A 114,385-nucleotide genomic window follows, 5' to 3' on the forward strand; every position below is an offset into this window, starting at 1 on the left:
CCACACCAGGGCAGCGGTGGAGTGCGTCAGGAACGTATGCTCCGGTGCGCGGTGCAGCAGCATTCTGCACCGCTCGAGCAGCGTCGCATCCGCACCGCCGCTGCGTCGAACGCCGTGAACGGTACGGTCGAGGTCGCTTGAGCGCAGTCGACCTCGCGTCGCACCGAGCGCGCGACCCTCCGTGGTGGTGAAGACGACCGGGGTCTCCTCGGGGAGTTGTTCTGGTCGCCGCACCCCAGCACCCTGCCCCAGCGCTTCATCACGTCACTCTTGCTCTCCACAGCGATGCCGAGTGATGCCAAATGGCAGCTATGAAGCCGCGCAGAGCAGCCATTTGGCATCACTCGGTGGGGGTAGCCGAGGGCGCAACCCCTACGAGCCCGCGGGAACTCGCACCGTGAGGGCGCCAGGATCGACCCACGTGTGCACGGAGACGGCCTCGCCGAACTCGTCGCCGTCGAGCTGGAACTCCTGCGGGTGCTCGACGCGCAACCGGATGTCGCGAGTCTTCAGGTACGTGACATCCCGCACGTCTTTCGACAGATCGATGATCTTCCGCCCCATCGCGGACTTGCGGAGCACACCGTTCTCCCACGCAACCTTGCGCCACACCTGCGCCCAACCGAACGGTCCGCGCGGGCGCAGCGCCGCGATGTCGAGCACACCGTCGTCGGGTTCCGCCTCCGGCATGAGCAGCAGCCCACCGGGCAGCACCCCGCAGTTGCCGATGATGATCGTGTGCACGCTCATGGCGCGCTCGACCCCGCCGTCGAGGGAGTACTTGAGGCGAACGGGTTTGAGCTCGGGGAGGGAGCGCGCGATGCCGTCGATGTAGGCGAGCCATCCGACGGCCTTTTTGAGTTTCGTCGACGTGTTCTTGATCATCTTCGCGTCGAGCCCGAGCCCCGCCATGACGAGGAACGCGTGCTCCTCAGTTGCGCCGTCGGCACGCGTGATCTCGGAGATGCCCAGGTCGATGATGCGGTCTTCACCCGTGAACGCGGCCGCAACAGCCGAGTCGAGGTCGGTGAGCGGAAGCTCCAGGTTGCGGGCGAGCAGATTGCCCGTTCCGGCGGCGACGATAACGAGCGGGATGCCCGAATCACGCAAACCCTCGGCGACGGCTCGCACCGTCCCATCGCCGCCCGCAGCAAGCACCACGTCGGCTTTGCGACGGATCGCCGTGCCGACGATGCCCTGCCCCGGGTCTTCCTCGGTGGTCTCGAGCCAGATCGTCTCGCCCCATTCGGCGTCTTCTGCGGCTTTCGTCACCGCCGCGCGCAGCTTTTCGGTATCCACCTTGATGGGGTTGAAGACGACGGCCGCGACGGGCTTGCGCTCCTGGGCCTTGGGGTTCGCCACGTGCTAACGCTACCTCCTCGCTGGGTAGGCTGGTGGCGTGATCGACCCCCAGTTATTGCGCGAGAACCCCGACATCGTCAAGCGTTCGCAGATCGCGCGGGGTGCATCCGTGGATTCCGTGGACCGCGCGGTCGAAGCGGACGCTGCCCGTCGCGCCGCGATCACCGAGTTCGAGTCGCTGCGAGCGGAGCAGAACGCGTTCGGTAAGACCGTCGCATCCGCCCCCAAAGAGCAGAAGAAGGAGCTCGTCGCGCAAGCGCAGGAGCTCGCCGCACGTGTGAAGGCCGCCCAGCAGTCGGCGACGGATGCCGAGCTCGAGTTCACGCAGGCTGCGGGTGCCATCGCCAACGTCGTGCTGGAGGGGGTTCCTTCGGGTGGCGAGGACGACTGGCGGCTCATCCGTGAGCACGGGCAGCCGGCATCCTTCGATTTCGAACCCCGCGACCACGCCGAGCTCGGGGAGCTGCTCGATGTCATCGACATCGCACGCGGCGTGAAGGTTTCGGGTAGTCGTTTCTACTTTCTGAAGGGTCTCGGCGCTCGCCTCGAGTTGGCGCTCATGAACCTGGGCCTCGAGAAGGCAGTCGAGCACGGCTTCACTCCGCTCATCACTCCGACCCTCGTGCGCCCGGAGATCATGGCGGGTACGGGATTCCTTGGCGAGCACGCCGACGAGGTCTACCGTCTGGACAAGGGCGACGACCTGTACCTCACCGGCACGAGCGAGGTGGCGCTCGCCGGGTACCACTCGGACGAGATCCTTGACCTCTCGAGCGGCGCCCTGCGTTACGCCGGCTGGTCGACCTGTTACCGCCGCGAGGCGGGGTCTGCGGGTAAGGACAACCGTGGCATCCTGCGCGTGCACCAGTTCAACAAGCTGGAGATGTTCAGCTACGTGCTGCCGGAGGATGCGGAAGCGGAGCACGAGCGGCTGCTCTCGTATCAGGAGTCGATGCTGCAGGCGTGCGGCCTGTCGTACCGGGTGATCGACGTTGCGGCCGGTGACCTCGGGTCGAGCGCGGCACGCAAGTTCGACGTCGAGGCCTGGGTTCCGACCCAGGGCACGTATCGCGAGCTCACGAGCACGAGCAATTGCACGACCTACCAGGCCCGCCGTCTGGACACGCGCTACCGCACCGAGTCCGGCAAGACCGCGCCGGTGGCAACACTCAACGGAACGCTCGCGACAACCCGCTGGCTGGTCGCCATCCTCGAGACGCACCAGCAGGAGGACGGCTCCGTGGTGGTTCCGGATGCCCTGCGCCCCTACCTCGGTGGTGTCGAGGTCATCGCCCCGTGACCTCCGCGCGGTGGCTGGTCGCCCTCGACATCGATGGAACCGTTCTCCACGAGAGCGGCCACCTGAGCGACGCCGTCACCGCTGCCGTGCGTGCGGCGCGGGATGCCGGCCATGAGGTGACTCTCGCGACGGGACGCTCGGTCGCAATGACGCTCCCCATTCTGGAGCGACTCGAAATCCGGCCGGAGTACGTGGTGTGCTCGAACGGTGCGATCACACTGCGCCGTGACCCGGATGCCGTGCTGGGGTACTCGCGTTTCCACGTCGAGTCGTTCAACCCCGCCGAGGTGCTCACCACGATTCGCGACAACCTTCCGCTCGCCAACTACGCCGTCGAGGACGAGGAGGGCCACTACCGGTACACGGGGTGGTTCCCGGATGGCACGCTCGGTGCCGTCTCCGAAGCCGTCGAGTTCGACCGGCTCCTGGAGGGTCCCGCCACTCGCGTGGTTGTCATCTCCCCCGGTCACGCCATCGAGGACTTCCTCTCCGTGGTGGAGCGGATGGGTCTCCACAAGGTCAGCTACAACGTCGGCTGGACCGCATGGTTGGACATCGCACCTGACGGGGTGAACAAGGCAACGGCGCTCGAGCGAGTTCGCGAGCTGCTGGGCATCCCGCGCTCCCGTGTGCTTGCCGTGGGGGACGGCCGCAACGACATCGACATGCTCTCGTGGGCGGCCGCCGAGGGTCGTGGAGTGGCGATGGGTCAGGCTCCCGATGAGGTTGTCGCGGTGGCAAGCGAGGTCACCGGGACCGACCTCGAGGACGGCGTTGCCAGCGTTTTGGCGGCTCTCTAGCCAATTTGTCAGGGTCGCTGAGCGCCTGTCGGCTAAACTCGTGCTCTGGTCATGCCGGGGAGGGCTGTCCGAGTGGCCGATGGAGCCAGTCTTGAAAACTGGTGGGCAGCAATGTCTCGTGGGTTCGAATCCCACGCCCTCCGCTTCGTGTGAGTGCCCGCCGCGGGCATGAAGGGACGAGTAATGAGCGAACTGCGACCGAGGTCTGAGCTGCGTACAGCGACCCCAGGAATCGCCCGTCACGGACAGCTCAAGCGCAATCGCGCGTGGCCTCTCGTGCTGCAGATCCTGGGTATCTCCCTCGCCGTCGTGCTGGTCAGCACGGTGTCGGTGAGTGCCGTTGTCGTCAACTCCCTCACGTCGAAGATCGCACCGACGATCGAGCTGACGCAGCCGACCGAGGGTCCGCTGCCCCAGATCGGCGCCATCGAGGGTGGCTTCAACATCCTCATCGTCGGTAGCGACACGCGCGCTGGCCAGAACGGCATCGGCGGTGACGAGACCGAGGAGACCGGTCAGCTCAACGACGTCAACATGCTGCTGCACGTTTCGCAGGACCAGACGAACGCGGTGGCGATCTCGTTCCCGCGTGACATGGTGGTGGGCATCCCGGAGTGCACCGACAGCGACGGCGACACGAAGGGGTACTCGACGGAGCCCATCAACGTTGCCCTCTACTACGGCGGCCTCGACTGCGTCGCACAGACGGTCACCGAGCTCACCGGCCTGCCCATCCAGTTCGCCGGCATCATCACGTTCAACGGCGTGATCGCCATGGGGGACGCGATCGGCGGTGTTCCCGTGTGTGTGACGGGCCCCATCAATGACCCGTACACGGGTCTCACGATCGACGCAGCCGGAACCTACGACCTGAAGGGTGTGGATGCCCTAGCCTTCCTCCGTTCGCGTCACGGTGTGGGCGACGGAAGTGACCTCACGCGTATCGCCTCGCAGCAGGTGTACCTCTCGTCCCTCGTGCGCAAGCTGCAGGGGGAGGAGACGCTCGCGGATCCGAAGAAGGTCTACGACCTGGCATCCGCGGCGCTTACGAACATGCAGCTCTCCTCGAGCCTCGGAAGCCTCGACACGATGGTGTCGATCGCTCTTGCTCTCAAGGACATCCCGCCGTCGAACGTCACGTTTGTGCAGTACCCGGGCACCACGGGAGGCTCCGGTCTCTACGAGGGCAAGGTGCAGCCGGACACCTACGCGGGCGACCAGCTGATGCAGTACATCATCGCGGACCAGCCGTTTGCGCTGGAGGCCGAGGGTGACAACCGCGGTTCGACTGTCGACCCGAACGCGCCGGCCCCCGAGCAGCCCTCGACCCCGGACCCGACCGCGACCGAGGAGGCCGCTCCCCCCGTGGAGAAGCCGGTCGTCTCGGGTGTCACGGGTCAGACCGCCGACGCCTACACCTGCTCGATCGCGAACGAGTAGCCGCCCGCTCTTTTCCCTCCCGTGAGGTGCCCACTTCGGTGGGTGTTTCGCGGCTGAGACCCACCGAACTGGGCACCTCACGGTGAGCGGCTCGGGATGCCGTGAGATGCGGCTATGATGGCTCAGGTACTGGAGACGTCGCATAGTCCGGCCGAGTGCACCACCCTGCTAAGGTGGAGTCCCCTTATTGGGGACCGAGGGTTCAAATCCCTCCGTCTCCGCAGAACGAAAAGACCCGCCCTCGTGGCGGGTTTTTTCGTTCTGGAGGGATGGGTGGACGCGAATTCTCTCGTGGGCCCACGCCGCGCAGTCCGGACCGACCGTAGGTCGGGCCGGCGGCTCGGTGGGGAGTCAAATCCCTCCGTCTCCGCAGAATGAAAAGACCCGCCCTCGTGGCGGGTTTTTTCGTTCCACCACCTCACCGCGATCGCCGCCACGGGTTGTTCGCGAGGGACATGGCCGCGAGGAGAAGAAGAGCGGCTCCCGTGATGATCAGGGGTTCACCGAGTACAAGGCCCAACACGAAGCTCCCCACCGACAGTGTGCCCGTGAATCCAATAAGCATGTATCGGACGGACTCGCGGCCGTTGACTATCTGGGGGTTGGGCGACGCTGACGCCGAGGCATCCTCTGTCGCCTCTTGCTTGCGCTTCCTCCGCGAATCCCAGAGAAATATGGCTGAACACAACCCGAAGATGACCGCGCCGGCGAGGCTGGTCCACCACGTGAACCCCTCGGTGGGATCCGATGGCGGATCGAATGAGACGCACGGCCCACCCGGCGAAGTAGAAGGTCGCGGCCACAGCCCAGATCACACCTGACCAGAACAGAAATCGAGCAGTCACTACTCGCCGGCCTTAGGTGGGTTCTCGCCTATCGTGCCGGAGCGCCAGAAGAGGACGGGCTTCAGCAGCCACACGAATAACCCGACAAGCACGACGGCCTGAAGGATCAGTTGGGCCCACACCAGAACTGTGGTGACGGGTCCCTCCGGCGGGTCCGTCAACCTGTAGATCGACAGGCCCACCAGAGTTGCGGATGCAACGACGAAGACCACGCTCGGCCAGGTGAAGCGGCGCCACCACGTGCCGTTGTTTCCCATCCCGCCACGTTAGCGAGGGACCCTCAGCTGGCCCAGGGGTTGCGGAACGGGCTCAACTATGCCGAGTGGCATCTAGCGGTCTGACTTACCGTGACCTGACGATGTGCGTGGGTCGGGCATCCGCGGTCGCGGCGGTGTGAAGAGAACGGCACGGTCCGCGACTGCCAGCGTGGGGAAATATCCGACCAGCTGGCGATCCTTCGAGGTTGGCGCCCACGTCACCACGCGGTAGAAGGTCTCGTTGCGTGGGCCCAGCTTCAGGGCGCGCACGACGGCGGCGGGCTCGGATTTCGAGTCGCGCATGATGACCCACTCCGCCTCACCGACGGAGATGGGTGGCCACGGTGGTGTCCAGTCGCGGACAACCTCGGGACGATGTGGGGAGGGTTGAGGCGACGCCCCGTGTCGTGTGTTGCTGCCCACCGTGCCCCTCGTGTTCGAAAGCGCCCGGCCGCGCAGCATCACGGTACCGTCCACGACCGACGGGGCGGCCTATCGCACGGGCTCCTGTCGACCTGCGTCGCGACCGTGCTCGGCTTCGAACTCGATGCGCGTTCGTCGGGCGATGACCAACCGGGTCACCCCTGCCGCGAGCAGAAAAAGCGGCACGGGGAGCAACCACCATGAGGGGGTCTCTGAACTGAACGCGGAGGCAAGCCCTCCTATGAGGAGTGCGGCGCCCGCGATAGTGCCAACGGCGCCGAAGATGCGCATCCGGTCGATCGCGATGCGTTGCTGAATGAGGGAGTCGGCGGGCACAGTATCCCCTTCCTCGCGTAGACGTCCTGAGTGAACGCTATCGAGAAAACCTCACCACGGCGCGGGCTGGCGAAGCCGTCAATAGTTTGCTATCGGCGCGCTTCGTTGCTCGACGCGACGGGCCCGCGCGCGACCGTCCAGCGGCGCGACAGGATCCCGTTAGCGCATTCGAATCGTTGTGTTAGCGATCACATTCCGCATAGTGTCGAAGGGCGACCGCAACGAGGCGGAAGCAGATCACGGGGGCGTCCGCATGCGCACAAGACGAATCGCCACGGTTATCGCCGTACTCGCACTGGCCGGATCGGTGGTGGTAGCCACCCCCGCGGTGTCGGCCAACTACCCCGCGACGGCCGTCGATTTTAATGACGGAACCCTCGGCGGCTGGAGTGCCTTCGGAATCGATGGCTCGAATCTGGCGGTCGTAACCGAGGGCGGTGAGAGTTTTCTGCGGGTGAGTTCTCGCGCGAGCGACTACTCGGGAATCGCGAGCCCCACCGGCCTGCTGGTGGCGGGCAAGACCTACACGATGAGCATGCGGGTGCGGCTGGCTGCGGGTACCGCGAACACCGAGGCACGGTTCGTTGTGCAACCCGGCTACACGTGGGTCGGCAACACACCCGTGGTGGCCGGGCAGTGGACGACGGTCACCGGAACATACGAGGTGCCGACGGATGCCGCATCCGACACTCTCAGCGTCTACCTGGGCACCGGCAACCTCACCGGGCCGTACACCTACGACGTCGACGACATCCGAATCACGCGGGACACCTCGATGGCGGCGATCGCGCCCTTCCCGATTGGCGTCGCGATCGACCAGCGCGAGACGACGGGAACCGCTGCGGCCGCCGTGCTCGAGGACTACTCGCAGCTCACAGCCGAGAACCACATGAAGCCGGACTCGTTCTACGACGGCCAGCGCAACAGGCGGCTGCATCCGCAGGCCATCGCGATCATGGACTTCGCACAGGCAAACGACCTCTCGGTCTACGGCCACGTGCTCGCCTGGCACTCCCAGACCCCGTCATGGCTCTTCCAGAACAGCAGCGGTCAGGCGCTCACGACGTCGGAGACCGACCGTCAGATACTGCGCGACCGACTGCGTGCGCACATCTTCGGGGTCGCTGACCTGCTCGCAACCCGCTACGGGGAGTTCGGGGGCGGAAACCCCGTTGTCGCGTTCGACGTCGTCAACGAGGTCATTGACGACAGCGCCTCGTACCAGGACGGCATGCGCCGCAGCGAGTGGTACCGCATCCTCGGCGAGGAGTTCGTGGATCTCGCGTTCCACTACGCCGACGAGGCGTTCAACGAAACGTACGCGGCGGCCGGCGCGGATCGACCGGTCACCTTGTTCATCAACGAGTACAGCACCGAGTGGGCGGGCAAACGCGACCGCTACCAGGCACTCGTCACGCGACTCCTCGCGCGCGGCGTGCCCGTCGATGGGGTTGGGCATCAGTTCCATGTGACGGCGTCGATCAATGTCGGGCAGCTGCGCAGCGCCCTCGACGCGTTCTCCGGCCTGCCCGTGACCCAAGCGGTGACGGAGCTCGACGCGGTGACGGGCACGCCGGTCACGCCAGCCAGGCTCACCACCCAGGAGAACTTCTACCGCAGCGCTTTTGAGCTTTTCACCGAAAAAGCCGACGACCTCTACTCGGTCACCTTCTGGGGCCTTCGCGATGGCCGCAGTTGGCGGTCGGCTGATGGGGCGCCGCTTCTCCTCGACGACTCCTACAACGCGAAACCTGCCTACCGCGGTGTTATCGACGCCCTCGAGGCCGCGTACGTCGAACCCGAGCCGGAGCGCATCGTCGATCGCATTGGGGGAGCGACACGGTACGACGTGGCGGTCGGCATATCCCAAGCCGCCTACCCGACAACGGCGCCCGTTGTGTACGTGGTCAACGGTGAGGCATACCCGGATGCCCTCTCCGCTGGTCCCGCGGCGGCCCTCGAAGGCGGTCCGCTGCTGTTGGTGCGACCGAACGAGGTGCCTGCCGCGATCGCGGCCGAGATCACGCGCCTCGACCCCGCGCGGATCGTGGTGGTCGGGGGCCCGGCATCCGTGGGGGAGAGTGTCTTCACTCAGCTCGCCGGGCTCGCCGAGGAGATCGACCGGGTGGCTGGTGCCGATCGATTCGAGGTGTCGCGTGCCGTCGCGGAGTACGCCTTCGGTGACGTCGAGTACGCCTACGTGGCGACGGGTGAGAAGTTTCCCGATGCGCTCTCGGCGGGAGGGGCCGCCGGGGTGCGGGAGGCGCCCGTGATCCTCGTGCGCGGGTCGTCCCCCTCGCTCGACGCGGCGACGGCAGGAGTGCTCGGGAGCCTGAGCGCGGAGCGGGTGCGAGTGCTGGGGGGCGAGGCATCCGTGAGCGCCGGAGTCTTCGCGGATCTCGCGGCGCGAGGTGAGGCCGTTCGTCTGGGTGGGGCCGACCGGTACGAGGCCGCCAGGACGATCAACGCGGACGCCTTCGACACGGCCGAGCGTGTGCTCATCGCGACGGGCATCAATTTTCCCGATGCGCTCGCCGGGTCGGCGTGGGCTGCCGCGGCGGGTGCGCCGCTCTTCGTTGTGCCGGGGTCGTGTGTGACGCCCGGAGTGCTCGCCGACATCGACGAACTGGGAGCGTCGCACGTCACACTCCTCGGCGGCGAGGCGTCGCTGTCTCCGGCCGTGGCCGCGCTCACACCGTGCGGTTAGGGTCGGTGTGTGACGCAGATCCGCATGCTTCCCTATGACGACTGGCGACCCACGAAGGAGACACTGCACCGCTTCGCGCAGGTGGTCGGCAAGCTGAGGCTCGCGGAGAGCCCCCGCCGCAACCACTGGTGGAACGTGCCCTTCCACGTCACGGGGTCTGGCATCACGACACGACCGATGGGGCGTGGGCCCATCTTCGCGGTCGATTTCGACTTCATCGACCACCGGCTGGTTGTCGCCACTGACGAAGGCCGCCGCGCTTCTTTCAGCCTCATCGGACTGAGCGTCGCCGACTTCCACCGGGAGTTCTCGCGTGCCCTCAACGAGGTGGGCGCGGATGCCACGGCCGTCGCCCACGCGACACCCTTCGATCTCCCCGACACCGAACGCCCCTTCGCGGAGGACACCGAGCATGCGACGTACGACCCGGCGGCGGTGTCCGCGTACTGGCGCACTCTCTCCGCGGTCAACCTCATCCTCGAGGAGTTCAGCGGACGCTTCTCGGGCAAAACAAGCCCCGTGCATCATTTCTGGCACACCTTCGACATTGCCGCGACTCGGTTCTCCGATGTCGTTGTCCCGCACGATGCGAGCTCCGACTCGGTCACGCGCGAGGCGTACTCGCGTGAGGTGGTGAGCTTCGGTTTCTGGTTCGGCGACGAAAGCTACCCGGCGCCGGCGTTCTACTCCTACACATCGCCAGAGCCCGCCGGTATTGCCGAGCGCGCGTTGCCGACGGGAGCGGAGTGGCTCGACAGAGGCGCGAGCCATCTCGCCGTGTATCCGCTCGAGGCCGCCATCGCGACGGGTGACGTCCGCCGGGCTGTGCTCGCCTTCTTCCAGAGCGCCTACCTGGCGGGTGCCGAGCTGGCAGGTTGGGACATTGCGCGGTACGCGTGCGACGACGGGGTGACCGACCCGCTTCTCTCTCGCTGACGGGTCACTCAGCGAGGTTGGTCAGGCGAGGGCGCTGAGAACTCTGAGGGTCTGCGTGTAGGTAGCGTGCGGGTAGAGCGTGACGGCAGAAAGCTCCTTCAGGCGCTCAGGGAGCGGTTCGATGGCGTCGGCGACAACGAACTGGAGCAGGCTGGCGATCTGGAGAGCGAAGTCCCGCAGGTGGCCTTCGGCGACTCCCGCGTCGGCTTCGAGGTGTCGAATGCTATCGCCGTTAAAGGTGCCCAGAGTGTTCGCACCGCCAACGGCGAAGGCGAGCTCGACATTGTCGAAGACGGAAGGGTCGTGAGCGAGGACTTGCTCTCGCTGTTTGAACGGTAGCGAACTGTTGAGGTCGTAAAAGGGGGCGAGCACGCTGCGTCCCCGTACATGGCTCAGAGAGTAGTTCTTGGAGTGCCCATCGTTGTGTCCGATGATCCACGAGAAAACGTGCAGCTTCGCGAACCGCTCTTTGGCAGTCTTGGCGTCGCTGGCGCTGAGGTTGCGGTCGAAGACGGTGAAAATGTCGCGGTAGCCAGGGCCGCCATCGGCTTCATACTTCTGGACGCGCGGCGTCCCAGTGGCTTGCGCGAGGTCTTCCTGGTGGAGTCGGCGAATTGTGCCGCGGTCGTCGAAGCGGTCAAAGCGCTCAACGACGAGGACGTGCTCGCCGTCGAATTCGGCGATTGCGGATGCGGCCGCGTCTATCCCGAGCAGCCGCGCGACCTGAAGCGTGATGTGCTCCGTGACGTCGGAGCCGTGCAGCGCTTGGATGCCCGGCTTGAAGATGTGTGTCGATGGCTGGCGCCCGGAGGGCTCGAACCACTGTTCGTCGCGGAGGGTGAGCGCGAACTTGCCCTGAGCGCCGCCGAGCGAAAACCCCTCTTCGACGGCGCGATTCTGTAGCCAGTCGGAGTCGTCTTGGCGGATTTGCCTGATCCGGTCGCCGATCTCCTTGTCGGTCAGTGGCGTCAGGTTCTCCTCCTGCCTCGGTGATGTGCCCGCGGCGTAGAACTCAAGCGCGCCAGCGACATCCGCGCCGTAGACGGAGAGCAAGTCGAAGGTGCTGTCGCTGGTGAGCTGTGCTCCCTGCGCCCAGCGGGAACGGACATCAGCGCGGTCGGGTAGGAGATTGTCGAGGAACCGCTTCGTGTCGTCGTTACCGAACGGAGTATTGACGACGGGGAGTGTCACGGAGATGGGGACGGGGTCGTCCGACTCGATGTACTCGGGCAGGTAGCGCAGTTGCAGGTTGTCGCCTCGCCGGGTGACCCTGGCGACGTGTGCGTCGTAGAGGTAAACGTCGAGGGCGCGGATCACGAGAGACCCTCTGTACTGTCCGGGCCACCTTCCTGCGGCTCGGCGGTGGCCCGGAAGTCGCCTTCCGCCCGCGATTGGCCACTCAGAACGGAGCCGGGGATGGCAAGCGCACGCGAGTCGATCCGCGGTGTGATGCGTCTGTTGAGCGCGTCGACCGCGGCCTGAGCGGCATCCCACGGGGCGACTGCTGCGGGAGCGGTGGTGTCGCGATCCGTAGTGGCGTTCAGATGGACGCCGAGGTGGTCGAGGATAAGCAGTACCGTGTCGAAGGACGTGCCACCGTTGCCGCGTTCGACGCGCGCGAGGGACTGGCGGGTGATGCCCACTGCGTCCGCGATGTCCTGCTGTGTGAGGTTACGCCGGACGCGGGCATTTTTGATCAGGCGGGCAAGGTCTGAGGGCGTCTGCACCTTCACGTTGACACCTCCATCTGATGTTCAAAAATTCGCACACCGGTCGTGTGTTATATAAATCTACCTTATCCTAGATGGTAGCTAAATAGAACATCCTGAGCTGTCCAAAAATCCGACATCGTACGCGGACGTCAATGGTCTCCCGCTAACACAACAACGGCCGCCGCGATGGGGGATCGCGACGGCCGCTGCCGTGTTATTACAGCGTTAGCACGAGGTGAGTGCGAACACCTCCGGAGTGAGCGATGCCTCTCCTCCCAGGAGTGTCACGTGTGTGACGCCGAGGGTGTCGAGGTCGTCGAGCACGCCCGCGGTGACGCATGTGCCAGGCACCACGTAGAGCGGAGCTCCCGCGGCGGCGGCCCACGCGGAGCCTGCCAGCGCGTCGGGGAAGTTCAGCCCCGTCGCGATGAGCGCGTGCTCTGCGCTGTCGAATGCGTCACTGTTGATGGCTCGTGCAGCCTCGTAGCGGTTGGCGCCGCCGAGGCGCACGGTCTCACCGATCGCTTCGAGGTCGGTGAGGATGCCCGCCGTGACGGATGCCTCACCACCGAGCACTCGGATGTCGGTCGTGCCGAGCCCCTCGAGGAGGTCTGCGGTCGCGTCATCCAGAGTGCTGGCCGAACCACCAACGAGGATCACAGGTGCATCCTTCGTTCCTGCGGCACCACCGGCGGCCAACGCGTCGGGGAACTTCTCCCCCGTCGCGATGTAGGCGAACGGGACATCGTCACCGAACGCGTACTCCGCGAGGTTTCGCGAGACTTCGAAGCGGTTTGCTCCGGCGACCCGGTCGATCTCGTCGGCCTTCGCGGTGAGGGTGAAGTACACGTCGGCATTCACCGATGCGGTACCTCCCACCACAACGATCCGCTCGGGGTCGAGCCTGTCGAGCTCGGCCGCAACCACGGCGGGCACCTCGTTGGGACGCACCAGCAGGAGCGGACCGCCCTCGTTCGCGGCTGCCGGACCCGCCGACAGGGCGTCCGGGTAGTTCTCGCCGCTCGCGACGTAGACGACGGGGGCGCCGTCCGGGTAGGCCTCCTGCGAGATGTTCACCGCGACCTCGTACCGGTTGGCACCGGCGATACGGTCGACCACGATGTCACCCGGCTGAGGCTCGTCGGCCGAGAATTCCCACGTGTCGAGCTCGAAGAGGTCGCCCGCGGGGCCCGAGTAGGTGAAGTACACGTCGTGCACTCCGACTGCCCCGGTGAGGCTTGCGGTGAGCTCCGTCCACTCGCCGGTCGTTCCGCTCACGGGGAGCGTGGCGAGCACGGTGCCCGTGTTGCTTCCCGCACGAACCTGGATCTGTCCGCCAGCCTGCAGCGGCTTCACCTTGACCGTCACCGACGCGGCACCCTCGGTGCCGAAGTCGACAGCGGAGAGCGCCGTCCAGTCACCGTTGTCGATGTCCTTGACGATGAGGTTGGGTGTTCCGTTGCCGAACTGCGTCGAGACGCCGCTGACCTTCTCCGTCGCGATTCCCTTCGACCATCCGAAGGTCTCCGCCTCGAAGACGCGGAACGGGTCGAAGTTGCGCACCTGGTCGGCACCAGCGTAGGTGCCGACAACCTGCTGCACGGTGCCGTCCTCGTTGAAGTTCAGCTCCTGGATGTGCGGGCTGCGGTATCCCTGAGTGGTGTCTCCGGTGATGCGCTTGTTGAGCGTGGGCGCGTGGTACGTGAAGTAGTACTTGCCCTCGAACTCGAACACCGACTGGTGGTTGTTGCCGCCCGTGCCCGCTCCGAAGAACTGGGACTGGTTCGGGAACATGACACCCGCGTACTCTGCCGCCGTCCACACGGTCGGGTCATCCGACATCATGTAGCCAATCTGTCCGCCTCCCGGGTAGCCGGGGAGCGGCGTCTGGTTGCCACCGAAGTCGTTGCCACCGAAGTGCGACGAGTACGAGAGGTAGTACTTGTCCTCGCGCTTGAACACGTGCGCTGCCTCGAAGGCGACGGGAGCGTCCACCACGAAGGCGGTTCCCTCGGTGTTCACCATGTCGCTGGCGAGACCGATGCCGCGGATGTTCTTCGGGTTGTTGAAGCGTTCGGATGCCGGGAAGCTCGTCGACGCGGGGCCGCCACCGAAGTAGAGGTACTCCTCGCCGTCGTCATCCACGAACGGTGCAGGGTCGAACAACCAGCTCACACCGGCGGCACCGGGGGTGCTTCCGTTGATGAGTGTGCTGGAGCGTACGTTCGTCCACGGCCCGAGAGGCGAGTCGCCGACGATGACGTTGCTCGAGCCACCGCCGTTGGCGTAGTAGAGGAAGTACTTGTCCACGCCGTTGATGGTCTTCTTGGCGAAGCCCGGTGCCCACGAGTTGTTCGTGTACGGGGCGATACCTTGCGGGCCCGCGACCTGAATCTCACCGTGGTCGACCCAGTTCACCATGTCCTCCGAGGAGATCAGAGTGATCTGGTTGATGTTGCCGTAGTTGATTCCGGGAGAGATGCCGGTGTTGGCGTCCGGCGCGTAACCCTGCGTGTCGTTTGTCATGAACATGTACACGCGGCCGTTCTCGGCGTAACCGAAACCGTCGGCACCGAACTTGTGTCCGATGAGTGGGTTGTGGTCACCCGGGAGCTTTCCGACGACCTCGATCGTCTTGGAGCCGGGAGTGGGTGGCGGAGGCGGCGCCGTGCCGACGAGCGACACATCATCGACGATGAAGTCCATGAGGTGTGTGTCGGGTGCCGTGCTCGGCGTTTGCGTCCACGGGGTCTCCAGGAAGAGCCGCGCAGTCGCAACACTTTGGTTCGCGGGGATCGTGAACGTCGTGTTGATGTAACCCCACTGCCCACGGGCCGGCGTCACGGTACCGAGGTTGGTGTACGTGCTGCCCCCGTAGTGCATGGTCGCGAAGAACTGCTTCGTCGCCGGGCTATTGGGGTTGGTGTACTTGATGCGCGCCTTGATCGTGTAGGTGCCACCCGCGGTCACCTTCCCGCTCAAATCCTGCATCGGCCCAGAGCCGGTCGTCTGGCGACCGGTCGTCAGCACGGCATTGCTGCCGGAGAACGCGTCCGTTGTGAGCGACAGGGCCGCACCATCCGAAGCGTTTCCGTTGTTGACGAACCAGCCGGTCAGTCCGCTCTCGAAGCCGCCGTTGACGATGAGTTCTTCGTCGGCGGCCTGCGATGCTGTCGCCGCGAAGGTCGTCGACATCAGCGCTACGAGTGCTGCGGTCACGAGTGCCCGGGTGGACACCCTCGTTTTCCTTACTCTCACCTGATCCTCCTTGATCGTTGTGATGGATGTGTGGGTCATGCGCACGGTGTGAGGTCTGCGACCTCGGGCGTGAGGGATGCCTCGCCGCCGAGCAGCGTCACGTGGGTGACACCGAGCGACTCGAGGTCGGCGAGAACTCCCGTGGTGACGCAGCTCTGCGGTGCCACGTAGAGCGGAGCACCGACGAAGGCTGCCCACGCCGAGCCAGCGAGTGCGTCGGGGAAGTTCAGTCCCGTGGCAATGAAGGCCCGCTCTGCGGATTCGAACGCGTCCGAGTTGATCGTGCGCGCCGCCTCGTAGCGGTTGGCACCGCCGAGACGCGTGGCGGGAGCGACGGCGTTGACACCGGCGAAGACACCGGGGCTCACGGATGCCTCGCCACCGAGCACTCGCGTCTTTTCAGCGCCGAGCGCCTCGAGCAGGTCGGCCGTCTCGTCGTCCAGTGCGGTGGCGGAGCCTCGCACGAGCACCACGGGGGCGTTACGCGAACCGGCCGCGCCGCCAGCGGCGAGGGCATCCGGGAACGTCTCACCCGTCGCGAGGTACACGAGCGGCACATCCTCGCCGAACGCGTACTCCGCGATCGACCGCGACACCTCGTAACGGTTGGCACCGGCGATGCGCAACGTCTCGTCGGTGAGGGCCGAGAGGTCATTGAACACTCCCTCCGTCACCGAGGCCGTTCCGCCGACGACGACGATCTTGTCGGGGTCGAGGCGTTCGATCTCGTCGGCGATAACCTGCGGGATCGCGTTCGGCTGAACGAGAAGCAGCGGGCCACCTTCGTGCGCGGCCGCGGGCCCCGCGGACAGCGCGTCCGGGTAGTTGGCTCCGCTCGCAACGTAAACGACGGGCGCGGTGTCCGGGTAGGCCTCCTGCGAGATGTTTGCCGCGACCTCATAGCGGTTGGCTCCCGCGATGCGGTCTACGGTCACATCCCCTGGGTCAACCGAACCTTCGGCGATGACCGCGAGCTTCGCGAGTTCCAGGCTCAGCTCACGCTCGGGTGCGTCGATCTGGTTCTGCGAACCCGGTGTGCCCGCGAGCGCGGCAGTGGCCTTGGCGAGGGCATCCTGCATCGCCGCCCAGGCCTCGGTCGGGTAGTCGCCCTCGTCGAGCGTCGCTGCGTGGGCAACGGCGGCCTCGAGGTCGGTCTCGTCGAGTGGGAGGTTCTCCGCCGTCAGCACGTCGCTCAGGGCGAAGTAGTCGACGTCGACGTGTCCGCCCGTGGTCTGGGTCGCGTAGTTGAAGATCGCAACCCGGTGCCCCATGAAGTGCGTGAGGTTGCCGTCGAGCGAGAGCGGGCCCTGCGCGTTACCGAGCTGAGTCCACGTGCTGCCGTCGGTGCTGTAGTAGAACGTCGTCCACAGCTGACCGCCGGTGCGGGCGAAGTCGAGGTCGGCCTTGAGGTAGACCTCGGTCGCGGAGCCGAGATCCGCCGTTGTTCCGGACACGAAGTTCTCGATCGTGGAGCGGTTGATGGTCGCCTGGAACGGCTGACCGCGATGCACAACACCCACGGTGTTGACGCCGTCCACGCGCTTCACTGCGACGTAGGAGAAGTCACGGTTGTAGGCCGCGAGTCCGCTGACGTCTCCGTTGTTCATTCCCGAGATGTCGAGCTTGATCTCCGCCGACTGGGTGGGGCCGAACGTGCGCTGGGAGAGCGAGTTGCGCGCCTCCTCGAGCCAGGTCATCTGACCGAGGTTGTTGCGGTGAGTGTAGTTACCCGTGACGACCTTGCCTGTCGTGAGGCGCAACCATCCCTCCCGGTCGGTGAGCGACCAGTAGCGGTTGTCGGGCGCGTGGTTCCACTGCCACACCATGTCGAGGTTGGAACCGTTCGGTTCGATCTCGTCGGCGGTCGGCTGCTCCACGGTGGGTGCCGATCCGACGATCGACACGTCGTCCATGAGGAACGAGACGGAGGATGTCGCGGGCTGCGGGTTGCCCCACGGCGTCTCGATCGCGAACTTCACGTTCGACACGTTGGCGTTCGACGGCACCGTGTAGGTGCGCGTGAGCGTGCGCCAGTCGCCCGGCTGAACGTTGTTCGTCGAGGTGCACGTGAGACCGACGGGTGTGCCGAAGTCGAGGCACAGGTTGTAGGTCATCGCCGCCGTGTGCTGGTGCTTGACCTTCGCCGTGATCGTGTAGGTCGCACCCACCTGCAGCTTGTTCGCGAACACCTGGTTCGCGGTCGAACCGTTGAGGGTGCGGTTGCTCACGAGGAGGGCGGCAGAACCCGTCGCGGGGCCTGTCGTGTCCTTCGCGATCGTGGCACTGAACTGCGCCGCCCAGGGTGCAACGGTCTCATCCTCGAAGCCGGGGTTCTGCACGAGGTTCACACCCAGCAGCGACGGGTCGAAGGTCGGCGCCGTCGGAATCGTCCACGTCTCGTCCTGATAGGAGCGGTAGGGCGCATCGTTCGCGAAGTCGTCGGAGCGCACGATCGACTTCTGCTGCTCGAGCTGCTCCTCGGCGTCGCTGAGCCTGATGGGCTTGTCGAAGGAGCCGTTCACGGGAACCACTCCGTTGTTACCGAAGGTCGGCCATCCGTCGCTCCAGGTCGCGGGGATGAGCGCGGGCACACGTCCGATGGGGAAGGTGTCACGGAAGAAGTAGCCGTGCCAGTCGAGCTCGCCGTCCTCGCCGGTGACGGGGACGAGGCTGCCCTGGGCGAAACCGTTGGAGTTGAGCACACCGCGCGACTCGTACGGTGCAGGGGTGGGGTCGAGGCGTCCGAGCAGGTCCGTCGAGCGGAAAAGCGCGACCTGTCGGCCGGAACTCGGCCACGTGATCATGACGATGTAGTAGTAGCCGTCGATGTAGAAGGCTTGAGCGCCCTCGAAGAGTCCGCTTGTGCCGACGTACGGGAACTGGGAGTAGTCGGAGCGGGGGATGAGCGTGCCGTAGTCCTGCTCGATGGCCGTGAGCGTCGAGTTCAGGCGAACGATGTTGACGCCGCCGTACACGATGTACGGGGTTCCGCCGTTGGGGGTATCGAAGAACAGGGACGGGTCGTGGAGGCTGCGACCGAGGGGTGCCTTGGACCAGGAACCGTTCTCGATGTCGTCCGTGCTGTAGATCACCGCGCCGCCGAGGTTCAGCGAATTCACGAGCACGTAGAAGGTGCCGTCGTGGTAGCGGAGGGATGACGCCCACTGGCCTTGGCCGTAGGAGCTCGCGCCGTTGCGCAGCGAGTAGGCGTCGTTGATGGTGAAGCGGTCGAACGCGTAGTTGACGATCTCCCAGTTGACGAGATCGTAGGACTTCATGATCGGAGCACCGGGGCTCAACTGCATGGTCGTGCTGACCTTGTAGTAGATGTCGCGACCCTCGTCGTTCTCGGCGGCCGGGACCATGTCCACGGAGACATCGGGAACGTCGGAGTTCATGTGGGGGACGGTGTAGGTGCCGTCGCCGGCATCCGTCGTCGTGTACGACGGCTTGGGATCCCAGGGTTCAGCGGCGCTCGCCGCGGAACCCACCGCGAAGAGACCGGCACCCAGAAGGGCCCCCGTGGTGACGATCGACGCGGCGGCGAGCGCGCCGCGAGACGGTTGAGACATGTGCACTCCCTTGTGAGATGTCGCAGCATCGACCCACGACGTCGTGGGGCGATGAAAACGCCGACGAACGCTGTCGGCGCCGCCATGTTAGCGTGCACATTTACCGGCAGACAAGGGGGTTCGCCCCGCGAACGGGGGTGAAAGCGCTTACGGCGAGTGCGCGAATCGCCGGCATCCCATAACTCACTCGCCGAAGAGCGGCCATTTATGTGAGCGTTAACCGGAGCGAACCCCTGGAGCATTACCCCACCGCGGTTGCCGCTGAGCCGATCACCCCGATGACGTCCGATGCGTGGGTCTGCATGGCCAGATGGGGGGCGTCCAGCTCCACCACGTCTCTGAACTGGGCACGCTCGTATCCGAATCGTTCGACGTCTGGGTTGATCGTGCGGTCCGCGGCGGACACTATTCCCCAGCTCGGCTTCGATGTCCACGCCGAGACAGGAGCAGGCTCCTCGAAGACCACAGACGCGAGAGGTCGTTGCGATACGGCGAGCACCTCCGCTAGCGCCGGGTCGAGGCCGCGAGCGAACAGATCAGGAAACTCGTCGATCTTCACCGACACGTCGGTGATCTGACCTTCTTGCGTCATGACGGGCGTGAAAACGAGGTTCGGGGCTAACGGAGAATCCGGGAACCGCCCCTGAAGTTGCCCAATCGTCTCTCCCTCGGCCGGGACGTAGCCGGAAACGCACACCAAGCCAACGACGTTCTCGGCCATTCCGGCGATGCCAGCTACGGCTCCGCCGTACGAATGCCCTGCGACGACTACGGGGCCGTCGATCTGCTCGATGAACTGCCTAATTGAGTCGGAGTCTCCGATCAGACTCCGGTTGTAACCGGCGGGGACGCGCACGGCGTACCCCTTGTCGAGGAGGCCCCGTGTGACGGGAGCCCAACTTGATGCGTCCGCGAACGCTCCGTGCACAAGCACGATGGTGATTGGCATGACTGACCTTCTTCCTCATAGCGGTAACCGCTCGAAGCGAGGCTGCTTCGGCGGCGCCTGGAGGCTTTGACGTCAGCCCATGTATCCCTTCGCCGAAAGCCATCCAAGTACGTCGTCGGCAACGTCGCGCCAGCCGTTGTCGATCGTGAGGGAGTGACCCTTGCCCTTGAATTCATGGAGCTCGGTCGACGCGCTCGAGTCCCCGTATAGGGCGAATGCGGCCTTGGTTGTTGCGGCGGGAACCGTGTGATCCGAGCCGGCCGAGATCATGAGAAGCGGTCCGCGATCGGGTCGAGAGGTGTCGACAAAGGCGGGGGATGCCGCGTCCCGATTGGCGCTCGCGACCTCGAAGAGTGGCCGCCCCGGGGAGGGAATCGACCAAAGCTCCCACAGGCGGTCCGACTGCTCTCGGTCGATTGCGTTCCCGAACCCGTAGCGAAACTGCCGGCGCGACAGGGCAACGGCGCGTTCGCGATTACTCCGTCGTGAGAGCACGGGGAGGGCAGACCTCAATTGTGCGAACGGCAGGGACCGAACGCCCTTGATGGGTGCCGGGCTAATCGCAACGGCTGCATCGACACGATCCTCTGCGAGGAGCCGTTGTGCGATGAGCCCGCCGAACGAGTGGCCGATCACGATCGGTCGCGTCTCTCGCGGCGGAAGGAGTCCGCCGAAGTGATTGACGAGGTCGTCGATGCCCCGGCCCGCCTGGCTGTCAGCGTTCGTCCGCGCGGTCGCGGGGGCGGATGCTTCGCCGGGCCACGTGTGGGCCGAAGTCTCGAAACCCTCGTCGACGAAGAACTTCTCCCACGGGGCCCACGAGGCGTGGGAGAGCCACAGGCCATGAATGAACGCGATATGAGTCATGGCTTCCCCGATCACGAAAGCTGCTCAGGATGATGTGTGGAGAAAGCCTAGCTGGAGTGACACTCTACTGACTAGAGCAAAACTATAAAATCGCTGCGGCTACACGATCGGTCAGCCACGCCGTGGCAGTGTCGACGCCCCACCCGAAGCCATCAGACGCAAGAACGAACTGGCCGTGGTGAAAGTGGAAGTACACGATGCGAGCCGCGTCGATGAGTTCCAAGCCCGCGCGAAGCGCGCCCTGACTTTCGAGGGGCGCGAGGATGAGGCTGAGCGCATCGAGGTGACGGGAATTTGCGGTCTCCAGAAACTCCCGAGCACTCGCGGTCGAGCTCGCGGCGGCGATCACGATGTTGATGATGTCGCCCGACTCTCGGTAGATGTCGATGTAACCCTGGGCAAGCACGTCGAGCTTGGCGCGCGCATCCTCCACGGCCGCGCACTTCTCGATGATCTCCTGCACGAGGCTGCCCGCAGTCCAGAGATCCATGAGGGAGGACAGCAAGCCCTCCTTGCCGCCACATTGCGCATAAACCGTTGCGGGTGAGACGCCAGCCTCGGCCGCGATCGTGTCGACCGTAGTTGCCGCGTAACCTTGCGCAGCAAACAATCGTCGGGCTGCCGAGACTACGTCGCGACGAGTCTGCTGCGCGTACTCGTCCCTCCGGCTCCTGGGGCGTGCAATCTCGACCACCGATTCAGCCTAGGCGCGGCGCCGCCGTCGAGTCACGTACGAGAAGACGCGTTTCCAGTCGAACGTGGCGCGAATCCGGTGTGCCGCCTTCGAGGAGCGTCATGAGGATTTCGGCGGCGATCGCGCCGAGCGATTGCATTCCCTGGCGCACCGTGGTGAGAGGCGGACTGATGCGCGCTGCCTCCGGTATGTCATCGAAGCCCACAACAGAGAGCTCGGTTGGTACCTCGATCCCCAGCTCGCCAGCCGCTTGGATGACGGCGATAGCCGAGAGGTCGTTGGCGGCGAAGATTGCCGTCGGTCGGTCGGATCTCGTCAACATGTCAGTCGCCGTCTCGCGCGAGATATCCGTTTCGTAGAGGCCGACGCGCACGAGAGATGGGTCGAAGTCGAGCCCAGCGTCGGAGAGGGCCTGCCGGTAGCCGGCCTCGCGGAGACGCGAGGACCGAAGATCGGGGCGACCGGCGACGTATCCGATTCGTCGGTGACCCAGCTCGATCAGGTGAGTGGTCGCTTGAAGGGCCCCCGCGAAGCTGTCGGATTCGACGGTGGGGATGTCGGCTGGGCCGGTGTGGGGGTCGATCGCGACGATCGGTACATCGGTTGCGACATCCAGCACGCTCGGCGTGACAAGGATGGCGCCGTCGATGAGCGTCCCCGACAGGCGGGAAAGTGACCGCCGTTCCCAGCCGGAACTGCCGTGCTGACGTGTGCCGCTATAGGCGAGGACCTCGTATCGAGTACCTCGAAGTCCACTCGCGACGCCCTTGAGTACCTCCGCGCTGAACGGCTCGAAGTCGGGAACGAGGATGCCGATGACCCCGGTGCGTCTCGCGCGCATACTGCTCGCGACGAGACTCGATTCGTATCCGAGTTCGCCCGCGATCTGGGAGATCCGTTCCGCGGTCTCCGTCGAGATCCCGTAGCGACCGTTGAGCGCTTTCGAGACCGTTGAGACGGACACTCCTGCCGCCTTCGCGACATCGCCAATTGTCGTCCGCCGCTTCATGCCCCTGATACTAGGCCAAGGAAAATGTTTTCGAAAACGTTTGACGGTCGCGCGAGGCCGAGCAATACTCGCCGCAACCAATGGCGTCGTCGGCACGCCACTCAATGAGGAGAAGAAGGCAGATGAAGACAGGCAGGATTTTTGCGGGCACCACCGCCCTGCTCGCCGGGGCACTGGCTCTGAGCGGTTGCGCGGCGCCCAGCGACGACGGGTCGGTATCGATGACCCTGTGGCACAACTCGACGACAGGTCCAGGACAGGAGTTCTGGGAGGCCACCGTCGCCGACTTCGAGGCAGACAACCCGGGTATCACCATCGAGATCCAAGCGATCCAGAACGAAGACCTCGACGGCAAACTTCAGACAGCGCTCAACGCCGGCGACGCCCCGGACATCTTCCTCCAGCGCGGTGGCGGCAAGATGGCAGCGATGGTCGCTGCCGGCCAACTCAAAGACCTCACGGGCTCCATTTCGGACACGGCGCGTGAGGAGATCACCGAAGGCTCGTTCTCCGCGAACTCACTCGACGACAAGATTTGGGCGATGCCCATAGCAGTGCTCCCCGGTGGTTTCTTCTACAGCCAGGACCTGTTCGACGCTGCGGGTATCTCGCAGAACCCGACGACCATGCCAGAACTCGAGGAGGCCGTCGAATCACTCAAAGCGACAGGGGTGGCCCCTGTCGCGGTCGGAGCCAAGGATGCCTGGCCAGCCGCGTTCTACTACTACTTCTCGGCGCTGCGCGAGTGCAGCCCCGACACTCTCGCCGCCACCGCAGAGTCGCTCGTCTTCGACGACCCGTGCTGGCTCGCGGCGGCGGAGAACGTTGAAGCGTTCGCGGCGACCGATCCTTTCAATGAGGGCTTCCTCACGACGACCGCTCAGCAGGGGGCTGGCAGCTCGGCGGGACTCATCGCCAACCACCAGGCGGGGATGGAACTCATGGGGGCGTGGAACCCCGGCGTCATCGCCTCGCTCACCCCAGACCAGGAGCCCCTCCCCGATCTAGCGTGGTTCCCGTTCCCGGAGATCGAGGGCGGAGCGGGCGAGCCCGGTTCGATCCTCGCCGGAGTCGACGGGTACTCGTGCTCGGTGGATGCTCCGGATGCGTGCGTCGACTTCCTCAACTACATCGCCACCTCCGATGTTCAAGAGGCCTACTACGCCGCGTACAACGCGCCCGTCGTGAACACGGTCGCGCAGGAGGTCATCACCGAGCCCTATCTCCAGCAGATCCTCGAGGCCTACAACGCGGCGCCGTTCGTGTCGCCGTGGCTCGACACCGTCTACGGCCAGAACGTCGGTAACGCACTCAACGTCGCGGTCGTGGAACTCCTTGCGGGCAACCTCGATCCGGAGGGACTTGTGGCCGCGGTCAACGACGCGGCCGCGAAGGGATAGGGATAACACCGATGAGTGTTGGAGGACAGACTGCCGTCAGGGTGAATCGTCCGCCGGAGCTCGTCGCCGAGGGCGAGGGTGGCGCCACGCCGCCCCCGCCCTCGCGGCGACGGGGCGGCGGCAGATGGGGCATCCGAGCGGAGATCGCGCTTCTCACGGGGCCAGCACTTCTGATCTTCGTCGGCTTCGTCATCGTGCCGATCGCGGCAGCTGCGTACTACGGGTTCTTCAGCTGGCAGGGTTACGGGCAGCCGACGGACTTCGTCGGCCTGCGTAACTACATCACCATCCTGCAAGACCCGGGCTTCCACGACGCGCTCCTCCACAACGGCGTGATCGTCGTGCTCTCGCTCGTCTTGCAAGCGCCGATCGCGATTCTGCTCGCGCTGCTCCTGAACCGACGAATGAAGGGGCAGTCGATCATCCGTGTGCTGATCTTTGTTCCGTACGTGATCGCGGAAGTCGTCGTCGGTACCGGGTGGAGCCTGATCCTCCAATCGGATGGTGCGCTCAACAACTTCCTCGATCAGATCGGGCTCGGCGCAGTTCGACAAGACTGGCTGTCAGACCCGTCGATCGCGATGGGCACCCTCATGGCGATCCTCGTGTGGAAGTACGTGGGGTTTGCAGTCATCATCCTGCTCGCGGGCCTACAAGGAATTCCGCAGGAGCTCTACGAAGCGGCCGCGATCGACGGTGCCTCCTACTGGCAGATCCAACGCAGGATCACGTTCCCGCTTCTCGGGCCGACGATTCGTATCTGGGCGTTCCTGTCGATCATCGGCGCCCTGCAGCTCTTCGATCTCGTGTACATCATCTGGGGGCAGTACATCGCGCCGGTGGCCGGCACTTCCACGATGGCGACCTACATGGTGGCCAACGGCCGTAACGCCGGGAGCTTCGGCTACGGCATCGCCGTGGCCGTGGTGATGTTCGTCATATCCCTCATCGTGGCTCTCGCGTACCAACGATTTGTGCTCAGCCGTGACACGGCCGGAGCTCTCACCGGGAAAGGACGGCGGCGATCGTGACCGCACTCACGTCGACAACGACGCCCATTGACGAGGCGCGACCCTCACGAGAGAAACTGCCGTGGGGCAACCCCGCTGTCTACTTCGTGGCGCTCCTCGTGATCGCGATCATGCTCGCGCCGATCGCCTACATCATCCTCGGCGGGTTCCGTACGAACTCGCAGATCACCGTCGACCCCGCGGGATGGCCAGACCCGTGGAACGTCGGCAACTACCTGGACGTGCTCACCGGGCAACGGTTCTGGCAGCAGGTCGGCAACTCCCTCATCGTCGGAGTTGCCACGACGGCCGGAGTCGTGATCCTCGGACTCGCGGCCAGCTACGTGATCGCCCGGTACAGGTTCCGTGGCCAGGGTGTGCTCTACGCGCTCTTCGCCGCAGGTCTCATGTTCCCGCTTACGGTGGCGATCACGCCCCTGTACATCGTGGTGCGCGACATCGGACTCATGAACTCGTTGGGCGGGGTCATCCTTCCGCAGATTGCCTTCGCCCTCCCGATGACCGTCATCATTCTCGTTCCGTTCCTGCGAGCCATACCCAAGGACATCGAGGAGGCTGCCGCAATCGACGGTGCGGGAAGACTCGCATTCTTCTGGCGGATGGTGCTGCCCCTCTCGCTCCTCGGAGTGATCACCGTGGGCATCCTCGCCTTCGTTCAAAGCTGGAACAGCTACCTTCTCCCGCTGTTCATCCTCAACAACGAAGCGAGTTTCACGCTGCCACTCGGAGTGCAAGCCTTCTCGTCGCAGTACTCAGTCGACACGGCCAAAGTGCTCGCGTACACATCGCTCGCGATGATTCCCGCTCTCATCTTCTTCAGCCTGTTCGAGAGGCGAATCGTTGGCGGCCTGGCAGGGGCGGTGAAGGGCTGATGACACTCGATCTCGATTCCACACGCGCCGGGAGTGCGAGTTCACCCGCGCCCCCGCACATGCCCGTCGTCTCCGAACGTGTCCAGCGGCTCCTCGATCACATGAGTCTCGACCAGAAGCTTGCGCAACTCGTGGGATTCTGGGTCGATCACGGCGGCGAAGTTGTCGCCCCGATGGCGGGAGAGCTTGGCGGTTCGGCCCGCTACGACGAAGTGACCCGACACGGCCTAGGCCATTTGACACGCGTGTACGGCACGCGGCCGGTCGACCCCGTCGAGCGCGCCGCGTGGCTGTGGGCGGAGCAGCGTCGGTTGAGCGAACGCTCCGGCCTCGGCATCCCCGCGATCGTCCATGAGGAGACACTGACCGGGCTCGCCGCGTGGAAGGCGGCGACGTTCCCGACCCCGCTCGCATGGGGTGCGGCATTCGACCCGGAGCTTGTCGAGAAGATGGGTGTCGCTATCGGTCAGTCGATGCGTGAGCTCGGCATCCATCAGGGGCTCGCTCCCGTACTCGATGTCGTGCGCGATCCCCGCTGGGGCCGAGTGGACGAGTGCATCTCCGAAGATCCTTACGTTGTCGGCACGATCGGTACCGCCTACGTGCGCGGGTTGCAGGATGCCGGGATCCACGCCACGCTCAAACATTTCGTCGGTTACTCCGCTTCGCAGGCTGGACGCAATCACGCCCCGGTGCACGCCGGTCGTCGAGAACTCGCCGACGTGCTTCTTCCACCGTTCGAGATGGCCATCCGCGACGGGGGCGCCCGATCGGTGATGAACTCCTACGCCGAGATCGATGGGGTGCCCGTTGCGAGCTCCCCAGAACTTCTCGGCGACCTGTTGCGAGGCGACTGGGGATTCGACGGAGTGGTGGTGGCCGACTACTTCGCGGTCGCCTTCCTCCGGCTCATGCACGGTGTCGCCGCGGATCAGGGGGAGGCGGCAGCTCTCGCGCTCGCCGCCGGTATCGATGTCGAGCTCCCTACGGGAGACGCGTACGTGGAGCCGCTCGCCGAGCGGATTCGGTCTGGGCTCGTCGATGAGGCGATCGTCGACAGGTCTGTGCTGCGTGTGCTCTCCCAGAAGGAGGAACTCGGCCTCCTTGATGCGACGTTTGACGAGCCACCCACGGCGGTGGATCTCGACAGTCCGCGTCACCGCGAGCTCGCTCGTCGTCTGGCCGACGAGTCTGTTGTGCTGCTCTCCAACAATGGAATACTCCCCCTGTTCTCCGGCTCGGATTCGAGCACGGGTTCCCGACCGCGCGTCGCGGTGATCGGCCCGAACGCGGACCGATCTGAGGCGCTCATGGGGTGCTACTCGTTCATCAACCACGTTCTCGTCCATCATCCGGACGCTGCTCTCGGCATCGACATTCCCTCCGTATTCACCTCGCTTCTCGGGGCCCTGCCCACGGCCGACCTCCTCTTCGCGCAGGGGTGTGAGGTCGACAGTGACGATCGATCCGGATTCGCCGACGCGGTGCGCACGGCGGCGAAGTCCGATGTCGCCGTCGTTGTCGTTGGCGACCAAGCTGGTCTTTTCGGCCGCGGGACTGTGGGTGAAGGGAACGACGTCGAATCGCTCGAGCTGCCGGGAGTGCAGCGCGAACTCGTGGAAGCGGTCGCCGCGACGGGTACCCCCGTCGTTTTGGTTCTCATCACCGGGCGCCCGTATGCGATCGGGTGGGCGTTCGACGGTGATGTCGTTCCTGCGGCGGTGGTGCAGTCGTTTTTCCCTGGCGAGGAAGGTGGGCGTGCCATCGCGGCCGTGCTCACCGGAGAGACGAACCCGTCGGGCAGGCTTCCCGTGAGCCTTCCCCGCTCAGCGGGAGCGCAACCGTTCACCTACCTGCACCCGATGCTCGGCGGCCCTTCGGAGATCACGAGTGCCGACTCGACACCCGTTCTTCCTTTTGGCCACGGCCTCAGCTACACACGTTTCGAGTACGCCGCGCTCGAGGTCGCGTCGAACATCGACACCGCGGGAGAGTTTGACGTCGCGGTGCGTCTCACGAACGTGGGAGCACGAGCGGGAGCCGAGGTCGTGCAGCTCTACGCACGCGACCTCGTCGCGTCCGTCACGAGGCCCGTCGCGCAACTCCTCGCATACGCGAGAGTTGAACTCGGCGCCGGTGAGTCCACCGTGGTGCGTCTCACGGTGCCGACCGCGAGGCTCGCGTTCTCCGATCGCGACCTCGATCGTGTGGTCGAACCGGGAGCCGTTGATCTGTGGTTCGGCCGGTCGTGCGTGGACAGGATCCTCGAGCGAAGGGTCGACTTGGTCGGTGGCACGCACCGGGTAACACCGGCGGACACGCGGATCGCCACCGTCCGCACGGACGCGGTCGGCGGAGCCCCATGATCGAGGCGCGGATGACGGTGCGCCCTGGTCACCCCGTCGGTGCGATCGACCGTCGGCTCTTCGGCTCCTTCGTCGAGCACCTCGGGCGAGCGGTCTACGACGGACTGTTCGAGCCCGGGCATCCGGCGGCCGACGAGGACGGCTTCCGCCGCGACGTGCTCGAGCTGGTACGCGAGCTGGGTGTCACGACCGTGCGCTACCCCGGTGGCAACTTCGTTTCGTCATACCGGTGGGAGGACGGGGTCGGCCCCCGGGCGAGCAGGCCGCGCCGACTGGATCCCGCGTGGCATTCGATTGAGACCAACCAGATCGGTATCGATGAGTTCGCCCGCTGGACGGCGAAGGCGGGCGCGGAACTCATGCTCGCGGTGAATCTCGGAACGCGGGGAGTCGCGGAGGCGCTCGATGTGCTCGAGTACTGCAACATCCCCGGTGGCACGGCGCTCTCCGACGCCCGGGCGTCCCATGGTTCTGTCGAGCCGCACGACGTTCGCTTGTGGTGTCTCGGCAACGAGATGGACGGGCCATGGCAGATCGGTCATCGCAGTGCCGAGGAGTACGGCACCCTCGCCGCGCAGACCGCTCGCGCCATGCGCCAGGTGGACAATCGTGTGCTCCTCGTCGCGTGCGGAAGTTCCGGGCGCGGTATGCCGACGTTCGGCGAGTGGGAGCGTACCGTGCTCGACCGCACGTGGGGAGAGGTCGACTACATTTCCTGCCACGCCTATTACCAGGAGAAGGACGGCGACCTCGCGTCGTTCCTCGCTTCGTCCGTCGACATGGACCGGTTCATCGAGGCGGTGGCGGAGGCAATCGACGATGTGGCCGCGCGGCGCGGTGGCATCGAGCGCGAGGTCTCGATCTCGTTCGATGAATGGAACGTGTGGGATGTCGAACGGTTCGATGCGCTAGAGAAGCGCACCGCGATCGACGACTGGCCGGTCGCTCCGCGCATCCTCGAGGACTCCTACTCCGTCTCCGACGCGGTCGTCGTGGGGAGTCTCCTCATGTCGTTACTGCGGCACGCCGATCGGGTGAAAGCAGCAAGTCTCGCGCAACTGGTCAACGTGATCGCCCCGATCATGACCGAACCCGGTGGCATCGCGTGGCGTCAGACGAGCTTCTACCCGTTTGCGATCACCGCACGCCTGGCCCGAGGCGAGACGATCGAGGTCTACGCGGATGCTCCCACCTACGAGCATCCCGAGCACGGCTCGGTCTCTCTCGTCGACGCGGTGGCGACGGCGGATGCTGGCGGCGTGAGTCTCTTCCTCGTGAACCGATCGACGGATGCCCCCGCCGAGGTAACTGTCGACCTCTCCGCTCTGGGGGTTGTCGCACTCGGGGAGGCTGTCACCCTGTCGGACGCTGACCCGTACGCCCGGAACACGCTCGCCGACCCGAACCGCGTGGTACCTCGAACTCTCACGTCGGCGCGCATCATCGGTAGGTCGCTCGTCGTAACCCTCGACCCCGTTTCGTGGTCGGCGATTCGGCTCGTTAAGGACTGAGCTCTAGCCGAGCGCCCCGAGGATCGTCGACGCCACGAACGACACCACTCCCACCCCGAACAGGATGAGGGTTACGAGCAATAACCCGCGCTCGTCGTGGGCGACCGGTTCGCGGTGCGGCACGTCGGGGCGGAGCGTTCGGTAGTGGATCTCGAGTTCGTCGCCACTCGGTGCCGGTGCATCCGTCGGCAGTGTGCTGCGGTGGACGGTGCCGTCGGGCAGCATCCATCGAAGCTCGCCGTCGACCACCTCGGCGGCGGTCGAGACCCAGCTCCCACGACCGAGACGCAGGATCAGCCAGATTGCGCCGAGGAGGAGTGCTCCGACAGTACCGACGAGCGAGAGCACCTCCGCGATCGTGCCGGCCTCTTTCACGTCGTCCCCGCGGTCACGAAGCGATAACCCATTCCGGCCTCGGTCACGAGGTGGCGCGGACGCGAGGGTTCCGCTTCGAGTTTCTTGCGTAGCTGTGCCATGTACAGCCGAAGATAACCCGTGTCGGTGGTGTACTGGGGGCCCCACACCTCGCTCAGGAGTGTTTCCCGTGTGACGAGACGGTCGTGATTGCGCAGCAGCACCTCGAGCAAGCGCCATTCGGTGGGGGTGAGACGCACGGTCTCACCCGCCCTCGTGACGACACGCGCCGAGAGATCGACCGTGACATCGCCGAAGGCAACGGTGGGCTCGTCGACGCTTGAGGTGGTGCGCCGAGTGAGAGCTCTGATGCGGGCAAGCAGCTCGTCCGCGGAGAACGGCTTCGTTACGTAGTCGTCGGCGCCCGCGTCGAGGGCCTCGACCTTGTCCCACGATTCGCTGCGACCCGAGACGACGAGCACGGGAACCTGCGTCCAGCCGCGGAGTGCCTGGATGACGTCGATTCCCGTGAGCCCGGGCATCCCGAGGTCGAGGATCACAAGATCGGGATGTGATGCGATTGCGGCGTCCAACGCTTCGGTGCCGTTGGATGCCGTGACGACGTCGTAGCCCCGAGCGGCCAGCGTGATTCGCACCGCTCGCACCATCTGCGGGTCATCGTCGGCGATCAGGACCTTCATGTGTGATCGCCTCCCTCCGCGGCGGGCAACTCGATGACCATCGTCAGCCCACCACCCGGGGTCTCCTCGGCCGCCAGGGTGCCGTCCATCGCCTCGACAAATCCCTTGGCCAGGGCGAGACCGAGGCCGACCCCGGCCGTGTTGTCGGTGTCGCCGAGACGCTGGAAGGGCATAAACACATCATCCCGCCGCTCCGGAGGGATGCCCGGTCCCGTGTCAATCACCCGTAAGTGCACGTGACCACCGAATTCGCTCGCCGCGAGCACCGGCGGTGAGCCTGCGGGGGAGAATCGGACGGCGTTGGCGAGAAGGTTCACGACGGCACGTTGGAGGAGCACTTCGTCGGCAAGTACGGGAGCGACGGACTCGATCTCCAGAAGCACGCTACCCGGAGCGAGGTCGAGTTCGTCGAGTGCCCCCGTCACAACCGCGTCGACGGCGACGGGTTCGATGCTCACCCCCAGGACCCCCGCCTGGAGGCGGCTGGCGTCCAGGAGTTTCGTCACGAGCGCGGAGAGCGACTCGAGGCTCTCCTCCGCCGTCGCGAGGAGCTCGCGTTGGTCGGAGGGTGTGAGGTCGATGTCGGGCGATCGCAGGCTCGTGACGGCCGCTGTCGCAGACGCGAGGGGTCTGCGTAAATCGTGACCGACCGCGGCGAGCAGGGCCGTTCGAAGCCGATCCGCCTCGGCCACCGGCTTCATGCGTTCGGCCTCGGAGGTGAGTTCGCGCTGTGAGAGCGCCGTCTCGATCTGCGAGAGGAACGCCCCGAGGATGCGGCGGTCGGATGCCGGCAACTCGCGACCTCGCAGGTAGAGGGTCGCGTGCGGGCCGACGGCGAGTGTTGTTTCCACATCGTCGGGGCGAATGGACGCGGCATCCGTCGCCGTGTAGAGCGCGACCCCGCGCGACCGGAGGATGACGCTGGCCATACCGAACGACTCTCGGAGACGGGAGACGAGTGCTTCGAGAGCGTCCCCTCCGCCGAGCACGCTGCCCGCGATGCTCGAGAGGGTCTCCGCCTCGGCGCTGGCCCGGGAGGCGATGCGCGAGCGACGCGCGGCCTGGTCGACGACGATCGAGACGAGAACGGCGACAACAACAAAGATCACGAGGGTGAGAACCCCACCCGCGTCGCCGATAACGATCGAGTACAGCGGTTCGACAAAAAAGTAATTGAGCAGGATGCCCGCACCGAGGGCAGTGGCGACGGCCGGCCACACGCCGCCGACGAGGGCGACGATCACGACAAATAGCTGGAAGATGAGCACGTCGCTGGCCACGGCGTCCTCCCCGCGTCGTTCCGAGAGAAGCCACGTGAGCAGGGGGAGACCCAACGCGCCGAGCACAAATCCCGCGATGCGACGCCGCACGGAGAGCGCACCGCCCGTGCGGGGCAGTCTCCGTGATCCCGCCTCGGAGTGCGACACGATGTGCACGTCGATGTCGCCGGCCTCCCGGATGACCGTGGCTGCCGTGCCGGGCCCGGTGAAGAGTCGTGTGAGCCACCGCCGCCTGCTCACACCGATCACGAGCTGCGTTGCATCCATCGATCGCGCAAAGTCGACGAGTGTTTTGGGGATGTGCTCGCCCACCACCTGATGGAACGTTCCGCCGAGGGTTTCGGTGAGTCGGCGCTGCTCCTCGAGGATCTGCGGATTCTCGGGTTCGAGGCCGTCCGAGTCCGTGACGTGTACGGCGATGAGCTCGCCGCCGCTGGCCCGTGACGCGATGCGCGCGCCCCGGCGCAGGAGCGTCTCGCCTTCCCGTCCGCCCGTGAGAGCGACGACAACCCGCTCGCGCGCGCTCCACGTCGCGGCGATTCCCTTCTCTGCCCGGTAGCGCTTGAGCGCAGAGTCCACTTCGCCAGCGAGCCACAGAAGTGCGAGTTCGCGTAGCGCGGTCAGGTTGCCGAGCCGGAAGTAGTTGGAGAGAGCGGCATCCACCCGTGTCGAGGGGTAGACGACTCCTTGCGCGAGACGGTCCCGTAGGGCCTGGGGAGCGAGGTCGACGAGTTCGATCTGATCGGCACCACGCAGCACCGCGTCGGGGATCGTCTCGCGTTGGGTCACCCCGGTGATCTGACGCACGACGTCGACGAGCGACTCGATGTGCTGGATGTTGACGGTCGAGATGACGTCGATACCCGCCTCGAGGAGGGTGTCGACGTCCTGCCAACGTTTGGCGTGAGCGGAACCCGGTGCGTTGGTGTGGGCGAGTTCGTCGACGAGAGCAACCGCCGGTGCGCGCGCGAGCACCGCCTCGAGATCGAGTTCCTCGAGCGCGACTCCGCGGTGCAGCACCGAGCTGCGCGGGACGACCTCGAGCCCCTCGACGAGCGCGGCGGTTGCCGCTCGTCCGTGAGTCTCGACGATCGCGATGACGACGTCCTCGCCAGCGTTAGCTAGCCGTTTGCCCTCCTCGAGCATCGCGAAGGTTTTGCCGACGCCGGGGGCGGCACCGAGCATGACCCGAAGCCGTCCCCTGCTCATGCGCTACTTGTCCATTTCCGCGAGTGCGATGTTCAACTGCAGCACGTTGACGGTCGGCTCGCCCAGGTAACCGAGGTCACGTCCCTGAATCATAGACTCCACGAGTTTGGCGACGGCGGGCTCGTCGAGGCCGCGAGCCTCGGCCACGCGAGGCACTTGCAACCTCGCGTACTCGGGGCTGATGTGCGGGTCGAGACCCGACGCGGACGCGGTCACCGCATCCGCGGGGATCTCGGCGGCGGCTGCGCCATCGAGCTCGCCGATCGCGTCCCGACGCTCGGCGATGGCCGCGATGAGGTCCTCGTTTTCCGGTCCGTAGTTGGAGCCGCTCGAGGCGCCGCCGTCGTAGCCGGAGCCTGCGGCGGAGGGCCGCGACTGGAACCACTCCGGGAGTGCAGCGCCCTCGGCATCCGTAAACGACTGTCCGATGATCGCCGAACCGACGACCTCGCCGTCGACGCGCACGAGCTGCCCGTTCGCCCGGTCACCGAACCCGAGCTGAGCGATCGCGGTGATCGCGAGCGGATACACGAGGCCGAGCACAAGCGTGAGGATGAGCAGGGCACGCAGTGCGGTCCAAGACTGACGCAGTGTCTTCATGATGTTCTTCTTTCTGTGCTCGCCGACTAGAAGCCGGGGATGAGCGAGACAACGAGGTCGATGAGCTTGATACCGATGAACGGGGCGATGATGCCGCCGAGACCGTAGATTCCGAGGTTGCGGCTCAGCAGGCTCGAGGCCGAGCGCGGGCGATAGGTGACACCGCGCAGGGCGAGCGGGATGAGGGCGACGATGACGAGCGCGTTGAAGATGATCGCGCTCAGGATCGCCGAGGCAGGCGAGTGCAGGCCCATGATGTTGAGCACGGCGAGACCGGGGAAGACCGCGGCGAACATCGCGGGGATGATCGCGAAGTACTTCGCGACATCGTTGGCGATCGAAAACGTCGTCAGCGAGCCGCGCGTGATGAGCAGTTGTTTGCCGATGCGCACGATGTCGATGAGTTTTGTCGGGTCGGAGTCGAGGTCGACCATGTTGCCCGCCTCCTTGGCAGCGGAGGTCCCTGTGTTCATCGCGACACCGACGTCGGCCTGGGCGAGCGCCGGGGCGTCGTTTGTGCCGTCGCCGGTCATCGCCACGAGGTTGCCTCCCGCCTGTTCCTTCTTGATGAGCTCGAGCTTGTCCTCGGGTGTGGCCTCCGCGAGGAAGTCGTCGACCCCCGCTTCCGCAGCGATCGCCTTGGCCGTAAGCGGGTTGTCGCCCGTGATCATGACGGTCCGGATGCCCATGGACCGGAGTTCGGCGAAGCGTTCGCGCAGCCCGTCCTTCACGACATCCTTCAAGTGGATGATGCCGAGCACCGTGGCCTCGCCCGATGGTGTTCTGGTGGCGACAACCAGCGGGGTGCCGCCGGACTCGGAGACGCGGGTGACGATCTCGTCGAGGTCGCGACGAGTCGCAGACGGAACGTCACCCACCCACGCGGCGACCATGGACGCGGCTCCTTTTCGCACCTGCGAACCGTCGGCGAGGTCGAGGCCGCTCATGCGCGTCTGCGCGGTGAACGGCACGATCTCGGCGTCCGTCGGGGCCGCGCCGCTGGCACCGAGCTGATCAGCAAGCTCGACGACTGAACTGCCCTCGGGGGTCGGGTCGCTGAGGGACGCGAGTCGGGCGGCGGCCACCAAGTCGCTCTCCGACGCGCTGCCCACCGGAAGGAACGCCGACGCACGCCGATTGCCGTAGGTGATCGTGCCCGTCTTGTCGAGGAGGAGCGTCGTGACGTCGCCCGCTGCTTCGACCGCGCGACCCGACATCGCGAGCACGTTGTGCTGCACGAGGCGGTCCATTCCGGCGATGCCGATCGCGCTCAGCAGGGCACCGATGGTTGTGGGGATGAGGGTGACGAGAAGGGCGATGAGCACCGGAACCGCGACGGCGCCACCCGCGTACGAAGCCAGCGGGTTGAGGGTCAGCACAACCACCAGGAACACGATCGAGAGTGCAGCGAGCAGAATGTTCAGCGCGATCTCGTTCGGAGTCTTCTGTCGTGACGCGCCCTCCACGAGACGGATCATGCGATCGACGAAGGTCTCGCCGGGCTTCGAGGTGATGCGCACGACGATGCGATCGGAGAGCACACGTGTGCCGCCAGTCACCGCGCTGCGGTCGCCACCGTGTTCCCGGATGACGGGGGCGGACTCGCCCGTGATCGCGGACTCGTCCACCGAGGCAATACCCCAGACGATGTCACCGTCGCCGGGGATGATCTCGCCCGCCGTGACGACGACGTGATCGCCGATGGTGAGGTCGGCCGATGAGACGTCGATGGATGCCGAACCTTCGGCCGCGGCATCCCGCGCGTCGTCGTACCCGACCACTCGGTGCGCGAGCGTCGACGTGCGGGTCTGACGCAGGGTTGCCGCTTGCGCTTTGCCCCGGCCCTCGGCGACCGACTCTGCGAGGTTGGCAAAAAGCACGGTGGCCCAGAGCCAACCCGCGATGCCCGCGGTGAACCCGGGCGCCGGGCTCCCGGAGTCGCCGAGGAACGGCTCGGCGATGGCGATCACGGTGGTGAGTACCGCTCCGACCTCGACGATGAACATCACCGGATTGCGCCACATGACGCGGGGGTCGAGTTTGCGGAGCGCGCCAGGGATGGCGGCGATGAACGTGTTCATGGTCAGTTCAGTCCTTCCGCTAGGGGTCCTAGCGCGAGTACGGGGAAGTAGGTGAGCGCCGACACGATGACGATCGTGCCGATGAGGAGGCCGACGAACTGCGGCCTGTGCGTCGGGAGCGTGCCCGATGTGGAGGGCAGTGCATCCTGGGCGGCGAGTGAGCCGGCGAGGGCGAGAACAAACACGATCGGCAGGAAGCGGCCGAGGAGCATCGCGACACCCAGAGCGGTGTTGAGCCACGGAGTGTTCGCCGTGAGACCCGCGAAGGCCGAGCCGTTGTTGTTGGCGGCCGACGTAAACGCGTAGAGGACCTCGCTGAAGCCGTGGATGCCGGGGTTCCAGATCGACGTCGACTCGACGTCCTCCCGCACCCCCGGGATGGCGAAGCTCAGGGCGGTCCCCACGAGCACCAGTGTCGGCGTCGTAAGGATGTACAGGCTCGCGAGTTTGATTTCGCGCGCGCCGATCTTTTTGCCGAGGTACTCGGGAGTGCGACCCACCATGAGACCCGCGATAAAGACCGCGATGACCGCGACAACGAGCAGGCCGTACATGCCAGCGCCGACCCCGCCGGGTGCCACTTCGCCGAGCATCATGTTGACGAGCGCCATTCCCCCGCCGAGAGAGGTGTAGCTGTCGTGCATCGAATTGACGGCACCCGTCGAGGTGATCGTCGAGGTCGTGCCGAAGATGGTTGATCCGACGATGCCGAAGCGTGTTTCCTTGCCCTCCATGGCTCCGCCAGCCAACTGCGGTGCGGTGCCAGCGCCGACCGACTCCGCCCACGTCATGAGGCTGACCGAGACGACGTAGAGGATGCCCATGACCGCGGCAACCGCGTAACCCTGGCGGTTATCACCCACGATGCGACCGAAGGTGCGGGGCAGCGCGAACGGGATCGCGAGCATGAGGATGATCTGCACCATCGAGGTCCACGGGGTGGGGTTCTCGAAGGGGTGCGCCGAGTTCGCGTTGAAGAACCCACCACCGTTGGTGCCGAGGATCTTGATGGCCTCCTGCGAGGCCACCGGTCCGCCGGGCAGAGTCTGAGTGGCGCCGGTGATGGTCGTGACGTCCTGGAATCCGGCGAAGTTCTGGATGACACCGCCCGCGACGAGCACGATGGCGACGAGCGCCGAGAACGGAAGAAGCACTCGGAGGGTGCCGCGTGTGAGGTCGACCCAGAAGTTTCCGATCGTGCCGGAGTTCCGGTAGGCGAAACCCCGGAAGAGGGCGATCGCCACGGCGAGACCGACGGCCGCGGAGAGAAAGTTCTGTACCGCGAGACCTGTCAGTTGCACGGCGTAACCGAGGGTGACATCCGGCGAGTAGGACTGCCAGTTGGTGTTCGTGACGAAGGAGATAGCGGTGTTGAAGGCGAGGTGCTCACTCGTGGGTGGCAGCCCAAGCGAGTACGGCAGAACCTGCTGCACACGCTGAAGCGCGTAGACGGCGAGGATGCCGACGAGGGAGAACGCGAGCACGGAGCGCACGTAGGCGGGCTGGCTCTGCTCCGCGTCCGCTCGTACGCCAATCACGCGGTAGAAGCCGCGCTCGACCGCAAGGTGACGCGGCGACTGATAGACCGCGGCGAGGTAGTCGCCGAGGGGTCGGTAGAGCACCGCGAGGACGAGCGCGATCGTCGCGAGCTGGGCGACGAGCATCCACGCGGCCATCAGAAGCGCTCCGGCTTCAGAAGGGCGACAAGCAGGTAGGCGATCGCACCGAGGGCGAGCAGGGCGGCGACGATCTCGAAGACGATCACAGCCGCTCGACCCCCTTCGCAACGAGGGCAACAAGCGCAATCAACGCGAGGATGCCCGCAACGAATACGACATCGAGCACAGGGAACTCCATCCGACGGATGCCCGGCGCGCGGTGGCGCCCCGGGCATGACGGGCGGCAACAGAGCCGCTCAGTCACGGACCTCAGTCAATGCGCACCGGAGGGGACATATGTCGTTCCTAACGAAATCCTCACGTGCTGCGGCGTAATCCTTACGGACTGCGTGCGGTTCTCCCTCACGGTTCGTCAGGGCGACCCCAGCCGCTGGTCTCGGTGGTATACATGTGACATGCTCGCCACCACGCCGACCGGAATCCGCGCGGACTATCCGGAGCCGCTGTGGGTTCAAGCCGCGGAGCTCATCACCAAGGAGATCACCAGCGGCGCGCTCAAGCCGGGTTCACGGCTCCCCCCGGAACGAGAGCTCTGCATCCAGCTCGACATCAGCAGGGTCACCCTGCGCAAGGCGCTCAACAAACTCGTCGAGGATGGTCTGCTCGAGGCATCCCACGGTCGCGGTTGGTATGTCGCGACTACGGCGATGAGCAAGGAGTGGCCGAACAGCCTCGAGTCCTTCTCGGAGACGGCGCGGCGGATGGGACTGTCCGCTACATCGCGGGTGCTGACCTCCACGACCTACCCCGCCACTATCGATGAGGCGGAGGAGTTCCTCATCGCACCGGGCACGCGGATGTTCTCGCTCGATCGCGTTCGGCTGCTCGACGGTGTCCCCACCGCCATCGACTACGCCACAATCCCGCTACATCTCGTACCGGGTTTCGAGTCGATCGACTTCACGACGACGTCCCTCTACGAACAACTTCAGCTCGCGGGAATCACACCCGTTCGAGCCGACTCGACTATTGAAGCTCGTGAGGCCGACGAGTACGCCGCGAAGCACCTCGACATCGGGGTCGGAAAACCGCTCCTCGTCATGCACCAACGTGTCGTGGACGCGACGGATAAACCCGTGTTCGCTTCCAAGATCCAGTACTCCGGCGAGCGGTATCGCCTACGTACCTTCTTCGCGCGCCGCCGTTAGCTACTTCCCGTAGCCCGCACTGAGGCCCTGGATGAACTGGCGCGAGAACACGGTGAACAGCACGATGAGGGGCACAGCTCCGAGTGTGAGTGCGGCGAGAAGCGCGGGGTAGTCGCTCTGGAACTGCCCTACGAATTGCTGCACACCGAGGGTGACGGTTTGGTTCTCGCGTGACGGAGCGAGGATCAGAGGGAACCAGAGGTCATTCCAGACCGGCAGCATGGTGATGGATGCCACGGCAGCAAGCCCGGGGCGAACCAGCGGCAGCGTGATCCCGAGGGTGCGGAACTCCCCGGCTCCGTCCACGCGAGCCGCTTCTTTGAGCTCGTTCGGCACCGACCGAAAGTACGTCATCATGAGGGCCACGGCGAGCGGCAGACTCATCGCCGTGTAGACGAGCACAAGCGCCAGGAGGGTGTCGATGATGCCCCAGGAGATCATTGTCTGCAGGATCGGGACCGTGCCGAGTCGGATGGGCAGCATGATGCCGATGATGAAGAAGCCCGACAACAGGGGCGTGATGCGCACCTTGTATTCGGTCAGAGCGTAGGCCGCGAGCGTCGCGAACACGATCGTTACGACCACGGTCGCGAGGGTCACGATGAGACTGTTCTGGTAGTTGAGGAAGAACTCGCCTCGCTTGAACACGTTCTCGTACCCGGCGAGGTTGAACGTGTCTGCATTCGGCGGCAGGAACGGCCCGGAGAAGATTCCCTCCGTCGTCTTGAACGAGTTCATGATCACGACGAGGATCGGTCCGATGGCGAGCACAACGAACACAAGAAGAAGCGCGTGGGTGACAGTGCTGTGGAGCCTGTTGGTCTGTGTCGACATGATGAAGGCCTCCTAGAGCTCGTAGGTCTTGAGTCGACGCTGCAGTACGAAGAAATACACAGCCGTCACGACGAGGATGATGAAAAAGATCACGGTCGCCACCGTCGCGCCGAGGTCGAGGTTCGCGACCTGACCGCTCGAGCCGAAGAACGTGCGATAGAACAGCGTGCCGAGGATGTCGGTCGAGTAGTTGGGGCCTGGCGCTGAGCCGTTGAGGGCGTAGATGATGTCGAAGCCGTTGAACGTCCAGATGTACGTCAGGATCACGATGAGGCCGAACTGCGGCGCAATGAGCGGAAACTTGATCTTCCAGAACGTCGTCCAGCCGCGCGCACCGTCGATCTTCGCCGCCTCCAGGATGTCGTGGGGGATGGCGAGCAGCGCTGTGTAGAGGAAGATCATCGGAATCCCGATGTACTGCCAGACGGACATCAGGGAGATGGTCGGCAGCGCCGTGAGCTCGTTGCCGAGGAGGGGGAAGTCGACGACACCCCAGAGCGGGCTGATGAGCAGCCGCCAGATGAACCCGACGATGACCACCGACAGGGTGGCGGGGATGAAGAGCAGCGTGCGGTACGCGCCCGTCGACTTACGCAGAACCCCCGACGTGAGAAGTGCCGCCATGAGCAGGCCGATGGGCAGCTCGACGAGGAGGTGGATGAGGAAGAACTCGACGTTGTTGCCGAGCGCGTTCCAGAAGCGCTCGCTCGTGGTCGGGTTGGTGAAGAGGTAGACGTAATTGTCGAAGCCGATGAACTGCTGACCCGCTGCCTTGTCGTCGGAGTCGAAGAAGCTCAGGAACACCGAGCTGATAAGCGGATACACCGAGAACAATACGTAGACCGCGAGCGCGGGCAGGACGAACAGGGCGAGGTATCGGTAGCTGGTCGCTGTGCGTTTCATGCCGGCTCCTGACGGTGGTCGAATACGGTTCGGATGATACGGCGGTGGGCCGCGCGAGGCGATTGCGCGCCTGACGCGGCCCACCGGTGTTACGGGTACTGATCAGCCCGCGGGTACGTACCAGGACTCGAGATCCGCCTGGAGTTGCGCCGTGGCGGTGTCCGGGGTCAGGGTTCCTGCGTACATCTCCTGCAGGGCGACCCAGATCTCGTCATCGAGCGGCGGGGTTCCTGCGCTCAATCGGTCGAGAGCCAGTCGCGGCGTGAGTTCGGCATCCGTCTTGAGATCGGAGAACTCCTGCGCGAGCGGGTTGTCGTAGCTCGGGGCATCCGTGGTCATCGCGAAGAAGCCGGGGAGCTTGTTCACGAAGATCGACAGGAAGTCGTCGGACGTCAGCCAGTTGAGGAACACTTTCGCGGCCTCCTTGTTCTTGCTGTCAGCGCTCAGGCCGATGGCCATGTCCGGCATTTCCTGCTGGTACCGCTGGTCACCAGCCTCGGGCACCGGGGCGCCGAAGACACCGACGTCGAGCCCGGTGGAGGTCAGCTGGTTGATGTTCCAGGAGCCATCGGGGATGATCGCCGCCTGACCGAGGTTGAAGAGCTGGCCCATGTCGTCGTAGGTGATGGCCTCGAATCCGCTCGGAAGATAGGGCTTGAGGTCGTCGACTGCCTGGAAGGCCGCAACGAAGTCGGGATCGGTGAGCTTCTGGGTGCCGTCGATGAGGCCGAGACGACCTTCTTCGCCCTTCCAGTAGTTCGGGCCCATGCTGTAGAGCACGTTGTAGGCCAGCTGCCAGCCGTCGGCCGAGCCGAGCGCGAGCGGGGTGTACTTACCGTTGTCCTTGACGGCCTGCAGCACGTCGACGAACTCCGCCTGCGTGGTCGGTACCTCGAGGCCGAGCTCATCGAAGATCGCCTTGTTGTAGTAGAAGCCGGCGAGCACGGATGCCACGGGCACGCAGTAGGGCGCGTCATCCGCACCCGTCCACGCTGCGAGGGCCGTCGGCGTAAAGGAATCGAGCGCCTCGAGACCGGTGAGGTCGTCGAAGTAGCCGTCCTCGATCCAGGCCCTGTTGACGTCGAAGGGACGGCAGGTGATGAGGTCTGGGGCGTTTCCGCCAGCGACCTGGGACTGGATGGCCGCGTTGTAGTCGTTGGTATCTGTCGCGGCGAACTCCACTTCGATGTCGGGGTTTGCCTCGTGGAACGCGGGGAGGATCTCGTCCTCCCACATGGCGATGTCCTCGGTGCGCCAGCTACCCAGAACCAGCTTGGTGGTATCTCCGCTGTCGGCTCCGCCTCCGGCACATCCGGCCAGCGCTAGGCCCATTGCTGTGACGGCGATCGCTGCGATTGGTGCAAGTCGTGAACGCATTGTGTCCTCTCTACACTTCGTGCTTCGGGTGAAGCTCGCGCGCCGTTTCACCTTCGACCACGCGTTTGGGTCAGCATATAGATGTGATGAAGAGGTAGCAAGAGGTATTAACAAACTCGTAGTGAAGTAGACCAATCATGATCCACTCAGTACTATGTGGTGAACGGGCCGCCCCTGGCTCGATGAGGGAGGACCCGTGGTCGGGATCGGGATTCTGGGCTCTGGTTTCATCAGTGACCAGTACGTCGACGGTTTACAGGACGTGCGCAACGCGCAACTCGTGGCGAACTACTCACGCTCGATGGAGCGCGCCATCGACTTCGCCGAGAGATGGAAGGGGCCGTGGGGTCCGATTCCTCGGCAGTACGACGACATCGAGGCGCTCTGCGCGGATCCAGCCGTTGATCTCGTGATCATCGCTTTGCCCAATGAGATCCACGTTGAAGCAGTTCGGCTTGCTGCCCGGCACGGCAAGGGGATTATCTGCACCAAGCCGCTCGCGCGGACGGGCCCCGAAGCCAAGCAAATCCTCGACATCGTCGATGAGACGGGAGTCTGGGCGGCGTACGCCGAATGCTCCGTCTTTTCACCCAACATCGTCAAGGCATACGACATGGTGAAGGCCGGCGGGATCGGGGAGCTTCTCACCATGCGCGCCCGTGAGGGTCACTCCGGCCCACACGCCCCCCACTTCTGGGATGCCGAGACCGCAGGGGGCGGTGCTCTCCTCGACATGGGGTGCCATACCGTCGAGTCCGCGCGCCACTTCTTCGGCAAGGACAACCCGGTCACCGAGGTGTGGGCGTGGGGCGCGACCATGGTGCACGGGGACAAGACCACCGCCGAGGATGTCGCGACCGCGATCCTCAAGTTCGCGGGCGGACAGGTAGCGACGGTGGAGTCATCCTGGATCGAAAAGGGCGGCATGCAGCTGCGCCACGAGTTCGTGGGCACCGAGGGGCGCCTCTACACGGATAGCTCCGCCACACCGGTCTGGGGTTTCGTGCAGAACCCGGTCGGCTACCTGGTCGAGAAGTCAGATGCCGAGACGGGCTGGGTCTACCCCGTGCCCGAGGAGGCGCGTGCCTACGGTTTCTCCCAGCAGTTCCGGCATTTCGTCACGGCGTTCGAGCAGGGTGTCGAACCCGATGAGACGTTCGAGGATGGCTACATCGTCAACTGCATCCTCGATGCCTGCTACCGCTCGATGAAGACCGGCGTGTGGGAACCGGTGGTGCTGTGACCATCGTCGAACCATCGACCGTTCGCGCAGACCACCCTGATCCACTGTGGCTGCAGGCTGCCGACTACATCCGTGGGGATATCGTCGACGGAACTCTCGTCGAGGGAATGCGTCTACCCCCCGAGCGTGAGTTGTGCGCTCGGTTGGCGATCAGTCGAGTGACACTGCGCAAGGCCCTGCTTGCACTCGTCGACGATGGAGTGCTCACTGCGTCGCACGGTCGCGGATGGTACGTGGCATCCGCACCGGGAGCACCCTCCCGCGCCAACACCGACTGGTCCAACAGCCTGGAGTCGTTCAGTGAGACGGCGCGACGGATGGGTCTCGTGGCGTCCTCGCGCATCCTGCGCTGCGAGGTCGCGCCCGCGACCCTCGACGAGGCCGAGGAACTCCTCATCGCGCCCGGTACCGACCTCTTCCATCTCAGCAGGGTCCGGATGCTCGGCAGCGTGCCGATCGCGATCGACGACTCCCGCGTACCTGCCGAACTCGCTCCGCGACTCCGCGACGCCGACTTCACACACGCCTCCCTCTACGAACAGCTGACGGCCGCGGGTCTCGACCTGCACCGGGCTGACTCGTCGATCGAGGCGTTGAGTGCGGATGGGCACCTCGCCTCCCACCTCGCTATCGACATCGGCAAACCCGTGCTCGTTATGCACCAGATAGTCAAGAACTCCGACGAGCGGCCCATCTTCACGTCCGACATTCGTTACGCCGGGGAGCGTTACCGGCTGCGCACTTCCTTCGCCCGCTCACAGAAAGCAGACCATCAATGACCAGCATCAGCAAGTCCCTGGCCACCCTGACGGCCGAGGAGATCGCCGCCAACACGGCGATCCTCACGCGCGCGGGTCTCGCGGGGAGCACCGTGCACTACTCCTATGTCGGTCTTGTCGAGCCGGACAAGCGGGAACTGCTCTCGGCGGGTTCCGCCGATCGACGAGTGCGGTCGATGCTCATCGACATGGCGACCAATGTCTCCCGCGACGTCGTGGTGTCGATTGCCGAGGATCGTGTGGTCTCCGAGCGCGTGCTCGATCACGCCGTCGACGGACAGGTGCCGGTTGTGATCGAGGAGTTCCACCTCGTGGAGGAGGTCATCCACAGGAACGAGAAGTGGCTCGCCGCGATGCACAAACGCGGGCTCACCGACCTGTCGACGCTGCGCGTGAATCCGCTGTCCGGTGGGGTGTTGAGCGAAGCAGAGACCGGTCGTCGTATCCAGCGCTGCTTCACGTTCGTGCAGAAGACGCCGGACGACCTGGGATGGGCGCACCCCGTCGATGGCGTGACCGTGATGATCGACGTGGTCACACGGGAAGTACTTGACGTCATTGACTACGTCGACCTGCCCGTGCCCCAGGAGGACGGCAACTTCCACCTGTCCTCCTGGCGCGGACCGGACCGACAGGGACTCAAACCCATCGAGATCACGCAGCCGGAGGGTCCGAGCTTCACCCTCGCCGACGACGGCACCCTCTCGTGGGCCGGCTGGAACCTGCAGGTCGGGTTCGACCAGCGGGAGGGGCTGGTGTTCCACAACATCACGATCGACGACGAGGGAGTCGCCCGCCCGGTCATCTATCGGGCATCCATCGCGGAGATGATGGTTCCGTACGGCGACCCCAGCCCGCAGCGCTGGTTTCAGAACTTCTTCGACTGCGGAGAGTACCTGCTGGGGGGCTTCGCAAACTCGCTCGAGCTCGGATGCGACTGCGTGGGAGACATCACGTACCTGGACGCCGTCGTCGCCGACAACTCTGGGCAGGCCCGCGTCATCCCGCAGGCGATTTGCATTCACGAGGAGGACACCGGGATCCTCTGGAAGCACTTCGACAACTGGAACGGATCGAGCATCTCCCGGCGCAACCGTCGCCTCGTAGTGAGCTTTTTTGTCACCGTCGGCAATTACGACTACGGCTTCTACTGGTACTTCGGCCTCGACGGCCAGATCGAGTTCGAGGTCAAGGCGACGGGTGTGGTTTTCACCTCCGCGTACCCGGGAGAGGGGTACCCGTTCGCCTCGGAACTGGCCCCAGGGCTCGGTGCTCCGTACCACCAACATCTCTTCAGCGCTCGGCTCGACATGATGGTCGATGGCCTCTCCAACTCCGTCGACGAGCTCGAGGCAGTTCTGGTGCCCCGCGGCCCGGAGAATCCCACCGGCACCGGATTCACCCAGACGGTCACGCGCCTCCAGCGCGAGTCGGATGCCCAGAGACTGGCTGACAACTCGAAGGGCCGGGCCTGGCTCGTCACGAATCCGGGAGTGAAGAACCGTCTCGGTGGTTCCGTTGGTTGGGTGTTGCTGCCGGAGGGCAAGCCCGTGCTCCTCGCCGACGAGCAGTCCGACATCCACAAGCGCGCGACCTACTCCACTAAGCACCTGTGGGTGACGGAGTACGAGCCGAACGAGCTGTACCCGGCCGGTGACTTCGTGAACCTGCATCCGGGTGGAGCCGGACTGCCCGCGTGGGTGGCGGCCGACCGGAGTGTCGACAACACCGACATTGTGCTGTGGCACACGTTTGGTCTCACACACTTCCCCCGCATCGAAGACTGGCCGATCATGCCCGTCGACACGTGTGGATTCGTGCTGCGCCCGCACGGCTTTTTTGGCAGGAACCCTGCCATGGATATCCCGGAGACCACGTCGGACCACTGCTCGCCCGGCCACGACCACTCCGCACACGACCACACCGCCAACACCCAGCACGAGAACCACGGAGAACACTGATGGTCGATGGATACATCGCGTACGCCAGCGCGCGCGCGACCCAGGCTGACGCCCTCGAGGCGGCGATCCCCCGCATCTCCGGGGAAGTGCTCGCGCTGCGCGAATCCGGTGGGCTCACGGGCCCCGGTCCGATCTTCGTCGGGATCGGCGCGAGCCTCGCCGCAGCATGCGCACCGGTCTGGGAGTTGCGACAGCGCGGCGTGCACTCGTGGCGTCTCGGAGCGGGAGACCACCCGCTGCCGTTCCCCGCGAGCGTGCATCCCATCATCGGCATCTCGCAGAGCGGCAAGAGCACGGAGACCCTCGCGGTGCTGGAGTCCGTCGACCCGACCCTGCGGTACGCGGTTGTCAATGCCCAACCCTCACCGGTCTCGACGATCTCGACCCGCACCCTGTCCCTTGGGAACATTCCAGACAGCTATGCATCGACGATCGGTTACACGGCGACGATCACCGGCCTCGGCATGATCGCGGATGCTTGGGACGGCGGCGAAATCGACTCCCGCTGGGTGGAGCTGCCCGACCTCTTCCGCTGGACGGAGCAGACCGTCGGCGCACGCGCGGGGGAACTGGCCGCGACGTTCGCCGGGGCAGCCACCGCAGACTTCGTCGGAGCAGGGCCGTCGGTGGGGTCGGCCGAGGCTGGCGCCCTCCTGTTCCGTGAGGTCGCTCGAGTGCACGCCGCGGGCATGAGCACCCGCCAGTACCTGCACGGCTCGATGGAATCGGCAGGCGACGGAGTCCACGTGCTCTTCGGGGAGGAACGGGAGCTCGATCTTGCCCGCATGCTCGCGGGTGCCGGGCACCGCGTCATCTTGATCTCCACTGCTGCCGTGCCGGAGGAGACCAACCTCCAGACCGTGCAGCTACCCCTCGTCGGGCCAGCGCAGCACGCAATCCTCGAGGCGCTCGTCATGCAGATCCTCGTCGGTGAAGTTGCGATCCAGCACGGTATCGACGTTGAGGAGTTCGTGTTTCACCACAACGACACGAAGGTCGAGGGCACGGCGTGACACAGGTCGTCGTGGGGCTCGATGTGGGCGGCACGAAGACCGACATCGTCGTGGAGTCCGTCGGGGGCGATCGCCTCGTCGAGACGAGCGTGCCCTCTGACGGCTGGGATGCCGAACCGCTCGAGGACGGAGTGCGCTGGGTCATCGACCGCCTCGCTGCAACCGTGCCCGCGGAGCTCGAGATCGTCTCCGTCGGAATCGGCGCCCAGGGGCTCGACAGTTCGGAGCTCTCGCAGGCCTTCTCCGCGGCGCTGCCGTGGCCGGCACTCGCGGTCAACGACGCAGCGCTGCTGCCGCCGGCGGCGGGTCTCGCGGTCGGCCTCGGCGTCATCGCGGGCACTGGCGCGATCGGCGTCGGCCAGGATGCGGCGGGCGACTACGTCATCACGGGCGGGTGGGGTTGGGTCATCGGCGATGAGGCCGGCGCTGCCGGCATCGTACGCGAGGCGACCAAGGCAGCCCTGCTCGCGCACGACAACCTCGAGCCGGACGACGGCCTGCTCTCCCATCTCCTCGAGGCCTTTGGGGTGAGCGATGCCGAGCGGCTTGCGCGCGCGGTAAACGATGAGCCCACCATGGCCAACTGGGGGCCGAGGGCGCCTGCCGTGTTTGTTGCAGCCGACCGCGGGTCGGCGCTCGCTGCATCCGTGATCGAGCGCGCAGCGAACCACCTCGCGGTGCTCGTCGACCAGCTGGTGCGGCGCGGGGCCGTCGGGCGCGACGTGGTTGTGGCGGGAAGTGTCATCAGCAACCAGACGCGCCTGTTCGACGGTGTCGTCAGAGACGTCGCGGCGCAGCATCCGGAATTCACCGTGCACCTGCTCACCGTGCCGCCCGTGACGGGAGCCGTCGCGCTCGCTCGCCGGGCACTCACCTAACCATCGATCACAGGAGATCATCATGGCCATCGCAACTCTCAACCCCACGACCGGCGTCGTCGAGCGCACCTTCGAACCGCACACGGCCGCCCAGGTCGAGGAGATCCTCGAACGGGCCGCCGCCGCGAATGCGCTCCTACGCGACACGACCTTCGCCGAACGATCGGCATGGATGCATCGTGCGGCTGACCTCATGGACGCCGACGTCGATGTACTCGCGGCCCTCGCGGCAACCGAGATGGGCAAAACCATCGGTACCGCGCGGTACGAGGTGACGAAGTCGGCGAACGGAATGCGCCACTACGCCGACAACGCGGAGCGGTACCTCGCCCCCGAGCGACCCGTCGCGCCGGTGGAGGTCGGGGCCTCCGCGGCGCACGTAGTTTTCCAGCCCATCGGCACGGTGTTGGCCGTCATGCCCTGGAACTACCCGTTCTGGCAGGTGATCCGTTTTGCGGCTCCCGCGCTGATGGCTGGCAACACCGGGTTGCTCAAGCACGCGTCATCCGTGCCTCAGGTTGCGCTCTACCTCGGCGAGCTCTTCGAGCGCGCCGGATTCCCCGCCGGAGCGTTCCAGACCCTTCTCGTGGAGGGGGCTGCCGCTTCCGCACTGCTGGATGACCGCCGCATCGCCGCGGTGACCCTCACCGGTTCCGTCGGCGCTGGATCGGCGGTCGCCGAGGCCGCCGGCCGCAACATCAAAAAGAGTGTTCTCGAACTCGGCGGCACCGATGCGTTTATTGTCATGCCGTCGGCCGACGTGCAGCGAAGCGCGGAGTTCGGCGCGAACTCCCGGACCCAGAACAGCGGCCAGAGTTGCATTTGCGCCAAGCGCTTCTACATCCACGAGGACATCTACGACGAGTGGTTCGAGGCGTTCCTCACGCGCATGCGCTCGACGACGCCGGGCGACCCGTTCGACCCTGCCACGTCGTTCGGCCCCATGGCCACGGAGTCAGTGCGTGCCGAGGCGCACGCGCTCGTCGCGGACGCCGTGTCGAAGGGCGTTACCGTCCACACCGGCGGCGAGTTGCCCGGGGGCCCGGGCTGGTTCTACCCGGCGACGGTGCTCACCGGGGTCACGACAGAGATGCGGATCTACCGTGAGGAGTGCTTCGGGCCCGTCGCGTGCGTCTACAGGGTGGGATCGGTCGAGGAGGCGATCGCGCTCGCGAACGACTCCGAGTTCGGACTCGCGGCATCTGTCTGGACCACCGACGCCGACGAGATCGCGCTCCTGCAGGGCTCCCTCGAGTTCGGTGCGGTGTTCACCAACGGCAATACCGCATCGTTCTTCGGCCTGCCCTTCGGAGGAATCAAGGACTCCGGGTACGGGCGCGAACTCGGCAGGTTCGGCATTCGTGAGTTCGTCAACGCGAAGACGGTGTGGACGGCCTAGTCGCGCACCTCCGCCGCGAGGTGCCCATCCACGCCCTCATGATTTGTGTCATGGCGGTGTCGATGGTGTCGCGCTCGGCGCCTGCCAGCATGGCTGGGGCGATCCTGCTGATTGTCGTGTCGATAGTGTGCGCCAGCTACTCGCGAACGCACCGCTTTCTTCGGGCGCACATGCTCGACCTGTGGGCGATGGCGCTCGTGATGATCGCCGCCGTGCCGCGCGACACGGTCGCCGGTCACCACTCGATGGTGCTCCCGAGCGTGGCGAGCTTCGTGATCGTCATCGCAGCGTGGGGTCTGGCCAGGGTCGCCCTCGCTGCGCGCGCCCGAGGCTGGGTCGCGGATGCCGCGTCAGCAGCCATAACGGGTGCCGGGCTGCTCGTCATGGCCGTCTTCTGCGGCTGACCGTGGGGGCGAGGGATTCTGCGGCACGCGCTCCCGCATGCGCGAGCCACCGGGCCGGGGCGCTCATGGCCTCCTTCGGCGATCCCGCGAATGACGAGAGTGACGCGGTCCACAGCGGGCCCTCCACCTCCACCGCGCCAGCGATAACCGCCGCGGGAACGCCAGCGGATCGCGCGGCCGCAATGATCGATCCCGTCACCTTGCCAGCCATCGACTGGTCGTCGAAGCGTCCCTCACCCGTGATCACCAGGTCACTGCTGACGATGGCGCGATCCAAGCCGGTGATCGCGGAAATGTAGTCTGCGCCGGGCACGATCCGGGCACCGTATGCTGCCGCGAATCCGTATGCGGTCCCGCCTGCAGCCCCCATGCCCGGTGACTCTGGTGCGCCGCCGAGGAGGTCGGCGAAGCGAGCGAGTGCCTGTTCGAGAGTCGCGACATCCTGGGCCGATGCCCCCTTCTGCGGGCCGAACACGCGCGCGGCGCCGCCCGGACCGAGCAGGGGCGAGCGCACATCGGTGAGGAGAGTCACCGGAGGCAGAGTGACCAGGCCGGAGCGGTCGATCGCGGCAACGTCGCGGAGAAAGCCGCCCCCGTCGCGGAGTATCCGACCGTTCCCGTCGGTGAGCACGAGCCCGAGGGCGGCCAGTGCTCCGGAGCCACCATCGGTCGATGCGGAGCCGCCGAGCGCTATGAGCAACGAGGTCGGCGACTGCGAGATCGCGCGCGCGATCACCTCGCCGAGGCCACGAGTGGTCGCGCCCCGCGCGTCGAGGTCACGCATGAGCGAGATCCCACTGCACTGGGCGAGCTCGACGACCGCCGTGCCGCCAGGCAGTTCGAGCCAGAGACCGTCGACGGCGCGTCCGTCCGGCCCGTGCACCACTCCGGCATCCCGCAGCCGTGACCCCGGCACCGACGCCGCAATCGCGTCGAGAGTTCCCTCGCCACCGTCGGCCTGGGGCAGCAGCTCGAGATCGTCGTGGGCACGGATGCTCCGCCAGCCTTCCGCGATCGCCGCTGCCGCCTCGCCAGCGCTGAGGGTGCCCTTGAACGAGTCGGGGGCGATGACGACCTTCATCAGAGGTGCGGCTCGATGACCGACTCGAAGCGGGCTCGCGACTGACGGGCCACCTCGTCGAACGGGGCGTCCCAGACGGTCTGGTTGAAGATCTCGCACTCGATGTCTCCACGGTAGCCCGCGGCGACGACGGCTCGCGTGATCGGCCCGAAGTCGATGAGCCCGTCACCCGGATAGCCGCGACTGAGAAGCGGGTCGGCCGCGATGGGTGTGATCCAGTCGCACACCTGGTAGCTCGCGATGCGGCCCTGGGCGCCCGCCCTAGCGATGCTCTCGAGTACGCCTGGATCCCAGAAGACGTGGAACGTATCGACGACGACGCCGACTGCGCGCGCGTCGAACTGCTCGGCGATATCGATGGCCTGCCCGAGCGTCGAAATGACGGCGCGATCGGTGACGTACATCGGATGGAGGGCCTCGATGGCCAGTGAGATTCCCGCAGCCGTGGCATCCGCTGCCAGCTCGCCGATGGCGTCGCGCACTCGCTCGCGCGCCCCGATGAGATCGCGAGAACCTTCCGGTAGGCCACCCACAACGAGCACGAGGGTCGGTGCGCCGAGCGTGGCGGCCTCATCGATCGCGCGGCGGTTGTCGTCGAGGGCCGCGCGGCGGTCCGGAGTCGTGAGGAAGCCGCCGCGGCACAGGCTGCTCACGCGAAGGCCAGCGCTGCCAACGAGCGCGGCGCTCGCGGCGAGCCCGAACTCGGCGACCGGCTCGCGCCACAGGCCGATCGAGGGGATGCCGGCATCGACAGTCGCGGCGACGGCCTGGTCGAGCGTGGCGTACTTGATCGTTGCCTGGTTGAGCGAAAATCCGTTGAGCGAAAAACCCGAGACGTCGCTCACAGTCCGTTCACCGCCAGGTAGGCGTTCCACCGCGCGGCGGCGAGTTCGGGTCGTTCGAGAGCTCGCGCCTCGTTGGCCAGCCGCACGATCTCGTTGAGGTGCGGGATGCTGCGTGCAGAGTGCAATCCGCCCACCATCTGGAACGACGGCTGGTGGCCGTTCAGCCACGACAGGAACGCCACCCCGGTCTTGTAGTACTGAGTGGGGGCCGCGAAGACCTGGCGGGAGAGAGTCTGCGTTGGCTCGAGTATTGCGCGGAAACTCTCCGCGTCCCCGACGTCGAGCGCCCGGATCGCTGCGGCCGCGTTGGGGGCAACGGCCGCGAAGGCGCCGAGGAGGGCATCCGACCCGCTCTCGATGAGCTCGACGAACGAGAAGTCATCGCCCGTGAACATGCGCACCTTTTCGGGCAGCCGCACGCGGAGAGCGACCTCGGCATCAGCGTCGAGCAGTGACATCTTGATTCCGGCGACCCTGTCGATGCTGCTCTCGATGATGCGGATGACCGTGTCGCTCGGGGACTCGCCGAAGTAGCCCGCGAGCTGCGCGTCGAACGCCTCGCCCAGCCAGTGGAGTACAACAGGGGCCCCGGCGCGAGCGAGCACTTCGCTGTAGACGCGCTCGTAATCGGCGCCGGACTCGGCTGCTCTCGCGAGGTGCCGGGACGCCATGAGCACGACGCCGGCCCCGGCGTCCTCGGCGACCTCGAGTTGGGTGAGGTAGCCGGCGATGACGTCATCGAGCGAGATCGACTGCTCGTCGATGTGGTCTGTGTTGACCCCGACGACGAGGGCCCCGCCAACGGAGTGGGCCTCTGCAGCACTGCGCCGGATGAGCTCGGTGCATGCGGCCCAGTCCAGACCCATGTTGCGCTGGGCGGTGTCCATCGCGTCGGCAACCCCGAGCCCCCACGACCACACATGATGGCGGAAGGCGAGGGTCGAATCCCAGTCGATGTCGGCGGCGCGCGACGGAGTGTTGTCTGCGGTCTGCCGGGGCACGACATGAGCCGCCGCGTACGCGACTCGACTGCGCAGGGCTGGAGTGCGGGAGAACAGCGGCGCCGGGTTCAGCTCAACGGTGCCCTCGAGCAGGCGCAGCGTCACAGGGTGACCGCCGGAAGGTCGATTCGGCGGCCCTCCGCGCTGCTGCGCAGACCCTCGACGCTGAGACGGACGCCCCGCGCCCCGGCGAGCAGGTCGAAGTCGTAGGGCGTGCCCTCGACCACGCTGCGCAGGAACTGCTCCCACTGCACTTTGAAGCCGTTCTCGAAGACGTCGTTGTCCGGAACCTCAATCCAGTCCGCGAAGTAGTTGTGGGTCTCTGGCAGGTCGGGGTTCCAGACGGGCTTCGGTGTGGCGTTGCGGGGTTGGATGCGGCATCCGAAGAGTCCCACGACGGCCGAGCCGAGTGTGCCGTCCACCTGGAACTCGACGAGCTCCTTGCGGTTCACTCGCACCGCCCAGCTCGAGTTGAGTTGCACGATGACGCCGTTCTCGAGCTCGAAGATGGCGTAGGCCGCGTCATCCGCCGTCGCGGCATACTCGCGCTCGTTCTCATCGACGCGTTTCGGGATATGCGTGACGGCTCGCGCGTAGACGCTCTCGATGCGACCGAAGAGGTTCTCGATCACGTAGTTCCAGTGCGCGAACATGTCGCTCACGATGCCCCCGCCGTCGTCGCTGCGGTAGTTCCAGCTGGGGCGCTGCGCGGGTTGCCAGTCGCCCTCGAAGACCCAATAGCCGAACTCCCCGCGCACGGAGAGGATCTCGCCGAAGAACCCGGAGTCGATCAGGCGTCGGAGTTTCTGGAAACCCGGGAGGTAGAGCTTGTCGTGTACCACGCCGTGCCTCACGCCCGCCGCCTCCGCGAGTCGGGCGAGCTCGAGCGCATCGTCGAAGGACTCCGCGGTGGGCTTCTCCGTGTAGATGTGCTTGCCAGCGGCGATTGCCCTGCGGATCGCCTCGACACGTGCTGTGGTCACAAGGAAGTCGGCATAGATCGGAAAGTCGGGGTTGGCGAGAGCCTCGTCGAGATTGTCCGTGTAGTGGTCGATTCCGTGTTTTTCGGCGAGTGCAGCGAGCTTGGGGATGCTGCGGCCCACGAGCATCGGTTCCACCTGCACCCGACTGCCGTCGGAGAGCAGCACACCGCCCTGCTCCCGGATCGCGAGGATGGAGCGAAGGAGATGCTGGCGATAGCCCATGCGCCCGGAGACGCCGTTCATGATGATGCCGATGCTCTGCTGGGTCATAGGGGGTACTCGATTCTTGCTCGGAAAGCGCTTACCCAATGGTAAGCGCTTTCCCGTTCGGGGAGCAATACCGTGTTCGCCCCGCTCTGAGCGCCATCAGCGTGCGGGTGTGCTGCTCCGGAGGATCACCTCGGGCGTGATCGGCGCGGGGACGTCGGCACCGAGCGCGATGGCGACGGAGGCCTCACCGACCTCCTCGAGCGCCACTCGAACCGTTGTCAGCGGCGGCGTGACATCGGACGCGATGGGAACATCATCGAAGCCCGCCACCGCGATCTGTTCGGGTACCGGTACCCCGCGGTCGCGCAAGGCGGCGAGCGCGCCCACCGCCATGACGTCGTTGACGGCGAAAACGAAGTCCGCGCCGTCCAGGCCGTCGTCGAGAAGCGAGGACATCGCGCTGTAGCCGCCGTCACGGGTGAAGTCACCGTGTGCGATTGCCACGGGTGGGACGGGCAGAGCCGAAGCAAACCCCGCGCTCCGGTCACGAGCCGTCGCGAGATGTTCCGGTCCAGCGAGGACAACAAATCGGCGATACCCCAGGCTCACCGCCGCGGCCCCCAGGGCGCGAGCGCCGCTCGTGTTGTCGATCTCGACGGTCGCGAACGGAAGTCCGGTCTGGCTGATGAAGGCGACCCGTCCTCCCCCGGACTGGTAATCGTCCAGTTCCGCGATGAGGAGCCGAGGGTCGTCCTCATCGGTGAAACGACTTCCCGCCAACACCATGACGCGGGGGCGCTGGCGCCCGAGAAGTTTCACGAGCTCGAGTTCCCGGCCAGCATCGCGATTAGTGACCGCAATGGTCACCACGAGGCCGACCGCGTCTGCCGCGCGCAAGACACCAGCGGCGATGGCCGAAAAATATGGGTCGGCGATATCGCTGACGATGAGCGCCACGGACGACGAAGAGCCTCGCGCTACCGCCTGGGCCGAGACGTTCGCCGTGTATCCGAGTTTGCGAGCGGCGACGAGTACCCGTTCGCGGTACTCGTCCTTGACCACTCGGCTACTGCCGTTGATCGCCCGCGACGCAGTGGCGAGCGAGACCCCTGCCTCGCGAGCGACATCGTACAAAGTCGGGTTCACGCTCGGTGATTCTACGCCCGCAGGTCCGCGTACTCCGGGTTCTCGTCGAGGAAACTGCGCACCATGGAGCATTCGGGCACAATGCGCCCACCGGCCTCGCGAACCTGGTCGAGCACATGAGCGATGAACGCGGTGCCAATGCCACGATCCCGTACCGCGGCATCCACCACAGTGGACTCGATGACAAGCTCGCTGTCGGGACTCCCGGAGACGTGCATGACCGCCACCTCGTCGTCCCCGAGGGTCGCGCGATAGAGCGAACCCGAGTCGTCTCGGCTGACCACGATGTCCGCGTCGCGGTCCGTGCTCGGTTCGTCGAGCTCGTTCGCGTCGGCACTGTGTGCCGTTCCCTCGTCGAGGGTGCCCTTACCGTCGGGGTAACCCGCGGCGTCGGGGAACTCGAAGTCCTTGCTGTGGAAGTCCCGGCTGTTGTCGCTCATGATTCCTTACTTGATCGGTAGGACGATTTCGCTGTCCATGACCTCGATCGTGAGGGGCTCGGTGGTGGTCACCTCACCCGGAGTGGAGAAGACAGTGGTGTGGGGAACGAAGTCCATCGTGCACGCCTTGTCTTCGGGGATGGGAGGCACCTCCGCTGAGATGCGGTTGCCCTCGCCCGCCTTCTCGAGAACGGTGATGCTCGTCACGATGTAGGGGCATCCTGAACTTCCCGAGAGGGTGATCGCCAGTTGCGCACCCTCCTGAAGCCAGAACGCCTGGAGACCGGAGTCCGCGTCGCCGCCCGGCTCACCCGCGAATTGTTCCGGCTCGCCCTGATAGTTGGTGACGGCTCCGCCGACACATCCGGCGAGAAGAAGTGGAAGTGCGAGCGCAGCCGCCGCGAACCAGCGAGTCTTCATGGAGTCCCCATTCCTTGGGGCGCGACGCCGCGCCTGGCATCAGTATGGCCCAGAGCGCCCTCGTCGCAGCGGAAGCGCGTCAGTTGTCGACGCTTCCTCGCCATGCTCCGTCGGCGATGCCCTTGGCCTCGATGTACTTCTTGAAGTTCTCGAGTTCCTTCTTCACAGCGTGGTTCGGGATGTGAAGGGCTGCACCCGCGGTCTCCACAAAACCCTCGGGGTCCCAGTCAATCTGCACCGCTACCCGCGACGAAGTGTCGCTGAGCTTGTGGAACGTGACGACTCCCGCGTGATCGACCTCGCCGCCGGTACTCGTCCAGGCGATGCGGTCGTCGGGGAGCTGCTCCGTAATGACGGTGTCGAACTCGCGCGTCGCGCCGCCGACCGTAACTGTCCAGTGATTCGTCACGTCGTCGACCTGGACGATCGTGTCGACGACACTCAAGAACTCGGGGAAGCTCTCGAACTGGGTCCACTGGTTGTACGCGATGGTGACGGGCACATCCACGTCGATGGTTTCGACTACCTGGGCCATGGGGCTCTCCTCTGATCGTTGTGTGGTCTGGCGGGATGGGTTCAGTGCTCGGCGCGCAGTTCCTCGAACGCGAGCTGGGCATCCTCCACACTCGTGAACGTGCCGACGGCGATGCCGGTCACCGTGGTGAGCGCGTAGAGGCGCTGCTGGTTCAACTGGATGATGGCGACGGGAACGTCGTTCTCCTTGCCGACGAAAACGATGTTCGCGACGCTCTCGATGAGCGACCAGTCGATCTCTCCCGAACGGTTCAGCCCTCCCGACGGATCCAGTGCCGGTGGTGTTGTGAGTGTCATGGCGTGTCCTTGTGGGGTTGGTCCGCTGCACGGTTTCGGGTTGTGCCCTCTCACGATAGGCACGGGGTCACTCCACAGCCGAGGGCTTGACAAGGGCGAGCATCCGCACCCCGAATGGGGTTCACTCGCCCTCGACGGCCGCGGTGTGGTGCGGGGTACCGACGGGTTTGGATTCCGAGGAGCCCCGCTGCCGCAGGTAGATCGAGAACGCCACCATGCATCCGACGGCGAGAAACTCGGACTGCCAGTTCTGCAATGTGCGGTTCCAGAAGTCCGCCGAGGCGATGTACTCGCCCCAGCTCACCGTGGGCAGCCCGTGATCGAGTTGCTCCTCGTTGAACACGACGGTGCCGGCCACAGACTGCGTCCACCAGGAGAGCAGAAAGATGAGGCCCATCACGATGAGGAGCGAGTTGGAGTAGAGCACGGTGCGCCAACCACCCGCCTTTGCCCAGCGCGGGGAGTCGGCGCGCGCGTGGCGTCTGACCAACTGATCTTTGTCGCTGCCGATGCCCTCGTCGCCCGGCCGCTTGGACTCCGCCGAGCCTGTCTGAATGAGCCAGATCGTGGCGAGGATGAAGACGAAGAACTGGAGAAATTCGGATTGCCAGTTCTCTGCGACATCAACCACGAAGTCCGATGACGTGATGAACGCGAGGTAGGAGACGGGGTCGCCGCCGTGCGCGAGCTGGCCTTCGTTGAACGCTGCGAGGCCCGCGATCGACTGCCCGACGAGTGACCCGAGGAAGAGCACCGCGAGGGCGATACTCAGCCCGTGATTACGGATGACACGCATGACGTCACCGCCCCGACAAGGCCACGACCAGCATGAGCGTAAGCCCGACGATCACTGCGGACAGCCAGCCCGCAAAGACGACTTTCATCGCCCCTCCTACGGTTGAAGCACGACCTTGACGCACCCGTCCTTCTTTGCGCCGAAGAGCTCGTACATCTCGGGCGCCTGTTCGAGCGGCACGCGGTGCGTGACGAGATCCATGACGCCGAGCGGATCGCTCGGGTCCTCGACGAGCGGCCACAGGTCGGCTGTCCAGCGCTGCACGTTGCACTGGCCCATCGCGAGCGTGAGCTGCTTGTCGAACATCGTCATGAGCGGCATGGGATCGGCGACGCCACCGTAGACACCGCTGAGTGAGACGGTTCCACCGCGCTGCACGGACTCGATGGCCATCATGAGTCCCGCGAGTCGATCGACTCCGACGGTCTGCGCGAGCTTTTTCGCCGCCGCGCTCGGCAGCACACCGACGGCGGACTGGGCGAAGGATGCAACGGGGTTACCGTGCGCCTCCATGCCGACCGCGTCCACCACCGAGTGCGGTCCACGACCGTCCGTGCGATCGAGGATCTGCTCGAGAAGGTCATCCGTCAGATCCAGGGTCTCGACGCCGTGGCGCTCGGCCATCGCGCGGCGCTCCGGCACGAGGTCGACCGCGAGGGTTCGGTAGCCGAGGTGGCGCCCGATACGCGAGGCGAACTGGCCGACCGGTCCGAGCCCGAGAACCAGCAGAGTGCCTCCGTCCGGTACGTTCGCGTACTTCACCCCCTGCCACGCGGTGGGGAGGATGTCGCTCAAGAAGAGGTAACGCTCATCCGGTAGCCCGCTCGTGACCTTGATGGCGTTGAAGTCGGCGTTGTGAACGGTGAGGTACTCGGCCTGACCCCCCGGGATGTGGCCGTAGAGCTCGGTGTAGCCGTAGAGGTCGGCACCCGTTCCGTGCTCACGGTTCTGGGTGGTCTCGCACTGGGTCGTGAGCCCCCGAGTGCACATGTAGCAATAGCCGCACGCGATCACGAACGGCACCACGATCCTGTCGCCCGGCACGAGTTTCTCCACGGCGGAGCCCACCTCGACGACAACACCCATGGGTTCGTGGCCCATCACATCGCCTTTGTGCATGAACGGCCCGAGCACGTTGAGCAAGTGCAGATCGGAGCCGCAGATCGCAGTCGACGTGACTTTGATGATCACGTCCGTCGGGGCCGTGATGGCCGGCTCCGGTACTTCGTCGACGGTTACGGATCCTGTGCCCTGCCACGTGAGTGCTCTCATGCGCTCCTGTCTACGCTCGGCCCGGAGTGCCAGACAGAGGTTGACTTCTCGCGGAGCCGGTTCTACGGTGTCAGCCCCTCGAGGGACGCGACCGACGGCATGCCGCCGATGCTGAGCACCTCCAGGGCGAAGTCGTCATCGACATATGTCGCGACGGGAATGAGTCCGCTCGCCGCAGCGAGCAGGTCGTGCACACGATCGCCGCCGAGCGGGTAGTCGGCGACGGGGTGTCGCCAGTGACAGGCAACGATGACGCCTCCGTCGGTGAGGCTGCTGGCACTGCGCTCGGCAAGCAGACGAACGGAGTCTTCGTCGAGGTAGTAACCGACCTCCGAGATGACGATGAGGTCGAAGCGTCCGCCCGGCCAATCGTGCGGCGCCTGCCTCGTCTCGAACTCCACCCCCTGGGCGCTAGCGAGACGGTGCTGCGCCACCTCGAGCGGGCGCGCCGAGATGTCGGTGGCGAGCAGACGGTCGCAGCGCGGCGCGAGCAGCTCGGTGAGCAGGCCGATCGAGCATCCGATCTCCAGCGCGTTCGTATAACGCTCGTGCGGCAGGATGCCCATCGTGAGCGCACGTTTGCGCGACTCGTACCACCCGGAGGCGAGCCGCCACGGGTCGTCGAACTCCTCGTACAGGTTGTCGAAGTACTTCTGGTCCAAACTCACTCGGGGCTCCTCACGAACGTCTCCCACTCGCGTTCGAAGTGAGACAGCATCCCCCGGTGCAGTATGGGTTCGACGCCGTCCCCCGCGTCGGTTTGGCTTGGGTACGAGGCAAGAGCCGCGCGCTTTGCGGCCCGGTCGATAGGTGAAACCGGGACTCGGATGAGATCGTCCCAGGGCACATCGGCGTCATCCGGTGAGGCCCAGTGCCACATCCACACCGGGTATTCCAGCAGGATCGCCGCCGACGACGCGGCCGCGAGGGCGGCGACCGCGCCGCACGCGGTGTGGTCGCTATGCCCGTCGCCGCGCCACGGCGCGACGATGAGGTCCGCCCTCGCTAGCCCGATGAGGGCGGCCTCGAGATCGAGTTCGTGTTCACCGAGGCGGCCATCGGGGAGGCCAAGGTCAACGATGTCGCAGCCGGGCGCGAGGATGCTCGCTGCCTCGTAGAACTCGGCGGTGCGAACGATCGCGTCCCCGCCTCGCTCCGCCGCCTCCCCGCGTGTGGCGAGCACCACCGTCACGCGTGTTCCGGCCCGGTGCAGTCGGGATGTGAGTGCACCAGCGCCGAGGGTCTCGTCGTCGGGATGCGCGGCCAGCACGATGACGTGGTCGATGTCACGAGCATCCGCCCACGGAACCGACGCCCAGTGCTGACTGGAGGTCCATTCTTCTTCTGAGGTGCCGGGATCCCGGTGATCGAAGCTCACCACGGTGCCTCCCCCGATCCGATGAGCGTGCCGAGTCGCGCGACGTCGCGCTCCGCGTGGTCCTGCCTCACATAGAGGGTGAGGTCGGCCACGCGCCGCGCGTGAACATCATCGAGTGCGAGCGGGGCGGGCCCCAGTGTGTGCCCCGCGATGGTGAGCACCTCCTCGGCGATGTGCGCGACGGTGCTGCGCACTCGTTGCGCTTCGATCTCGATATCGCCGCCGCCGCTGTCGACGTGGGCTGCCGCCGCGGAAAGCACCGTGCGGCCGGCGTGGAGGAGAAGGTCGAGACGACCCAGCTGGAGCGCGCCGATCTGATCGAGCTCGCGACGGGAGAGCTTCTCCGCCACCGATCTGGCGAGTGCGACCGCACCGCCGAACCACACCGCGGCGACACCCATGCCGCCCCAGGCGAAACCGGGACGACGCAAATACCACTCGTCGTCGCCGACAGGGGTGGCTGGCACCGCGGCGAGAGTGACACTCTCGCTCTGCACATTCGTGAGGCCGCGCGCGAACCACCCGCCGGAATCGACGGCGATGCCGGGGTTGCGGAGGTCGACGGAGAAAAGGCGTCGAGAACGTTTGCCCGTGTGAGCGGTGATGAGCGCGCGATCGAGGACCCCCGCGAGCGAGCACCACGGTTTCGTGCCGTCGAGAAGCGACGCGTCGCCGGAGGCCCGCGCGGTCACCGCGACCCCTGGCCCCTCCGCGGCGTACACACCCCACGTCGACGACTCTTCGCCGTGCAGCCCGGCCTGATCGAGGATCGCGAGCGCGTCGAGGTGCGGTTCCAGCACGCGCGCACACGTGAGATCCGCGGCACCCGCGGTCGCCAACAACTCCCACAGCTCGCGTGTCCTACCCGAGCCGGGCAGCGGCGCAGACGATCCGACTTCGCGCGCGAAGTGGAGGCACGCGTCAATGTTGTCGCCGGCGGCGGATGCACGGGCGGCGACGTCGTCGAGGTGCGAGAGCCACGCGGCATCCGTCTCGCCGAGCACTACCGCCGTCACCCGACCGCCTCCAGGGGTGCGTCACCGAGGGCCGCGAGATAACCGGCGAAGCCACCCGGTGTTCGTCCGACCAGACGGGCCGACGTCGTCACGGGTGACCCGTCGAGGTTCACCACACGCGCGCCCGCGTCGCGTGCGGCGGCAACGAGGCGCGAGTCCTCGTGCTCCCGCACCGGCTCGAAGCCGCCCACGTCGCGATACACGGATGCCCGTATCCCCAGGCTCGCGCCGTGCACGGCGCCGGGCGGCGAGGCGTCCTCGCGCGAGCCCCACGCGGCACGTCGGGCGGGGGAGAGGTCGTGCAGCTCGGGCAGCACTGTTCCGAGGGTGACATCGGCTCCGGCATCCGCGAGGGCGAGCTGGTTGCTCAGCCACTCCGCGGGCACGCGAGAGTCCGCGTCCGTGTTGGCGATCCACACCCGGTCTGCTGCCGACCGCGTGCGCTCGAGTGCTCGGAGGACGCCAATGGATCGTGCCGATCCCACACTGGCGACGTCGACAGTGAGTGTCTCGGCCACGGAAAGAAGACCGCGAAGCGCGAACCGCACAACCTCGACCGAGTCATCCTGGCAGGAGTCGAGCACGAGCGTCACACGAACCCGCACGCCCGGGTGTGAACGTCGAAGATGGGCCATCGCCGTCGACAGGGCGATGAGGCACGACGGCAGCCGCTCCGCTTCGTCGCGCGCGGGCACAACGATGCAGACTTCCTCGATCACGCGTGTTACTTCTTCGCGGAGGGAGTGCGATTCTCGGCGGAGACCATCCACGCGAACTGCTCGAGTCGCTCGATGATGGCGTGCAGCAGGTCGGCGCTCGTGGGGTCCTCATCGTCGACGTCGTCGTGCACGTCGCGGCACGAGATGACGGTCGCCTCCAGTCGCTCGGTGATGAGGTCGACGGTTGTCGCGGTGTCGACTTCGCCCGCGGGGTACTCGGGCAGGGTCGTGGTGTCCGCGACGGTGTCGCTGCGACCGTCGGGCAGGCCGTGGAGGGCGCGCATACGCTCGGCGATCGTGTCGCTGAAGGTGCGGGCATCCTCGATGATCTCGTCGAGCACGCGGTGGGTGTCACGGAAGTTTTTGCCCACGACATTCCAGTGGGCCTGTTTGCCCTGCATCTGCAGCTCGAGCAGATCCACGAGTACGCGCTGCAGGTTGTCGAGGAGCTGCTTCGATGCGACGAAACCTTTCTCCGCGTTCTGCTGTCGCGTCTGGCGCGAACCCTTGCGTGTCGTCGATGTCGTGGTGTCAGCCATGGCCGTTTCCTCCCGTTGCATGGTCCAGTTCGGCGCGAGACTCACGTGCCGGTGCCACCTCCACGGCGAAACCCGACTGCACGAGTGCACCGTTGACGATGAGTGCGGCGCTGAGGCGCACCGGCCATCCGAGGTGCGGCAGCACTTCGACGGGGATCGGACACGACACGACGCCTTCCGCGATCGTCACCGCGCTCACCGGAAGGCCCTGACGTAGCAGTCGGCGGGCATCCCACAGATGGGCATCGGCGACGGCGCCGCGTTCGAGTCGGATTCCGAACTCGGATCCGGAGGGGTCGCTCACGATGAGCACGGCCGTGTCGGCCGCGGTCATGAGTGCGCGTGTGGTGGAGAAGTGGACCTCCGCGACACGCGCGTCGTAGGTGACGCGAACGGCGGTGAGTCTCGGCATGCCATCACGGTACGAGGAGCGCGGATGCCGGACCAGGGCTTGCCCTGAAGCGCCGCGTCCGCTATCGACCCCACCCGTGAGGTGCCCACTTCGGCTGGTGTTTTCGCAACAGCACCCACCGAACTGGGCACCTCACGGTGCGAGTGAGCGAGCTAGTGGAGCGGATGCTGGCGCTCGAGGGCGGAGCCCTCGACGTCGACGTTCGGGATGATGCGATCCAGCCAGCCGGGCAGCCACCACGCGGCGCGTCCGAGCAAGTTCATGATGGCGGGCATGAGGAGCATCCGAACGATGAACGCGTCGACGAGCACACCGAACGCGAGGCCGAAACCGAGGGCTCGCACGATCACCGACTCGGAGAAGACGAAGCCACCGAACACCGAGACCATGATCGCGCCGGCCGCGATGACGACGGCGCGACCCGCACGGAAGCCTTGCGCGACGGCCAGTCGTGCTGGCGCTCCGTGGACGAAGGCCTCTCTCATTCCCGTCGCGAGGAAGAGTTGGTAATCCATCGCAAGGCCGAAGAGGATTCCGACGAGCAGGATCGGCAAGAAGCTCAGGATGGGGCCGGTCGAGTGGATGCCGAACACGGGCGCCAACCATCCCCACTGGAAGACGGCGACGAGCGCACCGTAGGTGGCGAACAGCGACAGGATGAAGCCGCCCGTCGCGATGAGCGGTACCAGAAGCGATCGGAACACGATGATCATGATCACGAGCGAGAGCCCGACAACCACGGTCAAGTAGATCGGCAGAACGGCGGCAAGACTTTCGGAGATGTCGATGTTGATGGCCGCCTGACCCGCGACACCGAGTACACCCTCGCCGAGGGGATCGAGCGAGCGCAACTCGCGTACGAGCTCTTCCGTGGAGGAGCTATTGGGGCCATCGACGGGAATGATCTGGAATGCCGCGAGGCGGTTGTCGGATGACACATCGATGGGCGCGACGGCGACAACATCCGGTTCGTCTGCGATGGCACCCGCGACCTCGGCCTGAAGGCCCAACACGGCGTCGTCTTCGGTGCCGTCCGGCAGTTGCGCGGTAACGAGCAGCGTGCTGTTCGCACCCTCGCCGAACGCCTCCGCCGTGAGCGTGTGCGCGATGTAGGACGCCGACTCCACGGGTTCCGACGATCCGTCCGGCAAGCCGAGGCGCATCGACGCCGCGGGTAGCGCAACCGTCACGAGCGCGGCGACAGTCACAAGGATCGTGACGAGGGAGCGCGCGAGCGACTGGGGTTTCACCGCGGCAGTGGCGGGGGCATCCGCGAGGGCGGCGCGTGCGCGCTTGCTCAGCAGTCGCTCGCCGAGCAGACCGAGCAGTGCCGGGGTGAGGGTCACGGCAAGCAGCACGGCGACCGCAACACACACCGCACCGACAACACCCATGACCGAGAGGAACGGGATGCCCGTGACCATGAGCGCGAGGAGTGCCACGATCACGGTCGAACCGGCGAAAACGACCGCGTTACCCGCGGTGCCGTTGGCGAGACCGATCGACTCCACCACGTCGGCGCCCTGGCGTAGTTGTTTGCGGTGGCGATTGATGATGAAGAGCGAGTAGTCGATGCCGACCGCGAGTCCGAGCATGACTCCGAGCACGGGCGTCACCGAGGCCATCTCGACGATGCCGGAGAACGATAGCGAGGCGAGGACTCCGACCGCGACTCCCACGATGGCGGTGATGATCGGGAACGCCGCAGCGATGATCGAGCCGAGCATGACCAGGAGCACGATGCCGGCGATGAGGAGTCCGATCGCCTCGCCGATGCCGAAGATCTGCGGGATGCCCTGAGCGATTTCGGTGGAGAACGCCACCTCGACTCCGGGGATCGCCTCCGACTCGAAGTGTTCGACGACCGCGCGCTTGGACTCGTCCGGCAGTTCGAGTCGTGTCACATCGAACCCCACGTTGACTACTGCAGTCGCGCCATCTTCCGACACAAGTCGAATGGGTGCCGAAAGTTCCGCGAGCTCCGCCCCCAACGCGAGCTGCTCGGCCTGGGCCTCGAGCTCGGCAGGGACCGGTAGGCCGAACTGTTCGACCTGGGCGAGGGCGGCATCGACCTGCGCCTGACCATCGGCGAGTTCGGCGAGCTGTGCCTCGCGTTCGGCCGTCGTGGCGAAGGGGTCGATCACCTGTGACACGTTGGGTAGGCCGTCGGCGTCGGCTGCGAGGGCGCTGATCGCCTCTCGCTGCTCTGCGCTGAACTCCCCGCTCTCCGAGTGGAAGACGACCGTGCCCGATGCCCCCGCGTAGTCGGGCAGTTCCTGCTCGAGCTCCTGGATGACAGCGGATGACTCGGTGTTCGGGATGTCGAAGTTGGTGACGATCCCGCCGAAGCCGATGGCGAAGCCACCGCCCGCGAGCGCAATGACGCCCAGCCACGCTCCGATGACGATCCACGCGCGGCGTGCGGCGAACGTTCCGATTCGGTGCAGCAGTTCTGCCATGGTGTCCTCTCGAGTCGGTTCATAATACGAGACGTTGCGTCTCAGAAACTGCCAGTACCATGAACGAATGTCGATGGAGCGTCGCCCCGGAGCTGTGCGCAGCGAGAAGTCGCGGCTCGCGATCCTCTCGGCGGCGTCGCGGCAGTTCGCCGAGAAGGGCTACGACCACCTCACCATCGAGGGCATCGCGGCAGAGGCCGGCGTCGGCAAGCAGACCATCTATCGCTGGTGGGGCACCAAAACCGCCCTCGTTGCGGAGTGCCTGGTCGAGGGGATGCTCATCCCCGTGCCACTGCGCCCCCAGGGGTCAGGCGACCTCAGGGCCGACGTGGAGGCGTGGGTTCGCAGCATCGTCGATTTCATCCCCGGCAACGAGTCCCTCATGCGATCGCTCATCATCGCCGCGGCGGAGGACCCCGACGTGGCGACGACCATGAACGAGCGCCTCGGCATCCTTCCGACCAACGACGACGACGGCGCCCTGCCGATGGAACTCGTCGAAGCGGTGCTCGGGGCCATCATCGTCCGTTCCCTTCGGCGCGGCACCTTCGACGAGGGATTCGCCGAGCGGCTTGTCGCCGTGCTCCTGCCCGACACTGTCGCCTAGCCTCTGGCGCGACCGCTGACAAGCCCCCCGGCGGGCCGCCGCGCGCACCTATGCTCTGGATCACACCACGAGCAAGGAGAAGTGTGGAAACCTGGCCCGGATCACCCTTTCCGCTGGGCGCGACCCTTCGTCACGACGGCACCAACTTCGCGATCTTCAGCGAAGTCGCCGAGAAGATCGAACTCTGCCTCTTCGACGAGGACGGCACCGAGACGCGGGTTCCGCTCGTCGAGGTCGACGCGTACATCTGGCACGCCTTTGTCCCCGGCATCGGGGCGGGTCAGCGCTACGGATACCGCGTCCACGGCCCCTACGACCCCGCGCAGGGTCAGCGGGCTAACCCCAACAAACTCCTACTCGACCCGTACGCGAAGGCGACGAGCGGTGACATCGACTGGGACCAGTCCCTCTTCGGCTATACGTTCGGCGACCCGGACTCCCGCAACGACGAGGACTCCGCGTCGCACATGATGCTGGGTGTCGTGGTGGACAGCGACTTCGACTGGTCGGGCGACGAGCGGCCGCGCATCCCCTACAACCGCACGGTCATCTACGAAGCTCACGTCAAGGGGCTCACCCAACTCCACCCGGACGTGCCCGAGCATCAGCGCGGCACCTACAGTGCCGTCGCGCATCCGTCGGTGATCAACCACCTTAAAAGGATCGGCGTCACGGCGATCGAACTCATGCCCGTGCACCAGTTCGTCAACGACTCGACGCTTCAAGACAAGGGACTCTCCAACTACTGGGGCTACAACACCATCGGGTTCTTCGCCCCGCACGCCGGCTACGCGTCGGGCGGCGACCGCGGCGAGCAGGTCGACGAGTTCAAGTCGATGGTGCGTGCACTCCACGAGGCGGGTATCGAGGTCATCCTCGACGTCGTCTACAACCACACAGCGGAGGGCAACCACCTCGGGCCGACGCTGTCGTTCCGCGGCATCGACAATGCCGCCTACTACCGACTCGTCGAGGATGACCCGCAGTTCTACATGGACTACACGGGCACCGGCAACTCGTTGAACGTGCGCCACCCGCATTCGCTGCAGCTCATCATGGATTCGCTGCGCTACTGGGTGACCGAGATGCACGTCGACGGTTTCCGCTTCGACCTCGCGGCCACCCTCGCACGCGAGTTCTACGAGGTCGACCGGCTCGCGACCTTCTTCGAGCTGGTGCAGCAGGATCCGATCGTCTCCCAGGTCAAGCTCATCGCCGAACCGTGGGATGTCGGGCCGGGCGGGTACCAGGTCGGCAACTTTCCGCCGCAATGGACGGAGTGGAACGGCAAGTACCGCGACACCGTCCGCGACTTCTGGCGCGGCGAGCCGTCCACGATCGGCGAGTTCGCGGAGCGCCTGAGCGGTTCGGCGGACCTCTACGAGGGTGAGGGGCGCCGGCCCGTGGCATCCATCAACTTCGTCACCGCTCACGACGGTTTCACCCTGCGCGACCTCGTGTCGTACAACGAGAAGCACAACGAGGCCAACGGCGAGGACTCTCAGGACGGCGAATCGCACAACCGTTCATGGAATGGCGGCGTCGAGGGTGAGACGGATGACGCGACCGTACTCGCCATCCGTGCCCGCCAGCAGCGCAACTTCCTCGCGACGCTGCTCCTGTCGCAGGGCGTTCCGATGATCGCGCACGGCGACGAACTGGGTCGCACCCAGCTCGGCAACAACAACACCTACGCGCAGGACTCCGAGCTCACGTGGATCCACTGGGACGACGCCGACCAGGGGCTCATCGAGTTCACGGCGGCCGTCGCGGCACTACGCGACGAGCACCCCACGTTCCGGCGGATCCGTTTCTTCAACGGGCGCCCGGTCACGCGTGGTGTCGGGGAGCCCCTTCCCGACATCGAGTGGCTCGCTCCCGACGGCAACGCGATGTCGGAGGAGGACTGGGACGCCGACTTCGTCAAGGCGGCGACCGCGTTCCTCAACGGTCAGGGCATTCGAGGCCGGGATGCCCGTGGTCGCCGCATCACGGATGACAACGTTCTCCTCCTGTTCAACGCGGCCGAGGTCGACGTCGACTTCACGCTGCCCGGCGAGGAGTATGGAGGGCGCTGGTCGGTCGCCGTCGACACGTCGGGTGCCGCACCTGCGGAACTCCGTGCTGGCGAGACGCTCAGTGTGATGTCCCGATCGCTTCTCGTTCTGGTGGCGGCATGAGCATCCCGTACTCCACCTATCGTCTGCAGATTCGTGCTGGCTTCGACCTCTACGACGCGGCGGCGCTCGCCGACTACCTTCGCGAGCTCGGCGCCGACTGGATCTATCTGTCCCCGCTGCTCGAGGCGAGCGCCGGGTCGGATCACGGCTACGACGTCGTCGACCATTCGCGCGTCGACCCGTCGCGGGGTGGTGCCGACGGCCTTGCCGCACTCGGCGCGACCGCGCACGAGCACGGTATGGGTGTGCTCGTCGACATCGTTCCCAATCACGTCGGGGTCGCGGTGCCCCACGAGAACTCCTGGTGGTGGGACCTACTGACCTACGGGCGGCGCTCGCGCTACGCCGAAGCCTTCGACGTGGACTGGGACTTTGGTCGGGGCCGCATCCGGATTCCGATCCTCGGGGATGCGTCATCCGAGGCCCGGACGCCTCTCGAAGATCTCCGCATCATCGACGGGGAACTCGACTACTTCGGCACGCGGTTTCCCCTCGCGCCGGGTACGGCGGGCGACGACCCCGTCGCCGTTCACGAACGCCAGCACTACGAGCTCGTGGACTGGCGCCGAGCGGACAGCGAACTCAACTACCGGCGCTTTTTCGCCGTCAACTCGCTGGCCGCGATCCGCGTCGAGATCCCGTGGGTGTTCGAGGAATCGCACGCCGAGATCGTGCGGTGGTTGCGCGAGGGACTTGTTGACGGACTCCGCGTCGACCACCCCGATGGCCTCCTCGACCCCGGTGCCTACCTCGACGACCTCGCTCGCGCAGCCGGGTCGCCGTACGTGCTCGTCGAAAAGATTCTCGAGGGCGATGAGCAGCTCCCGCCGCACTGGCAGGCCGCAGGAACAACGGGCTACGACGCGCTCTCCGACATCGACCGGGTGCTCGTCGACCCGCGCGGCCGCGTGCGCCTCGATCGGCTGGAGGCCGCACTTCACGACGAGCCAGCGCCACCCTCGTGGCACGACCTGATCCATGACACGCGTCGCGGCATCGCGGACGGCATCCTGCGCTCCGAGATCCTGCGGATCGCGCGACTTGTTCCCGGCATCGAGCGAGCGGATGACGCGATCGCCGAACTCGCAGCGTGCTTCCCCGTCTATCGCAGCTACCTGCCGTATGGCCTCGAGCACCTCGACGCGGCCTTCATCGAAGCGGACGTGCGCAGGCCAGACCTGCGCGAGACACTCGGCGAGCTCGCGGCCGTGCTGCGCGATCCGTCCCACCCCGCCGCCCAGCGTCTCCAGCAGACGACCGGCATGGTGATGGCCAAGGGTGTCGAGGACACCGCGTTCTACCGCTACTCGAGACTCGCCTCCCTCACCGAGGTGGGCGGTGACCCCGCCGAGTTCTCCATCGACCTCGACGAGTTCCACTCTCGCCAAGAGCGCCGGCAGGCGGTGTTCCCGGCGTCGCTGACCACCCTCACAACACACGACACCAAACGTGGCGAGGACGTCCGCGCGCGAATTGACGTGCTCTCCGAGATGCCGGGCCGGTGGCGCGAGACACTCGACTCGTTGCGCGAGATCGCCCCGCTCGGCGACGGACCCCTCGAGAACCTCCTCTGGGAGTCGATCGTCGGCGCCTGGCCGGCCTCGCGCGACCGCCTGCTCGACTACGCCGTGAAGGCCTCACGCGAGGCCGGGGTGTCGACCACGTGGACGGCACCCAACGAGGAGTTCGAGGCGAAACTCGCAGCCCTCGTCGACGCGGCGGTGGACGGGGATGCCCGGCCCATCGTCGAAGGCCTCGTGCGCGAGATCTCGGCGCCCGGCTGGAGCAACTCGCTCTCCGCCAAACTCATCCAACTGACGGCACCCGGAGTGCCCGACGTGTACCAGGGCAGCGAGTTCTGGGAGACCTCCCTCGTCGACCCCGACAACCGTCGGCCCGTCGACTTCGACCTCCGTCGGGCCGCGCTCGCCGACCTCGATGCGGGCGCGCTTCCGCCCATCGACGAGAACGGGCACGCCAAACTCCTCGTCACCTCCCGCGCGCTCCGGCTGCGGCGCGACCGGCCGGAGCTGTTCACGCGGTACGCGCCGCTCGCCGTCGTTGGCGACCGTGCCGAACACCTCGTCGCGTTCGACCGAGGGGGCGCGGTGACCCTCGCAACGCGACTCCCCGTGGGGTTGAACGCTGCGGGTGGCTGGGGGGACACCACCGTGCTGCTACCTCAGAGGGAGATGGTCGACGTGCTGACGGGTGAGGTGCACCTCGGAGGGGAGCTGGCCGTGGCATCCGTGCTCGAGCGCTACCCCGTCGCCCTGCTGGCGGTGACATGAGCGAGCGCGACTTCACGGTGTGGGCGCCGAACGCCGAGAGCATGCAACTTGTGCTCGGTGGCGAGCGCGTGCCGATGCGTCGACGCGACGACTCCTGGTGGGAGCCGGAGCGCGAAACCGCGTGGCAAGCGGGCCTCGACTACGGGTACATCGTGGACGGTGCTGAAACCCCACTGCCCGATCCGCGCTCGCTGCGCCAACCGAACGGCGTGCACGGGCTCTCCCGCACCGTCGATCTCGCGGATTACTCGTGGCAGGATGCCGCGTGGGCTGGCCGCGAGTTGCGCGGCGGCATCATCTACGAGCTCCACATCGGCACGTTCACGCCGGAGGGCACGCTCGACTCGGCGATCGAACGCCTCGACCACCTCGTCGACCTCGGTGTGACCTTCGTCGAGGTGCTGCCGGTCAACAGCTTCAACGGAACACACAACTGGGGCTACGACGGTGTGCTCTGGTTCGCCGTGCAAGAAACCTATGGCGGCCCCGCCGCCTACCAGCGGTTCGTCGACGCGTGCCACGCGCGCGGACTCGCCGTGGTGCAAGACGTTGTCTACAACCACTTGGGGCCGAGCGGCAACTACCTGCCGAACTTCGGCCCATACTTGGGCTCGGGCGCCAACACGTGGGGGGACACCGTCAACCTCGACGGCGAAGGTTCGGCCGAGGTGCGCAAGTACATCCTCGACAACGCACTGCAGTGGCTGCGCGACTTCCACGTCGACGCCCTCCGCCTCGACGCCGTCCACGCCTTCGTCGACACGGGCGAACCGCACCTGCTCGCCGACCTGTCCGCTGCGACGGATGCCCTCGCCCTCGAACTCGGTCGCCCCATCACCCTCATTGCCGAATCCGACCTCAACGACCCCATCATGGTCACCCCGCGGGGGCTCGGCGGCTACGGCATCACGGCGCAATGGGACGACGACTACCACCACGCGGCCCACGTCGCCGTCACGGGCGAGACCTTCGGCTACTACGAGGACTTCGCATCGCTCGGCGCGCTCGCCAAAGTGCTGCGCGGCGGGTTCTTCCACGACGGCACGTACTCGTCCTTCCGCGAGCGCGAACACGGAGCGCCCATCGACACGGCCGCGGTGCCGAGCTGGCGACTCGTGACCTTCACCCAGGACCACGACCAGATCGGCAACCGCGCGGCGGGCGACCGCCCGTCGCAGTACCTCGACGAAGCATCCCTCCGGCTGGAGGCGGTGCTCGCGCTCATGACCCCATTCACCCCCATGCTGTTTATGGGTCAAGAGTGGGGAGCGTCGACGCCGTGGCAGTTCTTCACGTCGCATCCGGAACCGGAGCTTGGCCGCGCCACCGCAGAGGGGCGCCTCGCCGAGTTCTCGAAAATGGGGTGGGACCCGGCCACGGTGCCCGACCCGCAGGATCCGGAAACGTTCACCCGGTCGAAGCTCAACTGGAGCGAGCGGGATGCCCCCGCTCACGCGCGCCTGCTGGACCTGTACCGCGACCTCGCGCGCCTGCGGCACGCGCACACCGAGCTCTCCGATCCGGCGTTCCTGTCGCGTGTCGAGGTAGACGAGGACGCCGGTTGGCTGTGGTTCGAGCGCGGCCAGTTGGCGGTGGCGGTGAACGTCGCCAGCGAGGAGCGGGAACTCCCGCTGGTTGCGGCCGAGGTGCTGCTCGCCACCGGGAACGTCTCCGCCGGAGCATCCCTCGCCCTCGCGCCCCGCTCGGCCGCGGTGATCACGCGCACCCCGCGCCCGTAGTCGCGCGCACCCCGCGCCCGTAGTCACGCGCGCGTTAGGGCACCCCGCCCGCCCTGCTATCGCGCACTTTCATCGCGCACTTTTCCGGAGCTTTCGGGGTTGAGTCACTCCAGCCACACCAACTTCCGCGGGTTCTCGCGGGTGTGATTTCGGATGCTCCGGAAAAGAGTGACTTGGGCGGACGACGGGGCGCCCCACTCAGGTCACGAGACTGCGACGGCGCAACACCGCGAGGGCCAGGATGACCCCGCCCACCGCGATCGCGACGAGCGCTGCGGCGGCCCCTGCATCGAACGCCTCCACGGGCACCGCCGAGCTGTGCCGGAACGGGCTGATGTCCTGTGCCCACTCCGGCAGGTCGAGCAGCTCACCGAACTGACCGAGCACAAGCCCGACCACAAGAATCGACCAGCCGACGGCGACGGTGAGCCGGGGCAGGGCGGCAAACACGAGTCCGGTGAGCGCAACAAACACGAGCGCCGCCGGGGCGTGCGCCAGCCCTGCGGCCGCGTACTCGCCGAGAGCCTCAGGGTTACCACTCGCCACGAGCAGGGCACCCGTGGCAACACCGCCGACCAGGCAGACCGCAAACACGGAGATCGCGGCGATGAACATCGTGCTCCCCGCCCACACCCACCGTGATGTCGGCGTGCTCAGCAGCAGCTCGGCGCGACCCTCCTGCTCTTCCGACCTCAGACGCAGCACGGCCTGAACACCGGACGCCGCCGCGAGCACCCCCGTCATCCCGAGGATCGCGGTCGTGAATACCGCGGCCGTATCGGCCTCCGTGCCGGGCGAGAGGCTCGCGATGAGCTGCGCGAGGGAGTCGTTGCCCGCCACCGCATCGGCCACGACGGGTGCGAGGGCCCCCGCGATCGCGCCCAGGACGGCCGCGCCGATGCTCCAACCGAGGAGCGTCCCGTGCTGCAGTCGCCACGCCAGCCCGAGAACGCTGCGTCCACCGAATCCCGCGGACGCGCGGCCCGCACTTTCGGGCAGGATGCTCGAACCGAGGTCCCTTCGGGCGCGCACGAGCACCGCCGCGAGGGTGAGGAGCGCAAAGGTCGCCAACGACAGGGCCAAGGGGAGGGGCGTGGGCTCGGCGAACGGTCGGGTGGCCTGCGCCCACCCGATGGGCGACGCCCACGACAGCGCGCTCGGCACCACACGTGTGAGGTCGTCGCTCGGGGTTCCCAGCGCGTCACCGACACCCCGAACGAGGTAAGCAACACCGACAGCCGCGGCGGCGATCCCGTTTGTGGCGCGACCCGTGGGCGCGGCCTGCGCCACGAGAGCGCCGACCCCCACAAACACCAGGCCGGTGGAGCCCGTGGCGAGACCCGTCATGACCGACCCCTCGATGGGCAGACCGGATGCCGCGTAACCTGCGGCCACGAGTGCGGCGAGCACCACGTTCGCGATCACGCCGAGCGCCACCGTGGCCAGTAGTGGGCTCGCTCTCCTGACCGGGGTCGATTGGACTAACTCGCCGCGACCCTGCTCCTCGTCGGCACGAGTATGACGTGCCACGAGGAACGTGCTCATGAGTCCCGCGAGTACCGCGGTGAACGAGAACGCTTGGAAAAACGCGACAACGCCGACCGATGTCCCGTCCGGGAGTCCGCGCAGAAAAAGAAACGCGGGGTTTGCCGCGGCCACCGCCACGATCGCGGCGCGCTCGGCCTCTTCGGCGAATTCGCTCGAAATCGCGTTCGCGGCAGCGAGCCCGAGCGCGGCAATGCCGAGGATCCAGATTGTGAGAACCCAGCGGTCTCGCCGGGCCTGAGCCGCCAGGATCCGGAGGAACGCGCTCATCGGGCCACCCCGTCGCTGTAGTGGCGGAGGAAAAGGGACTCGAGGGACGCCGGCTCGACCGTGAGTGCGGCGGCGCCAAGGGCTGAGAGTGCAGCGAGCACTGCGGGGATGGCCGCGTCATCCGTCTCGAATTCGAGGGTGTCACCGGTAGCGCGGAGGTCGTGGATGCCCGCTACCCCCGTGAGCGCGTCGGCGGCGAGCCCCGGCACCCGGAACGTCGTGCGGCTGAGGTGCCGCAGTTCGGCGAGGGTGCCGCTCTCCACCGCAACGCCGGAACGGATGATCGTGACGCGGTCGCACAACTGCTCGACCTCGCTCAGGATGTGGCTCGAGAGGAGAACCGTCGAGCCTTCGTCGCGAGCCCGTCGCACTTGCTGCTGAAACACCGACTCCATGACCGGGTCGAGGCCGGAGCTGGGTTCGTCGAGGATGTAGAGCTTCGCCGGCCGGGCGAATGCCGCGATGAGGGCGACCTTCTGACGGTTGCCCTTCGAGTACGTGCGTGCGCGCTTGCGTGGGTCGAACTCGAACTCGCGAATGAGACGTTCGCGACGGTCAGGGTCCGCGCCGCCGCGCAGGCTCGTGAGCAGGTCAATCGCCTCGCCTCCGGTGAGGTTCGGCCACAGGCTCACGTCGCCCGGCACATAGGCGATGTCACGGTGGGTCGCGACGGGTTCGGCCCAGGGGTCGCGCCCGAGCACTCGCGCCGTGCCGCTCGTGGCTTTGATGAGCCCGAGGATGATGCGGATCGTGGTGGACTTTCCGGCGCCGTTGGGGCCGAGGAATCCGTGGATCTCGCCCTCGTCAAGCTTGAGATTCAGCCCGTCGAGGGCGGATGCCCGTCCGAACGTTTTGGTGAGGTCCGTCACATCGATGACGGGTGTGTGTGCAGGGGACATTGCACGGTCCTTCCGTGGTCGCACAACAGCACCCACGGCGGTCGCCGGGGCGCTCCGCGTTTCGCGGGCCGACCAGGCTTCCCGGCTCTCCGACGGAGAGTCTACGCCTCTAGGTGATCGTGCGTGAGACTATTTCGCGCCGACATCCGGCACGTGCACGGGGAGCGCGATGTTTTTGTAGCGCCGGTTGCGTACACCGAGGATCGCCGCGCCGATGAGCGCCGCGAGGAAGGAGCCCGTGAGCACACCGACCTTCACGTGGTTGTCGGACTCGCTGCCGACGCCGAACGAGAGCTCGCCGATGAGGAGGGAGACGGTGAACCCGATTCCGGCGACGAAGGACATGCCGATGATGTCCGGCCATTTCACCGTGGGGTCCAGCCGCAGTCCCGGCAGTCTCGTCACCAGGAAGGTGGTGCCCGTGATGCCGATCGCCTTGCCGAGTACGAGACCCGCGATGATCCCGAGCGCGATCGTGTCCTGGAACGACTCGGCGAGACCCGACAGGCCACCGACGGTGACGCCGGCAGCAAAAAACGCGAACACGGGGACGGCGAAACCGGTCGAGATGGAACCCCAGCGGTCGGCGAAGTGGGCGGCGAGTCCGTCGTAGATGGGCTTGCCCTCCGAGTCGGTGCCGACCTGCACACGTGCTCTCTTCGTGGCGACAACCGGCACGACAAACCCGAGGAGCACTCCCGCGACGGTCGCGTGGATACCTGCCGCATGAACGAGTGCCCACGTCGCGAAGGCGAGGGGGAGAAGCACCCAGATGTGACGGATGCCGAAGCGCACGGCCACCGCGAAGAGTGCGAGCGGCACGATCGCGAGCAGCAGGGGCACAACCTCGAGGTCGTTGGTGTAGAAGATCGCGATGATCGAAATCGCGAGCAGGTCGTCAACCACCGCGAGGGTGAGCAGGAACGTGCGGAGCGCCGTGGGAAGGAACCGCCCGACGACGGCGATAACGGCGACGGCGAAGGCGATGTCCGTGGCGGCGGGAATCGCCCACCCTTGGAGAGCAGCGGGGCCGGCGTTGAGGTTCACGATCATGTAGATGATCGCCGGAACGATGACACCGCCGACCGCCGCCGCGATGGGCAGAAGTGCAGTTCGCGGGTTGCGGAGTTTGCCGACGACAAACTCCTCCTTGAGTTCGAGACCCACGACGAAGAAGAAGATCGCGAGCAGACCGTCCGCCGCCCATTGACCCACCGTGAGGTTCAGGTGGAGCGCCTCAGGGCCGAAACGGAAGTCGCGAACCGAGTCGTAGAAGGGTGCGAGGGGCGTGTTGGCGAGGATGAGCGCGAGCACGGTCGCGCCGAGAAGAAGTGCGCCACCGATGGTGTCGCTCTGGAGGGTCTGATGTACACCACGCCAGATGGAGTGCGGGGCCTGCTGCGGTGGGGTGAAGTCCTGCTCAGCGGTCATGAGTGCTTTCGGGGTGCGTTGACGGTAGGAGTCGTCGTGGAGACCAACCCGCCGACCAGACTTCCCGGCGCACCGAGCATCCATTCTACCGGGGTGTGAGTTCTCCCAGCAGGGCTTGCACTCGCCGCTTGATGTCGTCGCGGATGGGGCGCACGTCCTCGATGCCTTTGCCCGCGGGGTCGACGAGATCCCAGTCCTCGTACCGCTTGCCGGGGAAGATGGGGCAGACGTCTCCGCATCCCATGGTGATGACGACGTCGGATGCCCGTACCTGCTCGGTCGTCATGAGCTGCGGTACGGCCTGCGAGATGTCGATGCCCTCTTCCGCCATGGCCTGCACGGCGATGGGGTTGATCTGATCGCCGGGCTCGGACCCGCCGGAGCGCACCTCGACGGCCCCGCCAGAGAGTTCGCGCAGGTAGCCAGCGGCCATCTGCGAGCGGCCAGCGTTGTGGATGCAGACGAAGAGGACAACGGGTTTGTCGGTCGATTCGGTCACATCAAAAGCATAGACGAGTATCTATGCATTGGCGCGTGCGACGGATGAATTCACTCCGAGTTCAACTCGGCGAGAAGCCCACGCACCCTGCGGTCGATCTCATCGCGCACCTCGCGCACGCCGTCCATGGTCATGGCTGCAGGGTCCGGCAGGTTCCAATCGAGGTAGGTGCGGCCCGGGTAAATGGGGCACGCATCGCCGCAGCCCATCGTGATCACGTAGTCGGCGGCGCGCACCACCTCGTCGGTGAGCGGTTTTGGGTACTCGCCGCCGACCGGGACACCGATCTCGTCGAGAGCCGCCACGATGAGCGGGTTGATGCTCCCGGCCGGTTGCGACCCCGCCGTGAGCACCCGCACGCGGTCTCCGGCCAGGGAACGGAGGATCGCGGAGGCCAGTTGGGATCGGCCGGCGTTCTGCACACACACGAACAAGATGTCGGGCGTGGCATCCGTGGTGATGCCGTCCGCTTCGGCAAGTGCGCGGAGGCGGTCGCCCGCGAAGTCTGCGGTCAGCGACGGCAGGAGTCGTGCGCCCCCGAGGCGCTCGGCCAGCAGCGTATGGCTCTCATCGACGTAGCGTCTGATCGTCTCGGGCGAGAACGTTCCGCGGAATCTCTCGCCCAGATCGCGAGCGATTTTGTCGAGCACGGATGTGTCGACGGCCGGTCCCGGTCGGTTCGCCCGTGTCGCTTCGAACACCTCCGCAAGGCGCTCCGGCACGATCGAATACCAGGCAACTCTTCCCTGCTGGTGGCGCTCGACCACCCCGCTCTCGGCCATGGTGCTGAGGTGATGGCTGACCGTGGGCTGGGTGAGACCGAGCGTGTTGGCGAGCTCGGTGACCGGGCGACGGCCCCCTTCGGTGTCGAGGATGAGGCGCAATAGTTGGAGGCGGGTCGGATCGGCGATCGCCCGGAGCGTGCGCGCCGACGCCTCGGCAGAGGCGCGGTCGAGGAGGAGCCTTGAGTCACCCATAGACAAGAGCCTATGCGTCGATCGTGTCGCAATCTGACTGCGCGTCGGGGTGAAATGCGGGGTGAAGACTCTCGGCTTAATCGAACATCAGTTCTAATGTGCGGTAGAATTGGCTATGACCACCACCGCTCTCGCCGCTCTCACGGACGTGGCCGAGCGTGCGCGTGCTGTGGCCTCCGAACTGATGGCTGCCGCTGCGGCAAGCCATCCGGATGACGTGCTCGCGGCGATCGCCGAGGTCGAGTCCGTCGGTCGCCTCGTCGACGCCGCGCGTATCTCGGCGATTGCCTCCGTCGCCGAGAACTCCGATCTGGCTGGTGACCTCGGTTTCGCCTCACCGACGGATGCGGTGGCCACGACAGCACGCATCTCCACGAGCGCAGCACGCTCCCGGGTGAGGGTCGCGGCCGCGATCCGGCGCGATCGCAGTATGGTCGGCGCCGAGCTGGAGGCGAAGCGTCCCGTCCTCGCACAGGCGATCACGTTGGGCCAGGTTGGAGTCGACGCGGCGATGGTCATCGTTCGAGAACTCGACGACGTCGCTCGTCGCGTCGACAAGGCCCAGCAGGCCGCCGCCGAAGAGGTCATGGTCGCGCTTGCCACGGGTGTCGATGTGGAGACCGCAACGCTCCTGCCGCCGGTTTCGGTCGACTATCTCACCATCGAACTCCGCCAGATCATCTCCGCAATCGACCCTGACGGCGCTCGGCCGCGCGAGGAGAGAGCCCTGCGGATGCGCAAGCTGCACATAGGTCGGGTCACCTCCGACGGAGGCTGCCCGGTGGGCGGCTACCTGATGCCCGAGATCGCGGAGCAGATCCGTGCCTTCGACGAGGCATCCCGTCGCTCGCCCCGCTTCACGAGCGACGAGGAGATCGACGCGAGCACAGTCGGCACCGCAATCGACGACCGCACTCCCGGTCAGCGGATGCACGACTCGCTCGCTGCGCTCGTTATCGCCGGATCCGAGGCCCAAGACGCTCCGACACTGAATGGCAGCCCCGTCACAGTCATCGTGACGGTGGACGCGAAAGATCTGAATGCCCCTGAGATCGAAACTCGAGACGGTGACCCCATCGGCACGATGGCCGGACCCGATCTGCCCGTGTCGCGCGCGGAGGTGCTCCGCTATATGGATTCCGCCGGGTACCGCGTCGTGACCCTCGATCATGGGCGGATCGTGAGCGTCAGCTCGCAGCAGCGCTGCTTCCCGTTCTCCCACCGCCTCGCGGTCGCCGCCCGCGACGGGTACCGGTGCTTTGTCCCCGGATGCACGGCGCCCCGCACGGCGCTTCAGATGCACCACGTCGTTCCCTACCGCGCGGGTGGTGCCACCCACGCCGACAACGCGATCCTCCTCTGCTATTGGCACCATCGAATCGTCGATACCGGCCCGTGGAAGTACCGGATCAGCAAAGGCGTTCCCCAGGTGCGAGGGCCTGGCATCCCCGAGTGGACGTGTCGCCCACCGAATCGAACGCGAACGAGACACTCCGCTGCCTAGACGCCGGGCGGCCGAGGGTGGGCTCGATAGCAGTACCTAGGTGAACGGTCGCTTCGGCTAAGAGGTCACGCGACCGGCCGCGGTCATGATGAGCTCCGCGATTTCGGGTGCGTGCGTGATCATCGCGAGGTGCCCGGCGTCCACTTCGATGGTGGTTGCGCCCATCCTCTTAGCGAGGAACCGCTCGAGCTCGGGCGACGTCGTGCGGTCCTCGCGCGACACCGAGTAGTACGTCGGTTTGTCGCGCCACGCGGCGACGGTCGTGCGCTCACCGAAGAGGGTGTCCGCGATCGGCCCCTGCGCTGCGTAGAGCACACGCGCGCGCCCAGCGTCAACGCCGTTGGCGAAGCTCTCGAGAAACGCGTCCTCCGAAAGCTGCGCGAACCCGCCGTGGTGTTGGAGTCCAGCGGATGCGGGTGCAGCTGGGAACCGCGCAGCGAGGGCACCATAGTCTTCGCCCGCTTCTGGCGCTCGCGCCGCGACGTAGACGAGCGCGGACACGGCCGGATGATCCCCCGCCTCGGAGATGACGGTGCCACCCCAGGAGTGTCCGGCCAGCACGGCGGGTCCGTCCTGAAGGTCGAGCGCCCGTCTCGTCGCCGCCGCATCGTCTGCGAGAGAGGTCAGGGGGTTCTGCACCGCCGTAACGCGCAGACCGTTGGCCTGCAGGATTGCGATCACATCGGCCCACGATGACCCGTCGGCGTAGGCGCCGTGAACGAGTACAACGTTGGTGACGTGCAGGGGGGCATCCGGGCTCATGAAGGCTCCTCACTCCGTAGCCTCCAGCGTGCTCCTCGTTGCGGGGGCGAGTCAATCGCCGACTGAGGCGATTCTCAGGCTCGCGGCGCACACTGGCGTGCGCGATGTGCGGATACGCTGGCTCCAGCGGTGACGACTCCTAGTCCGCGACCAGGCTCGCTTCACGATGACTTTTCTCTCGCGATCTTCCCGATCCCAGCCCCGAACCCCCCGGGGCCCGTCGCCCTGCGCGCGCGGCCCTCGCCCTCGGCGCGGCGATCATCGCCTTCGCGTTCGCTGCGGTCACAGCAGTCGCTCCGCCGCCCCAACCGAGCGACGTGCAGGAGCTCAGTTGGTACATCGACGAGAACGCGCAGTCCCTCGCGGTGGGCTCGAACGTCGCATCCACCACCATCACGCGGGATTCGTACGCCGCAACACCGGGCGTCGACACCCTCGTCGCGGGCGGCACCAACTACGACTGGGCGAAGCTCGTGCTGCTGCTCGGTGGGTTTCCCATCACCGAGAACAACGTGACGGTCTTCACCCGATGGATGCGTCAAGAGAACTACGTCGACAGTTGGTGGAACCGCAACAACCCCCTCAATAACGGGTGGGGTTCCGGCGGGGGCGGGGGACTCGGCAGCTACGACAACCTCGTGATCGCGGCCGAGAACGCGGCCGAAGCGCTCAATACTCTGCCGAAGTACTCGGGCATCGTCGAGGCGTTCCGCGCCGATTCGCCGACCCAGGTCACGGAGAACGCGATCTGGTACTCGGGCTGGGCGAGTGGCATGTACAACAACGGAGCCCATTGGGCGTACAACCCGGTGCCGGTTGTTCAGGCGCCACCGGAGGCGTGGTGAAGAAGCTCGCGGTCGCTCTCGCCGCGGCCGTCGTGCTCGCAGGCTGTGCGCCGACGGCGGATGACGCGGCCCCACGAGACGTGACCCCGGTTGTCATCACCGCCGGGGTGGACTCCGACGAGTACCTCCGCGCGAGCGCCTACGTGGAGGGCATCGTCGAGGACGGCGGCCGGTGCCGGTTCACCTTCTGGGCCGACAACGGCGCAGCCACCCGCCTCACATCGGAGGCCTCCGTGATCGACGGGCGAACCGAGTGCGGCGACGTGGAGGAGCACATCCAGCCGCTCCTCGCCGGACGATACGAGTTGACGGTCAGCTACGCGTCGGCGGCCGCCGCGGGCGATAGCGCCCCGTTCCCTCTGGAGATCCCCGCGCACTGACCGTCGTCGGCACGCCGTACGCTGATCCAGTGAGGGCAACAAACGGTGCGGTGATCGGTTCCGCCGCGATCGTGGTGTTGGGTCTCGTCTGTCAGGAGATCGGCGCGGCGGTCGCGGTGACGGTGTTCCCCGAGGTCGGCCCGATCGGTATGGTCACCCTGCGTCTGGTGTTCTCGGCGCTCATCCTTCTGGTGATCTTCCGCCCGTCGGTGCGCAGACGTAGTCGGTCCGACTGGATGACCGTCCTCCTCTTCGGTCTTGTGCTCGCGGGTATGAACGCGCTCTTCTATCTGGCTCTCGAGCGACTGCACCTCGGTGTGACACTGACCATCGAGATTCTTGGCCCGCTTGTGCTCTCCGTTGTGGTCAGTCGCCGCGCGTCGAGCTGGTTGTGGGCGCTGCTGGCGTTCGCCGGGGTTGCCGTCGTCGGCTGGGGTGGTGCCAGCGAGTTGGACCCGTTGGGTGTGGTGTTCGCGGCGGGCGCTGGCGCGGCGTGGGCTGGCTACATCCTGCTGTCGGCGCGCACGGGTGCCGCGTTCGGTCGGCTCGATGGTCTCGCTTTCGCCATGGCCATCGGGGCCATCGCGATCCTCCCCTTCGGTATCGGGAGTGCGGGCCTCGCTCTCCTTCAGCCTTGGGTGCTGCTGCTCGGTGTCGCGATTGCCGTGCTCTCGTCCACGGTGCCGTACGCACTGGAACTTATCGCGTTGCGTCGGCTGCCGGCATCCGCGTTCTCGATTCTGTTGTCTCTCGCGCCGGCGCTCGCGGCCGTTGCCGGTTTTGTGATCCTCGGGCAGGCCTTGTCGTGGGCGGATGCCGCGGGTATTGCTCTCGTTGTTGTGGCGTCGATGGGCGCCGTTCGTGCGGCGGCGCGAACCGATCACGTGGAGACGGACGAGCCCACTCCGTAACGCTGGTATAGTTTCGGGGTTGGCTTTCGCCGACTGCGCGCCCGTAGCTCAATGGATAGAGCATCTGACTACGGATCAGAAGGTTGGGGGTTCGAGTCCCTCCGGGCGCACAAAACGAGAAGACCCCGTCACGAAGTGGCGGGGTCTTCTCGTTTTCTGGCGTTGCGAGGGCGAGAACCCCTCGTGGGCCCCCGCTGAGCAGTCCGGCGGAGCGCGCAGCGATCTGTCGGCGGCTCAGTAGGGGAGTCGAGTCCCTCCGGGCGCACCCGGCGCGAGTCCCTCGGGGCGCACCCGCTCATCCCGCACCTCGCTCAACCCCGCCGAAACGCGTCCGGCGTCAGCACGAGCAGGTGCGACCGACCGTTGCGGTGCAGCAAAGTGAACCCGAGTCGGTCGGCGAGCGCGAGCGATCGCTCGTTTCCGTCTTCCACGACGGCGAGCACCATGCGCGCCCCGACATCTTTGAATGCGACGTGCAGGATGCCCCGCACTGCCTCAGTCGCGAAGCCTTTGCCCTGGTGCTCTGGGCTGAGCAACCAGCCGACCTCGACCGCACGGGCGTCGGAGGCGACGGTGCGCAATTGCAACGACACGTCGCCGACGAGTTGCCCGCGGTGGGTTACGGCGAGGGCGAGAAAGTCGTCGGTCTGCCACAGGGTGGTGTGCCGGGTGCGGTCGCGCAGGTGGCGACGGGCAGCGGCGGCGTCACGGTGCGGCCACGAGAGGTACCGGATGACGCGGGCATCCGAGGCGAGCGCGTGCCAGGCATCCGCGTCCCGCATGTCGTGGGGGCGCAGGCGAAGCCGGTCCGTGTCGAGGTGGCGCGCCTCCACGCGTCTTTCGAGTGTTGCCCCACGCATGAATCGCGGCCTGCGCACCGTGGGCGTGCCGAGGTGCTCGAGGGCAGCTCGCACCCGCGCGACGACTTCTCGGATGAGGGGTTCGCGACGGGCGGGCGTGGCGCGGGCTGTTCCGACGATGCTCTGCTGGACCATCCGAGCACGGTATGGGCACGCCACATGAGCGGTGTGTGAATGTGTGTGGATTTTCTATGAATCCGTTCTCGAGCCTGCTGGCGGCGTGGGGGTCGCTCGATAATGTGGTGATGTCTGAGTCCGCCATGCCCGTCGACGCCCACGTGTCGGGTCGTCGGCGCGCCGTGCTCGCTCAGCTCCCGCGCATCCGCCGAGCGGATGGCAGCCCGATCAGGGTTCTCCTCATCGACGACGAGTCGACGCTGACGAGTCTGGTGCGGCTCGCTCTCGAGTACGAGGGTTGGCACGTGGAGACTGCGGCGACGGGTGGCGATGGTCTTGCGCTGTTCCGTCAGTCGCCGCCGGACCTCGTGGTTCTCGACATCATGCTCCCCGACATTGACGGGCTCTCCGTTTTGCGTGAACTGCGCAACACGGATCGGATCACACCCACGCTGCTTCTGACGGCGAAGGATTCGATCGACGACCGCATCATCGGGCTCACGGCGGGCGGCGACGACTACATGACGAAGCCGTTCAGCCTCGAAGAGCTCGTTGCGCGCCTACGCGGCCTGCTCCGGCGGGCGGCGGATGCCGTCACCCACGAGTCTTCGCTGCTGACGGTCGGCGACCTCACCCTCGATGAGGCGAGCTACGAGGTGACGCGCGGTGGACAACCGGTCTCTCTCACGACGACCGAGTTCGAGATGCTCCGCTATTTCATGCGTAACCCGCGCATTGTGCTTTCCCGCGCGCAGATCCTTGACCGGGTGTGGAACTACGATTTCGCCGGTCGCGCGAGCATCGTCGATCTTTACGTCTCCTACTTGCGCAAGAAGATCGACGCCGACCGTGCGCCCATGATCCACACCGTTCGCGGCGCTGGCTACATTTTGAGGCCGGCGTGATGCCGCGCGGCCGGTCCCCGTGGTCGCTGCGTCGTCGCATCATGGTGGGTGCGGCGGCGGTGGTGTCGGTGGCGCTCGTGGCGACGGGAGCGATCTCGATCGCCATCGTCGAATCATCCGTGACGTCCGTTGTCGACCGTCAGCTTTTTGCGTCCACCACGGCGATGAGCGCCTCCATCGAGAAGATGCGCGCCAACCACGGCCCGACGGAGGGTGGCGGCAGGGGCTTCGAGAAGCCGCTCGTCGATTTTGTGGGGCACGGTTCCGGAACGATCATCGCTCTCGCGCAAGGCGGCCGCGTGGTCGATTCGGCGAACTTCACCTCGGACGAGGCGGTTCCACTGTCGGATGCCGCGGCCACTGAACTGCTCGCTGCAGCCGTCCCGGAACCGTCCACGCCGGCGACCGTCTCACTCGATGGGCTCGGAGAGTTCCACGTGACGTCGCGTGTGCTCTCCAACGGCGACAGCGCGATCGTTGGTGTCTCTCTCGCGATCGCCGACCAGGCTGTGGCCCAACACACCACTGTCCTTCTCATCGTGGCGCTCCTGGCGATCCTGGTGACGGCGATCACGGTGATCGTGGTGACGCGTGTCGCCCTGCGTCCGCTTGACCGGTTGGCGGCGACCGCCGACGAGGTCTCGACCCTCCCCCTCGAGAAGGGTGAGGTGTCGATCTCGAAGACGATCGGCCCGCTCGACACCGATCCGCGTACGGAGGCCGGTCGCGTCGGCGAGGCGATGCAGCGGATGATCGACCACGTCGATACCGCGCTCGCAGTGCGCGAAAGCACCGACCGTCGCATGCGTCGTTTTGTCACGGATGCGAGCCACGAGCTGCGCACTCCGCTCGCGGCGATTCTGGGTTACGCGGAACTGACGCGGCAGGAGGCCGCGGATCTTCCCGAACTGACCGAGTACTCCCTGGCACGCATCGAGTCGGAGGCGACACGGATGAGTTCACTCGTGGCCGAGCTTCTGCTCTTGGCTCGCCTCGACGAAGGGCAGGACCTTCGCATCGATGATGTCGACCTCGCGGATCTTGTGGTGAACGCGGTGAGCGATGCGCGAGCATCCGCTCCCGGCTACGAGTGGTCGATTTCGGTACCGCACGAGCCGGTCATGGTGCGCGGCGATCACGAACGGTTGCATCAGGTCCTCGCCAACCTGCTGTCGAATGCGCGTGTCCACACCCCGGAGGGCACTCACATCGCGGTTTCGCTCGGGTACTCGGATTCGTTCACCGAGTTGACTGTCACGGACAGCGGGCCGGGCATCGATCCGGCGCTCGTTCCCGAGTTGTTCCAACGTTTTTCGCGCGCGGACGAGTCGCGATCGCGTTCGGCGGGGAGCACGGGACTCGGGCTCGCGATCGTCGCCACGATCGTCGAAAGTCACAACGGCGAGGTGCACGTTGAGTCGGTACCGGGCAAGACGACGGTGACCGTCCGCTTTCCCGCATCCGGCACGATGGCGCTCGCCGGGCCGGACTAAGCGAACCCGGGCACTCACGATGAGGCGCGGCACTCTTGACGAGTCACTTGTTTTTTGCAAGTGTGGAGGTATCACTCCTGAAAGGCCTGAAAATGCCCTCCATGTTCGTCAACCTCCCCGTCACCGATCTCGAACGAGCCAAGGGCTTCTACACGGCTCTCGGCTTCACCATCAATCCGCTCTTCACTGACCACAACGCGGCGTGCGTCGTGGTCGAGGAGGGTCACAACTACTTCATGATCCTGGTGCGAGAGTTCTTCCAAACCTTCACGGACCTTCCGATCGGCGACCCCGCAGTCGCGCCCTCCGTGTCCACCGCCATCTTTCTCGACACCCGAGAGGCCGTCGACGCCGCGGTCGCGGCCGGCGTCTCGGCGGGCGGCGCTGAGCCTCGTGCCGCGGCGGATTACGGCTTCATGTATCAGCGACAGCTCACCGACCCCGATGGCAACCTCATCGAGTTCGGGTGGATGGACCCGGTCGCTGCAGCCCAAGGTCCTGAGGCCTACGCCGCGCCGGAGAGCTGAGAAGGGGTGGCCGCTCGCGACTATGGACAGTACGGGGGCACCGCGCGCGCTCTCGAACTAGTGGGTGAGCGCTGGGCCCTACTGATCGTTCGAGATCTCCTCGTCGGTCCGCGACGCTACGGCGAACTCTCGGCCGGGCTGCCCCGCATACCTACGAACGTTCTCGCAACGCGGCTCAAGGAACTGCAAGCCGCGGGGGTCATTCGACGCGCGCCGAGGTCTCGCGTGATCATCTACGAGCTCACCGAGTACGGGCGCGAGCTCGAGCCCATCGTGCTCGCCCTCGGCGCCTGGGGTTTTCGAGCCCTCGGCGAACCCAGAGATGACCAGGTCATCACCCCGGAATCCATGACGATCGACCTGCGCTCGGCTTTCCAGTCATCTGCCGCCGCACTCCTGCCGCCCACCTCATATTCAGCGCATGTTGGTTCGGCCGATCTGGTACTACGCGTTGACGGTCCTGCCCTCGCCGTCGACGCAGGTTCAGGTCCCGCCGATATCCGATTCGAGGCGGATGCCGGCATCAGAAGGCTCATTACCGGGGATGTTTCGGCCGATGCTGCCCTTCGCGCGGGGATCGTGCGGGTGATTGAGGGGGATCGATCGTTGATCCACCGATTTGCGGAGACATTCCGGATCGCCGCCTGATCACGCCGACACCGTCCACGGGTACAGTGGTTTGGAGATGTCGTTCACACGCCGAAGCTTCATCGTTGGTGCTGCATCCGGCATGTCGGTGCTGGTTCTCGCAGCATGCACCGACCCGTCTCCAGCGCCCACTCCCTCGCCGACGAGGGAGCCAGAGGTCGTTCCGTCTCCGCGTTCCTTCTACCGCTCCAACTGGTCGGGCGATGCGTATGCCCGTGGCGCGACCACCTACACGGCCGTCGGTAGCCTGCCCCAGAGCCGGGAGACACTTCGGGAGCCGATCGACGATCGCATCTTCCTCGCCGGGGAGGCGCTCTCCGACGACCCGGGAACGGTGCGGGGTGCCGTGACCTCCGGCCGTTCGGCGGCCTACCTGGCGCTCGCCGCGATGGCCCCCGGTGAGCGTATTGCCGTGGTCGGCGCCGGGGCGGCTGGCAGCAGTGCGGCCCGGGTTCTCGTTGCCGGTGGCGCTGATGTTGTTGTTGTGGAGGCCCGTGATCGCACGGGTGGTCGCATTGACAGCAACGTTGTCGGGGACGAGTTCTTCGAGTTGGGCGCGTGGCGTCTCGATGAGACCGTCGACGGTGGGGTTATCGACGCCGCCCGTCAGGAGGGTGTCGAGTTTGTGCCCGTCCAGGGTGGGTCCGCTTTCGGCGCGGACGGCGCGGATGCCCCTCTCGAGCAGTCGACGGACGACGCCGTAATCCTGGCCGAAGCCCTTGCCGAGGCATCCGCGTGGGCGCTCGCCCAGGGGGAGGACGTACCGGTCGCCGACGCGGTGCGCGAGGGTGTCGATCTGGAGAGCTGGGTGACCGAGGGTGGTCCGACCTCGAGCGAGCTTGCTGACCAGACGCTCCTGTCGATCGCCGCTCTGACGGGAGCCGACCCTGGTGTGTTGAGTTCGTGGTTCGACGTGCCGGCCGGTGGACAGTCCGTTGTTCCGGTCGGTCCGCTCTCGGGTTTCATCGATACGGCCCTCGATGGGATCGACACTGCACTGTCAACGGCGGTGACGGTCATCTCCCGGAGCGACTCCGGCGTGAGTCTGCGCCTGGCGACGGGGGAGTCCCTCTCCGTGGACCGCGTCATCGTGACCGCGCCTGTCGGCGTGCTCCGCAGCGACGTGCTCCAGTTCGACCCGCTGCTGCCGGTGCGCTACCGGGGTGCCCTGAGCGCCCTCTCCGTCGGCGACATCGAGCTCATCCGACTCGAATTCGACGCCCCGTTCTGGGATACCGAGGCCGTGTGGTGGGTTCGTGACGACGACGCGGTCGTTCGTATGTGGGTGAATCTGCTGCCGGCTACCGGGCGTCCGGTGCTGCTGGGTGTTGTGGCCGGTGCGGATGCCGCGGCTCTCGCCGACCTGAGCGACGCCGCTCTTCGCGAGGCCGCCCTCCGAAGCCTCGCCCCCTTCGCAGTGCAGCCCACCACCTGACCGGACGCGGCGCCAGGATCACGGCGAGCCCAACCACCACGAACACCGCCACGGCGATCGCCGACAGGAGGATGAGTTCGCCCGGGCCATCCGTCTGTCCGGGGTCGAGGAAGTAGTACGGGTACCACCCCGTTGCCGCACCGCGGAACAGGGTGATCACACCCCACGTGCCAACGTAACCGAGGACAAACACGAGCACGCGGACGGATGGTCGCGTTCGGGGAGTGAGCACCCAGTCCGCGATGGCGATCACCGGCAGCACGAAGTGCAGCACGACATCGGACGGCGGGAGGTAGACGGTGACCCCGCGGGCGAGGGACTGCTGAAGGATGGCGGCGAACACGATTCCCGCGGTCACGGTGCATGTGAGCACTCCCGCTCGCACCCTGTCGAGGTGCTTCGTGGGCCATCCGCGCAGCGCAAAGACCGCGCTCACCGCGCTCACGAGCACAAAGGCGATATTGCTTTGGATCGTGAGGTAGGCGACGAAGTTCAGTGGTTCGACCCACCCGATGCCCCACAGGTAGCGGAAGACGAGCGCCACCGCGCACCCGATTGCCAGGGCGAAACGCGCGGCGGCGACGAGTCGCTGCCAGCGGATGCGCGTGCGGGGTGAGGCAACGGTCGCGAGCATGAAGTATTCAGGCTAACGGCAGCGACGCCAGTGCAGGGGACGACGAAGGGCCCCGCGACTCGTGGTCGCGAGGCCCTTCACCTGGGAGGTTTTAGTCGAACAGGCCCTGGATACCAATGGAGCCTGTGATGTCGTCGATGATGCCGTCGACGTCGACGTCGACGAGATCGTCGATGGGCACATCGACCACTCCATCGACGATGTCGGAAACCGATCCGTCGACCACGTCGCTCACGGAGCTGTCGACGACGTCCGTGACGTCAGCGACATCCGAAATGTCGGTCGAGTTACCACTGCCGATCGCGGTGTCGTTACCGGAGCCGATGGGTGCAGTGACCTCGTTCCCGTTGCCGACGGAGTTGTCGCCGTTCAGCACGCCGCCGTCCAGAAGGGTTCCGCCGAGTACGCTGCCGCCGAGAATGTCCCCACCAAGAATGCCGATGTCGCCGACCTGGGGGGCCACAACGACGGGCACCTCGGTCTGTGTCGCGCTGTTGCGGGTGGTGGTGTCATCGTCGGCCATGGCCGGTCCGGCGACTCCCACCAGTACAAGTCCGGCCGCAGCCGCTGCCGCACCGAATGCCGTCTTCTTCGTGAACGTGTTCATTGTGGAACTCCTTCTCGATCGTTCCCTCGGGTTGTCCGAGGATGTGAAGGGTCCGGCGCGGGTCGGATTTCGGTTTGGTCTCGTGTGCCGCATTCGGGGGGTATGCGGATCTCTGATTGCCCTCGATCCGCAGCGGGAAGCGGCAGTCGGCGGATGCTGGCAGTTACCTGGCAACGACCATCCGACGTGGCATCTCGCGGTGAGCGTGATTCGTTACGCCGGGGTGAGGGCCGTCTCGCCGCACACGTGAACTTCGAGCCCCAACTCGGCGAAGAAGGCCGCTTTGGCGAGCATCGCGCGATCGGCGGTCTCGGCATCCGGTGCGTACACAACCTGCACGTGGTTGGCCTTGTGGCGTCCCATGAGCTGGTCGCGATCGACACCGTGCAGCACGGCGTTCATGATCGGCCACTGCGGGTCGGTGGCGTCGAGGCGACGCTGGGTCTCCGCGGCCGGGAGGTCAACGACGTGCCCGCGGCCGATGTCCAGGTGCAGGTGATCGTCCATGATGAACACCCGAGACCAGACGATCTCGCCGGGCTTGGAGACACCACTCAGGGTGCCGCCGCCGAGCGGGAAGAACATGGGCGGCTGCCGCATGCTGTAGCTCTTGTCGTAGCCACCGTTGTGGCTCGCGGGCACGGAGCCGGAGATCTCGAAAACCCACACGAAGTCGCCGTCGTATTCCTCACCCCACCGGATGTCGTGAAGGGTGGTCGCCGGGTCGAGCCCCATCGCCGTCCAGATGCGGTTCGTCGCGAGGGCGTCGACCGCGACACCCTCGTCGACTTCGTTGAAGTGCGGGATGGCGAGGCCCGCGAAGAGCTCGCGCCCGTCCTTCGAGAACACGGGGGGCCGCTCGACATTGTTGAGGAGACCCTCGGCGAGGTCGCTGGCGGGCACCGTGTCCTTGAGTCCCTGCTGGTACTGGATTCCCACGGCATCCACCCCGTACGTGTCGGAGATGCGCACGGCGGCGATGTACATCCGCAGTTGGCTGAGCACCTGAGCCTCGGTGAGCTCGGTCGCCTCGTCCGTGCCGAAGTGGAAGGTGAAGCCCGCATCGTCGAGCCACGTCTTGATCGCGGCCGCTTCGTCATCCGTCACCGTCGCCATCTCGGCGACGAGCGCGCTCTGCGAGAGCCGCTCCTTGTAGATGCCCAGCGCGTTAAGCATCTCGTCGTCGATGATGGCGTTGTACATGCCCATGCAGCCTTCATCGAAGATGCCGATGATGGCCTTCTCGTCGCGGAGTTGGTGCGCGAGCGCCACCCCCAGTTCGACCTCCGGGCTCGACGCGTCCAGTTCGGGCAGCGGATGCACGTGCGAGGCGTCGTGCTCGATGATCTCGGTGCGCAGCCACGTGTCGAGGCGCTCCCGCGCCCACTCGTCGGTGAAGTCCTTACTCCACAGGGTCGAGTAGGTGATGCCAGCCTTGGTGAGGCTGCCCGCGAGGTTGAGCAGGCCGACCAGGCCGGGGTAGTCGCCCGCCCAGTTGGCGACAAGGAGGATGGGCCCCTCGTGGTCGCGGAGGCCCGCGAGCACGTGGTGGCTGTACTGCCAGACGGCCTCGACAACGATGAGCGGGGCATCTTTCGGCAGGGTCGAGAAGACCTCGATGCCCTTGCGCTGGCTGTCGATGAAGCCGTGACCGGTGACCGGGTCGATGCCGTGCGCTCGCTCCACCTCCCAGCCGAACGAGTTCACCGCGGCCGTCAGGTCGGCCTCGAGACGCTGCTGGGTCGGCCAGCACTTCGAGTTCGCGCTCAGCCGGAGGTCGCCGCTGGCCACCGTGTAGACCGTGTTCGGGCGGGCTGCTCCCCGCGTGATCGGGGTCGGCAATACGTAGGTCATGCTGGTTCCTTCTCGGTGTTGGACGCGGCAAGTGCGGCGTCGATCTCTTCTCGCGTCGGCATGGAACTCGTCGCTCCCGGCCTCGTGACGGCGATGGATGCTGCTGCGGTTCCGCGCTCGATGGCCTCCTCCATCGAGCCGCCTCCCGCAAGGTGTGCAACGAGCGCGCCCACGAACGTGTCCCCCGCTGCCGTCGTGTCGACGGCAGCGACCGGTCTCGCGGGGAACCTGCGGGCATCCCCTCCCGCGGAGGAGAGCAGGCAGCCGGCGGAGCCGAGGGTGACGATGACGGCTTTACCGGTGCGGGCACTCAGGCGTTGCGCGGATTCTTGGGGATCGCTGCCCCCCGCGAGTGCTGCTGCCTCGTGCTCGTTTGCGACGAGGAGGTCGACGGAGCTGAGGAACTCGTCGTCCAGCTCGTGAACGGGCGCGGGGGTGAGCACAACAAACGCACCGACTCGCGTGGCGACGAGCGCCGCGCGCCGGACCGTCTCGATGGGCGTTTCCAGTTGCATCACGAGAAAGTCGGCCGCGCCCACGACATGCTCGTGATGCTCGTCCATTGCAACGTCCGCGTTGGCGCCCGGAACAACAACGATCGAGTTCTCGCCGGACTCGTCGACGCTGATACGCGCGGTGCCGGTGGGGGTGGATGTCGTCTCGAGCGCTGTCGTGTCGATGCCCTCCTCGACGAGCGCGCGTTCCAGCACTCGACCGAACGGGTCGTCGCCGACAGCACCCGAGAACGCGACACGTCCGCCCGCCCGCGCGGCGGCAACGGCCTGATTGAGGCCTTTGCCGCCGGGGACCTCGGTCACGGTGCTCCCGAACACGGTCTCTCCGGGCGAGGGCAGACGGGGCATCCTCACGACAACGTCAAGGTTGGCGCTGCCGAGCACGAGGATGTTGCTGGTGGACATGGTTAGCGGTACTGCGAGACGACGCGTTCGATCTCGGCGATGGCTTCGGCATCCGGAGCCTGGATCGCCATGCGAGTGGTCCCGCCGTTAATACCCAGCGCGGAGTATGCGGCCTTCATGCGACCCATATCGCCCGCGATGGCGGAGACGACGACATCGACATCCGCCTGCGCCGCGGCGAGAGCGTCGGCATCGCCGGAGTCTGCCGCGGCGGCGAGCGCGCGGAACGGCTTCGGCAGAACCGAGGAGATTCCCGACACGACACCCTGGGCGCCCGAGCCCGCCGCTGCCGCCAGTTCGCGGTCGGCGCCCGTGTAGAGAAGGAAGCTCTCGGGAACCGCCGCGCGGTACTCGGCGATGAGTTCGAGTGGCTCCTCGCTCACCTTCGCGCCGACGATGTGAGGCAGGCCAGCGAGGGTAGCCATGAGCTCGACGCTCACAAAGTTGCCCGTGCGCTTGCGGTAGACGTACACGTAGACGTCGAGACCGTCGGATGCGACGCTCACGGCGGTGAAGAAGTCGAGGAGGGCTTCGTCGGTGGAGGGCAGGTAGTACGGCGTGATGACCGCGATCTCCTTGGCACCGAGCGAACGGGCCTGCTCGATGAGCCGCAGCACCTCGTAGAGGCTCGGCGCACCGACGTGGACGACGACACGCATAGCGGGGGAGAGCACCTCGAGGCTGAGTTTGGTGAGCGCTCCGCGCTCCTCGAAGCTCAAGGCCGGGAACTCGCCCGTCGTGCCGAGCACGAACGCACCTTCATTGCCCGACGCCGCAACGTACTCGAGGATCTCCCTCGAACCGTCGAGGTCGAGTCCGCCATCGGCGGTGAAAGCGACCGGAACAGCGGTCAGGATGTCGCGACGTGTCATGTGTTTTTTCTTCTCAATCTTTCGGTGTGGTTACGCGTAGCGGTGCGGTTACGCGTAGGAGGTGTTGGAGGTCGGGGTGATCACGAGTTCGTTGATGCACACTCGCGAGGGGAGCTCGGCGATGTAGCGCACCGCGTCCCCGAGGTCTTCGGAGGTGAGCATGAGTTCCTGCTCCTCCGCGGTGGGCACCACGGGCCTCGTGTTGAGGATCTCCGTTCGCACCTCGCCGGGGCACAGGTGCGTTGCACGGATGCCCTGCAAACGTTCTTGTGCGTTGACCGTTTCGACGAGCGCGCCGAGCGCCGTTTTGCTCGTGGAGTATCCGGCGCCGACACCGGGGGCGAAGCGCCATCCGGCCCAGGACGAGACCACAACGATCAGGCCGTCGCTCTTTCCGCGCATCCCGGGCAGCACCGCGTGGATGACCCGCATCGCACCGGTGAGGTTGACGTCGACCACGCGGGCGAAGTCCGCGGGGGTCGTGTCGGCCCAGTAGCGGTTGCGCACGTTGGTGCCCGCCGAATAGACGACGATGTCGACAACTCCGTAGTCCGCCTCGATGCGCGCGTGCGCGTCGACGACACTCTGCTCGTCCGACACGTCGGCGGGCACGGCATGGATGCCGACGCTGGCCACAGCTTCGAGTTCGGAGACGCGGCGGCCGGACACAACAACGGTCGCGCCCGCGTCGGCGAGTGCACGCGCCGCACCCGCGCCGATTCCGCTGCCGCCGCCGATAACCCAGGCGACCTTCCCGTCGAGAGTTGTCATGGTGTGGCCTCCAACGCGGCGACGAGTTCGGTGAGGAAGAGCGCGTAGGCGGTGGCACCGGGATCGGCCTGGCCGATGCTGCGCTCGCCGACCCAGGCGGCACGGCCCTTCTCGGAGCGCAGGCTGGCCGTCTCTTCCACACGAGCGAGCGCCTCGTCGCGCATGGCGGTCGCGACCTCGACGGCCGGACGGTCGTCGTCGGCGGCGAGGATCGCGAGGCTCGGCACGAGCGCATCGAGGATCGTCTTGTCGCCGACGACGGCACCACCACGCTCGGCGATGCGATCGGTGACCGCCTGCGCGATGCGGGAGGCGGTCGCACGATCGACGGCGTCGACTCCCGGCACCGTTCCGGCCGCAGCAAGCAGGCCCCCGCCGACGAGAGCAGCGAAGGTGGACGGGTTCGCGGTCGCGAACGCCCGTCCCGCGGCGCGGAGGAGGGCATCCATCGGAGCATCGTCGGGCAGTGCCGCAAGAGCCGACTGCACGGCCTCACTGCCACTGCGCACCGTGATGCCGAGGTCGCCGTCCCCGAGCGCGGCGTCGAGTTGTCTGAGGGTCTCTTCGTGCGCCGCGAGAGCGGGGAGAGCTACGGCGAGCAGTTCGCGCACGTCACGGATGGAGGTCGCCATCTCAGAACCTCCCGACGAGGGGGCTTGATGCCGGGGCGTCGAGCAGTTCGGTCAGTTCGTCGTCGAGACGGATGATGCTGATCGAGGCACCGGCCATCTCCAGGCTCGTGGCGTACTCGCCAACGAACGCACGGTGCACGGAGATGCCACGCTCCTGCAGGATCTGGTTGGTGCGTCGGTACATCACGTAGAGCTCTTCGAGCGGGGTGGCTCCGAGTCCGTTCACGAGGACGGCCACGCGGTCTCCCGCTGCGATCTCGCGGTCGTCGAGGATGTGCTCAACGAGTTGGTCGGTGATCGAGTCCGCGCTCTCGAGCGGTCCGCGACTCTGTCCCGTCTCGCCGTGCAGGCCGATTCCGATTTCCATCTCGCCGTCGGGCAGTTCGAACGTGGGCTTGCCCGCTGCGGGGAGGATCGTCGGTGAGAGCCCGACACCCATGGTTCCGGTCGCATCTACGGCGGCTTGCGCGATCCGGGCGACGGTATCGAGGTCGTCACCGCGCGAGGCGGAGGCGCCAGCAATCTTGTAGGCGAAGACGATCCCGGCGACGCCGCGGCGTGATGCCGCCCGCTCCCGTGAGGCGCTCGCGACGTCGTCGGTTCCGACGACGGTGCGCGTGCGGATCCCCTCGGCGTCGGCGAGATCGGCTGCGAGGTCGAAGTTGAAGACGTCGCCGCCGTAGTTGCCGTAGAGGTAGAGCACCCCTCGACCCGAGTCGCTCGCGGTGGTGGCGGCGAGTACCTGCTCCGCGGAGGGCGAGGAGAAGACGTTGCCGACGGCGACTCCGGAGCACAGTCCCGTTCCCACGTATCCGAGGAACAGGGGCAGGTGCCCGCTTCCGCCACCCGTGACGATGCCGACGGTCCCGTCGGGCGAGCCTGCGCGCACGAGTGCGCGTTTGTCCGGCGATGCGGCGACGAGGCTGGCGCCGTGAGCGAGGAGCAGGCCATCGATGACCTCGTCGACGAACGCATCCGGCGAGTTGATGATCTTCTTCATCGCTGGCCGTTAGCCCTTGGTCGCGCCGGCCGTGAGGCCGGAGATGACGTACTTCTGCGCGAACAGCGCCACGAGCATCACGGGGATCGTGATGATGACGGCGGCAGCCATGAGGCCGCCCCAGTCGACGGAGGCGTAGCTCGTGAAATTGGAGATCGCGACCGGGAGGGTTCGTGTGCTCTGGTTGGAGAGCACGAGCGCAAACAGGAAGTTGTTCCAACTGAAGATGAACGACAGGATCGCGCTCGTGGCGAGGCCCGGCAGCGAGAGCGGCAGGACAACACGGATGAAGGCCTCGACCTTGCCGCATCCGTCGATTTGTGCAGCCTCCTCGAGCTCGTTGGGCAGCCCCTCGAAGAATCCGGTCATGATGGCGACAACGAGCGGCATCGTGACGAAGATGTGCGTGAGGATGAGCACCGTGTAGGTGCCGACGAGCTGCACCTGGCTGAAGAGGAAGTACCACGGGATCAGCAGGCTCACACCCGGGATCACACGCGCCAGGAGTACAAACGCCGTGGCATTGCGGATCGTGTAGCGGGCGATTCCGTAGGCCGCGGGCACTCCCAGGATGAGCGCGACAACGGTCGATCCGAAGCCGACGATGAGGCTGTTGAGGATGAACGGCAGGAAGTTCTGGGCGCCGAAGACCGTCTCGAAGTTACCGAGCGTCGGAGTGAAGTCGAACGTGCGGCTGGGGGTGACGATGTCGAGGTTGGTTTTGAAGGCTGCCAGGAGCATCCACGCGAGGGGCGCGATGAAGAGGAGCACAACGAACACGATCGCGATCGTGCGGAAGGTGGGCCCGACCACGCTCTTGCCGCGACGGCGACGCGTGCGAGCGACGGACTGCACGCTCGAGTGGGTGATGGCGCTCATACGCGGGTTCCCTTCTTACGCAGAATGGCAAGGACGGCGAGGATGATGATGATGAAGGTGAGGAACAGCATCAGGAGTGCTGCGGCGCTGCCGTACTGGGAGTTACCGAAACTCTCGTTATAGGCGAGCATGTTGAGCGTCTCGGCCTCGTTGTTTGAGCCTCCGTTTCGCCCCTTCGTCGCATAGATGATGTCGAAGGTCTTCATCGCGTCGATCGAGCGGAGGATGGCTGCAGCCCCCAGGGTGGGCATGAGCAGGGGCAGTGTGACGTGACGGAAGCGCTGCCATGCGTTGGCGCCGTCCACGAGAGCTGCCTCCTCCGGTTCCTCGGGGATCGTCGAGAGCCCGGCGAGGAGGATGAGGATGATCATGGGCGTCCACTGCCACACGTCGATGAAGATGATCGTGTTGAGCGCGCTTTCCTTGCCGGACAGCCAGAGCTGGGCGGGAAGGCCGAGGGACTTCATGAGTACGTTGGCGAACCCGATGGTGGGCTCGAAGATGAGGAGCCACATCATGCCGACCGCGACGGGGGTAGCAACCAGCGGCAGAAGGATGAAGACGCGTACGATGCTCTGTCCGCGGAACGTCTTGCGCAGCAGGAGTGCGATGGCGAGGCCGAAGCCGAGCTCGAGGGTGAGGGCGACCGCTGTGAAGTACGCGGTGCGACCGACGGCCGGCCAGAAGCGGGTCACATCGGTGAGCCAGTAGGCGTAATTGTCGAATCCGATGAAGTCGAACGGGCGCGTGACGGAGCTCGCGGAGTCCGTCAGCGAGAGAAAGACCGTGTATCCGATCGGGAAGATGATGAGCAGCGCGACGAACGCGATCGCGGGAGCTGTGAAGATCCACTTGAGGTTGCGGTCGACCCAGTTCGAGACCGTGTTTGCGACGTGACGCCGAGGCGCGAGCGTCGGCTTTGCGGTGGTAGTCATCTCTGTCTTTCGAGTGGGGGTGGTGGTGATGGTGCCGGGCCGTCGGTTCTCCGGCGGCCCGGCACCGGCTGAGCTTTCGCTCTCGGGGTCCTACTTCTCCCCGTCGAGGAGCTTCTGGAAGTCCGTCTGCGCCTGCTTGGCGGAATCGGACACGTTGCCACCTTCGATGGCGACGACCGCGGGTGCACCGACGATTTCGCGCGCCAGTGCTACCTGCTCAAGCTGCGGACGGTCGTGACCGACGGTGCCCTCGCTGGAGCGCACGATCTCAACGAGACCTGCGGGGAAGCCCGACGTTGCCTCGTCGTCGGCCCACGCCGAGTCGCGAGCCACGGGGACGGTTGCCTCGCTCAGGAGCTTCTTGCTGTTCTCCTCGTTGGTGACCCACTTGATGAACTCCCACGCGGCATCCTTCTTCTTCGAGAACTCGTTGATGCCCACCGTCTGCGGAACGATGCTGTAGGGGTGCGATCCCGCGGGACCCGCCGGGAAGCTGCCGTAGGCCACCGTGTCGACGACCGCGCTGTTGGCGGGGTCGAGGAAGGTGTAGGCCTGGCTGTCGGCGTCGAGGTAGAACGCGGCGTTACCCTGCGCGAAGATCGCGGATGCCTCGGGCCATCCCATGTTGGTGGCTCCGGGAGGGCCGTAGTCCTTGAGCAGCTTGCCGTAGAACTCGTACGCCTCGATGGCCTCCGGGGTGTCAACGGTCGCGTTGCCGTCTTCGTCCTGGAAGTCGCCGCCGTAGCTGTAGAGGAAGGAGGAGAACTGGGTGACGAGCGGCACCTTGGCCCCGCGCATGGCGATGCCGTAGAAGCCGTTGTCCGGGTTGTTGAGCTTGGCGGCGGCCGCCGCCAGCTCATCGAGCGTCGTCGGAACGGGGATGCCCGCCTGCTCGAGCAGGTCGGAGCGGTAGTACATCACGTGACGCTCGGTCATGACGGGAACGCCGTAGACGACGCCGTCGAGGGTGACCGCGTCCCGTGCGGACGACTGGAAGTCATCCCAGTCCCACTCGGGGTCGCTCGAAACGTAGTCGGTCATGTCGGCGAGCCATCCGTTGCGGCTGAATTCCCGCATGACGTCCTGCACCTGGTAGGCGTAAATGTCGAAGTCGCTCGACTGGGCGTTGAGCTTGACCTTGAGGGTGTCGTTGAGCTGCTCGTTGCCGTAGAACTCGAGGTTGACCTTGACGCCGGTCTCCTCCTCGTAGTCCACTGCGAGGGTCTCGAGGCCCTTCGTCCACGGGCTGTTCGCCGCGATGAGGGTGAGCTCGGTGACATCGGCCGATGAGTCGCCGCCCGCAGGCGCGCAGGCGGTCATGCCGGCTCCCAGGGCGATCATCAGCGGCACTGCTAAAGCGAGCCGCGTGGCCCGTCGTGATGAGATCATCACTGATCCTTTCATTTCTGTGGCTGCCGAACTGGTGTATTCGGGTCTAGTTCGCCAGCGCCTTCGGGCGCTGGCCCGAGAAGACGTCGACGATGGCTTGGGCGGTCGACAGACCGATGCGATGGTAGGCCTCGAGGCTGTCAGCTGCCGCATGAGTGGTGGCAACGACGGTCGGGAACGCCAGGAGCGGGTTGCTCGGGTTCACCGGTTCCGTTTCGAAGACGTCGAGGCCGGCTCCGGCGAGGTGGCCGGATTCGAGTGCGGAGACGAGGGCGGATTCATCCACGAGTCCACCGCGGCTCGTGTTGAGGAGCACGGTGCCGGGGCGCATCGTAGCGATGAGCTCCGTGTTGACGATGTGGTGGGTCGAGGGAACGTGGGGTGCGTGCACACTCACGACGTCGACGTCTCGTACGGCTTCTTCGAGTCCGACGAGCTTGACACCCAACTCGGCGGCGAGTTCGGGGTCGGCGTACGGGTCGTAGGCGAGGATCTCGGCGTCGAAGCCCGCTAGTCGACGGGCGAAAACGCGAGCGATGGCGCCGAAGCCGATGAGCCCGAACCGCTTGCCGGTGACCTCGCTGCCGACGTAGCGATCCCAGTTGCCGGAGCGAATGTCGTCGTTCATGGCGGGGATCTTGCGATACAGCGAGATGAGGAGGCCGAGGGCGAGTTCGGCGACGGCGATCGCGTTACCACCGGGAGCGTTCACGACGTCGACGCCGTGGCGACGCGCCTCGGCGAGGTCGATGTTGTCGAGTCCGACTCCCAGCCTCGAGATGATCTTGAGCCGGGGGGCGGCGTCGAACTGTTCGGGGCCGTAGACCTCGACGCCGCAGATCGCGGCGGAGGCTGTCGGAAGCAGGGGCGCGAGGTCCTCCGCGGTCCAGGGCACGGTGGTCTCGTTCTCCACGAGTGTGAAGCCGTTGTCGAGAAGAAGCTGTCGACCCGCGCTGCACAGTTCGGCGTAACGCACCGCTCCCACGATGACGGTGTGGCCGGTGCCGACGGCGGTGGAGATTCCCATGTGCTGCTGGTCGCTTTCCCGAGGGACGTGCGACCCGGAGGCCGTCTCATCACCATCGATTGAGTACGTATGTCAGTTGTTAACAGTCAACATACACACCCTCGAATAGCTCGTCAATCTTTTGTGGTCACTTTCTGGTAACTGTTAACAGCAACGATCGAAGGAGATCCCATGAAAGCCGCACGTATCACCGGCCCAGCGACCATCGGAATCATCGAGAGTGCGCCTCCCGCGCCTCGTGATGAAGAAGTGCTGGTCGAGCCCGTTTTTGTTGGTCTCTGTGGTTCGGACCTCAGCTACTTTCGGAAGGGCGCGAATGGCTCATTCGTCATTCGGGAGCCCCTCACCATCGGCCACGAGATCGTCGGACGTGTCGTGAGTGCGGGCAAGGACTCGTATGGCGACTACCGTGCGGGCGATCGTGTTGCGGTGCATCCCGTGTGGCCGACACCCCTGCCGGGGGGCTCTGAGGTTCCCGAGTACCTCGTCGCGGAGAAGCCGCACTTCCTCGGAAGCGCAAGCACCACTCCGCACACTCAGGGTGGCCTCGTCGAACTGCTCGCCGTGCGGGGAGAGCGACTTCGACGCATTCCTGACCGACTTCCCCTCGAGCGGGCCGCTCTCGCCGAGCCACTCTCCGTCGTGCTGCACGCACTCGACCGGCACACCGGTGGCTTCGACGGCGCTCGTGTTCTCGTCTGCGGAGCGGGCCCCATCGGCCTCCTCGCCGCCGTCGCGCTGAAGCACGGAGGAGCAGCACGAGTGGGGATGACCGACCTTCACACGCGGCCACTCGAGGTCGCCCGCGCCGTAGGCGCCGATGTCGTCTACCGCGTCGGCGACGAGGGCAACTCCGTCCCCGAGGCGCAGTTCGACATCGCCATCGAGGCAACCGGAGCCCCGGCATCCCTCGACGCGTCTCTCCGCGCCCTTCGCCCCGGCGGTGTTCTCATCCAGCTCGGGATGCTCGCTGCCGGAGGCATCACGGCGGATCTCGCCCAGGTTGTGGTCAAGGAGCTCACCGTGCTGGGGACACACCGGTTCCTGGGTGAACTCGATGCCGCGATCGCACTTCTCGCCGATGCGCCCGAGTGTGACGCCATCGTCACGCACGTGGTCGCCCTCGATCAGATCGAGGACGCGCTCGCGCTCGCCGGCGACGGTGCGACGAGTTCGAAGGTGCTCGTGTCGATCGCGGCCGTTAGCTGACGTCGACGGGGACGGACTCGTCGAGGTCTGCCTGGCGTTCGATTACGTCACGAATGTGACGTTTGGCCTTCAACAGGTGGTTGTGAAGTCGTCGCACCGCGGCATCCGCGTCGCCCGTGCGGACGATGTCCAGGAACTCCTGGTGGTCGACGACCGCTGCGTGCATGTCGGGGGTGTTGCTCATCTCCAGCAGCACCTCGAAGGTGCGCTGGTACGGGCGCCACGCTTCGGCGAGCCTGCGGTGACCCGAGAGGCGGTAGAAGCTCGTGTGAAATTCCATGTCGGCTTCGTCGAATCGCTCGTGGTCACCGGCATCCGCCGCGACCGCCATCGTGTCGACGAGCCGCTGCACGGCATCCCACCCTTTGGCGCTGGCCCTTTCGACGGCGAGGCGCAGTGCCATCGATTCGAGGTTCTCGCGCAGCGAGTACAGCTCCTCAATGTCGGGCAGGCCGAGGAAGCTCACAAAGAGACGCTTGCGGCGATTCTCGACGAGACCTTCACTCTCGAGCTGGCGGAGCGCGTCGCGCACCGGCCCGCGGCTCACGTCAAAACGAGCGGCGATGTTGTCTTCAGCGAGGTGAGTGCCGTCAGGAATCGCACCGGAGATGATGTCGATGCGCAGGCGCTGTGAGATCTGCTCGCCGAGACCGAGCGGGCGAAGAGTGCGCATGGGAGCGTCCACCGGCCTCCTTCGTAAACAGTTGACATCTAATTATAGATGAGGACTCATTGGATACGGGGGAGCCGCGGTGTCAGCCCGACGGATTCTCGGTGGGGGTGCCATCCGGATCCGTGCCCGTCTCCGGGTCGACCTCGGCCGGTGGAACCGGCTCACTGGTCGGGGTGGTGGAACCTGTCGTATCTGTGTGATTCATGGTTTGTCCTTCCTTGCGCGTCGTAGAACCGTACGTCGCCGCGAGGGCGCCCACGAGGGCTTGACAACCCTCAGGCGGGTTCGCGACCGACGCGCTTGCGCCGCCGCGGCGGCACCACCACCACGGCATCCGGTTCTCGCCACACCTTGACGATCGCCCAGGCCACCGCCGCGATCGGCACCGAGAGCACCGCACCGATGATGCCACCGAGGATGGTGCCAGCGGTGAGGGCGACAAGGATGACGAGCGGATGCAGCTTGAGCGATTGCGCCATGACGACCGGTTGGAGGAAGTTGCCCTCGAGCTGGTTCACGGCGATCACGATGATGAGCACGATGAGTGCTGCTCCAGGGCCGTTGGCCACAAGCGCCACCAGCGCCGCGAGAGCGCCGGCCACGGTTGCACCCACGATCGGGATGAACGCGCCGATGAAGACGATGACGGCGAGCGGCAGAGCTAGGGGAACACCGAGGATCGCCAGTCCGATGCCGATTCCGAGGGCATCAACGAACGCGATGATCGCGGTCCCGCGCACGTACCCTCCCAGGGTTGCAACCGCCGTGTCGCCAACACGCTCGCCGCGGGCACGCCGCAACGGGGTGAGCGGCTTGAGGAAAAACGCCCAGATGCGATCGCCGTCCTTCATGAAGAAGAACAGGATCACGACCGTCAGCACCGCCCCCGTGATGATCTCTCCCGCGAGGGTCACTCCGGCGAGCGCGCCCGTGCCGAACTGGCTGCTCGTGACGAAGTCGACGAGGGCCTGGCGGGCATCCTCGATCTGCCCGGCGTCTATCGGCAGTGGGCCGTTGAGGAGGAAGTCCTGAACCTGGTCGAGACCGTCGAGCGCTGAGCTTGCCAGTGCCTCCCACTGACCGCGCACCGCGAACACGATGAGGGTGACGATGCCCCCGAAAACGAGGATGCCGAGCACGAGAGTAATCCAGGTGGCGACGGCCGACGGCAGTCCTCGGCGGCGCATCCAGCTGAGCAACGGCGCGGCCGCTGACGCGATGATGACGGCGAGGAGCACGGGGATGACAACGAGTTTGAGTTGCACGAGGGCGAACACGATGACACTCGCGAGCGCGAGGATGAGGAGGATCTGCCCGCTGCGCAGCCCGAGTCGTCCCACGTGATCGGTGAGGAGGGCGGTCAACGTCGGTCGAGTGACGTCGGTCTCGATGGTTGTGGCGTCGATCTTCTTGCGTCTCACTATCGCTCCCTCGGGGTCGCTCGATTAGAGCATGCCCTAGAGCACCCGTGCCGGGCCTTGACACGGCGGGCGTTTGTGTCAACCGGCAATCTCTCGCGTTTGCTGACGGTACAGTCGCACGATGATGAGGAGTACTCCGACGGCCGGTTCACGCGGTCTCACGGTGACCGGACTCATCGGCATCCTTGTGGTGGTCGTGTCCGCCCTGCTGCTCGGAGTGTCCGGTGGCGGTGCGACAGGTATCGACATTGTCTGGTTCGACGTGCTCGCCGCTCACCGGTGGCAGCCCCTCGAGTCCGCAGCGCTCGCGTTGAACTACGTCGGCGGAACACTCTCGATGACCATCGTGACGATTGTGGTCGTGGTGGTGCTCCTCGTCCTTCGCCGAGTGCGTGAGGCCATCGTCATCGGTGGGAGTGTCGCCATCGCGACTGCGATCTCGACCATGATCAAGCTGTCGTTGGGCAGGCCGCGCCCGCCCGGGGCGCTCGCCGAGGTGGAGACGAGTTCCTTCCCCTCCGGCCATACGACGGCTGCTGCAGCGTTGACGATTGCGGTCGCGTTGCTCGTCGACCGGCTCTGGATGTGGGTGCTCGCCGTCGCGTGGGTGCTCGCGATGGCGTTCAGTCGCACCTACCTGCTTGTGCACTGGGCGACGGATGTCACGGCCGGTGCCATTCTCGGTGCATCCGTCGCCCTCGTGGTGTTTGCCGCGGTGCAGGGGTTGCTCGCGCGGCGGGCCCGAGTCACACCGTCGGCTGCGGTTTAGCGATCAGGTCGAGCACAACACGCTCGAGACCGTCGAGGCCCGCCGAGTCACGGATGTCGGCTCCGATTGCAGCGCTCGCGTTGCGGTACGACGGGGTGGCAAGCACGGTGCGGACGGCCTCGCGGATGCGTTCCGGGCTTGGCCGGTCGCTGCGCAGGTTGATGCCGGCGCCCGACCACTGCACACGCGCGCTCACCTCGGTTTTGTCTTCGGTCATGCCGGCGACGATGAGTGGCACGCCGTTTTCCATGGCGTAGTGGACGCCACCGTATCCGCCGTTGGTGATGTAGACGTCGGTGAGGGGCAGCAGTTTGTCGTAGGGAAGGTACGTGGCGGCTCGAGCATTCGCCGGCAGAGCGAGGCCATCGAGTGCCCGGCCGCCGGTGCTCACGACAACGAGCACGGGCTCGTCGGCGAGTGCCGCGAGGGTTGGCTCGATGAGTGCGCTCAGGTCCTGGTTGGCCACGGTGCCCTGTGTCACGTGCACAACGTGCTGGGCGGCCGCGACATCCGGCCACCATTCGGGCAGATCGCCTTCGCTTGCTGTCGTGCGCCCCATGGGGCCGACGAAGTGGACGGTCTCGGGGAGGTCGCTGCGCGGGTACTCGAATGAGGGCACCGTGAATTGCACGATCGCGTCGGCCATACTCGGCCAGTTGAGCACGAAGGTCGTGAGCTGTTTACCGGTGATGCGCTGCGCCATCTCGACGGCGGCGGTCTGCAGCGGGGCGAAGATGACCTTCTCGGCGAGCAGTCGCATCACACGGTTGCGGAGTCGGCCGATCGCGCCGGGTCGCGGGGGGATGCCGAGGCCGAACGGTGCGGTGTCGACGCTGGTGATGCCGAGCGGGATGATGCCGAGGTTGACGATCGCGGGGCGCTTGTCGCGCGGGCGCTGGAGGAGGGCCAGCGCACCGATGAACATGCTCTCGACGAGCACCGCGTCGGTGGACTCAGCCGCGACCGCTTCATCAACGGCGGCGACCTGAAGGGGGCCAGGCTCGATGAAGATGTGCTCGAGGTCGTAGCGGATGCCCGCCGGACCCTTGAGGCCGACGCGGCCCGGGAAGGCCGCGTCCATGTTGCGGTCGTCGTAGTCGGCGCCGGAGGGGAGCCCGATCCACGTGGCACCGGTCGCTTCGACGGCGGCGCGATAGCGGGTGCCGGTGAGGAACCGAACTCGGTGGCCGCGGCTGACGAGGAAGCGGGAGACGGACAGGAGGGGAAGCACGTGCCCGTGAACGGGTGTGCTGCAGATGAGGAAGGAAGACATGGTGACCTTTGGACAGAGAACGTTGCGGGGTAGACTGTTGGCTACACCGCAAGAGTATTACTTACACCGTGAGGAAAGTCAATATGCGAGCATACGAATCGCCCCTTCGTAGTGCCCAGGCCGCGCAAACCCGCACCAGGATTCTCGAGGCGGCGGGAGCTCTGTTCGCGGAGGCCGGATATTCCGGGACGTCACTCGCCCAGATCGCCGCGCGTGCCGGCGTCTCGGTCGAGACGGTCAAGCTTCACGGGCCCAAAAGTTCGCTGCTCATCGCCGCCTTCGATCAAGCGTTCACCGGGCAGGAAGGCGAGGGCGCGATCCACGAGCGAGACCTCGGCCGGGAACTCGCGGCGGCCCCCGATGACGCGCTTCTCGAGGGCTACATCGGTTTCATCGCCGAGGCCAACGTCCGAGCCAGCGAACTGTGGCTCACCGTGCAAACCGCCGCTCTCTCCGACCCCGCTATCCGGGCAGCGCACGACGCGGTCCAGTCGAGGAGGCGCTCCGACTTCGACCAGTCCATCGTTCTTTTCCGCGAGCGCGGTCTGCTGCACTCGACGCGTCCGCCCGGCGAACTCGCCGCCGCGCTCTCGTTCCTCGTGTCCCCGTCGAGCTACCTCGAACTCGTCGTCGGCTCGGGGTGGACCCTTCAGACGTACAAGGAGTGGTTGGCCGACACGATTCGCCGCGTCATCCTGAACTGAGGGAACTTTTCCCAGCAACTCGGTGTTGACTCCAACGAGGGCCGCAGCCAGCGGCTCACCCAAGGAGCGAAACCCCATGACCACCACCTATCGCAAAGATCCTGACGCGGTCGCGAACCTCACGCCGGAGCAGTACGCGGTCACCCAGCAGGACGCGACGGAGCCCGCCTTCCGCAACGAGTTTTGGAACAACCACGACGACGGCATCTACGTCGACGTCGTCTCCGGCGAGCCCCTCTTCTCGTCGACCGACAAGTTCGACAGCGGCTCGGGCTGGCCGAGCTTCACTCGTCCCATCGATCCCGCCAACGTCGTCCGCAACGAGGACCGCAGTTACGGGATGGTGCGCACCGAGGTGCGTTCGTCTGGCGGCGACAGCCACCTCGGCCATCTCTTCCCGGATGGGCCACGCGACCAGGGCGGATTGCGCTACTGCATCAACTCGGCGGCACTTCGGTTCATCCCGGTGGACCAGCTCGAGACCGAGGGCTACGGTGACTTCCGCAGCCTGTTCACTACGAAGGAGGCCTGATCATGGCGACCGAGACAGCGATTCTTGCCGGCGGATGTTTCTGGGGAGCCCAGCAGCTCCTGCGCCGCCGCCCGGGAGTCATCTCCACCCGCGTCGGCTACTCCGGCGGCGACACCCCCAACGCGACCTACCGCAACCACGGCGACCACGCCGAGGCGGTCGAGATCGAGTTCGACCCCGAGGTGATCTCCTACCGCGACATCCTGGAGTTCTTCTTCCAGATCCACGACCCGTCGACGAAGGACCGTCAGGGCAACGACATCGGTCGTAGCTACCGCTCCGCGATCTACTACGAGAACGAGGAGCAGAAGCGTGTCGCCCTCGACACGATCGCCGACGTCGACGCGTCAGGTCTGTGGCCCGGCAAGGTCGTCACCGAGGTCGAGCCAGCGGGCGACTTCTGGCAGGCCGAGGAGGAGCACCAGGACTACCTCGAGAAGTACCCGAACGGCTACACATGCCACTACGTTCGCCCGAACTGGAAGCTGCCGCAGCGCCAGTCCGCCTGACGATGACCGTCGAAAATGCCCGCCGAACTGGATTCGGCGGGCATTTTTGTGTCACACGCGGGATCCGCGCCCGTCTCCCGCCTGAGCGGTCGCAGCCCAGCTGGCGAGCAGACCGAGGGCCTCGCGGGAACGGCTCGCGGGTTCGGTCGAGTACACAAAAAGCGTCTGGTGTTGGTCACCGGGGAGCGACAGGGACTCGTACTGCACGGTGAGGTCGCCGACGATCGGATGCCGCAGCCGCTTCGATCCGTAGGTGCGCTGGAACACGCGGTGCTCCCCCCACCACTGGCGAAACTCGGGGCTCGCCTCGGCGAGCGCGGAGACGAGTTCCTGGGTTGCACGGTCATCCGGATCGTTTCCCGCCTCGAGCCGAAGGCTCTCCACGGCGGCCCTCGCTTGTACGTCCCAGTCGAGGAAGAGCTGCCGCGCGTCGTCGCTCAGGAGCATCCACTTCGCGTAGTTGCGGTCGGCAGCGGGCATCCTGTCGAAATCGACGAACAGGGCCCTTGCGAGTCGGTTGCTCGCGAGCACATCCGATCGTCGTCCGAGCACGATGGCCGGCTGCCCTTCGAGCGAGTCGAGAAACTGGTGGAGGGCTGGGCGCACTCGTTGAACGGGAGAGACCCGACGGGTTCGCGCGAGCGGCGAGTGCCCGATGAGATCGCGAAGGTGTGAGCGGCCAGCATCATCCAGCCCGAGCGCGTCCGCAATCGCGTCGACGACACTCTCGGAGGGAACGATGCGCCGACCCTGTTCGAGGCGCGCGTAGTAATCGGCGGAGACGCCAGCCAGCACCGCAACTTCCTCGCGGCGCAGTCCAGGGACGCGGCGAATCCGGCCGTCGGCGGGGAGTCCCGTCCCTGCGGGGTCCACCGCAGCACGTGCGCGCCGCAAGAAGTCGGCGAGTTCGCGATTGGTGTCTGCCATGGTCCGATTCTCGCTCAGCTCCGCCGTTCCGTGCCTGGGTCGCTCAGTCCTAGTCAGCCGCGACCTCGTCACGAGAGGGCTCGGGGTGGCCCTCCGGACGGCCACCGACGGTCCAACACTGGAATCACGGATTTCGAGAAAGGACACACCATGACCTACCCCACCACTCACCCAGCAACCTGGTTCGTGACCGGCGCCTCGCGCGGACTCGGTCTCGAACTGGTCCGGCAGATCCTCGACAGGGGCGACAACGTGACGGCGACAAGCAGGTCGGCCGAGCGCCTCGTCGCGGCGCTCGATGGCAGCGACACCTCGCGCCTGCTCGCCCTCGAGGTGGACCTTCGCGACGAGCAGGCCGTCTCGGCGGCGATCACCGCCACGATCGAGCGTTTCGGCGACCTCGACGTTGTCGTCAACAATGCCGGCTACGGCTTCCTTGCCGCGGTCGAAGAGGTGACGGATGCCCAGGCCAGGGACATGTTCGACGTGCAGCTCTTCGGTGCCTGGAACGTGCTCCGCTCGGCGCTGCCCACCTTCCGCGCGAAGCGCAGCGGACACATCATCAACGTCTCGTCGATCGTCGGTCTTGTCGCGTTCCCCGGGTGGGGCCTCTACGCCGCAGGCAAGTTCGCCATCGAGGGGCTGAGTGCCTCGCTCGCCGGCGAAGTCGCGGGCCTCGGTATCGACGTGACGATCGTCGAGCCCGGGTACCTTCGTACCGACTTCCTCAAGCCCGTGTCGCTCGGTGTCGCGAGCACCGAGATTGAGGGCTACGAGGCGATCCGCGAGATGACGGCAGCGCACCAGGCGATGCCGGGCACGCAGCTCGGTGACCCCGTGCGGGCGGCGGCAGCCATCGTCGACGTCGCGGTGTCGGGCGCCGCGCCGCTGCACCAGCTCCTCGGATCGGATTCCTACGCAATCGCGACGGGCGCGCTGAAGGGCCTCGCTGAAGAGTTCGAGGCCGGCCACGCGCGCGCGATCACCACGGACATCCCCGGTGTGAACTAGTCACGAGCATCCGCGGGGTCGGCTCTCAGGAGCCGGCCCCGTCGGGTGTGATGACAACGAGAGGCGCATCGGCTGGTACTTCGATTTTCGGGAACCGCGAGCGATAGGCCCCGGATGCCCGCTCCCACCCCGCGGAACCACCCGGCACCACCTGCCCGACGCCCGCCAGCCACACCCCGTCGCGGAGCACCTCGACGGCGGCGGGATCGCGGAGGTTGCGCCACCACTTTTTGGTCTCGTGCTTGCTCGGCCACACGACGTACTCGTTGTCCAGCGGCGCGTACTGCACGGGCAGCTCGTGCACTGCTCCCGTGCGGCGCCCCCGCACGCGCAGTCCGATGAGGGTGGGGCCGAGCATCCGGTGTACGCGCGACTCGAGGAGCGTCAGTGTCGCGCGGCCGGAGGCCGACTCGCCCGCGACGAGAGGAGCGGCGAGTCCGCTCACGAGTCCGAGGAGAGCACCCGCTGCGGCTCCCGTGGCGCTCGCCGTGATGATGATCGCGGCTGGCGCCCAACTCTCGTCTGGCGCGGTCGCACCCGCGAAGATGATGACCATGGCGGGTGCCCACGCCGCAGCCGAGATCCCCACCCACCGCCACGGGTAGGGGGCTTTCCTGCGTAACACGAAGGATTGTCCCGTACCCAGTACCGCGCCCATGATCGCCCCGAGCAGCAGTGCACCACCGAGGATGACCCACCACGGCGGTCCATCTCCCGAACCGCCCGCGAGCTGCGACGGCACGGATGCTGCGGCCCAGCCCACTCCGGCGATCGCGACAGTGACGATGGCCCACGCCGCGGCGCTCGCGCCCGGCAGCCAGCGCCGCAGGACAACACCTTGCAGCACCCCCAGGGCGGTTCCTTCGACGAGTCCTCCCGCGACGATGATGAACAGTGCGAGCCAGGGTGACGGGACGGTCGCGGCGAGAAGTGCCGCGGTGGCTGCAGCCGTCATGCCGATCGTCTCCGCGAGAGTGCACGCCGCGACCCACCTCCCCAGTGGCAGGACGCGGCGTGCGTCCGAACCCGTCACCGACGGAAGAGGCGACCTGTCACGCCTGTCGGTCGGATCCGGAGATAGGTGCGCCCCAGTCCCGGGGCCCAGGCCCACACGGGTTCTGCGCTCGCGGTGCGGATCTCGTCGGCATCTGCCACCACCTCGGCGACACCGGTCACGACGACACTCCACGCGCCGAGGGAGTTGACGTCGTCGACCTCGAACGCGACGTGGGGGTTGAGGAGGATGTCATCGACCTTGGTGCCGTGTTCCGTGCGGACGAGGATTCCGTCGTCGTCGGCGAGGAAGTTCACGGGAAAGACGTCGGGATGATTGTCGACGCTCACGGCGAGGCGTCCGAAACTCTTGCTGCGGAGGCGGCTCCACGATTCCTGCTCGTCGAGCACAGACGTGTGCGTTGGGGAAACCATGGTGTGCAGTCTTGCGGGGTCGCTCGCGGGTTCGAAGGGTCGAAGGTCCCGTCGAGATTAGCCGCGCGCCATCGCAGTTGGTGTGTCGGTTGCGCGCGCGTCTCGCGCAGCCAGGACTCGACGCCCCGCTCGCAGACTGTTCAGGATCGCGATCACATCGATGACTTCCTGAAGGCTCGCCCCGATGATCGCCGGCAGCACTCCGGTTGTGGCCACGAGCATGAGTGCAACACTCAGCCCGATCCCGATTCCGATGCTCTGGTAGGCGATTCGGATGGTGCGCTGCGCGAGAGCCATGACGTCGGCCGCGCGACCGATGTCCTCAACGAGGATGACGGCGTCGGCCGATTCGCTTGCTGCCGTGGCGCCTCGAGCGCCCATCGCGATGCCGACATCGGCCGCGGCAAGAACGGGTGCATCGTTGACTCCGTCGCCGACCATCATGACGGGGCGCGGCTCGAGTCGGCTCACGGCCTCGACCTTTCCCGCCGGGAGCAGGGCAGAGCGCACCTCGTCCACACCCGTCAGCTCGGCGATGCGTTCCGCGGTCTCCTGGGCGTCACCGGTGAGCATGACGGTGCGGCGAATGCCCAGCCCACGCAACCGTCGCAGGGTGGCGGATGCCTCGGGCCGAACCTCATCGGAGAGCACAATCCTCCCCAGCAGCCGGCCGTCGCGGGAGACGTAGACCGCGGTCTCGCCCGGCGCGAGCGGAGGGAACGTGTCATCCGCTCCGGGGTCGACGAATGACCGTTTGCCGGCACGCACCTCGTGCTCCGCGACCGTTCCCCGCACACCTTCCGCGACAACTTCGGTGACCCCGGCAGCGCCGAGCACCGGCAGTCCTCGTCGGTTGCTCTCCGCCACAATTGCGGTGGCGAGCACGTGCACGGAGTCTTCCTCGACGGCCGCACCGGCTGCCACCAGATCGTCGTCGGTTCCGTGCACGGCCTCCACACGATCCACCTCGGGTGTTCCCCGCGTCAGGGTGCCGGTTTTGTCGAATGCAGCGCTTCGTGCTCGCGCGAGTTGCTCGAGCACGCCGCCGCCCTTCACGATGACGCCCTCGCTCGCCGACCTGCTCATCCCGGCGATGAACGCAACGGGGGTGGCGATAAGGAGTGGGCACGGTGTGGCGACGACGAGTACCTCCGCGAAGCGGGACGGCTCCCCCGAGACGAGCCACGCGATCCCTCCGATCGCGAAGGCGACAAGCGTGAAGGGAGCAGCGACGCGGTCGGCAAGTCGCACGAAGGGCGCCTTGCTGTCGGCCGCGGATCGAACCAGGTCGACGATGGTTTGATACTGGCTGTCGGCAGCCGTGGCCGCCGCGCGGAGCCGCACGAGGGCTCCGCCGTTGACGACCCCGCTCAGTACGGTGTCGCCGCCGACACGCGTGACGGGCAGGCTCTCACCCGTGATGGACGACTCGTCGAACGACGCCCGGTCGCTGAGGATGATGCCGTCGACGGGCACGACCTCGCCCGGTCGTACCTCGAGTTCATCGCCGACGCTGACCGCGTCGACGGGGATATCGCCTCGAGCAGCGTGAGCCATGACGGGGGCGCGCTTGAGGAGAGCGCTCAGTTCGCTCCGTGCCCGGTGGGCAGCGTAATCTTCGAGCGCCTCACCACCGGTGAGCATGAGTACAACAACGAGTGCCGCCCAATAGTCACCGAGGGCCACCGTGCTCGCGATCGCGGCGACCGCGAGGATGTCGATTCCCCAACTGCCGGAGCGCAGCGAGCGCACCATGGCCACGGCGCTGCGCGCGGCGACGAGTACAGCGAACGCGCTCTCAATCCAGCGCACGACCGGGGATGCCGGGGTGGCGGTGAGCACCAGTGCGGTGAGCCCCACGACAACGGTGGCGCTTACCCACGGGTAGCGCAGCGCGAGTGTTCCCACCCGCCGCCAGGTCATGCGCGCGCGATCAGGACGGGCGAGTTGAGGTTCAGCAACACCTCGTGGGTGGTCGACCCGAGGTAACCGGCTCTGGCGGTGTCGGCGCGTGTCGCTCCGAGGACGAGCAATCCGGCGGATCGGCTCGCGTCGAGTAGCGCCTCCGCGGGGCGCCGTCGCGACACGCGGCGGCGAATGACCAGTGCCGGATGGATGTCCGCTGCCAGGGCCGCGGCATCCGCGAGGAGACGTTGCCCTCCGTCGCCGGGCGCTGCGTTCACGAGCGACAGCTCATTGCCCACGTGGGCTGCCTCCTGGGCCCCTCGCGTCACGGCCACCTCCCACGGTGTTCCTTCGGCAACCCCCACAACGACCCCGCGCCGTGCGGTCACGGGTGTGTCGGGGATGACCGCGACAGAACTCGTGGCTGTCGAGGCTACAACCACGCTCCGCGTTCCGAGAACCCTTCCCGAGAGGTAGCCGGTCTTGTGGGTTCCCACCACGAGCAGGTCTCCGGGTTCGGCAGACACGGCGAGCTCCCACGCCGTGCTGCCCTGGCGGATGCTGGTCGTGATCGGTGCATCGGGGGCACACCGTCGGGCGACCTCGAGTGCGTCCGCGAGGAGGCCGTTCGCGCCGCGCCGGGCATCGTCCGCGTAATCCTCACCAAGCTGGCCCCATTCGCCGTCGACAACGTGGACGAGTTCGAGGGCTTCATGGTCGCGTGCGGAGCGTTTTGCCGCCCACGTGATGGCTGCTCGACTGGGTCCCGAGCCGTCGACGCCGACCCTGATGGTCATAGAAGCTCCTCGTCAAGGATCTCGGGAAGAACGGTGATGGGTCCGCCGGGTGCCGGCACGACGAGAACGGGTGCCGGCAGGTTGAGGATGACGTCGTGGCTCGTCGAGCCGAGGATGAGACTTCCGAGGGCTCCGCGGCCGTGCGTCCCCACGATGACCAGGCCGGAGCTGCGGCCACGGTCGACGATGGCCTCGGCGGCCGATCCCGACTCCAGGGCGAGCTCGACGGGCACACCCGGATGGGCACGACGAACTCGATCGGCGGCATTCTCGGCGACCTCTTTTGTCACGTCGTAGAACTCGGCGGCGACCGCGCGGTCGTGACCGAACGCCTCGGTCCACGAGGTGACGATCGTGAGCGCTCCACCGCGGTGCGCAGCCTCACGCCCGGCGCGATCGAGTGCGCGGTCTGCCGTCTCGTCGTCCGTCCACCCGACCACCACGTCACTCGGGCCGTCGACCCACCCGCGCGGCACAACCGCAACGGTGCACTGAGCCCTGCCCGCGATGCGCAGCGCGAGTGTTCCGAGCACCACACCCGATACGGCACCCACCGGTGTCGACTCGACGACCAGGAGGTCGGCACGTCGAGACACCGAAAGGAGAACGTCGGCGACCGGTCCGCGCCGCACGCTCACGGTTACCGGGACCTCCGGCACTCTGGCGCGGGTGACACCGGCGATGCGTTCGAGTGCACGTCGAGCCTCGTCGGGGGCGCCCCGGCGCGGCAACACCGTGAGGATCTCGAGCGTCATCGCCGTCTCCCGGGCTCGAACGATGGCCCACTCCAGTGCGGAATGCTCGTTGCCGTGCCGTTCGGTGTTCACGGCGACTATGACCTTGTCCATCCTCCACCTCCACGTTCGGTTGTGTCAGACTGGCTCCGTTCGGCTCGGCGCGGCAGAGCCGAAGGTCCCGCGCCCTGGGGGCGCATCCGCAGGAGGTCGCGATAGTGGATGACGCGGAAGGCCTGACTTTTCCGGACGGCCCTCGAACCGAACTGGATTCGTCGCTCGCACGGCTCGTCCAGTCGGCTCAGGAGGTGCTCGCCACCCAGGGTCGGCTCCGCAACCTCCTGAAGGCCACACGGTCTGTTGCCGGCGAGATCGAACTTGCGGCCGTGCTCCGCACGATCGTGGAGGCCGCCGTCGATCTTGTCGGTGCCCGGTACGGCGCCGTCGGTGTCATCGGTCCCGACGGGATGCTGGAGCAATTCATCCACGTCGGGATGCCCGACGACCTCGTGGCCCACATCGGTCACCTTCCCCAAGGTCACGGGCTCCTCGGCGCCCTGATCGAAGAACAGCAACCCATCCGGCTGCCCGATATCGCGGCAGACCCACGCTCGAGCGGCTTCCCGGCCGGGCATCCGCCCATGACGACCTTTCTCGGTGTCCCCATTCGCGTACGAGGCGAGACGTACGGAAACCTCTACCTCGCCGAGCACGAGGGTGGTCCGTTCAGTGCAGAGGACGAGGAGTTGCTCGTGGCGCTCGCGGCAACGGCCGGTGCCGCCATCGATCACGCCCGATTGTTCGACGAGAGTAGACGGCGCGAGCGGTGGACCGCGGCATCGGCGGAAGTGACCGCGGCCCTTCTGTCGGATGATTCGGAGCAATCCCTCGCGGTGCTCGCCGATCGGGTGGCCCTGCTTGCCGACGCGGACACGGTGTGTGTTGTCCTTCCGGCCGCGGAGGGGCGATTGCGGGTCGACGTCGTCCGCGGCGACGCTGCTGACACGCTCGTCGGCCTAGTGTTCGCCGCCGACGGCACACTCGCCGGTCGCGCGCAGGAGAGCGGTCACCCCCACCTCACCGATGTCGGCGACCCGCTGGATCCGCTGG

At 66.3% G+C, this 114,385-nt stretch carries 108 protein-coding genes, 3 tRNA genes and 2 pseudogenes (2 of these 113 running past the window's edge); 41 read left to right on the forward strand and 72 right to left on the reverse strand.

Features of this window, described 5'->3' with window-relative positions; genetic code table 11:
* Positions 1–234, reverse strand: the beginning of a protein-coding gene (locus LH407_RS08235; protein WP_322134470.1) for an endonuclease domain-containing protein. The gene continues 657 nt to the left of window position 1, outside the view; only the first 234 of its 891 coding nucleotides appear in the window; the start codon lies at positions 232–234; its stop codon lies beyond the left edge, outside the window.
* Between the two features lie 138 nt (positions 235–372).
* Positions 373–1,362, reverse strand: coding sequence for a diacylglycerol/lipid kinase family protein (locus tag LH407_RS08240; RefSeq protein WP_322134469.1), 990 nt, complete (start codon positions 1,360–1,362; stop codon positions 373–375).
* Between the two features lie 37 nt (positions 1,363–1,399).
* On the opposite strand from LH407_RS08240, the gene serS reads away from it, so the two are divergent.
* The 5 genes from serS to LH407_RS08265 all read left to right on the forward strand — a co-directional run bounded on the left by serS (position 1,400) and on the right by LH407_RS08265 (position 5,123).
* On the forward strand, positions 1,400–2,662 hold the full coding sequence (gene serS / locus LH407_RS08245; protein WP_322134468.1) for a serine--tRNA ligase: 1,263 nt from the start codon (positions 1,400–1,402) through the stop codon (positions 2,660–2,662).
* Positions 2,659–3,462 (forward strand): HAD family hydrolase, encoded by an 804-nt coding sequence (locus LH407_RS08250; protein WP_322134467.1) that lies wholly within the window; start codon positions 2,659–2,661, stop codon positions 3,460–3,462. The genes serS and LH407_RS08250 overlap by 4 nt, the downstream gene beginning before the upstream one ends.
* Before the next feature lie 58 nt (positions 3,463–3,520).
* Positions 3,521–3,605: transfer RNA gene (locus LH407_RS08255), tRNA-Ser, on the forward strand.
* Positions 3,606–3,645: 40 nt separating this feature from the next.
* A complete protein-coding gene (locus LH407_RS08260; RefSeq protein ID WP_322134466.1) occupies positions 3,646–4,902 on the forward strand; it encodes an LCP family protein in 1,257 nt (418 codons plus the stop codon).
* 131 nt (positions 4,903–5,033) lie between these two features.
* Positions 5,034–5,123, forward strand: a tRNA-Ser gene (locus LH407_RS08265).
* A 197-nt stretch (positions 5,124–5,320) separates the two neighbouring features.
* Here the strand turns inward: LH407_RS08265 and LH407_RS08270 are convergent.
* From LH407_RS08270 to LH407_RS08285, 4 genes are all read right to left on the reverse strand, one after another.
* Complete coding sequence (locus LH407_RS08270) at positions 5,321–5,467, reverse strand: hypothetical protein (RefSeq protein ID WP_322134465.1); 147 nt, start codon at positions 5,465–5,467, stop codon at positions 5,321–5,323.
* 279 nt (positions 5,468–5,746) lie between these two features.
* The gene (locus LH407_RS08275) at positions 5,747–6,004 is read right to left on the reverse strand and encodes a hypothetical protein (RefSeq protein ID WP_322134464.1); all 258 of its coding nucleotides are present in this window, start codon (positions 6,002–6,004) and stop codon (positions 5,747–5,749) included.
* Positions 6,005–6,076: 72 nt separating this feature from the next.
* Complete coding sequence (locus tag LH407_RS08280; protein WP_322134463.1) at positions 6,077–6,307, reverse strand: hypothetical protein; 231 nt, start codon at positions 6,305–6,307, stop codon at positions 6,077–6,079.
* Between the two features lie 189 nt (positions 6,308–6,496).
* Positions 6,497–6,763, reverse strand: coding sequence for a hypothetical protein (locus LH407_RS08285; RefSeq protein WP_322134462.1), 267 nt, complete (start codon positions 6,761–6,763; stop codon positions 6,497–6,499).
* A 253-nt stretch (positions 6,764–7,016) separates the two neighbouring features.
* Here LH407_RS08285 and LH407_RS08290 point away from each other — a divergent pair, with 253 nt between their 5' ends.
* Positions 7,017–9,470, forward strand: a complete 2,454-nt coding sequence (locus LH407_RS08290; RefSeq protein WP_322134461.1) for an endo-1,4-beta-xylanase — start codon at positions 7,017–7,019, stop codon at positions 9,468–9,470.
* A gap of 9 nt (positions 9,471–9,479) precedes the next feature.
* Positions 9,480–10,406 (forward strand): DUF5996 family protein, encoded by a 927-nt coding sequence (locus LH407_RS08295; RefSeq protein ID WP_322134460.1) that lies wholly within the window; start codon positions 9,480–9,482, stop codon positions 10,404–10,406.
* A gap of 21 nt (positions 10,407–10,427) precedes the next feature.
* On the opposite strand, the gene LH407_RS08300 is transcribed toward LH407_RS08295, so the two are convergent.
* The 8 genes from LH407_RS08300 to LH407_RS08335 form a co-directional block, all read right to left on the reverse strand.
* On the reverse strand, positions 10,428–11,723 hold the full coding sequence (locus LH407_RS08300) for a HipA domain-containing protein (protein ID WP_322134459.1): 1,296 nt from the start codon (positions 11,721–11,723) through the stop codon (positions 10,428–10,430).
* The gene (locus tag LH407_RS08305) at positions 11,720–12,139 is read right to left on the reverse strand and encodes a helix-turn-helix transcriptional regulator (protein WP_322134458.1); all 420 of its coding nucleotides are present in this window, start codon (positions 12,137–12,139) and stop codon (positions 11,720–11,722) included. Before LH407_RS08305 ends, LH407_RS08300 begins: the two co-directional genes overlap by 4 nt.
* A gap of 204 nt (positions 12,140–12,343) precedes the next feature.
* Entirely contained in the window at positions 12,344–15,355 is a 3,012-nt protein-coding gene (locus LH407_RS08310) for a cell wall-binding repeat-containing protein (protein ID WP_322134457.1), read from the reverse strand.
* Positions 15,356–15,411: 56 nt separating this feature from the next.
* Complete coding sequence (locus tag LH407_RS08315; protein ID WP_322134456.1) at positions 15,412–18,948, reverse strand: cell wall-binding repeat-containing protein; 3,537 nt, start codon at positions 18,946–18,948, stop codon at positions 15,412–15,414.
* A gap of 241 nt (positions 18,949–19,189) precedes the next feature.
* Positions 19,190–19,897 carry an alpha/beta hydrolase gene (locus LH407_RS08320; protein ID WP_322134455.1) on the reverse strand — a complete coding sequence of 236 codons (708 nt, stop codon included), beginning with the start codon at positions 19,895–19,897 and terminating at the stop codon, positions 19,190–19,192.
* Positions 19,898–19,969: 72 nt separating this feature from the next.
* A complete protein-coding gene (locus LH407_RS08325; RefSeq protein WP_322134454.1) occupies positions 19,970–20,764 on the reverse strand; it encodes an alpha/beta hydrolase in 795 nt (264 codons plus the stop codon).
* Between the two features lie 82 nt (positions 20,765–20,846).
* Entirely contained in the window at positions 20,847–21,458 is a 612-nt protein-coding gene (locus tag LH407_RS08330) for a TetR/AcrR family transcriptional regulator (protein WP_322134453.1), read from the reverse strand.
* A 4-nt stretch (positions 21,459–21,462) separates the two neighbouring features.
* Complete coding sequence (locus tag LH407_RS08335) at positions 21,463–22,467, reverse strand: LacI family DNA-binding transcriptional regulator (protein ID WP_322134452.1); 1,005 nt, start codon at positions 22,465–22,467, stop codon at positions 21,463–21,465.
* Between the two features lie 122 nt (positions 22,468–22,589).
* Between LH407_RS08335 and LH407_RS08340 the strand changes: the two genes are divergently transcribed.
* From LH407_RS08340 to arfA, 5 genes are read left to right on the forward strand one after another with little or no spacing between them, the layout of a single operon-like run.
* Positions 22,590–23,867 carry an extracellular solute-binding protein gene (locus LH407_RS08340; RefSeq protein ID WP_322134451.1) on the forward strand — a complete coding sequence of 426 codons (1,278 nt, stop codon included), beginning with the start codon at positions 22,590–22,592 and terminating at the stop codon, positions 23,865–23,867.
* A gap of 11 nt (positions 23,868–23,878) precedes the next feature.
* Positions 23,879–24,898: a carbohydrate ABC transporter permease gene (locus tag LH407_RS08345; RefSeq protein ID WP_322134450.1), complete on the forward strand. Its 1,020-nt coding sequence runs from the start codon at positions 23,879–23,881 to the stop codon at positions 24,896–24,898.
* Positions 24,895–25,770 (forward strand): carbohydrate ABC transporter permease, encoded by an 876-nt coding sequence (locus LH407_RS08350; protein ID WP_322134449.1) that lies wholly within the window; start codon positions 24,895–24,897, stop codon positions 25,768–25,770. The genes LH407_RS08345 and LH407_RS08350 overlap by 4 nt, the downstream gene beginning before the upstream one ends.
* Positions 25,770–28,136 (forward strand): beta-xylosidase/alpha-l-arabinosidase, encoded by a 2,367-nt coding sequence (locus tag LH407_RS08355; protein ID WP_407650550.1) that lies wholly within the window; start codon positions 25,770–25,772, stop codon positions 28,134–28,136. The genes LH407_RS08350 and LH407_RS08355 overlap by 1 nt, the downstream gene beginning before the upstream one ends.
* The gene (arfA, locus tag LH407_RS08360; RefSeq protein WP_322134448.1) at positions 28,133–29,647 is read left to right on the forward strand and encodes an arabinosylfuranosidase ArfA; all 1,515 of its coding nucleotides are present in this window, start codon (positions 28,133–28,135) and stop codon (positions 29,645–29,647) included. The genes LH407_RS08355 and arfA overlap by 4 nt, the downstream gene beginning before the upstream one ends.
* Before the next feature lie 3 nt (positions 29,648–29,650).
* Here the strand turns inward: arfA and LH407_RS08365 are convergent, their stop codons facing one another.
* From LH407_RS08365 to LH407_RS08400, 8 genes and pseudogenes are all read right to left on the reverse strand, one after another.
* Positions 29,651–30,022, reverse strand: a complete 372-nt coding sequence (locus tag LH407_RS08365) for a hypothetical protein (RefSeq protein WP_322134447.1) — start codon at positions 30,020–30,022, stop codon at positions 29,651–29,653.
* Positions 30,019–30,702, reverse strand: coding sequence for a response regulator (locus LH407_RS08370; RefSeq protein ID WP_322134446.1), 684 nt, complete (start codon positions 30,700–30,702; stop codon positions 30,019–30,021). The genes LH407_RS08365 and LH407_RS08370 overlap by 4 nt, the downstream gene beginning before the upstream one ends.
* The gene (locus tag LH407_RS08375; RefSeq protein WP_322134445.1) at positions 30,699–33,191 is read right to left on the reverse strand and encodes an ATP-binding protein; all 2,493 of its coding nucleotides are present in this window, start codon (positions 33,189–33,191) and stop codon (positions 30,699–30,701) included. The genes LH407_RS08370 and LH407_RS08375 overlap by 4 nt, the downstream gene beginning before the upstream one ends.
* A gap of 3 nt (positions 33,192–33,194) precedes the next feature.
* Positions 33,195–33,791, reverse strand: a complete 597-nt coding sequence (kdpC, locus tag LH407_RS08380; protein ID WP_322134444.1) for a potassium-transporting ATPase subunit KdpC — start codon at positions 33,789–33,791, stop codon at positions 33,195–33,197.
* A 26-nt stretch (positions 33,792–33,817) separates the two neighbouring features.
* A pseudogene (kdpB, locus tag LH407_RS08385) lies at positions 33,818–35,857 on the reverse strand (potassium-transporting ATPase subunit KdpB); the annotation flags it as partial.
* A gap of 17 nt (positions 35,858–35,874) precedes the next feature.
* The gene (gene kdpA / locus LH407_RS08390; protein WP_322134442.1) at positions 35,875–37,548 is read right to left on the reverse strand and encodes a potassium-transporting ATPase subunit KdpA; all 1,674 of its coding nucleotides are present in this window, start codon (positions 37,546–37,548) and stop codon (positions 35,875–35,877) included.
* Positions 37,548–37,637, reverse strand: a complete 90-nt coding sequence (kdpF, locus tag LH407_RS08395; protein ID WP_322134441.1) for a K(+)-transporting ATPase subunit F — start codon at positions 37,635–37,637, stop codon at positions 37,548–37,550. Before kdpF ends, kdpA begins: the two co-directional genes overlap by 1 nt.
* The gene (locus LH407_RS08400; RefSeq protein WP_322134440.1) at positions 37,634–37,795 is read right to left on the reverse strand and encodes a hypothetical protein; all 162 of its coding nucleotides are present in this window, start codon (positions 37,793–37,795) and stop codon (positions 37,634–37,636) included. Before LH407_RS08400 ends, kdpF begins: the two co-directional genes overlap by 4 nt.
* Before the next feature lie 151 nt (positions 37,796–37,946).
* Between LH407_RS08400 and LH407_RS08405 the strand changes: the two genes are divergently transcribed.
* On the forward strand, positions 37,947–38,699 hold the full coding sequence (locus LH407_RS08405) for a GntR family transcriptional regulator (protein WP_322134439.1): 753 nt from the start codon (positions 37,947–37,949) through the stop codon (positions 38,697–38,699).
* Here LH407_RS08405 and LH407_RS08410 read toward each other — a convergent pair whose 3' ends face one another.
* The 3 genes from LH407_RS08410 to LH407_RS08420 form a co-directional block, all read right to left on the reverse strand.
* Positions 38,700–39,533, reverse strand: a complete 834-nt coding sequence (locus tag LH407_RS08410; protein WP_322134438.1) for a carbohydrate ABC transporter permease — start codon at positions 39,531–39,533, stop codon at positions 38,700–38,702.
* A gap of 12 nt (positions 39,534–39,545) precedes the next feature.
* Entirely contained in the window at positions 39,546–40,436 is an 891-nt protein-coding gene (locus LH407_RS08415) for a carbohydrate ABC transporter permease (RefSeq protein WP_322134437.1), read from the reverse strand.
* A 102-nt stretch (positions 40,437–40,538) separates the two neighbouring features.
* On the reverse strand, positions 40,539–41,813 hold the full coding sequence (locus LH407_RS08420) for an ABC transporter substrate-binding protein (RefSeq protein WP_322134436.1): 1,275 nt from the start codon (positions 41,811–41,813) through the stop codon (positions 40,539–40,541).
* 196 nt (positions 41,814–42,009) lie between these two features.
* On the opposite strand from LH407_RS08420, the gene LH407_RS08425 reads away from it, so the two are divergent.
* Genes LH407_RS08425 through LH407_RS08455 form a run of 7 tightly spaced genes read left to right on the forward strand, consistent with a single transcriptional unit; the run spans position 42,010 to position 49,490 of the window.
* The gene (locus tag LH407_RS08425; RefSeq protein ID WP_322134435.1) at positions 42,010–43,056 is read left to right on the forward strand and encodes a Gfo/Idh/MocA family protein; all 1,047 of its coding nucleotides are present in this window, start codon (positions 42,010–42,012) and stop codon (positions 43,054–43,056) included.
* Positions 43,053–43,835: a GntR family transcriptional regulator gene (locus tag LH407_RS08430; RefSeq protein ID WP_322134434.1), complete on the forward strand. Its 783-nt coding sequence runs from the start codon at positions 43,053–43,055 to the stop codon at positions 43,833–43,835. The genes LH407_RS08425 and LH407_RS08430 overlap by 4 nt, the downstream gene beginning before the upstream one ends.
* The gene (locus tag LH407_RS08435) at positions 43,832–45,796 is read left to right on the forward strand and encodes a primary-amine oxidase (RefSeq protein ID WP_322134433.1); all 1,965 of its coding nucleotides are present in this window, start codon (positions 43,832–43,834) and stop codon (positions 45,794–45,796) included. The genes LH407_RS08430 and LH407_RS08435 overlap by 4 nt, the downstream gene beginning before the upstream one ends.
* The gene (locus LH407_RS08440) at positions 45,796–46,809 is read left to right on the forward strand and encodes an SIS domain-containing protein (RefSeq protein WP_322134432.1); all 1,014 of its coding nucleotides are present in this window, start codon (positions 45,796–45,798) and stop codon (positions 46,807–46,809) included. Before LH407_RS08435 ends, LH407_RS08440 begins: the two co-directional genes overlap by 1 nt.
* Positions 46,806–47,687 (forward strand): N-acetylglucosamine kinase, encoded by an 882-nt coding sequence (locus LH407_RS08445; RefSeq protein WP_322134431.1) that lies wholly within the window; start codon positions 46,806–46,808, stop codon positions 47,685–47,687. The genes LH407_RS08440 and LH407_RS08445 overlap by 4 nt, the downstream gene beginning before the upstream one ends.
* 22 nt (positions 47,688–47,709) lie before the next feature.
* Complete coding sequence (locus LH407_RS08450) at positions 47,710–49,086, forward strand: NAD-dependent succinate-semialdehyde dehydrogenase (RefSeq protein ID WP_322134430.1); 1,377 nt, start codon at positions 47,710–47,712, stop codon at positions 49,084–49,086.
* Positions 49,074–49,490: a hypothetical protein gene (locus LH407_RS08455; RefSeq protein WP_322134429.1), complete on the forward strand. Its 417-nt coding sequence runs from the start codon at positions 49,074–49,076 to the stop codon at positions 49,488–49,490. Before LH407_RS08450 ends, LH407_RS08455 begins: the two co-directional genes overlap by 13 nt.
* Here LH407_RS08455 and LH407_RS08460 read toward each other — a convergent pair.
* The 18 genes from LH407_RS08460 to LH407_RS08545 all read right to left on the reverse strand — a co-directional run bounded on the left by LH407_RS08460 (position 49,468) and on the right by LH407_RS08545 (position 65,038).
* Complete coding sequence (locus tag LH407_RS08460) at positions 49,468–50,571, reverse strand: glycerate kinase (RefSeq protein WP_322134428.1); 1,104 nt, start codon at positions 50,569–50,571, stop codon at positions 49,468–49,470. The two genes, LH407_RS08455 and LH407_RS08460, sit on opposite strands and share 23 nt — an antisense overlap.
* Positions 50,571–51,416: a sugar phosphate isomerase/epimerase family protein gene (locus LH407_RS08465; protein ID WP_322134427.1), complete on the reverse strand. Its 846-nt coding sequence runs from the start codon at positions 51,414–51,416 to the stop codon at positions 50,571–50,573. Before LH407_RS08465 ends, LH407_RS08460 begins: the two co-directional genes overlap by 1 nt.
* Positions 51,413–52,522, reverse strand: a complete 1,110-nt coding sequence (locus LH407_RS08470; RefSeq protein WP_322134426.1) for a DUF993 family protein — start codon at positions 52,520–52,522, stop codon at positions 51,413–51,415. The genes LH407_RS08465 and LH407_RS08470 overlap by 4 nt, the downstream gene beginning before the upstream one ends.
* Positions 52,519–53,670, reverse strand: coding sequence for a Gfo/Idh/MocA family protein (locus LH407_RS08475; RefSeq protein WP_322134425.1), 1,152 nt, complete (start codon positions 53,668–53,670; stop codon positions 52,519–52,521). Before LH407_RS08475 ends, LH407_RS08470 begins: the two co-directional genes overlap by 4 nt.
* A 96-nt stretch (positions 53,671–53,766) precedes the next feature.
* Positions 53,767–54,756, reverse strand: coding sequence for a LacI family DNA-binding transcriptional regulator (locus tag LH407_RS08480; RefSeq protein WP_322134424.1), 990 nt, complete (start codon positions 54,754–54,756; stop codon positions 53,767–53,769).
* 11 nt (positions 54,757–54,767) lie between these two features.
* Positions 54,768–55,196, reverse strand: a complete 429-nt coding sequence (locus tag LH407_RS08485; RefSeq protein WP_322134423.1) for a GNAT family N-acetyltransferase — start codon at positions 55,194–55,196, stop codon at positions 54,768–54,770.
* Between the two features lie 6 nt (positions 55,197–55,202).
* A complete protein-coding gene (locus LH407_RS08490; protein ID WP_322134422.1) occupies positions 55,203–55,616 on the reverse strand; it encodes a hypothetical protein in 414 nt (137 codons plus the stop codon).
* 79 nt (positions 55,617–55,695) lie between these two features.
* A complete protein-coding gene (locus LH407_RS08495) occupies positions 55,696–56,151 on the reverse strand; it encodes an SRPBCC family protein (RefSeq protein WP_322134421.1) in 456 nt (151 codons plus the stop codon).
* Positions 56,152–56,192: 41 nt separating this feature from the next.
* Positions 56,193–56,447, reverse strand: coding sequence for a hypothetical protein (locus LH407_RS08500; RefSeq protein ID WP_322134420.1), 255 nt, complete (start codon positions 56,445–56,447; stop codon positions 56,193–56,195).
* 121 nt (positions 56,448–56,568) lie between these two features.
* Positions 56,569–57,243, reverse strand: coding sequence for a DUF6766 family protein (locus LH407_RS08505; RefSeq protein ID WP_322134419.1), 675 nt, complete (start codon positions 57,241–57,243; stop codon positions 56,569–56,571).
* A 96-nt stretch (positions 57,244–57,339) separates the two neighbouring features.
* Entirely contained in the window at positions 57,340–58,515 is a 1,176-nt protein-coding gene (locus tag LH407_RS08510; RefSeq protein WP_322134418.1) for an alcohol dehydrogenase catalytic domain-containing protein, read from the reverse strand.
* Between the two features lie 62 nt (positions 58,516–58,577).
* Positions 58,578–59,183 carry a class I SAM-dependent DNA methyltransferase gene (locus LH407_RS08515; protein ID WP_322134417.1) on the reverse strand — a complete coding sequence of 202 codons (606 nt, stop codon included), beginning with the start codon at positions 59,181–59,183 and terminating at the stop codon, positions 58,578–58,580.
* The gene (locus tag LH407_RS08520; RefSeq protein ID WP_322134416.1) at positions 59,180–59,893 is read right to left on the reverse strand and encodes a PIG-L deacetylase family protein; all 714 of its coding nucleotides are present in this window, start codon (positions 59,891–59,893) and stop codon (positions 59,180–59,182) included. The genes LH407_RS08515 and LH407_RS08520 overlap by 4 nt, the downstream gene beginning before the upstream one ends.
* Complete coding sequence (locus LH407_RS08525; RefSeq protein WP_322134415.1) at positions 59,890–60,909, reverse strand: acyl-CoA dehydrogenase family protein; 1,020 nt, start codon at positions 60,907–60,909, stop codon at positions 59,890–59,892. The genes LH407_RS08520 and LH407_RS08525 overlap by 4 nt, the downstream gene beginning before the upstream one ends.
* On the reverse strand, positions 60,906–61,628 hold the full coding sequence (locus LH407_RS08530) for a glycosyltransferase (protein WP_322134414.1): 723 nt from the start codon (positions 61,626–61,628) through the stop codon (positions 60,906–60,908). The genes LH407_RS08525 and LH407_RS08530 overlap by 4 nt, the downstream gene beginning before the upstream one ends.
* A 5-nt stretch (positions 61,629–61,633) precedes the next feature.
* Entirely contained in the window at positions 61,634–62,167 is a 534-nt protein-coding gene (locus LH407_RS08535) for a Dps family protein (protein WP_322134413.1), read from the reverse strand.
* Positions 62,160–62,579, reverse strand: a complete 420-nt coding sequence (locus LH407_RS08540; protein WP_322134412.1) for a hypothetical protein — start codon at positions 62,577–62,579, stop codon at positions 62,160–62,162. The genes LH407_RS08535 and LH407_RS08540 overlap by 8 nt, the downstream gene beginning before the upstream one ends.
* Positions 62,580–62,731: 152 nt before the next feature.
* Positions 62,732–65,038, reverse strand: coding sequence for an MMPL family transporter (locus LH407_RS08545; protein ID WP_322134411.1), 2,307 nt, complete (start codon positions 65,036–65,038; stop codon positions 62,732–62,734).
* Between the two features lie 67 nt (positions 65,039–65,105).
* Here LH407_RS08545 and LH407_RS08550 point away from each other — a divergent pair, with 67 nt between their 5' ends.
* From LH407_RS08550 to treZ, 4 genes are all read left to right on the forward strand, one after another.
* On the forward strand, positions 65,106–65,645 hold the full coding sequence (locus tag LH407_RS08550) for a TetR/AcrR family transcriptional regulator (protein ID WP_322134410.1): 540 nt from the start codon (positions 65,106–65,108) through the stop codon (positions 65,643–65,645).
* 83 nt (positions 65,646–65,728) lie between these two features.
* Positions 65,729–67,825: a glycogen debranching protein GlgX gene (glgX, locus tag LH407_RS08555; protein WP_322134409.1), complete on the forward strand. Its 2,097-nt coding sequence runs from the start codon at positions 65,729–65,731 to the stop codon at positions 67,823–67,825.
* Positions 67,822–70,116 carry a malto-oligosyltrehalose synthase gene (gene treY, locus LH407_RS08560; RefSeq protein WP_322134408.1) on the forward strand — a complete coding sequence of 765 codons (2,295 nt, stop codon included), beginning with the start codon at positions 67,822–67,824 and terminating at the stop codon, positions 70,114–70,116. Before glgX ends, treY begins: the two co-directional genes overlap by 4 nt.
* A complete protein-coding gene (gene treZ / locus LH407_RS08565; RefSeq protein WP_322134407.1) occupies positions 70,113–71,855 on the forward strand; it encodes a malto-oligosyltrehalose trehalohydrolase in 1,743 nt (580 codons plus the stop codon). The genes treY and treZ overlap by 4 nt, the downstream gene beginning before the upstream one ends.
* A gap of 198 nt (positions 71,856–72,053) precedes the next feature.
* On the opposite strand, the gene LH407_RS08570 is transcribed toward treZ, so the two are convergent.
* From LH407_RS08570 to LH407_RS08590, 5 genes are all read right to left on the reverse strand, one after another.
* On the reverse strand, positions 72,054–73,670 hold the full coding sequence (locus LH407_RS08570; RefSeq protein WP_322134406.1) for an ABC transporter permease: 1,617 nt from the start codon (positions 73,668–73,670) through the stop codon (positions 72,054–72,056).
* Positions 73,667–74,569: an ABC transporter ATP-binding protein gene (locus tag LH407_RS08575; RefSeq protein ID WP_322134405.1), complete on the reverse strand. Its 903-nt coding sequence runs from the start codon at positions 74,567–74,569 to the stop codon at positions 73,667–73,669. Before LH407_RS08575 ends, LH407_RS08570 begins: the two co-directional genes overlap by 4 nt.
* Before the next feature lie 129 nt (positions 74,570–74,698).
* Positions 74,699–76,000, reverse strand: a complete 1,302-nt coding sequence (gene nhaA / locus LH407_RS08580; RefSeq protein ID WP_322134404.1) for a Na+/H+ antiporter NhaA — start codon at positions 75,998–76,000, stop codon at positions 74,699–74,701.
* An 85-nt stretch (positions 76,001–76,085) separates the two neighbouring features.
* On the reverse strand, positions 76,086–76,433 hold the full coding sequence (locus LH407_RS08585; protein WP_407650655.1) for an arsenate reductase ArsC: 348 nt from the start codon (positions 76,431–76,433) through the stop codon (positions 76,086–76,088).
* Between the two features lie 116 nt (positions 76,434–76,549).
* Positions 76,550–77,476 (reverse strand): metalloregulator ArsR/SmtB family transcription factor, encoded by a 927-nt coding sequence (locus LH407_RS08590; protein ID WP_322134402.1) that lies wholly within the window; start codon positions 77,474–77,476, stop codon positions 76,550–76,552.
* A 115-nt stretch (positions 77,477–77,591) separates the two neighbouring features.
* Between LH407_RS08590 and LH407_RS08595 the strand changes: the two genes are divergently transcribed.
* Positions 77,592–78,980 carry an HNH endonuclease signature motif containing protein gene (locus tag LH407_RS08595; RefSeq protein WP_322134401.1) on the forward strand — a complete coding sequence of 463 codons (1,389 nt, stop codon included), beginning with the start codon at positions 77,592–77,594 and terminating at the stop codon, positions 78,978–78,980.
* Between the two features lie 57 nt (positions 78,981–79,037).
* Here the strand turns inward: LH407_RS08595 and LH407_RS08600 are convergent, their stop codons facing one another.
* Positions 79,038–79,742 (reverse strand): alpha/beta fold hydrolase, encoded by a 705-nt coding sequence (locus LH407_RS08600; protein WP_322134400.1) that lies wholly within the window; start codon positions 79,740–79,742, stop codon positions 79,038–79,040.
* Positions 79,743–80,059: 317 nt separating this feature from the next.
* Here LH407_RS08600 and LH407_RS08605 point away from each other — a divergent pair, with 317 nt between their 5' ends.
* The 4 genes from LH407_RS08605 to LH407_RS08620 all read left to right on the forward strand — a co-directional run bounded on the left by LH407_RS08605 (position 80,060) and on the right by LH407_RS08620 (position 81,988).
* Positions 80,060–80,587, forward strand: a complete 528-nt coding sequence (locus LH407_RS08605; RefSeq protein WP_322134399.1) for a hypothetical protein — start codon at positions 80,060–80,062, stop codon at positions 80,585–80,587.
* Complete coding sequence (locus LH407_RS08610; protein WP_322134398.1) at positions 80,581–80,967, forward strand: hypothetical protein; 387 nt, start codon at positions 80,581–80,583, stop codon at positions 80,965–80,967. The genes LH407_RS08605 and LH407_RS08610 overlap by 7 nt, the downstream gene beginning before the upstream one ends.
* Positions 80,968–80,996: 29 nt before the next feature.
* Positions 80,997–81,878 (forward strand): EamA family transporter, encoded by an 882-nt coding sequence (locus tag LH407_RS08615; protein WP_322134397.1) that lies wholly within the window; start codon positions 80,997–80,999, stop codon positions 81,876–81,878.
* Between the two features lie 37 nt (positions 81,879–81,915).
* Positions 81,916–81,988, forward strand: a tRNA-Arg gene (locus LH407_RS08620).
* Between the two features lie 201 nt (positions 81,989–82,189).
* On the opposite strand, the gene LH407_RS08625 is transcribed toward LH407_RS08620, so the two are convergent.
* The gene (locus tag LH407_RS08625) at positions 82,190–82,873 is read right to left on the reverse strand and encodes a GNAT family N-acetyltransferase (protein WP_322134396.1); all 684 of its coding nucleotides are present in this window, start codon (positions 82,871–82,873) and stop codon (positions 82,190–82,192) included.
* A 125-nt stretch (positions 82,874–82,998) separates the two neighbouring features.
* On the opposite strand from LH407_RS08625, the gene LH407_RS08630 reads away from it, so the two are divergent.
* The 5 genes from LH407_RS08630 to LH407_RS08650 all read left to right on the forward strand — a co-directional run bounded on the left by LH407_RS08630 (position 82,999) and on the right by LH407_RS08650 (position 87,863).
* Positions 82,999–83,760 carry a response regulator transcription factor gene (locus LH407_RS08630; protein WP_322134949.1) on the forward strand — a complete coding sequence of 254 codons (762 nt, stop codon included), beginning with the start codon at positions 82,999–83,001 and terminating at the stop codon, positions 83,758–83,760.
* Positions 83,760–85,253, forward strand: a complete 1,494-nt coding sequence (locus LH407_RS08635; protein ID WP_322134395.1) for a sensor histidine kinase — start codon at positions 83,760–83,762, stop codon at positions 85,251–85,253. Before LH407_RS08630 ends, LH407_RS08635 begins: the two co-directional genes overlap by 1 nt.
* Before the next feature lie 92 nt (positions 85,254–85,345).
* A complete protein-coding gene (locus LH407_RS08640) occupies positions 85,346–85,780 on the forward strand; it encodes a VOC family protein (protein ID WP_322134394.1) in 435 nt (144 codons plus the stop codon).
* A 6-nt stretch (positions 85,781–85,786) separates the two neighbouring features.
* Entirely contained in the window at positions 85,787–86,428 is a 642-nt protein-coding gene (locus LH407_RS08645) for a winged helix-turn-helix transcriptional regulator (RefSeq protein WP_322134393.1), read from the forward strand.
* Between the two features lie 37 nt (positions 86,429–86,465).
* Positions 86,466–87,863 carry a flavin monoamine oxidase family protein gene (locus LH407_RS08650; protein ID WP_322134392.1) on the forward strand — a complete coding sequence of 466 codons (1,398 nt, stop codon included), beginning with the start codon at positions 86,466–86,468 and terminating at the stop codon, positions 87,861–87,863.
* A gap of 19 nt (positions 87,864–87,882) precedes the next feature.
* Here LH407_RS08650 and LH407_RS08655 read toward each other — a convergent pair.
* The 12 genes and pseudogenes from LH407_RS08655 to LH407_RS08710 all read right to left on the reverse strand — a co-directional run.
* A pseudogene (locus LH407_RS08655) lies at positions 87,883–88,497 on the reverse strand (Pr6Pr family membrane protein); the annotation flags it as partial.
* 91 nt (positions 88,498–88,588) lie between these two features.
* A complete protein-coding gene (locus LH407_RS08660) occupies positions 88,589–89,104 on the reverse strand; it encodes a hypothetical protein (RefSeq protein ID WP_322134391.1) in 516 nt (171 codons plus the stop codon).
* Positions 89,105–89,317: 213 nt separating this feature from the next.
* Complete coding sequence (locus LH407_RS08665) at positions 89,318–90,958, reverse strand: fucose isomerase (protein WP_322134390.1); 1,641 nt, start codon at positions 90,956–90,958, stop codon at positions 89,318–89,320.
* On the reverse strand, positions 90,955–91,878 hold the full coding sequence (rbsK, locus tag LH407_RS08670; RefSeq protein WP_322134389.1) for a ribokinase: 924 nt from the start codon (positions 91,876–91,878) through the stop codon (positions 90,955–90,957). The genes LH407_RS08665 and rbsK overlap by 4 nt, the downstream gene beginning before the upstream one ends.
* A gap of 2 nt (positions 91,879–91,880) precedes the next feature.
* On the reverse strand, positions 91,881–92,750 hold the full coding sequence (locus LH407_RS08675; protein ID WP_322134388.1) for a dihydrodipicolinate synthase family protein: 870 nt from the start codon (positions 92,748–92,750) through the stop codon (positions 91,881–91,883).
* A 48-nt stretch (positions 92,751–92,798) separates the two neighbouring features.
* A complete protein-coding gene (locus LH407_RS08680) occupies positions 92,799–93,521 on the reverse strand; it encodes an SDR family oxidoreductase (RefSeq protein ID WP_322134387.1) in 723 nt (240 codons plus the stop codon).
* Complete coding sequence (locus LH407_RS08685; protein ID WP_322134386.1) at positions 93,518–94,153, reverse strand: DAK2 domain-containing protein; 636 nt, start codon at positions 94,151–94,153, stop codon at positions 93,518–93,520. The genes LH407_RS08680 and LH407_RS08685 overlap by 4 nt, the downstream gene beginning before the upstream one ends.
* A gap of 1 nt (position 94,154) precedes the next feature.
* Positions 94,155–95,153 (reverse strand): dihydroxyacetone kinase subunit DhaK, encoded by a 999-nt coding sequence (locus LH407_RS08690; RefSeq protein WP_322134385.1) that lies wholly within the window; start codon positions 95,151–95,153, stop codon positions 94,155–94,157.
* 9 nt (positions 95,154–95,162) lie between these two features.
* Positions 95,163–96,032 carry a carbohydrate ABC transporter permease gene (locus LH407_RS08695; RefSeq protein WP_322134384.1) on the reverse strand — a complete coding sequence of 290 codons (870 nt, stop codon included), beginning with the start codon at positions 96,030–96,032 and terminating at the stop codon, positions 95,163–95,165.
* Positions 96,029–96,967 carry a carbohydrate ABC transporter permease gene (locus LH407_RS08700; protein ID WP_322134383.1) on the reverse strand — a complete coding sequence of 313 codons (939 nt, stop codon included), beginning with the start codon at positions 96,965–96,967 and terminating at the stop codon, positions 96,029–96,031. Before LH407_RS08700 ends, LH407_RS08695 begins: the two co-directional genes overlap by 4 nt.
* Positions 96,968–97,057: 90 nt before the next feature.
* Positions 97,058–98,308: an ABC transporter substrate-binding protein gene (locus LH407_RS08705; protein ID WP_322134382.1), complete on the reverse strand. Its 1,251-nt coding sequence runs from the start codon at positions 98,306–98,308 to the stop codon at positions 97,058–97,060.
* 94 nt (positions 98,309–98,402) lie between these two features.
* Complete coding sequence (locus LH407_RS08710) at positions 98,403–99,383, reverse strand: phosphoglycerate dehydrogenase (RefSeq protein ID WP_322134381.1); 981 nt, start codon at positions 99,381–99,383, stop codon at positions 98,403–98,405.
* Positions 99,384–99,554: 171 nt separating this feature from the next.
* Here LH407_RS08710 and LH407_RS08715 point away from each other — a divergent pair, with 171 nt between their 5' ends.
* The gene (locus tag LH407_RS08715; protein ID WP_322134380.1) at positions 99,555–100,592 is read left to right on the forward strand and encodes a zinc-binding dehydrogenase; all 1,038 of its coding nucleotides are present in this window, start codon (positions 99,555–99,557) and stop codon (positions 100,590–100,592) included.
* Here LH407_RS08715 and LH407_RS08720 read toward each other — a convergent pair.
* The 3 genes from LH407_RS08720 to LH407_RS08730 all read right to left on the reverse strand — a co-directional run bounded on the left by LH407_RS08720 (position 100,585) and on the right by LH407_RS08730 (position 102,686).
* Entirely contained in the window at positions 100,585–101,265 is a 681-nt protein-coding gene (locus LH407_RS08720; RefSeq protein ID WP_322135011.1) for a GntR family transcriptional regulator, read from the reverse strand. The genes LH407_RS08715 and LH407_RS08720 overlap by 8 nt on opposite strands.
* A gap of 82 nt (positions 101,266–101,347) precedes the next feature.
* The gene (locus LH407_RS08725) at positions 101,348–101,470 is read right to left on the reverse strand and encodes a hypothetical protein (protein ID WP_322134378.1); all 123 of its coding nucleotides are present in this window, start codon (positions 101,468–101,470) and stop codon (positions 101,348–101,350) included.
* 70 nt (positions 101,471–101,540) lie between these two features.
* Positions 101,541–102,686 (reverse strand): AI-2E family transporter, encoded by a 1,146-nt coding sequence (locus LH407_RS08730; RefSeq protein ID WP_322134377.1) that lies wholly within the window; start codon positions 102,684–102,686, stop codon positions 101,541–101,543.
* Between the two features lie 121 nt (positions 102,687–102,807).
* Between LH407_RS08730 and LH407_RS08735 the strand changes: the two genes are divergently transcribed.
* Positions 102,808–103,455 carry a phosphatase PAP2 family protein gene (locus tag LH407_RS08735; protein WP_322134376.1) on the forward strand — a complete coding sequence of 216 codons (648 nt, stop codon included), beginning with the start codon at positions 102,808–102,810 and terminating at the stop codon, positions 103,453–103,455.
* Here the strand turns inward: LH407_RS08735 and LH407_RS08740 are convergent.
* Positions 103,433–104,728 (reverse strand): glycosyltransferase, encoded by a 1,296-nt coding sequence (locus LH407_RS08740; RefSeq protein WP_322134375.1) that lies wholly within the window; start codon positions 104,726–104,728, stop codon positions 103,433–103,435. The genes LH407_RS08735 and LH407_RS08740 overlap by 23 nt on opposite strands.
* Positions 104,729–104,811: 83 nt before the next feature.
* Here LH407_RS08740 and LH407_RS08745 point away from each other — a divergent pair, with 83 nt between their 5' ends.
* From LH407_RS08745 to msrA, 3 genes are all read left to right on the forward strand, one after another.
* The gene (locus LH407_RS08745; RefSeq protein WP_322134374.1) at positions 104,812–105,432 is read left to right on the forward strand and encodes a TetR/AcrR family transcriptional regulator; all 621 of its coding nucleotides are present in this window, start codon (positions 104,812–104,814) and stop codon (positions 105,430–105,432) included.
* A gap of 76 nt (positions 105,433–105,508) precedes the next feature.
* A complete protein-coding gene (gene msrB / locus LH407_RS08750) occupies positions 105,509–105,964 on the forward strand; it encodes a peptide-methionine (R)-S-oxide reductase MsrB (RefSeq protein ID WP_322134373.1) in 456 nt (151 codons plus the stop codon).
* A 2-nt stretch (positions 105,965–105,966) separates the two neighbouring features.
* Entirely contained in the window at positions 105,967–106,473 is a 507-nt protein-coding gene (msrA, locus tag LH407_RS08755) for a peptide-methionine (S)-S-oxide reductase MsrA (protein WP_322134372.1), read from the forward strand.
* Positions 106,474–106,524: 51 nt separating this feature from the next.
* Here the strand turns inward: msrA and LH407_RS08760 are convergent, their stop codons facing one another.
* On the reverse strand, positions 106,525–107,400 hold the full coding sequence (locus tag LH407_RS08760) for a helix-turn-helix transcriptional regulator (protein ID WP_322134371.1): 876 nt from the start codon (positions 107,398–107,400) through the stop codon (positions 106,525–106,527).
* Between the two features lie 150 nt (positions 107,401–107,550).
* Between LH407_RS08760 and LH407_RS08765 the strand changes: the two genes are divergently transcribed.
* A complete protein-coding gene (locus tag LH407_RS08765; protein ID WP_322134370.1) occupies positions 107,551–108,411 on the forward strand; it encodes an SDR family NAD(P)-dependent oxidoreductase in 861 nt (286 codons plus the stop codon).
* Positions 108,412–108,436: 25 nt separating this feature from the next.
* On the opposite strand, the gene LH407_RS08770 is transcribed toward LH407_RS08765, so the two are convergent.
* From LH407_RS08770 to LH407_RS08790, 5 genes are all read right to left on the reverse strand, one after another.
* The gene (locus LH407_RS08770) at positions 108,437–109,366 is read right to left on the reverse strand and encodes a nitroreductase/quinone reductase family protein (RefSeq protein ID WP_322134369.1); all 930 of its coding nucleotides are present in this window, start codon (positions 109,364–109,366) and stop codon (positions 108,437–108,439) included.
* Between the two features lie 74 nt (positions 109,367–109,440).
* Positions 109,441–109,839: a pyridoxamine 5'-phosphate oxidase family protein gene (locus LH407_RS08775; RefSeq protein WP_322134368.1), complete on the reverse strand. Its 399-nt coding sequence runs from the start codon at positions 109,837–109,839 to the stop codon at positions 109,441–109,443.
* Between the two features lie 57 nt (positions 109,840–109,896).
* Entirely contained in the window at positions 109,897–111,762 is a 1,866-nt protein-coding gene (locus tag LH407_RS08780) for a heavy metal translocating P-type ATPase (RefSeq protein ID WP_322134367.1), read from the reverse strand.
* A complete protein-coding gene (locus tag LH407_RS08785; protein ID WP_322134366.1) occupies positions 111,759–112,541 on the reverse strand; it encodes a universal stress protein in 783 nt (260 codons plus the stop codon). Before LH407_RS08785 ends, LH407_RS08780 begins: the two co-directional genes overlap by 4 nt.
* Positions 112,538–113,389, reverse strand: a complete 852-nt coding sequence (locus tag LH407_RS08790; protein ID WP_322134365.1) for a universal stress protein — start codon at positions 113,387–113,389, stop codon at positions 112,538–112,540. Before LH407_RS08790 ends, LH407_RS08785 begins: the two co-directional genes overlap by 4 nt.
* Positions 113,390–113,493: 104 nt before the next feature.
* Here LH407_RS08790 and LH407_RS08795 point away from each other — a divergent pair, with 104 nt between their 5' ends.
* Positions 113,494–114,385, forward strand: the 5' portion of a protein-coding gene (locus tag LH407_RS08795; RefSeq protein WP_322134364.1) for a sensor histidine kinase. 791 nt of this gene lie beyond the right edge of the window; the window shows 892 of its 1,683 coding nt (coding positions 1–892); its start codon is at positions 113,494–113,496; the stop codon falls past the right edge of the window.

Source organism: Antiquaquibacter oligotrophicus (assembly GCF_020535405.1).
Lineage (GTDB): Bacteria > Actinomycetota > Actinomycetes > Actinomycetales > Microbacteriaceae > Rhodoglobus > Rhodoglobus oligotrophicus.

What these genes read in the sequence shown, in the direction of transcription:
- LH407_RS08420 (WP_322134436.1), bottom strand. Translation starts at nt 41,813, where the DNA reads ATGCGTTCACGACTTGCACCAATCGCAGCGATCGCCGTCACAGCAATG.
- LH407_RS08345 (WP_322134450.1), top strand. Translation starts at nt 23,879, where the DNA reads ATGAGTGTTGGAGGACAGACTGCCGTCAGGGTGAATCGTCCGCCGGAG.
- LH407_RS08550 (WP_322134410.1), top strand. Translation starts at nt 65,106, where the DNA reads ATGTCGATGGAGCGTCGCCCCGGAGCTGTGCGCAGCGAGAAGTCGCGG.
- LH407_RS08785 (WP_322134366.1), bottom strand. Translation starts at nt 112,541, where the DNA reads ATGACCATCAGGGTCGGCGTCGACGGCTCGGGACCCAGTCGAGCAGCC.
- LH407_RS08590 (WP_322134402.1), bottom strand. Translation starts at nt 77,476, where the DNA reads ATGGGTGACTCAAGGCTCCTCCTCGACCGCGCCTCTGCCGAGGCGTCG.
- LH407_RS08710 (WP_322134381.1), bottom strand. Translation starts at nt 99,383, where the DNA reads ATGGGAATCTCCACCGCCGTCGGCACCGGCCACACCGTCATCGTGGGA.
- LH407_RS08585 (WP_407650655.1), bottom strand. Translation starts at nt 76,433, where the DNA reads ATGGCCGCTGGCTACCTGCGCGAACTCTCTGGCGGGGCCGTCGAGGTG.
- LH407_RS08500 (WP_322134420.1), bottom strand. Translation starts at nt 56,447, where the DNA reads ATGACACTCACAACACCACCGGCACTGGATCCGTCGGGAGGGCTGAAC.
- LH407_RS08370 (WP_322134446.1), bottom strand. Translation starts at nt 30,702, where the DNA reads ATGAAGGTCCTGATCGCCGACGATGACCCGCAGATGGTGCGAGCGGTG.
- LH407_RS08410 (WP_322134438.1), bottom strand. Translation starts at nt 39,533, where the DNA reads ATGTCGACACAGACCAACAGGCTCCACAGCACTGTCACCCACGCGCTT.
- LH407_RS08475 (WP_322134425.1), bottom strand. Translation starts at nt 53,670, where the DNA reads ATGACCCAGCAGAGCATCGGCATCATCATGAACGGCGTCTCCGGGCGC.
- LH407_RS08315 (WP_322134456.1), bottom strand. Translation starts at nt 18,948, where the DNA reads ATGTCTCAACCGTCTCGCGGCGCGCTCGCCGCCGCGTCGATCGTCACC.
- LH407_RS08260 (WP_322134466.1), top strand. Translation starts at nt 3,646, where the DNA reads ATGAGCGAACTGCGACCGAGGTCTGAGCTGCGTACAGCGACCCCAGGA.
- LH407_RS08700 (WP_322134383.1), bottom strand. Translation starts at nt 96,967, where the DNA reads ATGACTACCACCGCAAAGCCGACGCTCGCGCCTCGGCGTCACGTCGCA.
- LH407_RS08375 (WP_322134445.1), bottom strand. Translation starts at nt 33,191, where the DNA reads ATGAGCAGGGGACGGCTTCGGGTCATGCTCGGTGCCGCCCCCGGCGTC.
- LH407_RS08495 (WP_322134421.1), bottom strand. Translation starts at nt 56,151, where the DNA reads ATGGCCCAGGTAGTCGAAACCATCGACGTGGATGTGCCCGTCACCATC.
- LH407_RS08450 (WP_322134430.1), top strand. Translation starts at nt 47,710, where the DNA reads ATGGCCATCGCAACTCTCAACCCCACGACCGGCGTCGTCGAGCGCACC.
- treY (WP_322134408.1), top strand. Translation starts at nt 67,822, where the DNA reads ATGAGCATCCCGTACTCCACCTATCGTCTGCAGATTCGTGCTGGCTTC.
- LH407_RS08665 (WP_322134390.1), bottom strand. Translation starts at nt 90,958, where the DNA reads ATGACCTACGTATTGCCGACCCCGATCACGCGGGGAGCAGCCCGCCCG.
- LH407_RS08275 (WP_322134464.1), bottom strand. Translation starts at nt 6,004, where the DNA reads ATGGGAAACAACGGCACGTGGTGGCGCCGCTTCACCTGGCCGAGCGTG.
- LH407_RS08765 (WP_322134370.1), top strand. Translation starts at nt 107,551, where the DNA reads ATGACCTACCCCACCACTCACCCAGCAACCTGGTTCGTGACCGGCGCC.
- LH407_RS08780 (WP_322134367.1), bottom strand. Translation starts at nt 111,762, where the DNA reads ATGACCTGGCGGCGGGTGGGAACACTCGCGCTGCGCTACCCGTGGGTA.
- LH407_RS08715 (WP_322134380.1), top strand. Translation starts at nt 99,555, where the DNA reads ATGAAAGCCGCACGTATCACCGGCCCAGCGACCATCGGAATCATCGAG.
- msrA (WP_322134372.1), top strand. Translation starts at nt 105,967, where the DNA reads ATGGCGACCGAGACAGCGATTCTTGCCGGCGGATGTTTCTGGGGAGCC.
- LH407_RS08570 (WP_322134406.1), bottom strand. Translation starts at nt 73,670, where the DNA reads ATGAGCGCGTTCCTCCGGATCCTGGCGGCTCAGGCCCGGCGAGACCGC.
- LH407_RS08625 (WP_322134396.1), bottom strand. Translation starts at nt 82,873, where the DNA reads ATGGTCCAGCAGAGCATCGTCGGAACAGCCCGCGCCACGCCCGCCCGT.
- arfA (WP_322134448.1), top strand. Translation starts at nt 28,133, where the DNA reads ATGATCGAGGCGCGGATGACGGTGCGCCCTGGTCACCCCGTCGGTGCG.
- LH407_RS08270 (WP_322134465.1), bottom strand. Translation starts at nt 5,467, where the DNA reads ATGCTTATTGGATTCACGGGCACACTGTCGGTGGGGAGCTTCGTGTTG.
- LH407_RS08735 (WP_322134376.1), top strand. Translation starts at nt 102,808, where the DNA reads ATGATGAGGAGTACTCCGACGGCCGGTTCACGCGGTCTCACGGTGACC.
- msrB (WP_322134373.1), top strand. Translation starts at nt 105,509, where the DNA reads ATGACCACCACCTATCGCAAAGATCCTGACGCGGTCGCGAACCTCACG.
- LH407_RS08505 (WP_322134419.1), bottom strand. Translation starts at nt 57,243, where the DNA reads ATGCGTGTCATCCGTAATCACGGGCTGAGTATCGCCCTCGCGGTGCTC.
- LH407_RS08705 (WP_322134382.1), bottom strand. Translation starts at nt 98,308, where the DNA reads ATGATCGCCCTGGGAGCCGGCATGACCGCCTGCGCGCCTGCGGGCGGC.
- LH407_RS08545 (WP_322134411.1), bottom strand. Translation starts at nt 65,038, where the DNA reads ATGGCAGAACTGCTGCACCGAATCGGAACGTTCGCCGCACGCCGCGCG.
- kdpC (WP_322134444.1), bottom strand. Translation starts at nt 33,791, where the DNA reads ATGAAGACACTGCGTCAGTCTTGGACCGCACTGCGTGCCCTGCTCATC.
- LH407_RS08435 (WP_322134433.1), top strand. Translation starts at nt 43,832, where the DNA reads ATGACCAGCATCAGCAAGTCCCTGGCCACCCTGACGGCCGAGGAGATC.
- LH407_RS08460 (WP_322134428.1), bottom strand. Translation starts at nt 50,571, where the DNA reads ATGAAGGTCGTCATCGCCCCCGACTCGTTCAAGGGCACCCTCAGCGCT.
- LH407_RS08320 (WP_322134455.1), bottom strand. Translation starts at nt 19,897, where the DNA reads ATGCCAATCACCATCGTGCTTGTGCACGGAGCGTTCGCGGACGCATCA.
- LH407_RS08335 (WP_322134452.1), bottom strand. Translation starts at nt 22,467, where the DNA reads ATGAAGCGGCGGACGACAATTGGCGATGTCGCGAAGGCGGCAGGAGTG.
- LH407_RS08740 (WP_322134375.1), bottom strand. Translation starts at nt 104,728, where the DNA reads ATGTCTTCCTTCCTCATCTGCAGCACACCCGTTCACGGGCACGTGCTT.
- LH407_RS08720 (WP_322135011.1), bottom strand. Translation starts at nt 101,265, where the DNA reads ATGCGCACTCTTCGCCCGCTCGGTCTCGGCGAGCAGATCTCACAGCGC.
- LH407_RS08355 (WP_407650550.1), top strand. Translation starts at nt 25,770, where the DNA reads ATGACACTCGATCTCGATTCCACACGCGCCGGGAGTGCGAGTTCACCC.
- LH407_RS08725 (WP_322134378.1), bottom strand. Translation starts at nt 101,470, where the DNA reads ATGAATCACACAGATACGACAGGTTCCACCACCCCGACCAGTGAGCCG.
- LH407_RS08440 (WP_322134432.1), top strand. Translation starts at nt 45,796, where the DNA reads ATGGTCGATGGATACATCGCGTACGCCAGCGCGCGCGCGACCCAGGCT.
- LH407_RS08575 (WP_322134405.1), bottom strand. Translation starts at nt 74,569, where the DNA reads ATGTCCCCTGCACACACACCCGTCATCGATGTGACGGACCTCACCAAA.
- nhaA (WP_322134404.1), bottom strand. Translation starts at nt 76,000, where the DNA reads ATGACCGCTGAGCAGGACTTCACCCCACCGCAGCAGGCCCCGCACTCC.
- LH407_RS08635 (WP_322134395.1), top strand. Translation starts at nt 83,760, where the DNA reads ATGCCGCGCGGCCGGTCCCCGTGGTCGCTGCGTCGTCGCATCATGGTG.
- kdpA (WP_322134442.1), bottom strand. Translation starts at nt 37,548, where the DNA reads ATGGCCGCGTGGATGCTCGTCGCCCAGCTCGCGACGATCGCGCTCGTC.
- LH407_RS08415 (WP_322134437.1), bottom strand. Translation starts at nt 40,436, where the DNA reads ATGAAACGCACAGCGACCAGCTACCGATACCTCGCCCTGTTCGTCCTG.
- LH407_RS08405 (WP_322134439.1), top strand. Translation starts at nt 37,947, where the DNA reads ATGCTCGCCACCACGCCGACCGGAATCCGCGCGGACTATCCGGAGCCG.
- LH407_RS08760 (WP_322134371.1), bottom strand. Translation starts at nt 107,400, where the DNA reads ATGGCAGACACCAATCGCGAACTCGCCGACTTCTTGCGGCGCGCACGT.
- LH407_RS08340 (WP_322134451.1), top strand. Translation starts at nt 22,590, where the DNA reads ATGAAGACAGGCAGGATTTTTGCGGGCACCACCGCCCTGCTCGCCGGG.
- LH407_RS08640 (WP_322134394.1), top strand. Translation starts at nt 85,346, where the DNA reads ATGCCCTCCATGTTCGTCAACCTCCCCGTCACCGATCTCGAACGAGCC.
- LH407_RS08325 (WP_322134454.1), bottom strand. Translation starts at nt 20,764, where the DNA reads ATGACTCATATCGCGTTCATTCATGGCCTGTGGCTCTCCCACGCCTCG.
- LH407_RS08595 (WP_322134401.1), top strand. Translation starts at nt 77,592, where the DNA reads ATGACCACCACCGCTCTCGCCGCTCTCACGGACGTGGCCGAGCGTGCG.
- LH407_RS08650 (WP_322134392.1), top strand. Translation starts at nt 86,466, where the DNA reads ATGTCGTTCACACGCCGAAGCTTCATCGTTGGTGCTGCATCCGGCATG.
- LH407_RS08540 (WP_322134412.1), bottom strand. Translation starts at nt 62,579, where the DNA reads ATGCCGAGACTCACCGCCGTTCGCGTCACCTACGACGCGCGTGTCGCG.
- LH407_RS08775 (WP_322134368.1), bottom strand. Translation starts at nt 109,839, where the DNA reads ATGGTTTCCCCAACGCACACGTCTGTGCTCGACGAGCAGGAATCGTGG.
- LH407_RS08630 (WP_322134949.1), top strand. Translation starts at nt 82,999, where the DNA reads ATGCCCGTCGACGCCCACGTGTCGGGTCGTCGGCGCGCCGTGCTCGCT.
- treZ (WP_322134407.1), top strand. Translation starts at nt 70,113, where the DNA reads ATGAGCGAGCGCGACTTCACGGTGTGGGCGCCGAACGCCGAGAGCATG.
- LH407_RS08660 (WP_322134391.1), bottom strand. Translation starts at nt 89,104, where the DNA reads ATGAACACGTTCACGAAGAAGACGGCATTCGGTGCGGCAGCGGCTGCG.
- LH407_RS08535 (WP_322134413.1), bottom strand. Translation starts at nt 62,167, where the DNA reads ATGGCTGACACCACGACATCGACGACACGCAAGGGTTCGCGCCAGACG.
- LH407_RS08280 (WP_322134463.1), bottom strand. Translation starts at nt 6,307, where the DNA reads ATGCGCGACTCGAAATCCGAGCCCGCCGCCGTCGTGCGCGCCCTGAAG.
- LH407_RS08685 (WP_322134386.1), bottom strand. Translation starts at nt 94,153, where the DNA reads ATGGCGACCTCCATCCGTGACGTGCGCGAACTGCTCGCCGTAGCTCTC.
- LH407_RS08790 (WP_322134365.1), bottom strand. Translation starts at nt 113,389, where the DNA reads ATGGACAAGGTCATAGTCGCCGTGAACACCGAACGGCACGGCAACGAG.
- LH407_RS08600 (WP_322134400.1), bottom strand. Translation starts at nt 79,742, where the DNA reads ATGAGCCCGGATGCCCCCCTGCACGTCACCAACGTTGTACTCGTTCAC.
- rbsK (WP_322134389.1), bottom strand. Translation starts at nt 91,878, where the DNA reads ATGTCCACCAGCAACATCCTCGTGCTCGGCAGCGCCAACCTTGACGTT.
- LH407_RS08690 (WP_322134385.1), bottom strand. Translation starts at nt 95,153, where the DNA reads ATGAAGAAGATCATCAACTCGCCGGATGCGTTCGTCGACGAGGTCATC.
- LH407_RS08490 (WP_322134422.1), bottom strand. Translation starts at nt 55,616, where the DNA reads ATGAAGACTCGCTGGTTCGCGGCGGCTGCGCTCGCACTTCCACTTCTT.
- LH407_RS08675 (WP_322134388.1), bottom strand. Translation starts at nt 92,750, where the DNA reads ATGACACGTCGCGACATCCTGACCGCTGTTCCGGTCGCTTTCACCGCC.
- LH407_RS08510 (WP_322134418.1), bottom strand. Translation starts at nt 58,515, where the DNA reads ATGAGAGCACTCACGTGGCAGGGCACAGGATCCGTAACCGTCGACGAA.
- LH407_RS08290 (WP_322134461.1), top strand. Translation starts at nt 7,017, where the DNA reads ATGCGCACAAGACGAATCGCCACGGTTATCGCCGTACTCGCACTGGCC.
- LH407_RS08485 (WP_322134423.1), bottom strand. Translation starts at nt 55,196, where the DNA reads ATGAGCGACAACAGCCGGGACTTCCACAGCAAGGACTTCGAGTTCCCC.
- LH407_RS08770 (WP_322134369.1), bottom strand. Translation starts at nt 109,366, where the DNA reads ATGACGGCTGCAGCCACCGCGGCACTTCTCGCCGCGACCGTCCCGTCA.
- LH407_RS08680 (WP_322134387.1), bottom strand. Translation starts at nt 93,521, where the DNA reads ATGACAACTCTCGACGGGAAGGTCGCCTGGGTTATCGGCGGCGGCAGC.
- LH407_RS08695 (WP_322134384.1), bottom strand. Translation starts at nt 96,032, where the DNA reads ATGAGCGCCATCACCCACTCGAGCGTGCAGTCCGTCGCTCGCACGCGT.
- LH407_RS08745 (WP_322134374.1), top strand. Translation starts at nt 104,812, where the DNA reads ATGCGAGCATACGAATCGCCCCTTCGTAGTGCCCAGGCCGCGCAAACC.